105 protein-coding genes and 1 tRNA gene (2 of these 106 cut by a window edge) are annotated in these 113960 nt (G+C 67.3%); 53 read left to right on the top strand and 53 right to left on the bottom strand.

What is annotated here, in order from left to right; genetic code table 11:
• The 3 genes in view from pxpB to pxpA are tightly spaced (at most 54 nt apart) and all read left to right on the top strand, a layout consistent with a single transcriptional unit that may run on beyond the window.
• Window positions 1-190 carry the 3' portion of a 5-oxoprolinase subunit PxpB gene (gene pxpB / locus NQV17_RS23070; protein ID WP_044847862.1) on the top strand. Its footprint begins 467 nt before the window's first position, so 190 of the gene's 657 nt are visible here — the last part of the coding sequence; its start codon lies off the left edge, out of view; it ends in the stop codon at window positions 188-190.
• On the top strand, window positions 187-1254 hold the full coding sequence (locus tag NQV17_RS23065) for a biotin-dependent carboxyltransferase family protein (RefSeq protein ID WP_124520540.1): 1068 nt from the start codon (window positions 187-189) through the stop codon (window positions 1252-1254). Before pxpB ends, NQV17_RS23065 begins: the two co-directional genes overlap by 4 nt.
• Before the next feature lie 54 nt (window positions 1255-1308).
• Window positions 1309-2073, top strand: a complete 765-nt coding sequence (pxpA, locus tag NQV17_RS23060) for a 5-oxoprolinase subunit PxpA (RefSeq protein ID WP_257774011.1) — start codon at window positions 1309-1311, stop codon at window positions 2071-2073.
• 570 nt (window positions 2074-2643) lie between these two features.
• Here the strand turns inward: pxpA and NQV17_RS23055 are convergent.
• From NQV17_RS23055 to NQV17_RS23010, 10 genes are all read right to left on the bottom strand, one after another.
• On the bottom strand, window positions 2644-3789 hold the full coding sequence (locus tag NQV17_RS23055; protein ID WP_257774010.1) for a TraB/GumN family protein: 1146 nt from the start codon (window positions 3787-3789) through the stop codon (window positions 2644-2646).
• Window positions 3782-4798, bottom strand: coding sequence for a peptide ABC transporter ATP-binding protein (locus NQV17_RS23050; protein ID WP_257774009.1), 1017 nt, complete (start codon window positions 4796-4798; stop codon window positions 3782-3784). Before NQV17_RS23050 ends, NQV17_RS23055 begins: the two co-directional genes overlap by 8 nt.
• Window positions 4795-5793: an ABC transporter ATP-binding protein gene (locus NQV17_RS23045; RefSeq protein ID WP_044848857.1), complete on the bottom strand. Its 999-nt coding sequence runs from the start codon at window positions 5791-5793 to the stop codon at window positions 4795-4797. Before NQV17_RS23045 ends, NQV17_RS23050 begins: the two co-directional genes overlap by 4 nt.
• Before the next feature lie 2 nt (window positions 5794-5795).
• Complete coding sequence (locus tag NQV17_RS23040; RefSeq protein ID WP_226117612.1) at window positions 5796-6713, bottom strand: ABC transporter permease subunit; 918 nt, start codon at window positions 6711-6713, stop codon at window positions 5796-5798.
• Window positions 6714-6717: 4 nt separating this feature from the next.
• Window positions 6718-7728, bottom strand: coding sequence for an ABC transporter permease subunit (locus tag NQV17_RS23035; protein ID WP_257774008.1), 1011 nt, complete (start codon window positions 7726-7728; stop codon window positions 6718-6720).
• Between the two features lie 117 nt (window positions 7729-7845).
• A complete protein-coding gene (locus NQV17_RS23030; RefSeq protein ID WP_044848854.1) occupies window positions 7846-9474 on the bottom strand; it encodes an ABC transporter substrate-binding protein in 1629 nt (542 codons plus the stop codon).
• A 313-nt stretch (window positions 9475-9787) separates the two neighbouring features.
• On the bottom strand, window positions 9788-11095 hold the full coding sequence (locus tag NQV17_RS23025) for an MFS transporter (RefSeq protein ID WP_257774007.1): 1308 nt from the start codon (window positions 11093-11095) through the stop codon (window positions 9788-9790).
• A 188-nt stretch (window positions 11096-11283) separates the two neighbouring features.
• Window positions 11284-11595 (bottom strand): high-potential iron-sulfur protein, encoded by a 312-nt coding sequence (locus NQV17_RS23020; RefSeq protein ID WP_257774006.1) that lies wholly within the window; start codon window positions 11593-11595, stop codon window positions 11284-11286.
• Window positions 11596-11756: 161 nt separating this feature from the next.
• Window positions 11757-12866, bottom strand: coding sequence for an NAD(P)/FAD-dependent oxidoreductase (locus NQV17_RS23015; RefSeq protein ID WP_257774005.1), 1110 nt, complete (start codon window positions 12864-12866; stop codon window positions 11757-11759).
• Between the two features lie 154 nt (window positions 12867-13020).
• The gene (locus tag NQV17_RS23010) at window positions 13021-14001 is read right to left on the bottom strand and encodes an AAA family ATPase (protein WP_044848851.1); all 981 of its coding nucleotides are present in this window, start codon (window positions 13999-14001) and stop codon (window positions 13021-13023) included.
• 448 nt (window positions 14002-14449) lie between these two features.
• On the opposite strand from NQV17_RS23010, the gene NQV17_RS23005 reads away from it, so the two are divergent.
• From NQV17_RS23005 to NQV17_RS22975, 7 genes are all read left to right on the top strand, one after another.
• Window positions 14450-14938: a hypothetical protein gene (locus tag NQV17_RS23005; RefSeq protein ID WP_257774004.1), complete on the top strand. Its 489-nt coding sequence runs from the start codon at window positions 14450-14452 to the stop codon at window positions 14936-14938.
• Between the two features lie 5 nt (window positions 14939-14943).
• Window positions 14944-15759, top strand: coding sequence for an endonuclease/exonuclease/phosphatase family protein (locus NQV17_RS23000; RefSeq protein ID WP_044848848.1), 816 nt, complete (start codon window positions 14944-14946; stop codon window positions 15757-15759).
• Between the two features lie 358 nt (window positions 15760-16117).
• Complete coding sequence (locus tag NQV17_RS22995) at window positions 16118-16888, top strand: ferredoxin--NADP reductase (RefSeq protein ID WP_257774003.1); 771 nt, start codon at window positions 16118-16120, stop codon at window positions 16886-16888.
• Window positions 16889-17304: 416 nt separating this feature from the next.
• Complete coding sequence (gene rqpS / locus NQV17_RS22990; RefSeq protein ID WP_257774002.1) at window positions 17305-18120, top strand: quorum system sensor histidine kinase RqpS; 816 nt, start codon at window positions 17305-17307, stop codon at window positions 18118-18120.
• Between the two features lie 7 nt (window positions 18121-18127).
• Entirely contained in the window at window positions 18128-18784 is a 657-nt protein-coding gene (rqpR, locus tag NQV17_RS22985) for a response regulator transcription factor RqpR (RefSeq protein WP_257774001.1), read from the top strand.
• A 214-nt stretch (window positions 18785-18998) separates the two neighbouring features.
• Window positions 18999-20405: an amino acid permease gene (locus NQV17_RS22980; protein WP_257774000.1), complete on the top strand. Its 1407-nt coding sequence runs from the start codon at window positions 18999-19001 to the stop codon at window positions 20403-20405.
• A 365-nt stretch (window positions 20406-20770) separates the two neighbouring features.
• A complete protein-coding gene (locus NQV17_RS22975) occupies window positions 20771-21796 on the top strand; it encodes an XdhC family protein (RefSeq protein WP_044848843.1) in 1026 nt (341 codons plus the stop codon).
• A 163-nt stretch (window positions 21797-21959) separates the two neighbouring features.
• Here the strand turns inward: NQV17_RS22975 and NQV17_RS22970 are convergent, their stop codons facing one another.
• The 6 genes from NQV17_RS22970 to fliE all read right to left on the bottom strand — a co-directional run bounded on the left by NQV17_RS22970 (window position 21960) and on the right by fliE (window position 26175).
• On the bottom strand, window positions 21960-22694 hold the full coding sequence (locus NQV17_RS22970) for a PepSY-associated TM helix domain-containing protein (RefSeq protein ID WP_257773999.1): 735 nt from the start codon (window positions 22692-22694) through the stop codon (window positions 21960-21962).
• Window positions 22695-23074: 380 nt separating this feature from the next.
• Window positions 23075-23395, bottom strand: a complete 321-nt coding sequence (locus NQV17_RS22965; protein WP_044848841.1) for an EscU/YscU/HrcU family type III secretion system export apparatus switch protein — start codon at window positions 23393-23395, stop codon at window positions 23075-23077.
• Complete coding sequence (locus tag NQV17_RS22960; RefSeq protein WP_257773998.1) at window positions 23392-24810, bottom strand: flagellar hook-length control protein FliK; 1419 nt, start codon at window positions 24808-24810, stop codon at window positions 23392-23394. Before NQV17_RS22960 ends, NQV17_RS22965 begins: the two co-directional genes overlap by 4 nt.
• Window positions 24811-24885: 75 nt before the next feature.
• Entirely contained in the window at window positions 24886-25218 is a 333-nt protein-coding gene (locus NQV17_RS22955) for a flagellar protein FliT (RefSeq protein WP_257773997.1), read from the bottom strand.
• Window positions 25215-25649 (bottom strand): flagellar export chaperone FliS, encoded by a 435-nt coding sequence (fliS, locus tag NQV17_RS22950; RefSeq protein WP_257773996.1) that lies wholly within the window; start codon window positions 25647-25649, stop codon window positions 25215-25217. The genes NQV17_RS22955 and fliS overlap by 4 nt, the downstream gene beginning before the upstream one ends.
• A 181-nt stretch (window positions 25650-25830) precedes the next feature.
• Window positions 25831-26175 (bottom strand): flagellar hook-basal body complex protein FliE, encoded by a 345-nt coding sequence (gene fliE / locus NQV17_RS22945; protein ID WP_124570749.1) that lies wholly within the window; start codon window positions 26173-26175, stop codon window positions 25831-25833.
• Between the two features lie 251 nt (window positions 26176-26426).
• Here fliE and fliF point away from each other — a divergent pair, with 251 nt between their 5' ends.
• Genes fliF through NQV17_RS22915 form a run of 6 tightly spaced genes read left to right on the top strand, consistent with a single transcriptional unit; the run spans window position 26427 to window position 33243 of the window.
• Window positions 26427-28190, top strand: coding sequence for a flagellar basal-body MS-ring/collar protein FliF (gene fliF, locus NQV17_RS22940; RefSeq protein ID WP_257773995.1), 1764 nt, complete (start codon window positions 26427-26429; stop codon window positions 28188-28190).
• Window positions 28180-29175 (top strand): flagellar motor switch protein FliG, encoded by a 996-nt coding sequence (fliG, locus tag NQV17_RS22935; protein ID WP_257773994.1) that lies wholly within the window; start codon window positions 28180-28182, stop codon window positions 29173-29175. The genes fliF and fliG overlap by 11 nt, the downstream gene beginning before the upstream one ends.
• Window positions 29168-29851 (top strand): flagellar assembly protein FliH, encoded by a 684-nt coding sequence (fliH, locus tag NQV17_RS22930; protein WP_257773993.1) that lies wholly within the window; start codon window positions 29168-29170, stop codon window positions 29849-29851. Before fliG ends, fliH begins: the two co-directional genes overlap by 8 nt.
• Window positions 29845-31386, top strand: a complete 1542-nt coding sequence (fliI, locus tag NQV17_RS22925) for a flagellar protein export ATPase FliI (protein WP_044849245.1) — start codon at window positions 29845-29847, stop codon at window positions 31384-31386. The genes fliH and fliI overlap by 7 nt, the downstream gene beginning before the upstream one ends.
• Window positions 31387-31391: 5 nt before the next feature.
• A complete protein-coding gene (gene fliJ / locus NQV17_RS22920; RefSeq protein ID WP_044849246.1) occupies window positions 31392-31850 on the top strand; it encodes a flagellar export protein FliJ in 459 nt (152 codons plus the stop codon).
• A 31-nt stretch (window positions 31851-31881) separates the two neighbouring features.
• Complete coding sequence (locus tag NQV17_RS22915) at window positions 31882-33243, top strand: flagellar hook-length control protein FliK (protein WP_257773992.1); 1362 nt, start codon at window positions 31882-31884, stop codon at window positions 33241-33243.
• A 53-nt stretch (window positions 33244-33296) separates the two neighbouring features.
• On the opposite strand, the gene NQV17_RS22910 is transcribed toward NQV17_RS22915, so the two are convergent.
• Window positions 33297-34937: a GMC family oxidoreductase gene (locus NQV17_RS22910; RefSeq protein WP_257773991.1), complete on the bottom strand. Its 1641-nt coding sequence runs from the start codon at window positions 34935-34937 to the stop codon at window positions 33297-33299.
• A gap of 721 nt (window positions 34938-35658) precedes the next feature.
• Here NQV17_RS22910 and NQV17_RS22905 point away from each other — a divergent pair.
• Window positions 35659-37101, top strand: coding sequence for a coniferyl aldehyde dehydrogenase (locus NQV17_RS22905; protein WP_257773990.1), 1443 nt, complete (start codon window positions 35659-35661; stop codon window positions 37099-37101).
• Window positions 37102-37180: 79 nt separating this feature from the next.
• Here NQV17_RS22905 and NQV17_RS22900 read toward each other — a convergent pair whose 3' ends face one another.
• On the bottom strand, window positions 37181-38212 hold the full coding sequence (locus tag NQV17_RS22900) for a serine/threonine protein kinase (RefSeq protein ID WP_257773989.1): 1032 nt from the start codon (window positions 38210-38212) through the stop codon (window positions 37181-37183).
• A 49-nt stretch (window positions 38213-38261) separates the two neighbouring features.
• Complete coding sequence (locus NQV17_RS22895; RefSeq protein ID WP_011886311.1) at window positions 38262-38474, bottom strand: hypothetical protein; 213 nt, start codon at window positions 38472-38474, stop codon at window positions 38262-38264.
• A gap of 866 nt (window positions 38475-39340) precedes the next feature.
• On the opposite strand from NQV17_RS22895, the gene NQV17_RS22890 reads away from it, so the two are divergent.
• Both NQV17_RS22890 and NQV17_RS22885 read left to right on the top strand, forming a co-directional pair.
• Complete coding sequence (locus tag NQV17_RS22890) at window positions 39341-40222, top strand: DMT family transporter (RefSeq protein ID WP_257773988.1); 882 nt, start codon at window positions 39341-39343, stop codon at window positions 40220-40222.
• Window positions 40223-40530: 308 nt separating this feature from the next.
• A complete protein-coding gene (locus NQV17_RS22885) occupies window positions 40531-40716 on the top strand; it encodes a hypothetical protein (protein WP_014895742.1) in 186 nt (61 codons plus the stop codon).
• A 119-nt stretch (window positions 40717-40835) separates the two neighbouring features.
• On the opposite strand, the gene mgrA is transcribed toward NQV17_RS22885, so the two are convergent.
• Entirely contained in the window at window positions 40836-41879 is a 1044-nt protein-coding gene (mgrA, locus tag NQV17_RS22880) for an L-glyceraldehyde 3-phosphate reductase (protein WP_257773987.1), read from the bottom strand.
• A gap of 184 nt (window positions 41880-42063) precedes the next feature.
• Here mgrA and NQV17_RS22875 point away from each other — a divergent pair, with 184 nt between their 5' ends.
• Window positions 42064-42270, top strand: a complete 207-nt coding sequence (locus NQV17_RS22875; RefSeq protein ID WP_044847854.1) for a DUF3185 family protein — start codon at window positions 42064-42066, stop codon at window positions 42268-42270.
• Window positions 42271-42427: 157 nt separating this feature from the next.
• Here the strand turns inward: NQV17_RS22875 and NQV17_RS22870 are convergent, their stop codons facing one another.
• On the bottom strand, window positions 42428-43201 hold the full coding sequence (locus tag NQV17_RS22870; protein WP_257773986.1) for a phytanoyl-CoA dioxygenase family protein: 774 nt from the start codon (window positions 43199-43201) through the stop codon (window positions 42428-42430).
• Between the two features lie 353 nt (window positions 43202-43554).
• Here NQV17_RS22870 and NQV17_RS22865 point away from each other — a divergent pair, with 353 nt between their 5' ends.
• Window positions 43555-43896, top strand: a complete 342-nt coding sequence (locus NQV17_RS22865; protein WP_044847852.1) for a hypothetical protein — start codon at window positions 43555-43557, stop codon at window positions 43894-43896.
• A gap of 125 nt (window positions 43897-44021) precedes the next feature.
• On the opposite strand, the gene NQV17_RS22860 is transcribed toward NQV17_RS22865, so the two are convergent.
• From NQV17_RS22860 to metK, 6 genes are all read right to left on the bottom strand, one after another.
• Window positions 44022-44288, bottom strand: coding sequence for a hypothetical protein (locus tag NQV17_RS22860; RefSeq protein ID WP_257773985.1), 267 nt, complete (start codon window positions 44286-44288; stop codon window positions 44022-44024).
• Between the two features lie 13 nt (window positions 44289-44301).
• Window positions 44302-45546: a radical SAM protein gene (locus NQV17_RS22855; protein ID WP_257773984.1), complete on the bottom strand. Its 1245-nt coding sequence runs from the start codon at window positions 45544-45546 to the stop codon at window positions 44302-44304.
• Window positions 45506-46738, bottom strand: coding sequence for an MFS transporter (locus NQV17_RS22850; protein ID WP_257773983.1), 1233 nt, complete (start codon window positions 46736-46738; stop codon window positions 45506-45508). Before NQV17_RS22850 ends, NQV17_RS22855 begins: the two co-directional genes overlap by 41 nt.
• Window positions 46738-47739, bottom strand: coding sequence for a radical SAM protein (locus NQV17_RS22845; protein ID WP_257773982.1), 1002 nt, complete (start codon window positions 47737-47739; stop codon window positions 46738-46740). Before NQV17_RS22845 ends, NQV17_RS22850 begins: the two co-directional genes overlap by 1 nt.
• Window positions 47740-47809: 70 nt before the next feature.
• On the bottom strand, window positions 47810-47959 hold the full coding sequence (locus NQV17_RS22840) for a hypothetical protein (RefSeq protein WP_257773981.1): 150 nt from the start codon (window positions 47957-47959) through the stop codon (window positions 47810-47812).
• Window positions 47960-48507: 548 nt separating this feature from the next.
• A complete protein-coding gene (metK, locus tag NQV17_RS22835; protein WP_044847851.1) occupies window positions 48508-49695 on the bottom strand; it encodes a methionine adenosyltransferase in 1188 nt (395 codons plus the stop codon).
• 265 nt (window positions 49696-49960) lie between these two features.
• Here metK and lpxL point away from each other — a divergent pair, with 265 nt between their 5' ends.
• The gene (gene lpxL / locus NQV17_RS22830) at window positions 49961-50845 is read left to right on the top strand and encodes a lauroyl acyltransferase LpxL (protein ID WP_257773980.1); all 885 of its coding nucleotides are present in this window, start codon (window positions 49961-49963) and stop codon (window positions 50843-50845) included.
• A gap of 20 nt (window positions 50846-50865) precedes the next feature.
• Here lpxL and NQV17_RS22825 read toward each other — a convergent pair whose 3' ends face one another.
• The gene (locus NQV17_RS22825; RefSeq protein WP_257773979.1) at window positions 50866-51168 is read right to left on the bottom strand and encodes a HigA family addiction module antitoxin; all 303 of its coding nucleotides are present in this window, start codon (window positions 51166-51168) and stop codon (window positions 50866-50868) included.
• A gap of 14 nt (window positions 51169-51182) precedes the next feature.
• Complete coding sequence (locus NQV17_RS22820; RefSeq protein ID WP_257773978.1) at window positions 51183-51461, bottom strand: type II toxin-antitoxin system RelE/ParE family toxin; 279 nt, start codon at window positions 51459-51461, stop codon at window positions 51183-51185.
• A gap of 419 nt (window positions 51462-51880) precedes the next feature.
• Between NQV17_RS22820 and dapF the strand changes: the two genes are divergently transcribed.
• From dapF to hslU, 8 genes are all read left to right on the top strand, one after another.
• Complete coding sequence (gene dapF / locus NQV17_RS22815; RefSeq protein ID WP_124486686.1) at window positions 51881-52750, top strand: diaminopimelate epimerase; 870 nt, start codon at window positions 51881-51883, stop codon at window positions 52748-52750.
• A 39-nt stretch (window positions 52751-52789) separates the two neighbouring features.
• Window positions 52790-53515, top strand: coding sequence for a DUF484 family protein (locus tag NQV17_RS22810; protein ID WP_124486687.1), 726 nt, complete (start codon window positions 52790-52792; stop codon window positions 53513-53515).
• A gap of 13 nt (window positions 53516-53528) precedes the next feature.
• Window positions 53529-54449 carry a tyrosine recombinase XerC gene (gene xerC / locus NQV17_RS22805; RefSeq protein WP_257773977.1) on the top strand — a complete coding sequence of 307 codons (921 nt, stop codon included), beginning with the start codon at window positions 53529-53531 and terminating at the stop codon, window positions 54447-54449.
• Window positions 54450-54525: 76 nt separating this feature from the next.
• Window positions 54526-55740 (top strand): class I SAM-dependent rRNA methyltransferase, encoded by a 1215-nt coding sequence (locus NQV17_RS22800; RefSeq protein ID WP_124520553.1) that lies wholly within the window; start codon window positions 54526-54528, stop codon window positions 55738-55740.
• A 198-nt stretch (window positions 55741-55938) separates the two neighbouring features.
• Window positions 55939-57012: a GTP-binding protein gene (locus NQV17_RS22795; RefSeq protein WP_124486689.1), complete on the top strand. Its 1074-nt coding sequence runs from the start codon at window positions 55939-55941 to the stop codon at window positions 57010-57012.
• A gap of 492 nt (window positions 57013-57504) precedes the next feature.
• Window positions 57505-57921: an RNA polymerase-binding protein DksA gene (gene dksA, locus NQV17_RS22790; protein ID WP_006477498.1), complete on the top strand. Its 417-nt coding sequence runs from the start codon at window positions 57505-57507 to the stop codon at window positions 57919-57921.
• A gap of 238 nt (window positions 57922-58159) precedes the next feature.
• Window positions 58160-58696: an ATP-dependent protease subunit HslV gene (hslV, locus tag NQV17_RS22785; protein WP_006760749.1), complete on the top strand. Its 537-nt coding sequence runs from the start codon at window positions 58160-58162 to the stop codon at window positions 58694-58696.
• A 10-nt stretch (window positions 58697-58706) separates the two neighbouring features.
• A complete protein-coding gene (gene hslU / locus NQV17_RS22780) occupies window positions 58707-60050 on the top strand; it encodes an ATP-dependent protease ATPase subunit HslU (RefSeq protein ID WP_257773976.1) in 1344 nt (447 codons plus the stop codon).
• A gap of 85 nt (window positions 60051-60135) precedes the next feature.
• Here hslU and NQV17_RS22775 read toward each other — a convergent pair whose 3' ends face one another.
• From NQV17_RS22775 to NQV17_RS22765, 3 genes are all read right to left on the bottom strand, one after another.
• Window positions 60136-60678: a response regulator transcription factor gene (locus tag NQV17_RS22775; RefSeq protein ID WP_044847841.1), complete on the bottom strand. Its 543-nt coding sequence runs from the start codon at window positions 60676-60678 to the stop codon at window positions 60136-60138.
• Window positions 60679-60691: 13 nt separating this feature from the next.
• Window positions 60692-62098, bottom strand: coding sequence for an ATP-binding protein (locus tag NQV17_RS22770; protein ID WP_257773975.1), 1407 nt, complete (start codon window positions 62096-62098; stop codon window positions 60692-60694).
• Between the two features lie 112 nt (window positions 62099-62210).
• Complete coding sequence (locus NQV17_RS22765) at window positions 62211-62435, bottom strand: cysteine-rich CWC family protein (RefSeq protein WP_257773974.1); 225 nt, start codon at window positions 62433-62435, stop codon at window positions 62211-62213.
• Window positions 62436-62849: 414 nt separating this feature from the next.
• Here NQV17_RS22765 and argB point away from each other — a divergent pair, with 414 nt between their 5' ends.
• The 13 genes from argB (at window position 62850) to NQV17_RS22700 (ending at window position 79799) form a co-directional block, all read left to right on the top strand.
• The gene (argB, locus tag NQV17_RS22760) at window positions 62850-63749 is read left to right on the top strand and encodes an acetylglutamate kinase (RefSeq protein ID WP_006490510.1); all 900 of its coding nucleotides are present in this window, start codon (window positions 62850-62852) and stop codon (window positions 63747-63749) included.
• Window positions 63746-64537, top strand: a complete 792-nt coding sequence (locus NQV17_RS22755) for an HAD-IA family hydrolase (protein WP_257773973.1) — start codon at window positions 63746-63748, stop codon at window positions 64535-64537. Before argB ends, NQV17_RS22755 begins: the two co-directional genes overlap by 4 nt.
• Window positions 64504-65166 carry a nucleoid occlusion factor SlmA gene (slmA, locus tag NQV17_RS22750; protein ID WP_257773972.1) on the top strand — a complete coding sequence of 221 codons (663 nt, stop codon included), beginning with the start codon at window positions 64504-64506 and terminating at the stop codon, window positions 65164-65166. The genes NQV17_RS22755 and slmA overlap by 34 nt, the downstream gene beginning before the upstream one ends.
• A gap of 595 nt (window positions 65167-65761) precedes the next feature.
• Window positions 65762-66304, top strand: a complete 543-nt coding sequence (locus tag NQV17_RS22745) for a fimbrial protein (protein ID WP_257773971.1) — start codon at window positions 65762-65764, stop codon at window positions 66302-66304.
• 103 nt (window positions 66305-66407) lie between these two features.
• Window positions 66408-67172, top strand: a complete 765-nt coding sequence (locus NQV17_RS22740; RefSeq protein ID WP_257773970.1) for a molecular chaperone — start codon at window positions 66408-66410, stop codon at window positions 67170-67172.
• Between the two features lie 113 nt (window positions 67173-67285).
• Window positions 67286-69904 carry a fimbria/pilus outer membrane usher protein gene (locus NQV17_RS22735; RefSeq protein WP_257773969.1) on the top strand — a complete coding sequence of 873 codons (2619 nt, stop codon included), beginning with the start codon at window positions 67286-67288 and terminating at the stop codon, window positions 69902-69904.
• A gap of 63 nt (window positions 69905-69967) precedes the next feature.
• A complete protein-coding gene (locus tag NQV17_RS22730) occupies window positions 69968-70984 on the top strand; it encodes a fimbrial protein (RefSeq protein ID WP_257773968.1) in 1017 nt (338 codons plus the stop codon).
• A 246-nt stretch (window positions 70985-71230) separates the two neighbouring features.
• Entirely contained in the window at window positions 71231-71773 is a 543-nt protein-coding gene (locus tag NQV17_RS22725) for a fimbrial protein (protein WP_257773967.1), read from the top strand.
• A gap of 394 nt (window positions 71774-72167) precedes the next feature.
• Window positions 72168-75140, top strand: coding sequence for an autotransporter outer membrane beta-barrel domain-containing protein (locus tag NQV17_RS22720; RefSeq protein WP_257773966.1), 2973 nt, complete (start codon window positions 72168-72170; stop codon window positions 75138-75140).
• Between the two features lie 343 nt (window positions 75141-75483).
• A complete protein-coding gene (locus tag NQV17_RS22715; RefSeq protein WP_044847831.1) occupies window positions 75484-76629 on the top strand; it encodes a homoserine O-acetyltransferase in 1146 nt (381 codons plus the stop codon).
• Window positions 76626-77234: a methionine biosynthesis protein MetW gene (gene metW / locus NQV17_RS22710; RefSeq protein ID WP_044847830.1), complete on the top strand. Its 609-nt coding sequence runs from the start codon at window positions 76626-76628 to the stop codon at window positions 77232-77234. Before NQV17_RS22715 ends, metW begins: the two co-directional genes overlap by 4 nt.
• A 107-nt stretch (window positions 77235-77341) precedes the next feature.
• On the top strand, window positions 77342-78763 hold the full coding sequence (locus tag NQV17_RS22705; RefSeq protein WP_124486695.1) for an AmpG family muropeptide MFS transporter: 1422 nt from the start codon (window positions 77342-77344) through the stop codon (window positions 78761-78763).
• A complete protein-coding gene (locus tag NQV17_RS22700) occupies window positions 78753-79799 on the top strand; it encodes a M48 family metallopeptidase (protein ID WP_257773965.1) in 1047 nt (348 codons plus the stop codon). The genes NQV17_RS22705 and NQV17_RS22700 overlap by 11 nt, the downstream gene beginning before the upstream one ends.
• A gap of 67 nt (window positions 79800-79866) precedes the next feature.
• Here NQV17_RS22700 and NQV17_RS22695 read toward each other — a convergent pair whose 3' ends face one another.
• Window positions 79867-80811, bottom strand: a complete 945-nt coding sequence (locus tag NQV17_RS22695; protein WP_257773964.1) for an AraC family transcriptional regulator — start codon at window positions 80809-80811, stop codon at window positions 79867-79869.
• A gap of 228 nt (window positions 80812-81039) precedes the next feature.
• Here NQV17_RS22695 and NQV17_RS22690 point away from each other — a divergent pair, with 228 nt between their 5' ends.
• Complete coding sequence (locus NQV17_RS22690) at window positions 81040-82092, top strand: NAD(P)-dependent alcohol dehydrogenase (protein ID WP_257773963.1); 1053 nt, start codon at window positions 81040-81042, stop codon at window positions 82090-82092.
• A 104-nt stretch (window positions 82093-82196) separates the two neighbouring features.
• Here the strand turns inward: NQV17_RS22690 and NQV17_RS22685 are convergent, their stop codons facing one another.
• From NQV17_RS22685 to gatC, 5 genes are all read right to left on the bottom strand, one after another.
• Complete coding sequence (locus NQV17_RS22685) at window positions 82197-82970, bottom strand: exodeoxyribonuclease III (RefSeq protein ID WP_044847825.1); 774 nt, start codon at window positions 82968-82970, stop codon at window positions 82197-82199.
• Window positions 82971-83024: 54 nt separating this feature from the next.
• Window positions 83025-83864: a polyphosphate kinase 2 family protein gene (locus tag NQV17_RS22680; RefSeq protein WP_257773962.1), complete on the bottom strand. Its 840-nt coding sequence runs from the start codon at window positions 83862-83864 to the stop codon at window positions 83025-83027.
• Window positions 83865-83990: 126 nt separating this feature from the next.
• Complete coding sequence (gene gatB, locus NQV17_RS22675) at window positions 83991-85466, bottom strand: Asp-tRNA(Asn)/Glu-tRNA(Gln) amidotransferase subunit GatB (protein WP_124570763.1); 1476 nt, start codon at window positions 85464-85466, stop codon at window positions 83991-83993.
• A gap of 4 nt (window positions 85467-85470) precedes the next feature.
• On the bottom strand, window positions 85471-86961 hold the full coding sequence (gene gatA, locus NQV17_RS22670; protein WP_257773961.1) for an Asp-tRNA(Asn)/Glu-tRNA(Gln) amidotransferase subunit GatA: 1491 nt from the start codon (window positions 86959-86961) through the stop codon (window positions 85471-85473).
• A 69-nt stretch (window positions 86962-87030) separates the two neighbouring features.
• A complete protein-coding gene (gatC, locus tag NQV17_RS22665) occupies window positions 87031-87330 on the bottom strand; it encodes an Asp-tRNA(Asn)/Glu-tRNA(Gln) amidotransferase subunit GatC (RefSeq protein ID WP_006407213.1) in 300 nt (99 codons plus the stop codon).
• Between the two features lie 368 nt (window positions 87331-87698).
• Between gatC and NQV17_RS22660 the strand changes: the two genes are divergently transcribed.
• The 5 genes from NQV17_RS22660 to rodA all read left to right on the top strand — a co-directional run bounded on the left by NQV17_RS22660 (window position 87699) and on the right by rodA (window position 94017).
• Window positions 87699-88742 carry a rod shape-determining protein gene (locus tag NQV17_RS22660; protein WP_004189550.1) on the top strand — a complete coding sequence of 348 codons (1044 nt, stop codon included), beginning with the start codon at window positions 87699-87701 and terminating at the stop codon, window positions 88740-88742.
• A gap of 128 nt (window positions 88743-88870) precedes the next feature.
• Window positions 88871-89953: a rod shape-determining protein MreC gene (gene mreC / locus NQV17_RS22655; protein ID WP_257773960.1), complete on the top strand. Its 1083-nt coding sequence runs from the start codon at window positions 88871-88873 to the stop codon at window positions 89951-89953.
• Window positions 89950-90462 (top strand): rod shape-determining protein MreD, encoded by a 513-nt coding sequence (mreD, locus tag NQV17_RS22650; RefSeq protein ID WP_009687274.1) that lies wholly within the window; start codon window positions 89950-89952, stop codon window positions 90460-90462. Before mreC ends, mreD begins: the two co-directional genes overlap by 4 nt.
• 109 nt (window positions 90463-90571) lie before the next feature.
• Window positions 90572-92857: a penicillin-binding protein 2 gene (gene mrdA / locus NQV17_RS22645; RefSeq protein ID WP_124486701.1), complete on the top strand. Its 2286-nt coding sequence runs from the start codon at window positions 90572-90574 to the stop codon at window positions 92855-92857.
• Window positions 92858-92868: 11 nt separating this feature from the next.
• Window positions 92869-94017: a rod shape-determining protein RodA gene (gene rodA / locus NQV17_RS22640; protein ID WP_257773959.1), complete on the top strand. Its 1149-nt coding sequence runs from the start codon at window positions 92869-92871 to the stop codon at window positions 94015-94017.
• Window positions 94018-94128: 111 nt separating this feature from the next.
• On the opposite strand, the gene NQV17_RS22635 is transcribed toward rodA, so the two are convergent.
• The 14 genes from NQV17_RS22635 to def form a co-directional block, all read right to left on the bottom strand.
• Window positions 94129-94905, bottom strand: coding sequence for a tetratricopeptide repeat protein (locus NQV17_RS22635; protein WP_257773958.1), 777 nt, complete (start codon window positions 94903-94905; stop codon window positions 94129-94131).
• A complete protein-coding gene (locus NQV17_RS22630; protein WP_257773957.1) occupies window positions 94902-95687 on the bottom strand; it encodes an HpcH/HpaI aldolase/citrate lyase family protein in 786 nt (261 codons plus the stop codon). Before NQV17_RS22630 ends, NQV17_RS22635 begins: the two co-directional genes overlap by 4 nt.
• A gap of 306 nt (window positions 95688-95993) precedes the next feature.
• Complete coding sequence (gene queD, locus NQV17_RS22625) at window positions 95994-96446, bottom strand: 6-carboxytetrahydropterin synthase QueD (RefSeq protein ID WP_044847357.1); 453 nt, start codon at window positions 96444-96446, stop codon at window positions 95994-95996.
• 18 nt (window positions 96447-96464) lie between these two features.
• Complete coding sequence (gene queE / locus NQV17_RS22620) at window positions 96465-97097, bottom strand: 7-carboxy-7-deazaguanine synthase (protein ID WP_257773956.1); 633 nt, start codon at window positions 97095-97097, stop codon at window positions 96465-96467.
• Between the two features lie 75 nt (window positions 97098-97172).
• Window positions 97173-97907: a 7-cyano-7-deazaguanine synthase QueC gene (gene queC / locus NQV17_RS22615; protein ID WP_257773955.1), complete on the bottom strand. Its 735-nt coding sequence runs from the start codon at window positions 97905-97907 to the stop codon at window positions 97173-97175.
• Window positions 97908-98260: 353 nt separating this feature from the next.
• A tRNA-Phe gene (locus NQV17_RS22610) sits at window positions 98261-98336 on the bottom strand.
• A gap of 60 nt (window positions 98337-98396) precedes the next feature.
• Window positions 98397-99098, bottom strand: coding sequence for a response regulator transcription factor EsaR (esaR, locus tag NQV17_RS22605; RefSeq protein ID WP_257773954.1), 702 nt, complete (start codon window positions 99096-99098; stop codon window positions 98397-98399).
• Window positions 99099-101513, bottom strand: a complete 2415-nt coding sequence (gene esaS / locus NQV17_RS22600; protein WP_257773953.1) for a sensor histidine kinase EsaS — start codon at window positions 101511-101513, stop codon at window positions 99099-99101.
• Window positions 101503-102093: a DUF4390 domain-containing protein gene (locus NQV17_RS22595; protein WP_257773952.1), complete on the bottom strand. Its 591-nt coding sequence runs from the start codon at window positions 102091-102093 to the stop codon at window positions 101503-101505. The genes esaS and NQV17_RS22595 overlap by 11 nt, the downstream gene beginning before the upstream one ends.
• Window positions 102090-103478 carry a 16S rRNA (cytosine(967)-C(5))-methyltransferase RsmB gene (gene rsmB / locus NQV17_RS22590; RefSeq protein ID WP_257773951.1) on the bottom strand — a complete coding sequence of 463 codons (1389 nt, stop codon included), beginning with the start codon at window positions 103476-103478 and terminating at the stop codon, window positions 102090-102092. The genes NQV17_RS22595 and rsmB overlap by 4 nt, the downstream gene beginning before the upstream one ends.
• Window positions 103479-103653: 175 nt before the next feature.
• Window positions 103654-104511 carry a zinc metalloprotease HtpX gene (gene htpX, locus NQV17_RS22585; RefSeq protein ID WP_006485774.1) on the bottom strand — a complete coding sequence of 286 codons (858 nt, stop codon included), beginning with the start codon at window positions 104509-104511 and terminating at the stop codon, window positions 103654-103656.
• Between the two features lie 99 nt (window positions 104512-104610).
• A complete protein-coding gene (locus NQV17_RS22580; protein WP_257773950.1) occupies window positions 104611-105252 on the bottom strand; it encodes a LysE family translocator in 642 nt (213 codons plus the stop codon).
• 110 nt (window positions 105253-105362) lie between these two features.
• Window positions 105363-106355 (bottom strand): methionyl-tRNA formyltransferase, encoded by a 993-nt coding sequence (gene fmt / locus NQV17_RS22575; protein WP_257773949.1) that lies wholly within the window; start codon window positions 106353-106355, stop codon window positions 105363-105365.
• 34 nt (window positions 106356-106389) lie between these two features.
• On the bottom strand, window positions 106390-106893 hold the full coding sequence (gene def, locus NQV17_RS22570; protein ID WP_057924826.1) for a peptide deformylase: 504 nt from the start codon (window positions 106891-106893) through the stop codon (window positions 106390-106392).
• 185 nt (window positions 106894-107078) lie between these two features.
• Between def and dprA the strand changes: the two genes are divergently transcribed.
• The 3 genes from dprA to NQV17_RS22555 all read left to right on the top strand — a co-directional run bounded on the left by dprA (window position 107079) and on the right by NQV17_RS22555 (window position 111619).
• Complete coding sequence (gene dprA / locus NQV17_RS22565) at window positions 107079-108401, top strand: DNA-processing protein DprA (protein ID WP_257773948.1); 1323 nt, start codon at window positions 107079-107081, stop codon at window positions 108399-108401.
• A gap of 36 nt (window positions 108402-108437) precedes the next feature.
• Entirely contained in the window at window positions 108438-108818 is a 381-nt protein-coding gene (locus NQV17_RS22560) for a thioredoxin family protein (protein ID WP_257773947.1), read from the top strand.
• A gap of 203 nt (window positions 108819-109021) precedes the next feature.
• Window positions 109022-111619, top strand: a complete 2598-nt coding sequence (locus NQV17_RS22555) for a DNA topoisomerase III (protein ID WP_044847346.1) — start codon at window positions 109022-109024, stop codon at window positions 111617-111619.
• Between the two features lie 135 nt (window positions 111620-111754).
• Here the strand turns inward: NQV17_RS22555 and NQV17_RS22550 are convergent, their stop codons facing one another.
• Window positions 111755-112804, bottom strand: a complete 1050-nt coding sequence (locus NQV17_RS22550) for a LysR family transcriptional regulator (protein WP_257773945.1) — start codon at window positions 112802-112804, stop codon at window positions 111755-111757.
• Between the two features lie 425 nt (window positions 112805-113229).
• Here NQV17_RS22550 and NQV17_RS22545 point away from each other — a divergent pair, with 425 nt between their 5' ends.
• Window positions 113230-113960, top strand: the 5' portion of a protein-coding gene (locus NQV17_RS22545; protein ID WP_257773944.1) for a D-2-hydroxyacid dehydrogenase family protein. It continues 283 nt past the right edge of the window; only the first 731 of its 1014 coding nucleotides appear in the window; its start codon is at window positions 113230-113232; its stop codon lies off the right edge, out of view.

The following is a 113960-nucleotide window of genomic DNA, read 5'->3' as shown; positions in this document are numbered from 1 at the left end:
CGAGGTGCCGGCCGGCTCGGTCGGCATCGGCGGCGCGCAGACGGGCATCTATCCGGCCACGTCGCCCGGCGGCTGGCAGCTGATCGGCCGCACGTCGCACGTGCTGTTCGACCCGGCGCGGCCGCAGCCGACGCTGCTGCTGCCCGGCGACCGCGTGCGCTTCACCATTGCCGGAGTCGACGCGACATGAGCCAGAACACCGCACCGGGCACGATCGAGGTCGTCCGCGCCGGCCCGCTGTCGACCGTGCAGGATCTCGGCCGCCGCGGCACGCGCCATCTCGGCGTCGCGCAGGGCGGCGCGCTCGACGGCCTCGCGCTCGAGGTCGGCAACCGGCTGGTCGGCAACCGCCCCGACGCAGCGGCCGTCGAAATCACGATCGGCCCGGCCGCGTTCCGCTTCACGCGCGCGACGCGCATCGCGATCACCGGCACCGAATTCGGCGCGACGCTCGACGGCCGGCCCGTGTATTCCTGGTGGAGCCTGCCGGTCGACGCCGGGCAGACGCTCGTGCTGCCGGCCGCGAAACGCGGCATGCGCGGCTACCTGTGCATCGCGGGCGGCATCGACGTGCTGCCGATGCTCGGCTCGCGCAGCACCGATCTCGCGTCGCGCTTCGGCGGCCTCGGCGGCCGCGCGCTGCGCGACGGCGACCGGCTGCCGGTCGGTGTGCCGCCGGCCGGCGCCGGCTGCCTCGCGGCCGATGCGCCCGAATTCGGCGTGAAGGCGCCCGCGTGGTGCGCGTTCGTGCGCGTCGACGAACCGCCGCGCCGCCACCGGCCCGCGCATGCGCCGTGGGCGATGCCCGTGCGCGTGCTGCCGGGCCCCGACTACGCGTCGTTCGCGGCCGATTCGCAGCAGGCGTTCTGGGACGAGGAATGGCTCGTCACCGCGAACAGCAACCGGATGGGCTATCGTCTCGCCGGCGCCGAACTGGTGCGCGAGCGGCCGGTCGAGCTGCTGTCGCACGCGGTGCTGCCCGGCACGATCCAGGTGCCGCCGAACGGCCAGCCGATCGTGCTGATGCACGATGCGCAGACCACCGGCGGCTATCCGAAGATCGGCACGGTGATCCGCGCGGATCTCTGGAAACTCGCACAGGCGCGGCTCAACCTGCCGATCCGCTTCGTGCGCACGACACCCGACGCCGCGCGCGCCGCCCTGGTCGCGGAACGTGCCTATCTGCGCCAGATCGACGTCGCGATCGAGATGCGCGAGGAAACGCGCCGCCGCGCGCAATCGCGCGCAGCGTGACAATGACGGAAGCAGGACGAAGGACGCGCCACGCACCCGTGGACGAGGAACATCATGGAAATCGATCTGAATGCCGATCTCGGTGAAGGATGCGGATCGGACGAGGCGCTGCTCGACCTCGTCACGTCGGCGAACATCGCGTGCGGCTGGCATGCAGGCGGCGCCAACGCGATGCGCGACTGCGTGCGCTGGGCCGTGCAGAAAGGCGTGTCGATCGGCGCGCACCCGAGCTTTCACGACCCGGAGAATTTCGGCCGCAAGGAAATGCAGCTGCCGGCCGGCGACATCTATGCTGGCGTGCTGTACCAGCTCGGCGCGCTGTCGGCGATCGCGCAGGCCGAGGGCGGCCGCATCGCGCACGTGAAGCCGCACGGCGCGCTGTACAACCAGGCCGCGCGCGACCCGCTGATCGCCGACGCGGTGGTGTCCGCGATCCACGACTTCGATCCGTCGCTGGCCGTGTTCGGGCTCGCGAACAGCGTGTTCGTCGCGGCCGCGCGCCACGCGGGGCTCGCCGCGGTGGAGGAAGTGTTCGCCGACCGCGGCTACCGCGCGGACGGCTCGCTCGTGCCGCGCAACCAGCCCGGCGCGCTGATCGACGATGAAGAAGCGGTGCTCGCGCGCACGCTCGACATGGTGCGCGAGCGGAAGGTCCGGGCGGTGAGCGGCGAGTGGGTGCCGCTCAACGCGCAAACGGTCTGCCTGCACGGCGACGGCCCGCATGCGCTCGCGTTCGCGCAGCGGATCCGCGCGGCGCTCGAAGCGGCAGGTGTCGATGTCGTCGCGCCCGGCGCGCTGCAGGCCGGCGAAGACGCATGATGGCGTGACGCGTCGTCGAAGCGCTCAGCCGCCGCAGGCCAAAAACCGCCGCCACAAAAGAAAAAAGCGCCCTCGTGGCGCTTTTCTGTTGGCGCAATCGCCGCGGACTTCGCCGTCTGTCGATTCGCCCCCCGAAACCGTCTGTCGACGGTGACCGGAAACATGCTCCGGATCAAAAAACGTCCGCCGCCGCCCGCTTGCTGCTTCCCCCGGTCGGACGACGGAACGTTGCTTATGCCGCAAGTCTGTCGCATGCATTTGTTGTGCCGACGATGTTTGGCCCCGCCGTGCATGCAGACACTCCGCGGCCGGCACGTTACATACGTGCCGGCTACGCTAACCCCGCGCTTTGTTTTCTGCTACCCCGTAGAACTTATCTATTCTTTTCATTTTTTCAACTTGTGGGATGAAGAATAGAGATTGGCAGAACCGGATGTCAATCGTTTTAAACGCTATTTCCTGAAGATTCGAGGGTTTTCCTTATCGAGTCGCGCGGCCGCGCGGGCGCCTCGCAGCGCGTGCATCTCGTCGATCAAACAGGGGAGGATCGGCGCGCGGTGCGCGGCGCGATCAGTTCGCGTCGACCTGATACCCTTGCTGGCGCAACAATTCGAGCACGCCGCGCGGGCCGCCCAGATGCAGCGCGCCGATGGCGACGAATACCGGCCGGTTCGGCGCGGCGATTGCCGTCATCCGCGCAACGAAGCGCCGGTTGCGCTCGTACAGGATCTTGTTGTCGATCGACGCCGACAGCGCCTTCGAACGGGCCAGCCGCTCGCTCTTCGCGACCGCCCACGCCGAGATCGCGTCGGCGTCGCCAATTCGCCACAGCCGGTGCAGCGCCTTGATGTCGTCGGCGTTCTGCGCCGGGGTCTGCACCATGTCCTGCGCGAGCATCTCGCGCTGCTCGGCGAGCGTCAGCCCGGTGAACGCGCGCATCTGCTCGGCGAGCGTCTCGAGCCCGATCACGCGGCCGCCCTTCTTCTTCAGGAACACGTTCTGCAGCTGCGCCTCGGTGCCGTACTCGGTCTGCAGGCCGGCCGCCAGCGAGTCGTAGGTCTCGACGACCAGCGCCGCGAGCCACGGCCGCATCCGGCGGATCTCCGCGAGCGCTGCCGGGTTGCCGCGCAGGCGCGCCGCGAGGCGCTGCCACTGCGGCTCGGGCAGCAGGCGCTGCAGGCACGGGTAGCGGCATACGCCGTACTTCGACACGTCGTCCTGCGATTCGAGGAGATCGTCCGGCGACAGCTCGAGCGCGAGCGTCGGCGACGCGGCGAGCGCCGAGAGGATGCGCGGCCGGAACGGCTGCGCGGGCGGATAGTCGGACGGGTCGCCCGTGTGCAGCGTGCCGAGCACGTACAGCGTGACCCTGCCCCGGGTGGCGACATAGAACGGCATGCGCGCGGGCTGCACGCGCACCGTGCCGCGCGCGACCGTGCCGTTCGACACGGACGGCACGTGGAAGCCCGGCAGGTTCATGCCCGGCGGCGGAACCTGCGACGGATGGATCGGCGAACTCGCCGGCGCGCGCCCTTCGGCACGCGCGGCGTCGGCCGGGACCAGCACGCTGGCCGCCACGCACGCGCCGGCCAGCGCCGCGCCCGTGACCGTGCGCACGCTCCAGCGCCGTGCATTGCGGCACGCGCGCATCACGCGCGCGCGGCCGCCCCCCGAACGGCGCACGCCAGGCGCGCGCGCCGCCAAACCATCAGGCATTCACCTCCCCTACCTCCTCGGCGCGATGGCAGGCCACGCGGCGTCCGTCGACGTCGCGCAGCTGCGGTTCCTCGACGCGGCAGCGCTCGACCGCGTACGGGCAGCGCTGGTGAAACGCGCAGCCCGACGGCGGATTGAGCGGCGACGGCAGCTCGCCCTGCAGCTTGATCTGCACGCGGCGGTCTTCCTCGAAGATCGCCGGCGTCGCCGACATCAGCGCGCGCGTGTACGGATGGCGCGGATGCGCGTAGATCGTCGCCTTGTCGCCGAGCTCCGCGACGCTGCCGAAGTACATCACCATCACGTCGTCGGCGACGTGCTCGACCACCGACAGGTTGTGCGAGATGAACACGTAGCTCGTCTTGAACTGCTCCTGCAGGTCCATGAACAGGTTCAGGATCTGCGCCTGGATCGACACGTCGAGCGCGGACACCGGTTCGTCGGCGACCACGATCCGCGGATCGAGGATCATCGCGCGCGCGATCGCGACCCGCTGGCGCTGGCCGCCCGAGAACATGTGCGGATAACGCTTCGCGTGCTCGGGCCGCAGGCCGACCGTGCGCATGATCTGCGCGACGCGCGCCGCGCGTTCGGCGGCCGTCAGGTTCGCGTTGATCTCGAGCGGCTCGGACAGCGTCTGCTCGACCGTCTTGCGCGGGTTCAGCGATGCGAACGGGTTCTGGAACACCATCTGCACGCGGCGTCGCAGGTCGGCGACCGTCTCGCGGCTCGCGCCGGCCACGTCCTTGCCGTCGATCGTCAGGTGGCCCGAGGTGGGCGTCTCGATCATCGTGAGCTGGCGCGCGAGCGTCGATTTCCCGCAGCCCGACTCGCCGACGACGGCAAGCGTCTTGCCGCGCTTGAGCGAAAACGACACGCCGTTCAGCGCCTTCACCGTGCCCTGCCCGAACATCCCGCGCTTGACCGTGTAATGCTTCGCGAGCCGGTCGGCGACCAGCACCGCTTCCTCGTCGTGCGGCACGCGAGGCGTTTCGTGGACTGCATTCATCGTGCGCCTCCCGTCAGGTCGAGGTTGGAAACATTGAGCGGCTTGATGCAGCGCGCGCGCATCGCATCGTTGGCCGGCACCAGCGTATCGAGCGCCGGACGCGCCTTGCGGCAATCGTCGACGACGTACTTGCAGCGCGGCGCGAACAGGCACCCGGACGGGCGATCATCGCGGCCCGGCACCATGCCCGGCAATGCGGCAAGGCGACGCGCCCCCTGATTGTGCTCGGGAATCGCCGCGAGCAGCGCTTCGGTATACGGATGATGCGGCGCACGGAAGATGTCCGGCACGCGATTGGTCTCGATGACCTCGCCCGCATACATCACCGCGACGCGCTGCGCGACCTCCGACACCACGGCCAGGTCGTGCGAGATCAGCACGAGCGCCATCCCGCGCTCCTTCTGCAGCTTCACAAGCAGGTCCATGATCTGCGCCTGGATCGTCACGTCGAGCGCGGTGGTCGGCTCGTCGGCGATCAGCAGCTTCGGGTTGCACGCGACCGCCATCGCGATCATCACGCGCTGGTTCATGCCGCCCGACATCTGGTGCGGGAACGCCGTGATGCGGTTCTTCGCATCGGGAATGCCGACCTGGTCGAGCAGTTCGAGCGCGCGCCGGTGCAGCGCGTCGCCGCGCAGGCCTTCGTGCAGCTTCAGCACCTCCTTGATCTGGTAGCCGACCGTGTAGCTCGGGTTCAGGCTCGTCAGCGCGTCCTGGAACACCATCGCGATGTCCTTGCCGACGATCTTGCGGCGCGCCTTCGGCGACGCCTTCAGCAGGTCCACGCCGTTGAACGTGACCTCGTCGGCCGTCACCTTGCCCGGCGCGTCGATCAGGCCCATCAGCGCCATCATCGTCACGCTCTTGCCCGAGCCCGATTCGCCGACGACGCCCACCACCTCGCCCGGCGCGATCGACAGGTTGATCCGGTCGACAGCGGGCAGGCCGTTGAAGTTCACCGCGAGATTGCGGATAGTCAGTAGATCTTGGCTCATGGTCACGCCATCCGCTTCAGTTTGGGATCGAGCGCGTCGCGCAGCCCGTCGCCGAGCAGGTTGATCGCGAGCACCGAAATCAGGATCGACAGGCCGGGCATCGTCACGATCCACCATGCGTTGTCGATGTAGTCGCGCGCGGACGCGAGCATCGCGCCCCACTCGGCGGTCGGCGGCTGCACGCCGAGGCCGAGGAAGCCGAGCGCGGCCGCGTCGAGGATGGCCGACGAGAAGCCGAGCGTCGCCTGCACGATCAGCGGCGCCGTGCAGTTCGGCAGCACCTGCGAGAACATCAGGCGCAGCGTGCCGGCACCGGCCACGCGCGACGCCGTCACGTACTCCTTCTGCAGTTCGCCGAGCGCGGATGCGCGCGTGAGGCGCACGTAGGCCGGCAGCGCGACGATCGCGATCGCGAACATCGTGTTGGTGAGGCCCGGGCCGATGATCGCGACGACCGCGACCGCGAGCAGCAGCGACGGCAGCGCGAGCAGCACGTCCATGATGCGCATCACCGGCGTGTCGGCCCATTTCTGGAAGAACGCGGCGACCAGCCCGAGCACGATGCCGGGGATCAGCGCGAGCACGACCGACACGAAGCCGATCCAGAACGACATGCGCGCGCCGAACATCAGGCGCGAAAGGATGTCGCGGCCCGCTTCGTCGGTGCCGAGGATGAACTGCCAGTTGCCGCCCGCGAGCCATGCGGGCGGGATCTTCACGTAGTCGCGGTATTGCTCGACCGGGCTGTGCGGCGCGATCAGCGGCGCGAACAGCGCGACCAGGATCAGCACCAGCACGACGATGCCGGCGCCGACGGCGCCGCGGTTGCGCGAGAAATTGGCCCAGAACTCGCGCAGCGCGAGCGCACGTCCGCCGGCCGGCGCGGATTCGCTCGGCAGGGTGTTTTGCAGATTGCTCATGGAATTACCTCGTGTGGCGGATGCGCGGATTCAGCACGCCGTACAGCAGGTCGACGACCAGGTTCACGACGATCACGAGCGTCGCGATCAGCAGGATGCCGCCCTGGACGACCGGATAGTCGCGGCGGCCGATCGCATCGATCAGCCACTTGCCGACACCGGGCCACGAAAAGAGCGTCTCGGTCAGCACGGCGCCGGCCAGCAGCGTGCCGATCTGCAGGCCGATCACGGTGACGACCGGGATCAGCGCATTGCGCAGCGCATGCACGACGACCACGCGCGCGGGCGACAGCCCCTTCGCGCGCGCCGTGCGGATGTAGTCCTCGCGCAGCACTTCGAGCATCGACGAGCGCGTCATCCGCGCGATCACCGCGAGCGGGATCGTGCCGAGCACGATCGCCGGCAGGATCAGGTGGCTGACCGCCGACTTGAACGCGCCTTCGTCGGGTGCGAGCAGCGCGTCGATCAGCATGAAACCGGTCGGATGCGGGAAATCGTATTCGACCGCGATGCGGCCCGACACGGGCGTCCAGCCGAGGTACGACGAAAACACCATGATGAGGATCAGCCCCCACCAGAAGATCGGCATCGAGTAGCCGGTGAGCGCGGTGCCCATCACGCCATGATCGACGACCGAGCCGCGCCGCAGCGCGGCGATCACGCCGGCCGGCAGCCCGACCGCGAGCGCGAACACGAGCGCGCACAGCGACAGTTCGACGGTCGCCGGGAAGCGCGCGAAGAATTCGCCCGCGACGCTGGTGTTGGTGATGATCGACGTGCCGAGGTCGCCATGCAGCGCCCGGCCGATGTAGTGGATGTACTGCAGCGGCAGCGGCTGGTCGAGCCCGAGCCGTTTCATGGCCTCCGCATGCATCGCGGGATCGACGCCACGCTCGCCCATCATCACTTCGATGGGGTCGCCCGGTATCAGGTGAATCAGCGCAAACGCCAGGATGGTGATGCCGATGAAGGTCGGGATCACCATGCCCACGCGGCGCAACACGAATGTGAACATGATGCGTCTCGTATTTTCTTGTGGGAAATGTACGACCGGCGACGAGGGGCTTTTGGCCCCTCGTCGCCGGATGATTTCAAGCCGGTCTTCTCAAGACGACAGCTTACGCCAGGCCGGTTACTTCACGCTGACACCGTCGAAACGCGCATAGCCGAGCGGCTCGATGCGCATGTCGACCACGTTCTTGCGTACCGGCTGGTAGACCGTCGAGTTCGCGATCGGCGAGAACGGCAGCTGCTGCGCGAAGATCTGCTGGGCCTGCGTGTAGATCTTCGTGCGTGCGTCCTGGCCCGTCGTCGTGCGACCCTTCTGGATCAGGTCGTCGAACGGCTTGTAGCACCAGTGCGAGAAGTTGTTGCCCTTGATCGCCTCGCAGCCGAGCAGCGTGCCGAGCCAGTTGTCGGGGTCGCCGTTGTCGCCCGTCCAGCCGATCAGCATCGTGTCCTGCTCGCCCGTGTGCGCGCGCTTGATGTACTCGCCCCACTCGTACGTGACGATCTTCGCCTTCACGCCGATCTTCGCCCAGTCGGCCTGGATCATCTCGGCCATCAGGCGGGCGTTCGGGTTGTATGCGCGCTGCACCGGCATCGCCCACAGCGTGATGTCGAAACCGTTCGGATAGCCAGCCTTCGCGAGCAGCGCCTTCGCCTTCTCGGTGTCGTTCGGGGCCATCTTCAGGTTCTTGTCGTACGACCATTGGGTCGGCGGCATCGGCGCGCTGGCGGCCTGGCCGGCACCCTGATAGACGGATTCGAGAATCGCCTTCTTGTTGATCGCCATGTCGAGCGCCTGACGCACTTCGAGCTTGTCGACCGGCTTGTGCTCGACGTTGTACGCGAGGTAGCCGAGGTTGAAGCCCGGCTGCGACGGCATGTCGATGCCCGAGTCGGCCTTCAGCGCCGCGATGTCGGCCGGACGCGGATAGCTCATCACCTGGCATTCGTTGCGCTTGATCTTCTGCACGCGCACGCCCGGGTCGGGCGTGATCGAGAAGATCAGCTTCGACAGCTTCACCGCGCCCTTCTTCCAGTAATCAGGATTGCCATCGAAACGGATCGTCGCGTCCTTCGTATAGCTGCGGAAGATGAACGGGCCCGTGCCGACCGGCTTCTGGTTGATGTCGGCGGCCTTGCCGGCCTTCATCAGCTGGTCGCCGTATTCGGCCGACAGGATCGACGCGAATTCCATCGCCATGTTCTGGATGAACGGCGCGTTCGGCTCGGACAGCGTGAACTTCACGGTGTACGGATCGACCTTCTCGATCTTCGTGATCAGCTTGTCGAGGCCCATGTCGGTGAAGTACGGGAACGACACCGGGTAGGCCTTGCGGAACGCATTGTTCGGATCGAGCATGCGCTCGAACGAGAACACGACGTCGTCCGCGTTGAATTCACGCGTCGGCTTGAAGAAGTCGGTCGTGTGGAACTTCACGCCATGACGCAGGTGGAACGTGTACACCTTGCCGTCGGACGAGACGTCCCATTTCTCGGCGAGGCCGGGTTCGACCTTGGTGCCGCCGCGCTCGAATTCGACGAGGCGGTTGTAGACGGTGAACGTGGCGGCGGTGAAATCGACGCCGGTCGTGAATTGCGCGGAATCGAAACCCGCCGGGCTGCCTTCTGAGCAGTAGACGAGTGTTTTGTTCGGGATCTGTGCGAATGCAGAACCCGCGACGCCGAGCGATGCCGCTGCCACGCCTGCGATGGCGGTAACACGCAGGGTGTGCAACAGACGGTTGTATTCCATGTTTCCTCCAGGTCTCCAGATCGGAACCGGTCCCCCTGGGGGCCGGGTACGCGGATATTACTTGAGCTAACGATTTTGCAACAAGCTGGAGAAAAAACTCTTCTAGACGCGCATCAACGCGGGTTTTTGCCGATGTCTTGCGCACGTGAAAAGTGCCTCTGCGCGCGCGAGCGGCCATTTCGTTCATCCCGCGCATGTTTCGTTCGACAACTAAACAATTCGGGCGCGAACGCAGAGGGTTGTCGCACCGTGCTCGGGGCCAGGCCGCACATCGTTGCGGCTTCCGAAACGATGCATGCGATGCAATGCAACGTCAGGCCGGCGCATCGAGATCCGCGCTGCGCGCGGGCACGAACGCGACCGCGACGATCGACAGTGCGATTCCCGCCATCACGTAATAGGTCGGCGCGAGCGGCGTGCCCGTCACCTTGATCAGCCACGTGACGATGAACTGCCCGAAACCGCCGAACAGCATCACCGCGACGTTGTACGCGATCGACAGCCCGGTCGAGCGCACGTTGGCCGGGAACAGCTCGGCGATCATCGCGCCGAACGGTCCGTAGTAGCCGGCGAGCGTCACCGACAGCACGGCCTGCACCGCGATCAGCCGCGCGATGCTCGGCGCCGCGTCGAGCCACGCGAACAGCGGATACATCAGCACGAGCGTCAGCCCGAGCGACCACAGCGACAGCCCCTTGCGGCCGATGCGGTCCGACCATGCGCCCGCGACCGGCGACAGCACCATCAGCAGCAAGTTGCCGATGATCACCGCATAGAACGATTGCGCATACGGCAGCTTCAGCTGCTTCACCGCGAAGGTCGGCAGATAGCTGATCAGCACGTAGACCGTCACCGTCAGCGCGATCACCGAGCCGAGCCCGCACAGCACCTCGCGCGGATGGCGCGTGAACACTTCGCCGAGCGTTGCGCGGCGTGCGCTTTGCTGCGCATGCAGGAACGCTTCGGAATCGGCGAGATGACGGCGGATGTAGAAACCGATCGGGCCGATCACGAGCCCGAGGATGAACGGCACGCGCCAGCCCCAGCTGCGCAGCGCGTCGTGCGACAGCCCGCGCGTGACGGCCGCGCCGACGAGCGCGCCGATCAGCAGCGCGCCCGCCTGGCTCGCCATCTGCCAGCTGCCGTAGAAGCCGCGTTTCGAGAACGGCGCGGCTTCGATCAGCAGCGCCGTTGCGCTGCCGAATTCGCCGCCCGCCGAGAAGCCCTGCAACAGGCGCCCGAGCACGATCAGGAGCGGGCCGCCGATGCCGATCGCCGCATAGGGCGGCGCGATCGCGAGCAGGAAGATGCCGGCCGTCATCAGCAGGATCACGAGCGACAGCGCGGCCTTGCGGCCCGCGCGGTCGGCGTACAGCCCGAACACGATGCCGCCGATCGGGCGCATGAAGAACGCGACGCCGAAGGTCGCGGTGGTCAGGAGCAGCGACGAGTATTCGCTGGTCGTCGGGAAGAACAGCTCGGCGATCACGACGGTCATGAAGCCGAACACCGTGAAGTCGTACCACTCGAGCGCGTTGCCGATCACGGCGGCGACCACCGCGCGGCGGTTCAGCGCGCGCTCGGGCCGGATCGTTTTCGTTGAATTCGCAATCGTCGCCATGCGAGCCTCGTTCTCGTGAATTCGCCGTATCGGGCGCGGCGCTCGGAGGGGCCGCGGCGCGTTGGTTTGCAGCGAGTGTAGAAAGCGACGGAACCGTTTTCAAGCATAAAAAACGCCCGCCATCGTCCGACGGCGGGCGTTTTGGGGTTTTCGCCACATTGCGGCAGCGCACGATGCCGCCGCGGGCATCAACCCATCTTCGAGAATGCGCTGCACCAGCCCTTCGCCGATACCTGCTTGCCCGGGAATGCCGCGCACGGGCCCGACGCCGAGCCCTTCTTGCCCTGGTACAGCATGCAGGCCGCGCAATCCTGGCCCGCTGCGTATTTCGGATACTTCGTCTTGTCGACCTTGGTGGCATCGGCCTTGTAGCCGAGCGCCACGGCGGCCGGATCCGTTTCCGACAGCATCGGCGCATCGGCCAGCGCTTCGCGCGACAGCGCCAGCGCGGACACGGCGCCGATGCTCGTGATCAGGAAACTCCGACGGGATGTTTTCATGGGGGACTCGCTCCAACGTTATCGGTTTGAAAGCCGTTCTGGCGACGGCCGTTCAACAGAATAACGCTCAAGCGCATGAATGTGCGCGCCGAAATGCCGGAGATAAGGGATTTCACACGGGGTTTCGCACGGCCGGCCCGCACGGATGCGGGCCGTGTGCGTCAGCCACGCGACGTCATGTCGGCGACGCGCTGCGCGAGCGCGAGCGACGCGGTCAGCCCCGGCGACTCGATGCCGAACAGATTCACGAGGCCGCGCACGCCGTGCTGCGCCGCGCCTTGCACGATGAAGTCGGCCGGCGGCTCGCCGGGCCCCGCGAGCTTCGGCCGGATCCCCGCGTAGGCCGGCTGCAGCGCGTCGTCCGGCAGGTCGGGCCAGTACGTGCGGATCGACGCGTAGAACGCCTGCGCGCGCGCCGGATCGACTTCGTAGCGCAGCGCATCGACCCACTCGACGTCCGGGCCGAAGCGCGCCTGACCGGCGAGATCGAGCGTCAGGTGCACGCCGAGCCCCGCGCGGTCGGGCATCGGATAGACGAGATGCGAGAACGGCGCGCGCCCGGACAGGCTGAAGTAGTTGCCGCGCGCGAGATAGAGCGGCGGCACCCAGCGCGGATCGAGGCCGCGCGTGCGGCGCGCGAGCGCCTGCGCGCCGAGGCCCGCGCTGTTGATCACGCACGCGGCCTCGATTTCGGTCGGCGCGTCGCCGCCGGTGCGCACGACGAAGCGGCCGCCACGCAACACGTCGATCGATTCGACCGGGGATTTCAGCGCGCACACCGCGCCGTCGCGCTCCGCGTCGCCGAGCAGCGCGAGCATCAGCTGGTGGCTGTCGACGATGCCGGTGCTCGGCGAAAACAGCGCCTCCACGCAATCGAGCGCGGGCTCGAGCGTCTGTGCCTCGGTACGCGTGAGCGGCATCAGGTCGAGCACGCCGTTTTCCGCCGCGCGCGCGGCGATCGCCTTCAACTGCTTCACCTGCGCGGCGCTCGTCGCGACGAGCAGTTTGCCCACGCGCCGGTGCGGCACGTGACGCGTTTCGCAGAACTCGTACAGCAGGTCGCGCCCGTGCACGCACGACATCGCCTTCAGCGAGCCGCGCGCGTAGTAGAGCCCCGCGTGAATCACCTCGCTGTTGCGCGAGCTCGTGCCCGTGCCGATTGCGTCGGCCGCCTCGAGCACGATCGTTTCGCGTCCGCGCGCGGCCAGTTCCCGCGCAATCGCAAGACCGACGACACCCGCGCCGATCACCACACAATCCGTCTGCTCCATGGCGTTTCGCGTCGCTCACGCGTCGAGGGGAGAGAAGAGAATTGTACGTCCCGGTTCGCCCGCCTGCCGAACGCCTGTCTGTCGGCCCGCATGCTTGCGCCGCGGCCTGCGCGGCGCGACGCGCGCAGGCCGCGGCGAGGCGCGCGCCGCCGGCTCAGAACCCGATCGGCCGGCGCTTCGCCGCGCCCTCGTCGGCGCGGATGTCGGACGGTGCGATCACGTCCCGGCCGTCGAGCCGCGCGGCGCCGAACGCATGCAGCAGCGCACGGCGCATCGTGCGCGGCGGCGTCGCGGCCAGCACGTCGAGCGCGTCGTCGTCGAGCGTGTCGGGGAAGCGCCGCCCCCACGCGTGCGACGTGCGGATCTCGTCGTAGATCGTCTGCGCGATCCGGCGCGCGCCGGCCGCGTCCGGCGGCGCGATCTCGTACACGTTCATCCGGTTCAGCAGCGGCTCCGGGATCGCCTGCGCATCGTTCGCGGTCGCGACCCAGATCACGTTGCCCGCATCGATCGGCACCTCGGCGAATTCGTCGACGAACGCGCGCGCGGTGTCGTGCTCGAGCAACGCGTACAGCGCGCCGAGCGGATCGTATTGCGCGTCGCTGCCCGCCTTGTCGATCTCGTCGACCGCGATCACCGGGTTCGCGTAGCTGCCGTTGACGAGCGCTTCGAACACCTTGCCGGGCTTCGCGTTCTTCCATTGCGACGACGCGCCCGACAGGATCCAGCCGGCCGTCAGCGAACTCATCGGCACGTAGTGGTACGCGGTGCCGAGCAGCTGCGCGAGCGCCTTCGCGAAATGCGTCTTGCCGATGCCGGGTGGCCCGAGCAGCAGGATCGGCATCAGTTCGAGCCGGTCGTCGGTCTCGAGGCACAGCGCGACCTGCTTGCGCACGTCGTCGAGGGGCTCGGTGAAATTGGGCAGCGCGTCGCCGAGTTCGTCGAACGACGGCATCCGGTTCGGCTTCACGCAAAAGCGCAGATTGCCGGTCTTGAGCATCCGCTCGTAGGTGGCGCGCAGTGCGTCGCTCGCGCTCTCGTTCAGCTCGTTCAACGCGGTCTCGACCTGCTCGAGGTCGTACACCGTGCTGAAGGATGCCACCGCCAGTTCCTGTTTCACCATCGCCGTCGTCATACCAACCTCGCCACCGCTGCCGTCACACGATCATCAGACCCTTACGATTTCAGTGTAGCGATCCCGCATCGGCGTGCAAGCAAGCAGCCACCGCGGTCTGCTGCTAACACCGTGCGCGCGCTGCGGCGTCGCGCCGCGCGGCGTATGATCGATGGTTCACCGGCCGTCGCGCCGGCCTCGCCACGGCGCCCGCGCGGCGCCGCGCGCTTCGTCTCGAAGGGTTGCCGATGTCGCATACCATCGAGAACCGCCTCGTCACCGAGCGCGCGAGCGTCGCCGAGTTCGCGCGCTTTTTCGCTTGAAAACGCGTGACGCGCACCTACCTTTCGATCAGGACCAAATCGTGCTGCGAACCCGCGGCGACGCGTCCTGTCACACCACCGTCCGGATCGATCGGGCGTAAGATGTGCGTCCGTTCCCCGCTACCCCGCGTTTCCGGAGAAGTTTCATGCTGAAACACGGCCTGGCCGTCCTGCTCGCGAGCGCCGCGCTCGCGGCCCATGCGCAGAGCGCCGCACCGGCAGCCGTCGCATGGGAGATCCAGGTGGTGCGCGACGGTCAGACGATCGACACGTTCCAGCAACGCACCACCGTCGGTCAGACCCGCACCGACACCCATCGCTATCCGTCCGCCGTGCCCGTCGGCTGCGGCAACGCCGCGCGCGTCGTGCCGACCGAGCGCTCGCGCTCGGTGACGGTCGCGCCGCTCACCGTCGACGACGCCGCCCGCACCGTGTCGCTCGCGCTCGACGTGCAGGAAACCCTCGACGACGAAAACGCGACGCGCAACGATCCGTGCGTGCCCGCGTCGCCGCGGCAAATCGTCGCGAGCCATCCGGGGCTGTCGGTCGGCGGCGACGCATGGACCGACTGGACGCTCGTCGAGCAGCGCCCGCATCTCGTCTACCGCGTGCGCGCGCACGTCGCGAAGGACTGAGCGCCATGTCCGCCGACGCCCTGTCCCTGCCGTTCGCCGAACCGCACGCCGCGCCCGACGAAATCACCGCGGTCAGCTGGAACCTGCACAAGGGCCGCTCGCCGCTCGGCTTCACCGCATGGAACGCGATGCGCAACTGGATGCAGTCGACGCACGCCGACGTGTATTTCCTGCAGGAAGCGATGGCGCGCCGCATGCCGCGCCCGATGCTCGCCCCCGGCTTCGGCGCGCCGATGGACGACGCGGTCGACGACGTGTGGCACTGCCAGGCCACCGAGATCGCGCAGGCGCTCGACTGGCAGATCGCGCTCGGACCGAACGTGTTCAAGCCGTCGTGGCGGCACGGCAACGCGATCCTGTCGCCGCATCCGCTCGACCTCGGCGGCCGCTGGGACATCTCCGCGCACCGCTTCGAGCGGCGCGGGCTGCTGGTCGCGCGCGCGACGCTCGCCGGCGCGCGGCCCGTCACGCTGCTGTGCGCGCACCTCGCGCTCACGCGTGCGGCGCGGCTGCGCCAGATGCACTGGATCGCGCACTGGATCGTGCGCAACGCGGGCGACGACCCGCTCGTGCTCGCCGGCGACTTCAACGACTGGCGCAACGATTCGGTCGCGCTGTTCGGCGAGATCGGGCTGTCCGAGGTCGCGACGCTGCTCGGCGAGTCGGGCCGCACGTTCCCCGCGTTCTCCCCGGCGCTCGCGCTCGACAAGATGTTCGTGCGCGGGCTGACACCGCTCGAATGGCAGGCGCCGTCCGGCGAAACCGCGTGGCTGTCGGACCACCTGCCGTATATCGCGCGGCTGCGCCTCGATTCGCAGTGACGCGGCAGCACCGCATGCCCGCGACGACCTGCGCGCGTATCGCGGCGGCCGGCTCACCTGCCTGACCCGCTCGAAAGCGTGTGCGTTCCGGACCCGCGTGTTCGCGGCGCGAAGCTCGCTGCCGACCGCTGAAAGCAGTTTGCAAGATTCCGTTGCGCCAAATCCGCGCAGCCGCGCGGGTCAAGCCCGCATCTGCCCCAAGCAGGGTAAAATAACGAGTTCCTCAAACGTCTGTCATCGAGAAGGCGCGTGTCCGACGCGCCGGCCGGCCGATCCGCGATCGGGCCGACGCACTCGGTTTTTTGCCCGTTTTTGGGCCCGTTACACGCGTCCGCTACGCGCGTCCGTTTTCAAAGCCATGAGCAAATACGACACCGCCACCGTCCAATCCGTCCATCACTGGACCGACACGCTTTTCAGCTTCACCTGCACCCGTGAGCCGAGCCTGCGCTTCAACAACGGCGAATTCACGATGGTCGGCCTCGAGGTCGACGGCAAGCCGCTCGCGCGTGCCTACTCGATCGTCAGCCCGAACTACGAAGAGCACCTCGAATTCTTCAGCATCAAGGTCCAGAACGGCCCGCTGACGTCGCGCCTGCAGCACCTGAAGGTGGGCGACTCGGTGCTGATCGGCAAGAAGCCGACCGGCACGCTCGTCGCCGACAACCTGCTGCCCGGCAAGACGCTGTGGATGCTGTCGACCGGCACGGGCCTCGCGCCGTTCATGTCGATCATCCGCGACCCGGACATCTACGAACGCTTCGACAAGGTCATCCTGACGCATACCTGCCGCCTGAAGGGCGAGCTGGCGTACATGGACTACATCAAGCACGACCTGCCGGGCCACGAGTATCTCGGCGACATCATCAAGGAAAAGCTCGTCTACTACCCGACGGTCACGCGCGAAGCGTTCGACAACGAGGGCCGGATCACCGACCTGATCGCGACGGGCAAGCTGTTCGCGGACCTCGGCGTGCCGGCGTTCTCGCCGGAAAACGACCGTGTGATGCTGTGCGGCAGCACCGCGATGCTGAAGGACACGACCGACCTGCTGAAGCAGGCCGGCCTCGTCGAAGGCAAGAACAGCGCGCCGGGTCACTACGTGATCGAACGCGCATTCGTGGACTGATCGAGCCCCGAATTTGTGCCGTATCAAGAACCGGAGCGAAAGCTCCGGTTTTTTTTCGTCCCTACTTGGCGAATTCGTAACAAACTGGGACCATTCCATGTCAAATCGTTACATTTGGATACGGGCGGTCCCGGTGCTTTCGTGTCGGTGTTTTTCCTACAGCCCGCTTCATTCCGATTATTCACATTTACCCTTAAACGTCCGTCCGACATGACCTTTTCAAAATTTTTGAGATATTATTCGGCCCGCGTGGTGACCGTCGGGACGGTCATTGAAGGGTCGGACTCAGACGTTACAAGTTGTAACTTATGTTACTTCGGCAAGGGGCGATTCTCTGACGGCGACCGTGACCGAAACGGCCGCCGATCCACGCAGCCAGCCGGTGCCCGAACCGCTTTCTGACAGCAGGGAGAGTCATGGATACGTCGCTCAACGCGCCCCCGGGCGCCCACGCCCCGTTCCCGTCGCAGCCGCGCGTGCCTCGCGACGACGCGGCCGCCCCCGTGGCCGAAGCCCTGCCCAACCGCGACACGTCCGCCGCCCGGATCGCGGCGCTGTCCCTTCAGCTGACGGCCGCCGACGAAGCGGCCCGCCGCCATCTGGCCGGCGAGCTGCATGACGGGCTCGGTGCCGAACTCACCGCCGCGCGTTTCGCGCTCGCAAACGTTCAAACGTGGCTGCCGGCCGATGCGCCGGACGGCTGCCTGCGCGCGCTCGAGCTGGCGCAGCGGTCGCTCGACGCCGCGACCGACGCCAACCGCCGGCTGATCGACGAGCGCGACACGCCGGCACTCGACGGCGGCGTCGTCGGCGCACTGTCGACGTGGACCGACAGCCACGCGGCCCGCACCGGCCTGCGTACGAGCTTCGTCTGCGCGGCCGACGCGCGGCTCACGCAACTCGCCGGCGCCGGCGCGCTCGCGATCTTCCGGGTCGCGCAGGAAGCGCTGTCGAACGTCGCGAAGCATGCGCGCGCGGCGTCCGTCGACGTGCGGATCGACACGGACGACACGCATCTGTCCCTGATCGTCACCGACGACGGGGCCGGTTTTACCCGCAGCCGGCGCGCCGGCTACGGCCTCGCCGGGATGCGCGCACGCTGCGAAGCGTTCGGCGGCAGCTTCGACGCGCGTGCGCCGGAAGCGGGCCGCGGCACGCGCGTCACCGCGCGCTTCGCGTGGGACTCGCTGTTCGCGGTGCCGGCCGCCGCGCGCCGCGCGTCGCTTTCGTGAGGTCGTCATGAGCCTGAACATCCTGCTCGTGGACGATCATGCGATCGTCCGCCAAGGGATCCGCCACCTGCTGATCGACCGCGGTGTCGCGCGCGACGTGACCGAAGCCGAGACCGGCAGCGATGCGATGGCCGCCGTCGACCGCCAGGCCTTCGACGTGATCCTGCTCGACATCTCGCTGCCGGACGCGAACGGCATCGAGGTGCTCAAGCGCATCAAGCGCAAGCTGCCGGGCACGCCGGTGCTGATGTTCTCGATGTACCGCGAGGACCAGTACGCGGTGCGCGCGCTGAAGGCCGGCGCGTCCGGCTACCTGTCGAAGACGGTGAACGCCGCGCAGATGATCGGCGCGATCCAGCAGGTCGCGGCCGGCCGCAAGTACGTGAGCCCGGCGATGGCCGAGGCGCTCGCCGAATACGTGTCGTTCGAGAACGAACCGCTGCCGCACGAGAAGCTGTCCGACCGCGAATACCAGACGCTCTGCATGCTCGCGTCGGGCAAGCGCCTCACCGACATCGCGAACACGCTGTCGCTGTCGGTGAAGACGGTCAGCGTGTACCGGTCCCGGCTGCTCGAGAAGATGCGGCTGTCGAACAACGCGGAACTGACGTTCTACGTGATGAGCAACCGGCTCGTCGAGATGACGCCCGCGTCGGGCGCCTGATCCGCCGGATACACCGGAATCGCGCCATTCGCCGCGCCGGCCTGCGCCGTGCCGGCGCCGGCCGCCGAATGCTGCGCGCAAGCGCTTGTTTTGGCGGGCGATTCCGGAGCACACCGCTGCGCCGCAGCGGGTCTTTCACGCCAAATCGGCTAAAATTGCGGGTTTTCACTCACTCGGCGCCGCCGCGCTCGCGCACGCCGGAGACACATCCGCAATGTCCCTCTTCCGCAAGAAAAACGTCGATCGCATGATCGCCGGCGCGCACGGCGCCGGGCTCAAGAAAGCGCTCGGCGCAATCGACCTCACCTTCCTCGGCATCGGCGCGATCATCGGCACCGGCATCTTCGTGCTGACCGGCACGGGCGCCGTGCAGGCCGGCCCCGCGCTGATGCTGTCGTTCGTGATCGCCGCGATCGCATGCGGCCTCGCGGCGCTGTCGTACGCCGAATTCGCGTCGACGATTCCGGTCGCGGGCTCGATCTACACGTACTCGTACGCGACGCTCGGCGAGCTCGTCGCCTGGATCATCGGCTGGGACCTGATGCTCGAATACGGCCTCGCGGCGTCGGCCGTGTCGGTCGGCTGGTCGGGCTACCTGCAGTCGCTGCTGCAGGGCTTCGGGCTCTCGCTGCCGACCGTGCTGACGGCCGCACCCGGCGCGATTCCGGGCGTCGTCACCTGGTTCAACCTGCCGGCGTTCCTCGTGATGCTCGTGATCACGACGCTGCTGTCGATCGGCATCCGCGAGTCGACCCGCATCAACAACATCATGGTGTTCATCAAGGTGTCGGTGGTGCTGCTCGTGATCGCGGTCGGCATCTTCCACGTGACGCCCGCGAACTGGAAGCCGTTCATGCCGCACGGCTGGAACGGCGTGTTCGGCGCTGCGGCCGTGATGTTCTTCGCGTTCATCGGCTTCGACGCGGTGTCGTCCGCGGCCGAGGAAGTGAAGAACCCGAAGCGCGACCTGCCGATCGGCATCATCGCGTCGCTCGCGGTGTGCGCGGTGCTGTACGTGACGGTCGCGGCGGTCGCGACCGGCATCGTGCCATCGGCGCAGTACGCGAACGTGTCGCATCCGATCTCGTATGCGCTGCAGATCGCCGGCGAGACGTGGGTCGCGGGCTTCATCGACCTCGGCGCGGTGCTCGGCATGCTGACCGTGATCCTCGTGATGAGCTACGGCCAGACGCGAATCATCTTCGCGATGTCGCGCGACGGGCTGTTGCCGGCGACGCTGTCGCGCGTGCATCCGCGCTACGCGACACCGTTCCTGACGACCTGGCTCGTCGGCCTGTTCTTCGGGCTGATCGCCGCGCTCGTGCCGCTCAACGTGCTCGCCGAGCTGATCAACATCGGCACGCTCGCCGCGTTCTCGATGGTGTCGATCGCGGTGCTGGTGCTGCGCCGCACGCACCCGGAGCTGCCGCGCGCGTTCCGCTGCCCGGGCGTGCCGGTGGTGCCGATCCTCGCGGTCGGCGCGTGCCTGTTCCTGATGCTGAACCTGCAGCCCGTCACGTGGGCCGCGTTCGGCATCTGGCTCGTGATCGGCCTCGTGATCTACTTCCTGTATTCGCGGCGCCACTCGAAGCTCGCACACGGTCATCCCGACGCGCATTGACTGCCGCCGCTGCCGCGCGCAGCACGCAGCGTGCTGCGTGCTGCGTGCTGCGTATAGCGTGTAGCGTGTAGCGGTACGACGCCACGCCGGGCCGTCACCGGCCCCGTGCGACCCGCTCCCTCCCGCCTGAATCGTCCACGCCTGAATCGTCCCCGCCATAGGCGCACCCGCGCGGGCGGCGCGACATGCGCCGCCTCGCCCCGCCCGCGCGCGATCGCTGCCCGATCGTCGCGATTTCTTGCCCGATCGTCCGGATTTGCCGGCACGATCTGCACGCTGCCAGCACGTGCGCGCCGGCCGGTTCATAATCCGGCCATCGAACGACGGCCCGGCCCGGCGGGCCGTCCGGCAACAGGAACAGGATGATGGAAAGCGTCGATCTCGATGTACTGAAATCCAGCGCGCGCTGGCTCGACGAAGGGCGCCGCGTGCTGCTCGTGACGGTCGTGAAGACGTGGGGCTCGTCGCCGCGCCCCGAAGGCGCGATGCTCGCGGTGCGCGAGGACGGGCTCGTGGTCGGCTCCGTGTCCGGCGGATGCATCGAGGACGACCTGATCGCCCGCGTGCATGCGAGCGGAATCGCGGCCGACGCGCGCCCGGAAGCCGTCAAGTACGGCGTGACGGCCGAGGAGGCGCACCGCTTCGGGCTGCCCTGCGGCGGCACGATCCAGCTCGTGCTGGAGCCGCTCACGCGCGACAGCGGGATCGCCGCGTTGTGCGCGGAAGTCGAAGCCGGCCGCCTCGTCACGCGCACGATGACGCTCGCGACCGGGCGCGCGTCGCTGTCACCCGCGCAGGCGACCGACGGGCTCGCGTTCGACGGCGAGCGGCTCGTGACGATCCACGGGCCGCGCTACCGGATGCTCGTGATCGGCGCCGGGCAGTTGTCGCGCTATCTGTGCCAGATCGCGGTCGGGCTCGACTATCAGGTGACGGTTTGCGATCCGCGCGAGGAATACACGGATGCGTGGGACGTGCCGGGCACGCGCGTCGTGCACACGATGCCCGACGACACGGTGCTCGACATGAAGCTCGACGCGCGTTCGGCCGTGATCGCGCTCACGCACGACCCGAAGCTCGACGATCTCGCGCTGATGGAGGCGTTGAAGACGCCCGCGTTCTACGTGGGCGCGCTCGGCTCGCGACGCAACAACGCGGCGCGGCGCGAGCGGCTGCTCGAATTCGACCTGAGCGAGGCGGAACTGGCGCGGCTGCACGGGCCGGCCGGCATCTACATCGGCAGCCGCACGCCGCCCGAAATCGCGATCTCGATCCTCGCCGAAGTGACGGCCGCGAAGAACAACGTGTCGCTGCCGACGATCCTGCAGGTCGAGGGCGCGAAGGCCGCACGCGAGATCGCGGCAAACGGCGGCGCGGCCTGCGGCCTCTGAGGCGTCCCAAACCGGCCGCTTCGCGCCAGCCCCCAAGGGGACTTCCTTCCGGGCGGAAAACCTGGGGCGGCCCGGCGTTTTCTTGAGGCCGTCGCTGCGGTGCAAGGCCGCGCCGGATGGCCGTCATGCGTCGGCGGGAAACCGGCGCGCGTCGATGCCGACGTCAGGCAAGGCCCGCGGCAAGCGCTGCGGCGACCGAGCCGGCCACCAGCACGACGCCGAGCGTGCGGCGCTTGTTCAGCTCCGTCCACAACAGCACGCCCGTCAGCGACAACAGGATCAGCGAACCCGCGATCGTGTCCATCAGCAGCACCCAGCCGAGATTCATGCCGACGCCGCGATGCAGGTTGTTCAGCGTCGTCAGGAACGTGTTGCCGCTGCGCTTCACCGACACGTAGCCGTTGCCGACCCAGTATTCCGCCTGCAGGTTCTGGTGCGGACCGAACAGGCCCATCTGCCAGTGCTCGGGCTGCATCACGCGCTTGTCGCCCCAGGCGACCGGCTGCGCAGGCTCCTTGCGCACGCGGCCCGGCCGGCCGTCGAAGTGCAGCTCCTGCTGGAGCCACTTCGTCATCGCGGCGGGCGACTTCGGCACCGGGTCCGGCAACGCGATCTGCATCTGCTCGACCTGCGGTTCGCCGGTCGGGATCTTCAGCGGCGGCGCACGGTGGTTCAGCAGCACGCCCGTCACGCCGAACAGCAATCCGAGCACCGCGCCCCACAGTCCGACCCAGCCGTGTACCTTGCGCAGCCATTTGATGAAGGTCGCGCGGCGCGAGCGCTGGCGGCGCCCCTCCAGTTCGGCGTCGCTCAGGGGGCGTGCGGCCGGATGCAGCACGGTAACGCCCGCAGGGGGCCTGCCCGCCTGCGGCGGGGCGATCGTTTCGGGCGCGTTCACGCGAGAGTATCCATTCGTTCAAAGCAACGGGCGGCGCACGGAAAACGTACGCCGCCCGGACAGCATGAAAATGAGAATGGATATCATTACACAAATGAAGCGGCCGCTCAATCCGCCGGCACACGATGGAGCGGGCGAGAAAGTCCAGAGATAACCGAAAAAGCATACTGATCAAGCGCAGATTCCGGTCAATAGACGAAAAATACCGACGAAATGATCGCGAAAGACCCGGACAGCATTTCGCAAGAAAACCCGGGTGGGCGGGCGGCTGGGCGAGCGTCGGCGTCAGCTTCGGCTTCGGCTTCGGCTTCGGCTTCGGCTTCGGCTTCGGCTTCGGCTTCGGCGCGGGCGTAGACGCAGCGCCTCAGCAGCGCAACTGCTCAGCGGCGCAGCGGCGGCAACGGAAAGCGCGGCGCGGCGTCACCCGGTTCGGGCTCGGTGCGATCGAGCGCATACAGCCAAGCGAGCAGATCCGCGACGGCCTGGTAAAGCTGCGGCGGAATCCGGTCGTCGAGGTCGACCTGCATCAGCAGCGACACCATCTCCGGCGCGGTATGCACGTACAGCCCCGCATCACGGGCGCGCGCGACGATCATCTCGGCGAGCAGGCCATACCCCTTCGCGACCACGCGCGGCGCGGCATCGCCGCCTTTCGGATCGTAGACGAGCGCGGCCGCGCGCTTGCGCGACGTCATGCTCATCGCGGCGCCTCGTCGTCGGCGCCCGGCATGCCGCCAGCCGCACTGCGCGCATACGCGGCAGCGGCCGCCTGCGCGACGAGCGGATCGAAGCCGTCCGGCTCGTCGCCGACCGCGCGGATCGACAGTCCGCCGAGCTGCAGGCCCGATCCCTCGAACCGTTGCCGCAACGCCGCCTCGTTTCGCGTGAGCCGGTCGGCACCGGCCGAATTCGCGCGCAGCCGCACGACGAGCTGCTTGCCGTTCAATACCAGTTCCGCGTCGACCGTGCCGAGCGACGGCAACGTGAGCGTCAGCCGCGTGCGCCAGGCGATCCCGTCCCCCGTGTCGTCGCCGCTGCGCGACGCGCGGCCGCCCGGATCGTCGGGCTCGATCGTCCAGTCGAGCCGTGCGCCGGGCCATGCCTCGCCCGCCCAGCGAAACTGGTCCGTCGCGAGTGCGTCGAGCTGCTGCCGGACGATCGGCACGGCAGCCGGATGCACGGGAGCCGATGCCTGCGCCTGCGGATCGGCCGACGCGGCGGCCAGTTCGACGCGCGCAGGCGTCCAGCGCGGGTCGGGGTGGTCGCCGAGCGGGTCGGTCAGCGCGGCTGCGCCCGACGCGGTACCCGGCCGGGCGGCCAGCTGCGTGTTCTGCACGAGCTCGTGCGGCACCGCACCGCCCGGCACTGGCGCGCCCGGCTGCATGGCGGATCGCGGCGCCGCCGCCGGCAACGGCAGACGCTGCGCGAGCAGTTCGTCGAGCACATCGGGCGCATCGTGCTGCGCGGCATCCGGGGCGGGCTGCACCGGCACGGTCGTGAGGCGCGCCTGCGGTTCGCGCATCAGCGCGGCGAGCGGGCGTTGGCCGGCCAGCCACTGCGCGAGATGGGATTCGTAGAAAAGGCCGCTTTCGCTCACGGCCTGCGCGAGCGCCGCGCGCAACGCCGCGACGGGCGGTGCGGCCGCCGCAGCGCGCGCGGCCGCGACGTCGGACGCGGGCGCTGCGCTGGAAGAAGCGCTGGAAGAAGCGCTGGAAGAAGCGCTGGAAAAAGCGGTAGAAGAAGCGCTGGAAGAAGCGGCGGAAGAAGCGCCCGGATCGGAAGCGCTCTGCCCATCCGGCGACGCGGCCGCCGCGACGCTCAGCAGCACGGAAGGGTCGGCCAGCAGCGGCGTGCGCCCGGCGATCACGGGCGTCGCGACACCGCCCGAGCGCGAGATCGCATCGAGCGCGAGCGCGACATCGGACAGTGCCGTCTGCGCGGACGCCGGCGGCGCGGCCGGCGTGGCCCCCGTCGCGGACGGCGACGACACGCCGGCGCCCGGCGTGCCGACCTGCGCGGTCGCGCCGCCGCCGGCGGGCGCCGTCACGGTGCCGGCCAGCAGGCTGTCGAGGCGGCTCGCCAGCACGGCGGCCGCAACGGAGTCGATACCGGTCATGATCGAAGCCTGCTCACCTCAGCCACATCGTTGCGAAGCCGGGCACGCGGCTACCGCCGCCCCGGCAAACGGGCACTATCCGCGAGCGCGGTAGAGATCGGTCAATACCTCGGTCGAGCGCCGCGCCTCGAACAGCGCGGACAACCGTGCGACTTCCGGGCTCGCGAGATCGCGGATCGCGGCGTCGTCGGCGAGGATGCGGCGGATCAGCGCGAGCTTGCGGCCGAGGTCCGCTTCGTCGAGCGCGACGCTCGGAGCGGCCGCCTTCAACCCGTCGACGAGCCTCAGGAATTCGGCCTGCAACTCCGGCAGCGCGCGCCAGTCCGAGCCGCGCGCCGCGCACAGCATGCGGCCCGACACGGCCGCGAGCGCCTCGTAGCGAGCGAAGTATTCGGCCTTGAGATTCATCGCGCCGCGCCCGCCGCCTGTTGCGCGGCCATGCGCGCGACTTCCGGAGCGATGCCCGTCCACGCTTCCTCGAGCGTCGCGAGCAGCCCGTCGACCTCGACCAGCATCGCGTCGCTCGCATTCAGGTTGGCTTCCAGCAGGCGCCGGCCGATATAGGCGTACAGCGCGTCGAGGCGCCCGGCGATCTGGCCGCCCGCGTCGCGGTTCAGCGACGCCTGCAGGCCGCTCTCGACGATCCCGATCGCCTTGCCGATCGCTTCGCCGCGCGCGGGCACGTTGCCCTGCTGCAAATGCATGCGCGCGAGCGCGATGGCCTGCCGCGCGCCCTGATACAGCATCGCGATCAGCCGGTGCGGGGACGCGCCCATCACCCCCGTCTCGACGCCGACACGCGCGTACGCACTGGCTCCAGCGTGTCCTGGGGAAAACATGCGCTTCTCCTTGTGATGCGTTGGCTATGCAGTGGCCGCCGCCCTGCGATGCACGACGCGGCCTCGTTCCAGAGTTATCGGAAGGGAATTGGAAAGCTTTAGGTGAGTGGGCCGCCGGCGCGGCAGGCAGGCTGCTCCCCTGGGCGGCTGCCCCGGAAGCCCGTCGCCGGACGCCCGCCCGTCAAACCGACATCTGCATGATGTCGTTGTACGCGCTCACGAGCTTGTTGCGGACCTGGAGCCCGAACTGGAAGCCGATGTTGGCCTTCTGCATGTCGACCATCACGTCGTTCAGCGACACGTTCGCCGCGCCGACCTCGAACGCGTGCGCCTCGCCGAGCGCGTGCTGCTGGTCGCCGCTGATCTTGTCGAGCGACGCCTTCATCGCGCTCGCGAACGTGCCGGCCGTCGCGGCGCCCGAGCCGGCGAGCGCTGCCGCCGGGCTCGCGACGCCGCCGCTCGCCTGCGCGGCCATCGCCTGCATCTGTTGCAACACCGAACCGATTCCGCTGACGTTGGCAGCCATGCTGTCCCCAGACCTGTAAGAGATGAGACCCGGGCACACCGGGCGTTTCCGGCGGCGCCGCACGACGCGCACCATGCCGGATCGCGAAAAAGGATAGCAGCGCGGCGCGCGCCAAAGCCGCGAAAGTACGGGGGAAACCCCGCTCTTTTCGGTCGATCGGAGTCGCGCCCGGGTCCCGATAATCGCATCGTGTCATTGTCCGTCCGCTCGTCCGAGCGGCTCAGTCGTCCCGCTCCGGAGAAACTCCACGCATGGATTCGCAGGCCAACTCGCTGATCAACCCCGACGCCCGCACGGGCCTCGCCAGCCCGGTGCCAGGCGCCACCGTGGCCGCCGCGTTGCCGGGAGCAGGCGGCGCCGGCGCGGACTTCGGGTTCGGCGGCTTCGCGGAACGCATCCCCGGCATCTCGCGGATGAAGGGCAACCCGAAGCTGCCGTTCGTGATCGCCGTCGCGTTCGCCGTCGCCGCGATCACCGCGCTCGTGCTGTGGAGCCGCGCGCCCGACTATCGCGTGCTGTACAGCAACCTGTCGGACCGCGACGGCGGCGCGATCATCGCCGCGCTCCAGCAGGCAAACGTTCCCTACAAGTTCGCCGACGCGGGCGGCGCGATCCTCGTGCCGTCGAACCAGGTCCACGAAACGCGCCTGAAGCTCGCCGCGATGGGCCTGCCCAAGGGCGGCTCGGTCGGCTTCGAGCTGATGGACAACCAGAAATTCGGCATCAGCCAGTTCGCGGAGCAGGTGAACTACCAGCGCGCGCTCGAAGGCGAGCTGCAGCGCACGATCGAATCGATCAACGCGGTGAAAACGGCGCGCGTGCATCTCGCGATCCCGAAGCCGTCGGTGTTCGTGCGCGACAAGGAAGCGCCGAGCGCGTCGGTGTTCGTCGACCTCTACCCGGGCCGCGTGCTCGACGAGGGCCAGGTCCAGGCGATCACGCGGATGGTGTCGTCCGGCGTGCCCGACATGCCGGCCAAGAACGTGACGATCGTCGACCAGGACGGCAACCTGCTGACCCAGACGGCCTCGGCCTCCGGCCTCGACGCGAGCCAGCTCAAGTACGTGCAGCAGGTCGAGCGCAACACGCAGAAGCGCATCGACGCGATCCTCGCGCCGATCTTCGGCACCGGCAACGCGCGCTCGCAGGTCAGCGCCGACGTCGATTTCTCCAGGCTCGAGCAGACCTCGGAAAGCTACGGCCCGAACGCCTCGCCGCAGCAGACCGCGATCCGCAGCCAGCAGACCAGCACGGCCACCGAACTCGCGCAGGGCGGCGCCTCGGGCGTACCGGGCGCGCTGTCGAACACGCCGCCGCAGCCGGCCTCCGCGCCGATCGTCGCCGGCAACGGCCAGAACGGGCCGCAGTCGACGCCCGTCAGCGACCGCAAGGACCAGACGACCAACTACGAACTCGACAAGACGATCCGCCACGTCGAGCAGCCGATGGGCAACGTGAAGCGGCTGTCGGTCGCCGTCGTTGTCAATTACCAGCCGGTGGCCGACGCGAAGGGCCACGTGACGATGCAGCCGCTGCCACCCGCGAAGCTCGCGCAGATCGAGCAGCTCGTGAAGGACGCGATGGGCTACGACGAGAAGCGCGGCGACTCGGTGAACGTCGTGAACAGCGCGTTCTCGACCGCCAGCGATCCGTACGCCGACCTGCCGTGGTGGCGCCAGCCGGACATGATCGCGATGGCGAAGGAAGCCGCGAAGTGGCTCGGCATCGCGGCGGCCGCGGCGGCGCTCTATTTCATGTTCGTGCGCCCGGCGATGCGCCGCGCGTTCCCGCCGCCCGAGCCGGTCACGCCGGCGCTCGCGGCACCGGAGGATGCGGTCGTGCTCGACGGCCTGCCCGCCCCGGACAAGGCCGACGAGCCCGATGCGCTGCTGCTCGGCTTCGAGAACGAAAAGAACCGCTACGAACGCAACCTCGACTACGCGCGCACGATCGCCCGCCAGGATCCGAAGATCGTCGCCACCGTCGTGAAGAACTGGGTGTCCGATGAACGCTGAAGGCCTGACCAAGAGCGCGCTGCTGCTGATGTCGATCGGCGAGGAAGAGGCCGCTGAAGTATTCAAGTTCCTCGCGCCGCGCGAGGTGCAGAAGATCGGCGCCGCGATGGCCGCGCTGAAGAACGTCACGCGCGAGCAGGTCGAGGACGTGCTGCAGGAGTTCGCGAGGGAAGCCGAGCAGCACACCGCGCTGTCGCTCGATTCGAGCGAGTACATCCGCTCGGTGCTGACCAAGGCGCTCGGCGAGGACAAGGCCGGCGTGCTGATCGACCGGATCCTGCAGGGCAGCGACACGAGCGGCATCGAGGGCCTGAAGTGGATGGACTCGGGCGCGGTCGCCGAACTGATCAAGAACGAGCATCCGCAGATCATCGCGACGATCCTCGTGCACCTCGACCGCGACCAGGCGTCCGAGATCGCATCGTGCTTCACCGAGCGGCTGCGCAACGACGTGCTGCTGCGGATCGCGACGCTCGACGGCATCCAGCCGGCCGCGCTGCGCGAGCTCGACGACGTGCTGACCGGCCTGCTGTCGGGCAGCGACAACCTGAAGCGCAGCCCGATGGGTGGCATCCGCACCGCGGCCGAGATCCTGAACTTCATGACGAGCAATCATGAGGAAGGCGTGCTCGAAAGCGTGCGCCAGTACGACGCCGACCTCGCGCAGAAGATCATCGACCAGATGTTCGTGTTCGAGAACCTGCTCGACCTCGAGGATCGCGCGATCCAGATGGTGCTGAAGGAAGTCGAGTCGGAAACGCTGATCATCGCGCTGAAGGGCGCGCCGCCCGCGCTGCGCCAGAAGTTCCTCGCGAACATGTCGCAGCGCGCGGCCGAACTGCTCGCCGAGGACCTCGACGCGCGCGGCCCGGTGCGCGTGTCCGAAGTCGAGACGCAGCAGCGCCGCATCCTGCAGATCGTGCGCAACCTCGCCGAAAGCGGCCAGGTCGTGATCGGCGGCAAGGCGGAAGACGCGTATGTCTGATTCCGCGCGCGAGCCCGCCGGCACCCTCACCGCGTACCAGCGGTGGGAGATGGCGTCGTTCGATCCGCCACCGCCCCCGCCGCCGCCCGACGCTGCCGCAGCGGCCGCCGCCGCGCTCGCCGCGGACCTGCAGCGCGTGCGCGACGCCGCGCATGCCGAAGGCCATGCGGCCGGTCACGTCGAAGGGCAGGCACTGGGTTACCAGGCCGGTTTCGACCAGGGCCGCGAGCAGGGCTTCGAAGCCGGCCAGGCCGAAGCCCGCGAACAGGCAGCGCAGCTCGCGGCGCTCGCCGCGTCGTTCCGCGAAGCCGTGTCGAGCGTCGAGCACGATCTCGCGTCCGACCTCGCGCAGCTCGCGCTCGACATCGCGCAGCAGGTCGTGCGCCAGCACGTGAAGCACGATCCCGCCGCGCTCGTCGCGGCGGTGCGCGACGTGCTCGCCGCCGAACCGGCGCTGTCCGGCGCGCCGCATCTCGCGGTAAATCCGGCCGACCTGCCCGTCGTCGAAGCCTATCTGCAGGACGAACTCGATACGCTCGGCTGGAACGTGCGCACCGACGCGTCGATCGAACGCGGCGGCTGCCGCGCGCACGCCGCGACGGGCGAGGTCGACGCGACGCTGCCCACCCGCTGGCAGCGCGTCGCCGCCTCGATCGGCAAGGTGAGCGCATGGTGACGCCCACGCCCGCATCCATCCTGCACGACGGGATGACGCCGCTCGAGCGCGAACTCGCGCTCGCGTCGTTCGGCCCCGACGGTCCGCACGACACCGCGCACGACGCGCCGGCACACGCGACGGATGCCGCCTGCGACACGCCGCGTGCGCCGCACAATCCGCATCTCGCGCACTGGCGCACGCACCTGAACGGGCTCGCGACACGCAGCCATCGCGCGCTGCCGCTGCGGCCGTGCGGGCGCCTCACGCGTGCCGCGGGCCTCGTGCTCGAGGCGATCGGGCTGCGCCTGTCGGTCGGCGCCGAATGCACGATCGAATTGCCGCCCGGCAGCACGCTGCCGCACGCGGAAGCGGAAGTCGTCGGGTTCTCCGGCGATCGCCTGTTCCTGATGCCGACCACCGACGTCGCCGGCGTCCTGCCCGGCGCGCGCGTATGGCCGCTGGAGGCCGCGCCCGTCGCCGATCCGCTCGCGGGCGCCAAGCGGCTGCCGGTCGGCTGGGAAATGCTCGGGCGCGTCGTCGACGCGTCGGGCCGCCCGCTCGACGGCCTCGGCCCGCTCGGGTCGAAAGTCGATGCGCCGCTGTCCGCGCCGTCGATCAACCCGCTCGATCGCGAGCCGATCCACCACGTGCTCGACGTCGGCGTGCGCGCGATCAACGGCCTGCTCACCGTCGGCCGCGGGCAGCGGATGGGCCTGTTCGCGGGCTCCGGCGTCGGCAAGTCGGTGCTGCTCGGCACGATGGCGCGCTACACCAGCGCGGAAGTGATCGTGATCGGGCTGATCGGCGAACGCGGCCGTGAAGTGAAGGAGTTCATCGAACAGATCCTCGGCGAGGACGGGCTCGCGCGCTCGGTCGTCGTCGCGGCGCCGGCCGACGTGTCGCCGCTGCTGCGGATGCAGGGCGCCGCCTACGCGACGTCGCTCGCCGAGTATTTCCGCGACCAGGGCAAGCACGTGCTGCTGCTGATGGATTCGCTGACGCGCTACGCGATGGCGCAGCGCGAGATCGCGCTCGCGATCGGCGAGCCGCCCGCGACCAAGGGCTATCCGCCGTCGGTGTTCGCGAAGCTGCCCGCGCTCGTCGAGCGCACCGGCAACGGGCCCGAAGGCGGCGGCTCGATCACCGCGTTCTACACGGTGCTGACCGAAGGCGACGACCAGCAGGACCCGATCGCCGACTCGGCGCGCGCGATCCTCGACGGCCACGTCGTGCTGTCGCGCGCGCTCGCCGAGGCCGGCCACTATCCAGCGATCGACATCGAGGCGTCGATCAGCCGCGCGATGACCGCGCTGATCGACGAACCGCATCTCGACCGCGTTCGGCAGTTCAAGCAGATGCTGTCGCGCTACCAGCGCAATCGCGACCTGATCGCGGTCGGCGCCTATGCGCCCGGCCGCGACGCGCAGCTCGACCGCGCGATCGCGCTCTACCCGCGCATCGAATCGTTCCTGCAGCAGGGCTTTCGCGAATGCGCACCGTTCGAATCGAGCCTCGCCGCGCTCGATGCGCTGTTCGACGTACACGGAGGCTGAACCCGATGGCACACGGCTTTCCCCTGCAACTGCTGCTCGATCGCGCGCAGGAAGATCTCGACACGGCCGCGAAGCAGCTCGGCACCGCGCAGCGCGACCGCACCGCGGCCGCCGAGCAGCTCGATGCGCTGCTGCGCTATCGCGACGAATACCACGCACGCTTCGCGCAGTCCGCGCAAAGCGGGATGCCGGCCGGCAACTGGCGCAATTTCCAGGCGTTCATCGATACGCTCGACGCGGCGATCGCGCAGCAGCGCAACGTGCTGGCCGCAGCCGAACGCCGCATCGACGAGGCGCGCCCGAACTGGCAACAGAAGAAACGCACCGTCGGCTCATACGAAATCCTGCAGGCGCGCGGCGTCGCGCAGGAAGCGCAGCGTACCGCGAAGCGCGAACAGCGCGACGCCGACGAACACGCCGCGAAGATCCTGCGCATGCGGGCCGACGCGGCCCGCTCGGCGTAGCCGCTCACCGCTTTCGAACGAGAGAATCGTCATGCCTCCCCTGCCCCTGCTCGGCGCGCTGCTCGACACCGCCGGCACCGCACTCAAGGCCGTCCGCGACGCGGGTTCGTCGGCCGCCGCCGGCAAGACCGCCGGCAACGATGCCGCCACCAGCCCGGCCGCCGTGCCGTTCGCGCAGACGCTGAAGCAGAGCGTCGGCACGCGGCACGACGCGGCGAATGCCGGCAAGCCGGACGCCACGACGAAACAGGTGTCGGCAGCGCCGGCCGCCGGCACGAAGCCGTCCGGCACAGGCGACGACAAGCCGACCGACGACGCGAACGCGACGCCCAATCCCGACGCCGCCGCGCTCGCAGCGACCGCCGCCGTGCAGGCGCAGTTGCTGGCTCGCACGAACGACGCGGCGCCGGCCGATGCCGACAGCACCGCCGCCGCCGCGCAGACGACGGCCGTGTCCGGCCAGCCCGACGCCACGGCCGCGCTGACGAATCATGCCGGCAAGGATGCGGCCGCCGAGCCGGCTGCCCCCGCGTCGGGTCGCGACGCGCTGCAGGCCGCGCTGGCAAAGCTGACCGGCGGCGCGAGCGCGATCGCGATGCCCGCGACGGGTGCGGCAGCGGCCGCAGCGCCCGCACCGGCAGCGACGACGTCGGCCTCGACCGCCGCCGCGCTGACGCCGAAGGTCCCGACCTTCGACCGCGCGCTCGCCGACGCCAAAGGCGCGCCCACGACACAGCAGCCCCCCACGCAGGCCGCCGCACCGGCGCTGCAGGCCGGCGCAACGGCCCAACCCGCTGCGCAGCACGCATTCGCGGCCGCCGAGGAAACCGCCAGCCCGGCCGCCGACGCAACGGTCGCTGCCGCCGCCACGGCTGCGGCAGCCGCCCAGGCGAACCTCCAGGCATCGCCCGCAGCAAGCACGATCGCCGCGGCCAACCCGCATGTGCTCGCGCCGCACGTCGGCACCGCCGACTGGACGGATGCGCTGAGCCAGAAGGTCGTGTTCCTGTCGAATGCGCACCAGCAGAGCGCCGAGCTGACGCTGAACCCGCCGGACCTCGGCCCGCTGCAAGTCGTGCTGCGCGTCGCGGACAACCACGCGCATGCACTGTTCGTATCGCAGCACGCGCAGGTGCGTGACGCGGTGGAAGCCGCGCTGCCGAAGCTGCGCGAGGCGATGGAAGCGGGCGGGCTCGGCCTGGGCAGCGCGACGGTCAGCGACGGCGGCTTCGCGTCGCAGCAGCAGAACCCGCAGCAAAGCTTCGCCGGCGGCCGGTCGTCGCCGCGCGCGCGCGCCGGATCGTCAGCCGTCGACGCACCGGTCGACGCCGCGCAATCCGCATCGGCCGCCGCGACCGTGAGCCGCGCGGGCCTCGTCGATACGTTTGCCTGAGCATCGCGTCGCTCGCGTGCCGGTATGTGCCGGTATGTGCCAGTGCATGCCGCTCAGCGACCGTGCGCCGCCGCGGCTGCCTCGCCGCGCGGCACGCCGCCCCGGCGCGCCGCGACGATGAAGTCCGCCGCGCGTTCGCCGATCATCACCGACGGCGCATTCGTGTTCCCGCCGATCAGCGTCGGCATCACCGACGCATCCACCACCCGCAGCCTTTCGACACCCCGAACGCGCAGTTGCGGATCCACGACCGCGCGCGCATCCGAGCCCATCCGGCAGGTGCCGACCGGGTGATAGATCGTGTCGGCGTGCGCGACGATCGTCGCGCGCAGCTCGGCTTCGCTCTGGCCCGCGCGCGTGTACAGCTCGCGCCCGCCCTGCGACGCGAGCGGCGCCTGCGACAGGATCCGGCGCATCGCCTGCGCCCCGCGCACGAGCAGATCGAGATCGCGCGTATCGCTGAAGAAGCGCGGGTCGATCAGCGGCGCGTCGCGCGCATCGCCGCTCGCGAGCGCGACCGTACCGCGGCTGAACGGGCGCAGCGCGCACACGTGCAGCGAATAGCCGAAGCCCCAGTGCATCCTGCGGTTGTGATCGTCGACGAGCGCCGTGCAGAAATGCAGCTGCAGGTCCGGACGATCGAGCGACGGATCGCTCTTGATGAAGCCGCCGGCCTCCGCGACGTTGCTCGTCATCATCCCCGTGCGGCTCGAGAAATAGCGCGCGAGCGCCGGCGTCATCTTCGCGATCCCGCGCAGGCAGATGCCGACCAGCTCCGACGAATTCACGCGCGTGTTGATGATGAAGTCGATATGGTCGATCAGGTTGGTGCCGACGTCCGGCGCGTCCTGCACGACCGCGATCCCGTGCCGGCGCAGTTGTTCCGCCGGCCCGATCCCCGAGCACATCAGCAGTTGCGGCGAATTGAACGCGCCGGCCGACAGGATCACTTCCGCGCGCGCGCCGAGCGTCTCGACGCGTCCGTCGCGCGACACCACCACACCGACCGCGCGCCTGCCGTCGAAGCCCACGCGCAGCACCGTCGCATCGGTGATCACATGCAGGTTCGGCCGGTCGCGATCGTAGATGTACGCACGTGCAACGCTGCAGCGCGAGCCGTCGCGATGCGTGACCTGATAGAAGCCGACGCCTTCCTGCGTCGCGCCGTTGAAGTCGTCGTTGAGCGGATAACCGGCCGCGTGCGCGGCCTGGATGAATCGTTCGGAGAACGGATTGCGAAAGCGCAGATCGGACACCGTCAGCGGCCCGTCCGCGCCGTGCCAGGCGTCGGCGCCGCGCGCGTTGCCTTCCGCGCGGCGGAAATACGGCAGCACGTCCTGCCAGCCCCAGCCCGTCGCGCCGAGTTGTGCCCACTCGTCGTAGTCGCCCGGATGGCCGCGCGTGTAGATCATCGCGTTGATCGCGCTCGAGCCGCCCATCCCGCGTCCGCGCGGCTGGTAGCCTCGGCGGCCGCCGAGGCCCGGCTGCGGCACCGTTTCGTAACCGTAGTTCGTGCCGAGCTTGAACGGCACGAGCGCCGCGATCCCCACCGGCATGTTGACGAGCAGGTTGCGCGCCGTGTGCGAACCGGCCTCGATCAACGCGATCGTCGCGTCCGGGCATGCATCGGCGAGGCGGCTCGCGAGGCTCGCCCCGCCCGATCCTCCGCCGACGATGATGTAGTCGTATTGCATGTCACGTCTCCTTCGTGTCATGAACGGCACCCGGCGCGGCCCGGCTCCCGCTTGTAATGTTCGGGCATTGTAGGAATGGCCGTCGCGCGCGCGGCACGCCGATTCAAGAGCGATTCCTCTAAACGCCCGCGTGAACTAAATTTAAGATGTATCGATGAATTCGACGCGATGCAGCGGCCGCCAGAAGCCGCGCCGTCGCGAAACTGGGGAGACGACGATGCAGCGCGACGTTCTGCAGGCCGCGTGCCGACCGGGTTGTCCGGACGCACCGCGCGCGGCCCGCATTTCATTTCAAACGGATGCCCCGACGGTGACGTGCAACACCGTGCGCGCGGCCGGTCGAAATCGAACGACGCCGCGTATCGCCGACCGTTTGAACGGCTCGCCGCGTGCGCGGCTCGACCTGCCGATGCATGCGTCGTCGCGCGCATCGCGCGATGCCGCTTCGGTGCGCCGGCAAGCATCGGCAATTCGCGATCGCGCACCATTCGGAAGTCGCATCGGGCCGTACGCGCATCGCGGACGATCCCGTTTTCGAACACGAATACCGTCGCGCGGATACGACGCTTGCCGCACGCCGCACCCTGTTTTCGACCGTGCATCGCATCCGGCCCCGTGCCGCGCGACGCGCGCCATCCCGACCCGCCCCACCACGCTCGCCGAGCGGGTACGTGCGGCCTGACTGCTGGCCGACGTGCCACGCCCAACTGGAGTAGACGACATGAAGAACGACCTGCCCGAACTGGCCCCGCAAACGGCGCCGTCGGTCGATGCGCTGACGTCGCTGCTGCGCGACCAGCGCGCGGCCTACCTGCGCGCGCCGTATCCGGAGTGGGACACCCGCGCGCAGCACCTGCGCGCGCTGCGCACGATGCTGATCGATCACGCGGATGCGCTCGCCGATGCGATCAGCGCCGACTTCGGGCATCGCGCGAAGCAGGAAGTGCTGCTGTCGGAAATCTGGATGGCGAAGGAAGAGATCGACGATGCGCTCAAGCACGGCAAGCGCTGGATGAAGCCCATCCGCAAGCCGATGAACAAGTGGCTGCGGCCGGCGCGCGCGAAGGTGCTGCCGCAGCCGCTCGGCGTGGTCGGCATCGTCGTGCCGTGGAACTATCCGATCCTGCTCGCGGCCGGGCCGCTGATCTGCGCGCTCGCGGCCGGCAACCGCGCGATCATCAAGATGTCCGAACTGACGCCGCGCACGTCGGCGCTGTTCGAGCAACTGATCGCGAAGGCCTTCTCGCGCGACCACGTCGCGGTCGTGAACGGCGATGCGGAGATCGGCGCCGCATTCAGCGCGCTGCCGTTCGATCACCTGCTGTTCACCGGGTCGACGCACGTCGGCCGCCATGTGATGCGCGCCGCGGCCGACAACCTCACCCCCGTCACGCTCGAACTCGGCGGCAAGTCGCCGGCGATCGTCGGTCCGAATGCGCGCTTCGATGCGGCCGTCGACGCGATCATCGGCGGCAAGACGCTGAACGCGGGCCAGACCTGCATCGCGCCCGACTACGTGCTGCTGCCGCGCGGAATGGAAGCCGCGTTCATCGAGCGGGCACGGGCGCGCTTCGCGAAGCTGTATCCGGACCTGTCGACCAACGGCGACTACACGACGATCGTGTCGCCGCGCCATTACGCCCGGCTGCAGCAGCTGGCGACCGACGCGCAGGCGGCAGGCGCGCAATTGCATCCGCTGTCGGACGCGCAGTCCGATCCCGCGTCACGCCGCTTCGTGCCGTGCGCGGTCACGCACGTGCCGGCCGCGTCGCAACTGATGCAGGAGGAAATCTTCGGGCCGTTGCTGCCGCTCGTGCCGTACGAGCGGCTGGACGAGGCGATCGCGTACGTGAACGCGCGGCCGCGGCCGCTCGCGCTGTACCTGTTCGACGAGGATGGCGGCACGGTCGAGCGCGTGATGCGCGAAACGATCTCGGGCGGCGTGACGGTGAACGACGCGCTGCTGCACATCGCGTGCGGCAGCCTGCCGTTCGGCGGCGTCGGCGCGAGCGGGATGGGCGCGTATCACGGCTACGACGGCTTCGTGACGTTCTCGAAGATGAAGCCCGTGCTCACGCAGGCGCGCCTGAATACCCGTGGGCTGATCGCACCGCCTTACGGCAGGCGCTTCGCCGCGGTCATCAGGATGATGCTGAAGTTCTGAGCGATGCGGGCCGCGGGCCACGCGCGCCGGCCCGCCCGCGAACGCCGCGCGGCGACGCTGCCGCGCGCGCCGTCGCACGTCACACGGGCCAGAGCGGCCCTTCCTGCATCGCGCCGATCTGCTCGCGCAGCTCGAGCACGCGTGCTTCCCAGTAGCGATGCGTGTTGAACCACGGGAACGCGGCCGGAAACGCCGGATCGTCCCAGCGGCGCGCCAGCCAGGCCGCGTAGTGGATCAAGCGCAGCGTGCGCAGCGCTTCGACCAGATGCAGCTCGCGCGGCTCGAATTCGCAGAAGTCCTCATAACCGGCGAGCAGGTCCGCGAGCGCGCGCGACGCGCCTTCGCGATCGCCCGGCAGCAGCAGCCACAGATCCTGGACGGCGGGCGCCATCCGGCTATCGTCGAAGTCGACGAAATGCGGGCCTGCGTCGGTCCACAACACGTTGCTCGGATGGCAGTCGCCGTGCGTACGCAACAGGCGAATCTCGCCCGCCCGCTCGAACGCGGCCTCGACGCCTTCGAGCGCGAGGTTCACCGCCGTCTCGTAGGCGGGCCGGACATCGTCGGGAAGAAAATCGTGCGCGAGCAGGTAGTCGCGCGGCTCGTAGCCGAACGTGCGGATGTCGAGCACCGGACGCGCGACATACGGCTCGGTCGCGCCGACCGCGTGAATCCGGCCGATGAAGCGGCCGAGCCATTCGAGCGTGTCGCTGCGGTCGAGATCGGGCGCGCGGCCGCCGCGCCGCTCGAAGATCGAGAAGCGGAAGCCGTCGAACGCGTGCAGCGTGCGGCCGTCGAACGCGCGCGCGGGCACCGCCGGAATCTCGCGCGCGGCGAGCTCGGCGACGAACGCGTGTTCTTCCAGGATCGCGTCGTCCGACCAGCGCGCGGGCCGGTAGAACTTCGCGACGACCGGCGGGCCGTCTTCGATGCCGACCTGGTAGACGCGGTTTTCGTAGCTGTTGAGGGCGAGCAGGCGCCCGTCGGTGCGCAGCCCGGACGGCATCAGCACGCTGTCGAGCGCGTCGAGCACGCACTCGGGCGTGAGGCCGGCGAACGGCGGGCCGGCAGGAGCTGCGGGGGCGGAAGTGTCGTCTGTCATGCCCCGCATTGTGCCGTCAGCCGCGCCGAAACACGAGCGCCCGGTGCGGCACGCGCGCTCAGTGGATCGCGGCGCCGGCCGGCAGCACGGATTCGCCGGTGTCGATCAGGTCCTCGAGAAAGAACGGCTCGGTGTTGAGTTCCTTCGACTCGCCCGGCACGCCCGCGTACCAGGTCACCATGGCCATGTCGCCCAGAACGCGCTGAACGATGCCGCGCGCGCCCTTCGGCACTGCGATATGGGTAGTGCAGACAATCGACCCGACATGCATGATGGTTCCCCACTCTTGAAACTTGAAACCCGGCTCGCTGGCGAGCCGGCAAATGCACGATCCGCGCCGCCCTCGTCGGGGTGTTGCGCGTGATCCCATTGTTCACGGTTTATCGAAGCGCGAAAAGAAGAAGAAGCAGGCGAAGTGCCGCGAATTCGTCGAATGTCTCCAATCAACCACTGCGCCGCGCGTGCGCTTGCACGGGCGGATACCCCCATCATACCCTGTCGAATGTGACCGTCCGCCGAATCCGGCCATACGCGCGGCACGCACGCGAATCGCACGACAGGCGTATCGTCTGCGCTTTGCCCGGTCGTGAAGAGACTTCACGTGAGCGCACCGAACGGAACCACGTCCGCGGCCTCGCGCCGCAATGCCGCGTCTTCCTGCCTCGAACGCGGCTCGCGCAGCTACTGGCGTGCGGCGCGCGGCGTGATGTCGTGGCGTCGTGGCGTCGTGGCGTCGTGGCGTCGTGGCGTCGTAGTGTGTCGCAGCGCCATAGCGTATGGCGATGCAGACGCGCCGCCGGTTGCGCTGCACGGCCGCCTTGCGTTACCTTTGACGTTCATTCGCGTTCAAGCGCATTTCGACACGATGCATCCGCTCACCTCCGCTCTCGCAAAATCCCGGCCGCAGTTCGACTCGCGGCCGCAGGCGTGCGCGCATCCGTCGGTCCTCCCTCCTCCTGTCGCACCGCCGCTCGTCGGCGCCGCGCCGCCCCCGCCGGCGGCACGCGTCGGCTGACCAGCCGGCTTCCGGTTTCCGTTTTCCATTTGCCCGTTTGGGCCGTTCGTGCGTGATCGCGCACGACGCGTTCCCGCACGCGCGACATGGAACGTTTCGATCCGTTCGACAGGTGGATTCACATGGTTTCGTTCAAACGCGCGCTCGCCGCGCATGGCGTGACGTCGCTCTTCGTCCTGCTGTGGAGCAGCGGCGCGATCTTCGCTGAACTCGGTCTGCATCACGCATCCGCGTTCGTCTTTCTCACCGCGCGATTCGCACTCGCGTCACTCGTGCTGCTCGCGCTGGCCGTCATGCGCGGACGCTGGCTGCCGCCGCGCGGCGAGCGCCGCATGGCCGCGCTGACCGGCCTGCTGATGATGGGCGGCTATTCGATCTTCTACCTGCTCGCGCTCGACCGCGGGATCGCGCCGGGCGTGCTCGCGACGATCCTCGGCGTGCAGCCGATCCTCACGCTCGCGATCGTCGAGCGGCGCTGGCAACCGATGCGGATCGCCGGGCTCGGGCTGTCGCTGGCCGGTCTCGCGCTCGTCGTGTGCCGCGGCGTGGGCGGTGCCGGCCTGCCGGTCATCGGCGTCGCCTGCGCGCTCACGGCGCTCGTCGCGCTGACCGCCGGCTCGCTGCTGCAAAAGCGCGTGCGCGCGGCGCCTGCCGACGTGCTGCCGCTGCAGAACGCGATCGGCCTCGTGCTGTGCGTGGCGATCCTGCCGTTCCGGCCGATGTCGCTCGAGATCGGCTGGGCGTTCGTCGTGCCGCTGCTGTGGCTCGGGATCGTGATCTCGGTGATCGCGCAGTTGCTGTTCTACCGGTTGATGCAGCGCGGCGATCTCGTCAACGTGACGAGCCTGTTCTATCTCGTGCCCGTCGTCACCACGCTGATGGACGCGGTCTGGCTCGGCCACCGGCCCGAACCGCTCGCGCTCGCCGGCATGGGGGCGATCGTCGGGGGCCTCGCGCTCGTGTTCCGCACGCCCGCCATTCGCGCGCGACCCGATCGCGCGTGAGCGGACGGGCCGCCGCACCCGCGGGTACAGCGGCCCGTATCGAACACGTACGACGTTTCCGCGCCAATCGAAAGGAACGGGAAAGACTGGCGCAAGGCATTCGTCCAATTCGCGGGAAAAATGCGGAATCCCCCCGGGTTTTCCGCATACTTTTAATGGTTCGGATAGCGAAAAACGCGGCGAGCTTGCCTATACTCGAACTGTCCGACCCGCTCGCAATCGCGAATCGGTCGGCCCAACAAGAGAAATGCCCGGCATGGGGCTGGAAGACGCGCATGCGCCTGTTCCGGCCGACTACGGAGACACGCATGACGACCTATTTCACGATCGGCGACTTCATCCTGTTGATTCCGATGGCGCTGGCCGGAGCGCTATTTCTCGGCGCGGTGCCGTGCGCAACCGAATTCCGCCACAACCTGCTGCGCGTGCTCGGCGTCATCCTCGGCGTCGGCGTTGCGGTATTGCTCGTCGAAGGCTTGCCTGCACTCCTCTAGCGACGCGCTGGCGCGCGGCGGTCACGTCGCTGCATTGCAGCGACGTGACGGCGTGTATCCGTGCGCGGCGATACGGCATGCAATGCTTCGCATCCCGTATCGACCGTCGTTGCAGCCGGTCAGATCGCCTGATCGGTGGACGGCTTTTCCCACAGATTGATGCCGCCCTCGATCGCATGGCGATCGATCTCCGCGAGTTCGTCGGCCGAGAATTCGAGATTCTTCAGCGCGCCGACGTTTTCACGCACCTGCTCCGCACGGCTCGCGCCGATCAGTGCGGACGTCACGCGGCCATTGCGCAACACCCACGCGAGCGCCATTTGCGCGAGGCTCTGCCCGCGCCGCTCGGCGATACCGTTGAGCTTGCGCACGTGCTCGAGGTTCTCCGCGCTCAGGTGAGCCTGCTTCAGCGAGCCGCCGCCCGGTTTGTTCACGCGTGCGTCGTCCGGCACGCCGTTCAGGTATTTCGACGTCAGCAGCCCCTGCGCGAGCGGCGTGAACGCGATGCTGCCCGTGCCGATCTCGTCGAGCGTGCCGAGCAGGTCCGGCTCGATCCAGCGGTTCAGCATGTTGTACGACGGCTGGTGGATCAGCAGCGGCACCTTGTATTGCGCGAGCAGTTCGGCCATCTCGCGCGTCTTCGCGGCCGAGTACGACGAGATGCCGATATACAGCGCCTTGCCCTGCTGCACGGCCGATGCGAGCGCGCCGGCGGTTTCCTCGAGCGGCGTGTGCGCGTCGAAGCGGTGCGAATAGAAGATGTCGACGTAGTCGAGGCCCATGCGCTGCAGGCTCTGGTCGAGGCTCGCGAGCACGTACTTGCGCGACCCGCCGCCGCTGCCGTACGGCCCCGGCCACATGTCCCAGCCGGCCTTCGTCGAGATCAGCAGCTCGTCGCGGTACGGCCGGAAATCTTCCTTCAGCAGCCGGCCGAAGTTGGTTTCGGCGCTGCCGTACGGCGGCCCGTAGTTGTTCGCGAGGTCGAAGTGATTGATGCCGAGGTCGAACGCCGTGCGCAGGATCTCGCGCTGCGTCGCGATCGGCGTCGAGTCGCCGAAGTTGTGCCACAGGCCGAGCGACAGGGCGGGCAGTTTGAGCCCGGATTTGCCGCAGGTGCGGTATTGCATGTCGGCATAACGTTCGGAAGCTGCTTCGTAGGCCATGAGTCGGTTCCGTCAGGACGTCGGGGAAGGGACGCGCGCCGCGCGCGAACATCGCGCGCCGGCGGCGAAGGAAACATACGACGGCTATGGTAGCGAACGTGGCCGATGCGCGCACGGCAATGGACGCGGCCGCGCGCGTCGCCTACACTGCGGCGTCTCGAATCACCGTTACAGCGAGGTTGGTATGTCCCGGGTCATCTCGGTTGCGCTGCTCGTCGGCGGCGTCGTGCTGCTGTATTTCGGCGGCCAGTCGTTCCATTCGATCAACGACAACGTGTCGCGCTTCTTCACCGGCTCGCCCGCCACGAAGACGATCCTGCTGATTGCCGGCGGCGCCGTCGCGATGCTGATCGGCCTGATCGGCCTCGCGATGCCGGCCAACAAGCGCTGATCACGCAGCCGCGCGACGCACGACGACGTGCCCGCCTCGCGCGAGCGGGCCGCACAAAACGCAACGGGCGGCCAGGCCGCCCGTTTCTTCATCCGCTCATGCGGCCGCCGCGCCGCATCGAATCATCGACGCGGCTGCAGCGCCGCCCGAACCGCTGCTAGAACTGCACTTCCGGCTTCGCCGCCGAACGCGTGCCCGGCATCGGCCGGTTGCTCACGCCGTGATACGTGTAGACGAGCGAGAACTTCACCTGGTCGGAGCGGTTCTGCCCGGCCGAATGCAGCGTGTTGCAGTGGAAGAACACGACGTCGCCCGTCTGGAGCGGCGGGCAGGTTGCCGCGTCGATCATCTTGCGGTTTTCCGGCAGATCGCTGCGGAAGAACTTCGCGTCGTCGAACGCTTCCGGCCCGAATTCGGCCGTGTGCGAGCCCGGCACCAGCCAGAGCGCCCCGTTTTCATTCGTTTCCGGGCCGAGCGCGAGCCACACCGACACCATGTCCGCGCGTTCGAACGACCAGTAGCGGAAGTCGCGATGCCAGCCCGTCAGGCTGCCGTACGCCGGGTGCTTCGTCATCATGCAGTTGTGATGCGCGCGCGACAGCACCGGCTGCTCGCCGAAGTACTCGCGCATCCACGCGCCGATTTCGGGCGCGATCGCGCGCTCGGCGAACGCCGGATCGCGCGTGTAGGCGTCCAGCAGCCGCCGCACCGTGTGCCCGCCCGGCGCATGCTTCGACTCGGGCGCGCCCGGGTAGCGCAAATCCGCCTCGAACTCGATCGGCTCCGCCGCTTCCTGCAACTGGCGCGCCGCGATCTGCTTGAGCGTCGCGCACTGCGCTTCGCCGACGAGGCCGCGCGCGACGACGAAGCCGCGTTCGCGCAATTCCGCGACTTGCGCGCGGATCGATTCCGACTGCAATGAAGACGACATGGGATGCCAGACGTTTATTGTGTGAATGTGACGATTGTAAATCGGCGCCGGATGCCGCGAACAGCGCCATTGTCGTACGCAGGGGCATGCCAATCGCCGATTTGATCTGGCTCAAGGGAACTGTGCGGCGCGGCGCGAGCCTCAGCGACAGGCGGTATGCGACGACACGCTTGCGGCACAAGGGTTTATCGCGACTTTTGCACGTCATGAAACCCCGGTAGCCTGTCGCGGCCTGTCAATTCTGGCGGGCGCGGCGCGCAACGACTTTCGGTAAGATCCGTTGCGCCATCCGAGGCCGTTCATACCAGTGCGCTCTTCAAGGGCGCCATCCATACAAGCGAAGCATCGTTCACATGCCATTCCGTCTGACTTCCCGTCTCAGCCGCGCTGCGAAGCGCGTCGTGCCGTCCGCTCCCGCCCGCCCACTGCGCCATCACCGCGCGCGCACGCAGGCGCTCGCCGAGCACACGCACGCACATAGCCGGCTGGACGGCATCCGCGCGTGGTTCCACGCGTTCTTCTCGATGATGAGCGCACAGGCGTTCGCCCGCCGCGCCGGCCTGCGCTCGCTGCTGCAGAAGCCGTCGTCGCTGCGCGCGCTCGCGCTGCGCCGCACGCTGGGCCCGCAGCGCCGCGTCAATCGCCCGCGCCGCCTCGCGGCCAGCAACGGCTGGTTCGGGTTCGGCGCACGCTGATCCACCCACGGAAGCCATTGCGGACGATGCCATCCGCAATGCGCAATTCCCCAAAGTTCAAGTGCACCCGCTGTTTTGCCGCTTCGATAGGTCAGTCAAAGTCGGTGCGTCGCACCGCCGCCCCGTCAGCATCTGTCTGGCATCGCCACTCCCTGTGGTTCAACGACAATTCGATGCCGTGTGCACTTGTCCCAAAACGCATTGGTCGCTTCCGGGGTCATTTCCTGCGCCTCGCACAATGCCACGAAACGCTCTCGAGGAAACGGTCCGCTGGCTAGCCCGTCGATAATCGCGTAGCCATTCGCGTTGAACTTGAATACAAAAAAATGCGCGGCATCAAAGAAGCTGCGATCCGCTTTTCGCTCGATCAAGTTTCGATTGATTTCGTACATATCAGCCTCCGGTCTAGCACCAGTAGTTCGTCAAGTCCTCATCGAGTCGTTGACCCACAAGCCTGTATAGCGCGGCCTCCGAACACGAAGCCGCCGCCACGTATTCGGCCAGCGAATCGGCCGAGATGTGATCGCGCAGCATGTCCAGCACCCACAAGTTGACCCGGCGCTCTACGTCGACAGAAGCATGACGCCTCGGATCGCTTGCCAGCGTACGTGTCGCGACGTGGCCTATTTCGTGCATGGTTGTGAAAAATCTCAGGGCGCCCTCCACCCTTTCGCTTACGACGATATGGCACTGACCGCCATGTTCATAAATGAGCGCATTTGCACCGATATCAGCACCAGCAACCGTCACGCTTGCTATTCCGTGTTGCGCCGCCGCATCGCGGACGACGCGCTCGAAGAATGCCGACTGCTTGCCTGCAACGAAAGTGCAATACTGCTCGGCCAGTGAGCCCTCCGATAAGGAACCGATTCGCTCCCCCCATTCGCCGGCAGCGAGTTCTCCGTCTGCGCCGATAACGAGCGGAGGGAGGCGCCTGGTGGGGCGAATCTCGCGGCCGGTTCGGACATCATGGGTAGGGCAAGCAATCCAGTCGCCACCGCCTTTGCCGTCCATGAAGGCCGACGCGACTTGCAACACCTGACGCTTCATCTCGGGCGTGAGCGGCTTAAATGTGGCGCAAGACTCCGATGATTCATAAAAGGCCAGCTTGACGCGGGCGATGCCCAGCCGCCGTGCGTATTCGAACAACGCCATCGCTTCGCCCCTGTTTTGTTCGTGCAAGCACAAGGCGAGGTTGACCTTCAGTCCAGCCGCGCGCAATCGGACGATCGCGTCGCCAACCTCATTGAAACTCCCGGCACCGCGGATAGCGTCGTTCGACCGTGCGGTTGCACCGTCGAGACTGACCTGGACGCTCGGAATGCCATGTCTGCAAAGGGTTTCAACATGCTCGTCCGTGACCCCAGCGCCGGTCAGGCCGACCAGCGGCAACAGGCCGGCGGTTCGCGCATGTTCGACGATCAGATCAAAATCCCGGTGAAGAAGCGGTTCGCCGCCCGACAGTACAAGCATGTACGCCCGATGTTCACGCGCCTCGTCGATGATCGCCAGGCACTGCTCAAGCGGCAACTCGTAACGACCAATCTTGTCGTTTTCCACGAGAAAACAGTGCCTGCACCGCGATTGGCAGCGATATGTGATGTAGAGGCTAATCGTTTGAGGAAGAAACGGGGGCAATACGTGCGTCATCGACATCACCTCGAAAAAGTGAAATCAAACCAATCAGGACCGCGGCAGACGCGCTCAACATGACGAACGCGCTCGCGAATCCGATCCGTTGCGCGATCATCCCGCTGCCCCACAAGAACACCGCTGTGCACACTGCTCGGACCAGTGATGCCGCCGACAGAATCGTGGTTCGGTTGATTGTCCCTGCGGGCAAGCAGCGGTTGATCAAGTAGGCGGTATATGACGGATACATGCCTCGGACGGTCTGGTGACAAGCAATCGAGAACAACACCCATTCCAACGAAGCGAAGGCATTCGGCACGGCGACCACGCAAGCCGCCGCCGCGAACAGGAGAATCAAGACCGTCGACGGGACGCGGGACAACAACGCGGATTTCCGTATGTGGCTGAACGTGTAGGCTGCCGCTGAAGAAAACCCGTACATCGCGGCGAATATCCAACCGATCGCCTCGACATCTGCTCCGCCCGCTTGCAGCAACGGCTGATAGAAATTGAAGCCAGCCCGCAGACAGGCGAACGTGACAGCCGCTACGAGAATGGCTCCCAGCAAAGCGCGGGATGACACACTGATAACAATGCCGTCTCTCGCGATTTCGACAAGCCCGGGCCGACGCGATCGGTGCTCGTACACCGGTTCACGAATCCATAGCGCAAACGACAATGTCAATGCCGCGAGAACGCCCATGTCGAGATACATCGGGAATGCGAGGGAGCGCGACGCGAGCCAGCCACCGACTACCGAAGCCGCTCCGCCGCACAACAAAGACACGCTCGTGGCACGAGCATTGACGGTGTGAAAGTCTGCATCTCGGCCGCACGCGGCGAACGCGTCAAACATCATTCCCTGAAATGCCCCGTTCGCTAGTGCACCTCCGCATGCGAACAGAAATGCGATCAGCCACGGCGATACCCGATGCCCGTAGCGAACCAGGCAAAACATCGCGGCGAGATACACGACGTTGCCGGTCACCAGCGCGAACTTTCTGCCATACCGATCGGCAAACACGCCTGTCGGAATCTCGAGCAACCACAAAAATACGAAAATCAACGAAATGATCGAGCTGTATTGGGCGAACGTGAATCCGGCGTAGGACGTGTAAAAAAACACCAGAACGGGCGCCGAGAATGCTTCGAGAGCGAGGCATGCCTGCAGATAGCAAAGGCGCCGCCAGCGCTTCAATTCATCGACCATCACGATTCCGATGTAAAAAGATTGCGCGAGTAAGCGTTGAATGCGACATGGCAACCGTGTTGATGAACGTCATCGAACGATCTGATTGTCGGTGTGCGCTTCCCCTGAGCTTGCCCACGCCACCGCCGGAACAAGGAGTCACCTCGCCACATCGTGTCTATATCTGCAGGCGACCGGATGGCTTGCTCGGTCCTGTCCTCTTCGACGAGCATGTCGCACGCCGAAACGGTGAGATCGCTATTGATGATCATCGACGTCGTGCCCGCACCGCATCCGAAAGTCGCATCCGAGGAAGACCGATTCGGCGAGATGCGTACACGTTTTACGAATGCGCCCCCTTCGACATCAAGCCCCGGAAACCGGGATGAGTGATGCAAGATGGCGTCCGCAATTTCTCGACACACGTCGGGTGAAAGGAAGTGTTGCCGAGCCAGCAATCGACCGGTTCCAATAGGGATAAAGGCATTCAACTTGATACCGGTTACGCCCATGGCCGCCGCCAGTTCGAACATGCCTTCAAGCCGACGATAATTGACTCCGGTCAGCGTAAACGCGAGATGAATACGCGCACCTGCGTCGACCAGCGCCCGAATCCCCCGGACGGCGCGCGCAAATGTCTTGGGACCGCGAATGGCGTCGTTTTCCTCCGCCACGGGGCTTTCGAGGCTGACCTGATACTGCACGCCACCTGCATCGACCAATTCGTGCGCCTTCTCGGCATCGATCAATGTCGCATTGGTCGCGATTTTCGACCGCATTCCGTGTGAAGTGATTCGCCTGACAATTTCAGCCAGATCACTTCTCGCAACCGGCTCCCCTCCTATTAATACAATCCCAAAAACGCCTCGAGCGCCGAGATAATCAATAATAGGCACAATCTCGTTAAATTCGGGAGAACGTTGATAGTCCGTCAAATAGCAATGCGTGCAACGCAGATTGCATCGCTGCGTGATATACCATTTAACGAACAGCGGAAAATCCATTGCCTCGATCTTTTTCATGACAGGCCCTCATCCCCGGCGGGAGTGGGAGTGCAGCTCCACTCCCGCCTGTTGCCGATCTCTACTCGTGTCAGCCGAGCACGCTGGAACTGCTCAAGCAGCCCTCGACATTGATAGCGGTGAAGTCAGCTGGCTCGCCGGGCACGGCGATATCGATGTTGTACTCGGAGCGGGGCATTTCGACCGTCACATTTTCATTACTCGATTGAATCGACTCCATTGCTTTCTCCATTAAATAAAGATTGTCATTTACAGACAGATCGAATACGACTCGATTCGACCCGCCACTTGAAAAACTACTTCTCGACAACCGGATCGTCAACGTCAACAAACGTCAACATTTGTAACCATTTAGAGATAAAGAAATAGATCGCACAGTATGGAATCGGTCAATGTCGACTCGACCCACAAATGACACGATTGAAAATTGAAGCGGAATTGAATACTTGAATTCTCCGCGCGTCGGCACACCGCTCGCCGGCCATCGCCGCAGGCATGCTCTACCGGCACGGCGAAACGGTCCCGCGCAGTTCGTCTGTAGAGCCGAAAACAACACGGCCCGAAAAGCGGCGGCGGGAAGATGGCTGGACCGGCGGACGAATCAAGACACCCCGTAAAACGACCACGATGGCCGCTTTGAGCAGGGAAAAAGAAAATGCCCCGGAAGTCTGGGACTTACGGGGCATTATTGGCCGCGACCGCTATTGATACTTCACGGGCCCGACCGGAATGTTGCCGGGCCTACGCCCGACGATGGCAGGACGACGCTTATGCGACGCGTGCCGTCGGCTCCACGCCAGCCGCTTCGGCCAGCGCGAGTGCCTTGTCGGTTGCTTCCCACGAGAATTCCGGCTCGTCGCGGCCGAAGTGGCCGTAAGCGGCCGTCTTCTCGTAGATCGGGCGCAGCAGGTCGAGCATCTTGATGATGCCCTTCGGACGCAGGTCGAAATGCTCGCGCACGAGCTTCGTGATCACCGCATCCGACACGCGGCCCGTGCCGAACGTGTTGACCATCACCGAGGTCGGCTCGGCAACGCCGATCGCGTACGACACCTGGATCAGCGCGCGCGATGCGAGGCCTGCCGCGACGATGTTCTTCGCGACGTAACGGCCGGCATACGCCGCCGAACGGTCGACCTTCGACGGATCCTTGCCCGAGAACGCGCCGCCGCCGTGCGGTGCGGCACCGCCGTAGGTATCGACGATGATCTTGCGACCCGTCAGGCCGCAGTCGCCCTGCGGGCCACCGATCACGAACCGGCCGGTCGGGTTCACCAGGAACTTGATGTCGCCCTTGATCAGGTCGGCCGGCAGCGTCGGCTTGATGATTTCCTCGATCACGGCTTCGCGCAGCGCCGGCAGTTCGATGTCCGGTGCGTGCTGCGTCGACAGCACGACGGTGTCGATCGAATCGGGCTTGCCGTCGACGTAGCGGACCGTGACCTGCGACTTCGCGTCCGGGCGCAGCCACTGCAGGCGGCCGTCGCGGCGCAGGCTGGCCTGGCGCTCGACGAGACGGTGCGACAGGTAGATCGGCAGCGGCATCAGTTCCGGCGTTTCGTCGCATGCGTAACCGAACATCAGGCCCTGGTCGCCCGCGCCTTGATCGAGGTTGTCGTCATGCGCGCGGTCGACGCCTTGCGCGATGTCCGGCGACTGCTTGTCGTACGCGACGAGCACCGCGCAACCCTTGTAGTCGATGCCGTAGTCGGTGTTGTCGTAGCCGATGCGCTTGATGGTGTCGCGCGCGATCTGGATGTAGTCGATGTTGGCCGTCGTGGTGATTTCACCGGCCAGCACGACGAGACCCGTGTTGCACAGCGTTTCGGCCGCAACGCGGGAGTATTTGTCCTGCTCGAGGATGGCGTCGAGAATCGCGTCCGAGATTTGGTCCGCGACCTTGTCCGGATGGCCTTCGGAGACGGATTCGGACGTGAAGAGATAATCGTTTGCCACTTTTTCAGGCTCCTGTGTGGTTACGGTTGGTTTCACGTAGCCAGCTTCGTTGGGCCTGAAGCGGCGACGCTTTAGCGGATTACCAGGACCGGGCAGCGCGCTTCGCGCCAGCCGGCTTCGCCCCGCAAGTTGTCAGTTAACTCGGCGAAGCCCGTATTATAGCGGCTTTCGTGAATTGTCACAGAGCGCCACACGTGCTGCATCGTCCGCTGTCCTACCCCCCTGTTCGCAACGCGCCGGCCAGCCGGCCCCACGGAGATTCCGCATGCTAGGCCGCCTCGGCACGCACCTCGCCATCGGCTTGCTGAAGCTGCTCGCCCTGCTGCCGTACGGCCTGACCGCACGGTTCGGCGACGGCCTCGGCTGGCTGCTGTACCAGATTCCCAGCCGGCGAAAGCGCATCGTACATACCAATCTGAAACTCTGCTTCCCCGACTGGAGCGACGAGCGGCGCGAGGAAGTGGCGGGCCGGCATTTCCGCCACGCGATCCGCAGCTACGTCGAGCGCAGCGTCCAGTGGTTCGGCTCCGAGCGCAAGCTCGCGAAACTGATCCAGGTCGACAGCGCGGTCGATCTCACCGATCCCGATCTGCCCCCGACGCTGTTCCTGGGCCTGCATTTCGTCGGCATCGAAGCCGGCTCGATCTGGCTGAACCGTTCGCTGCAGCGCCGTTGCGGATCGCTGTACCAGCCGTTCTCGAATGCGATACTCGAGGAAGAAGCGAAGAAGGCGCGCGGGCGTTTCGACGCCGAGATGGTCGGCCGCGCGGACAGCGCGCGCGTCGTGCTGCGCTGGCTGCGCGACCGCAAGCCGGTGATGCTCGGCGCCGACATGGACTACGGGCTGCGCAATTCGACGTTCGTACCCTTCTTCGGCGTGCCCGCGTGCACGCTGACGGCCGTCGGCCGGCTCGCGAAGACGGGCCGCGCGCAGGTCGTGCCGTTCATCGGCGAAGTGCTGCCGAACTACCAGGGTTACCGGCTGAAGGTGTTCAAGCCGTGGGATCACTACCCGACCGGCGACGACGATCTCGACGCGCGGCGGATGAACGCATTCCTCGAAGAGCAGATTCCGCTGATGCCCGAGCAGTATTACTGGGTGCACAAGCGCTTCAAGACGCGTCCGCCCGGCGAGCCGAGCCTCTACTGAGTCGAACCGCGGGCGCGTCGTCAGAGACGCGCCTGCACCCTCGCCACCTTCGGCGCGCCTTTCGCGCGCGCCTGCCAGAGATCGTAGGCCGACTGCTGCGCCAGCCACAGATCCGCCTTCCCGCCGTTTTCCTCGCCCAGCCACGCTTCGAGACGCAGCGCCATTTCAGGCGAGATGCCGGCATGGCCGTGCAGGATGCGCGACAGCGCCGCGCGTGTGACGCCGAGCTGCGCGGCGGCTTCGGTGACGGTCAGGCCGAGCGCCGGCAAGACGTCGTCGCGCAGCGCCTCGCCCGGATGGGGCGGATTGAAGATGCGAGTCATGGCGTTGAATGACCTCAGTGATAGTCTTGATAGTTGACCAGGACGACATCCGGGCCCTCGAATCTGAACGTCAGGCGCCAGTTGACGCTCACGCTCACCGAGTAGTAACCCTCCAGCCCGCCGGCGAGGCCATGCAGGCGCCAGCCGGGTACGTTCATGTCGAACAGCTGGCTCGCCATGTCGAGACGGGCAAGCTGGCGCCGCAACCTCGGGGCATGATCCGGCCGGATGCCAGCCTTGCTCCCGTTCGTGAAAAACGCTTCCAGCCCCTTGTGCTGCCATGACTTGATCATGGGCCTCCCACACTCGAGTGCGATTCGACGGCATGGCCCACATGGCGTATAGCCAGACTATACGAATCGCCTGATTGATTTGTCAATTTGACCGGTACGAAAACGCGCACGCGGCGAAATCCCGTGCGCTGGCAACGGCGGGACGCATACCGCCGGATTCACCTGTCCCGACAACGCTCGCCACGTCGCACCACCTCAATCTGCCGACTCGGTGCCCACGCGACCAGTCAGCCGATCGGCCGGCATCGCCGCGCTGCGCCGCCCGAACGACGCCCGGCACCACGCCCGCGCAGGACGCCCCTGTCGGCTGCATGTATCATTTGCGGTTGAGATCAGCACGACGAACGACGCCGCCCGGCATGGCGGCACGCCGCGTCCGTCGTGCCGGCCGCCCTGTTCGCCATGGAATTCCGGACCCAGTGAAACTCTCGTTCACCAAGATGCACGGCGCGGGCAACGACTTCGTCGTGCTCGACAGCTATTCGCGCGCGTTGCCGCCGCTCACCGAGGCGCAGGTGCGCGCGCTCGCCAACCGACACTTCGGCATCGGCGCCGACCAGTTGCTGCTCGTCGAGAAACCGACCGTCGACGGCGCGGATTTCAAGTACCGGATCTTCAATTGCGACGGCGGCGAAGTCGAACACTGCGGCAACGGCGCGCGCTGCTTCGTGAAGTTCGTCAGCGACCGCGGGCTGACCGACAAGCGCAGCGTGCGCGTGCAGGTGATGAAGGGCCTGATCACGCTGACGATGCAGGACAACGGTGAAGTCGTCGTCGACATGGGCGCGCCCGTGTTTGCGCCGGCGGAGGTGCCGTTCGACGCTGCGGGCCTCGACGGCCGGACGGAAGGCAACGACACGCTGTGGCCGCTCGACGTCGGCGGCCACACGCGCTGGATCTCGACGGTGTCGATGGGCAACCCGCACGCGGTGCAGGTCGTCGACGACGTCGAAGCGTATCCCGTGCTCGACGAAGGCCCGCTGATCGAGCGCCACGCCCGCTTCCCGCAGCGCGTGAACGCCGGCTTCATGCAGATCGTGTCGCGCAGCGAGGTGAAGCTGCGCGTGTACGAACGCGGCGCGGGCGAGACGCTCGCATGCGGCACCGGCGCGTGCGCGGCGGTGGCGGCCGGCATCCGGCGCGGCCTGCTCGATTCGCCGGTGACCGTGCACACGCATGGCGGCACGCTGACGATCGGCTGGGGCGGCGCGCGCGACGAAGCCGCCGCGCTGATGATGTCCGGACCCGCCACGACCGTGTTCGAAGGCGAGATCGACCTGAACGTCTGACCCTTCAACGTCCCGATAACCGAAGAACGCTCCAGCCACATGAACGATCGCGAAGTCGCCGACTACCTGCTCGCCAATCCCGAATTCTTCGCGCAACACGCGGAATTGCTCGCGACGATCCGTCTCGCGAACCCGCACGGCAAGGCCGCGATCTCGCTGCAGGAGCGGCAGATGGAGATGCTGCGCGACAAGAACAAGCATCTCGAGCGCCGGCTCGCCGAACTCGTGCGCTACGGCCACGAGAACGACAGCCTGTCCGCGAAGTTCAGCCGCTGGACCGCGCGCGTGATCGCTGAACGCGACCCGTACGCGCTGCCGCGCACGATCGCCGAAGGCATCGCCGACGTGTTCGACGTGCCGCAGACCGCGCTGCGCGTGTGGGACGTCGCCGACACCTACGCGCAGGCCGATTTCGCGCGCCAGGTCGGCGAGGAGGTGCGCCTCTTCACGAACGGGCTGTCGACGCCGTACTGCGGCGCGAACACCGGATTCGAAGCGGCCCAGTGGCTCGCGCCCGCGCTCGCGGCGCCGGCCGCGAATGCGGCGGAAGGCGCCGAAGCCGCGCCGGCCGGCGACGGCGCGGCCACGTCGGTCGCGCTGCTCGCGCTGCGCGCGCCGCTCGGCGGCACCGATGCGCCCGCGTTCGGCCTGCTCGTGCTCGGCTCGCCCGATCCGCGCCGCTTCCACGACGGGATGGCGACCGACTTCCTCGCGCAGATCGCGACGCTCGCGAGCGCCGCGCTCACGCGCCTGCTGCCGCATTGAGATCGCTCCCGCGATGACCGACGATCCGATCGCCGCCTACCTGTCGAACCTGAAACACGTCAGGCAGCTGTCGGAACACACGCTGCGTGCGTACACGCACGAACTCGACGAACTGAAGAAACTCGCCGCCGGCCGCCCGCTCGACGCGCTGACGGCCGCCGACATGCGCGGCGCGGTCGTGCGCGCGCACGCGGGCGGCTTGTCCGCTCGCTCGATCTCGCACCGGCTTTCCGCATGGCGTGCGTTCTATCGCTGGCTCGCGCAGCGCGTCGAGCTGCCCGCGAATCCGGTTGCCGGGGTGCGCGCGCCCAAACGCGAGAAATCGCTGCCCAAGGCGCTGTCGGTCGACGATGCGGTCGCACTCATGGATACGCCGCTCGCCGGCACGACCGAAGGCATCCGCGATCACGCGATCCTCGAGCTGTTCTATTCGTCCGGGCTGCGCCTCGCGGAGCTGGTCGGGCTCGACGTCATGTACACGCAGGCCGACGGCTACCGCTCGGCCGGCTGGCTCGATCTCGCCGAAGCCGAAGTCACCGTGCGCGGCAAGGGCAACAAGGAACGCAAGGTGCCGGTCGGCCGCAAGGCGATCGAGGCGCTGAACGCGTGGCTCGCAGTGCGCGGCGAATTCGTGAAGCACGATCCGCATCCGCTGTTCGTGTCCGTGCGCGGCAACCGGATGGCGCCGGGCGTCGTGCGCGACCGCGTGAAGCGCGCGGCGCTGGCCGCGGGCATCCCCGCCAACGTCCACCCGCACGTGCTGCGCCATTCGTTCGCGACGCACGTGCTGCAGTCGAGCGGCGACCTGCGCGCGGTGCAGGAGCTGCTGGGCCACGCGAGCGTCGCCGCGACGCAGGTCTACACGTCGCTCGACTTCCAGCATCTCGCGAAAATTTACGACAGCGCGCATCCGCGCGCGAAGAAGCGCGACTGACGCGCGTCCCGCCCTACCCGCCGCGCGCGGCGGCCGGCAACGGCCGGCGCCGTCCGCGGCCCCAATCGATCCGATCATGCAAACCGTCACACTCAGACCGTCCAAGGAAAAATCGCTGCTGCGCCGGCACCCGTGGATCTACGCCAATGCGATCGACCGCGTCGACGGCACGCCCGCACCCGGCGCGACCGTGGTCGTGCGCGCGCACGACGGCCGCTTCCTCGCGCGCGGCGCGTACAGCCCGCAGTCGCAGATCCGCGTGCGCGTGTGGAGCTTCGACGAGAACGAGCCGATCGATCACGCCTTCTTCAAGCGCCGCGTGCAGCGCGCGGTCGCGCACCGCACGACGATGGTGTCGGGCACGGGCGCGGTGCGGCTCGTGTTCGGCGAAGCCGACGGGCTGCCGGGGCTGATCGTCGACTACTACATCGCGGACACGGCCGAGCCGGGCGCCGCGCCGCGCGGCCAGCTCGTGTGCCAGTTCATGGCCGCGGGCGTCGAGGCATGGAAGGATGCGATCGTCGCGGCGCTCAGCGGCGCGACCGGCTGCCCGAACGTGTACGAACGCTCGGACGTGTCGATCCGCGACAAGGAAGGGCTCGCGCAGACCACCGGCGTGCTCGCCGGCGACGCACCGCCCGCGACGCTGATCGCGAACGAAAACGGCGTGCGTTATCACGTCGACGTGCCGAACGGCCACAAGACCGGCTTCTACGTCGACCAGCGCGACAACCGCGCGCTCGTCGCGCAATACGCGGACGGCCGCGACGTACTGAACTGCTTCTGCTACACGGGCGGCTTCTCGCTCGCGGCGCTCAAGGGCGGCGCGAAACGCGTCGTGTCGATCGACTCGTCGGGCGACGCGCTCGCGCTCGCGCAGCAGAACGTCGTCGCGAACGGTTTCGATCCCGACCGCGCGACCTGGCTCGACGCGGACGCGTTCAAGACGCTGCGCCGCCTCGTCGACGAAGGCGAGCGCTTCGACCTGATCGTGCTCGATCCGCCGAAGTTCGCGCCGACCCGCGACAGCGTCGATCGCGCGTCGCGCGCCTACAAGGACATCAACCTGAGCGGCTTCAAGCTGCTGCGTCCGGGCGGCCTGCTGTTCACGTACTCGTGCTCGGGCGCGATCGACATGGACCTGTTCCAGAAGATCGTCGCGGGCGCGGCCGCCGACGCGAAGGTCGACGCGCGCATCCTGAAGCGGCTCGGCGCGGGCGTCGATCACCCGCTGCTCGCCGCGTTCCCGGAAGGCGAATATCTGAAGGGGCTGCTGTTGCAAATCGTCTGATCGCCCCGATCTAGACGCACACCCGTTCGCCGGCCGTTCGTGCGCTGGCGGAGCCGCGCTCTCGCCTGTCGTCCGGACGACGGGCGAGGGCTTGACAGGTATGTTTCAATGGATGGTTGTGCGCCCCGGCTCGCGAGTCGACGGCGCAACGCACACATCCTGGTTTTGACCCCGATTCACGAACCACAGGCGACCGACATGGCCACTCCCGTCACCATCCTCACCGGCTTCCTCGGCAGCGGCAAGACGACGCTGCTCAAGCGCATCCTGAACGAACAGCACGGCATGAAGATCGCCGTGATCGAGAACGAGTTCGGCGAAGAGAACATCGACAACGAGATCCTCGTCCAGGACACGAACGAGCAGATCATCCAGATGAGCAACGGCTGCATCTGCTGCACGATCCGCGGCGACCTCGCCCGCGCGCTCGGCGATCTGGCCGCGAAGAAGCGCGAAGGCAAGCTCGACTTCGACCGCATCGTGATCGAGACGACCGGTCTCGCGAACCCGGGCCCCGTCGCACAGACCTTCTTCATCGACAGCGAGATCGCCGACGATTTCCTGCTCGACGCGGTCATCACGCTGGTCGACGCGAAGCATGCGAACGCGCAGCTCGACGAACACGAAGTGGTGCAGCGCCAGGTCGGCTTCGCCGATCGCCTGTTCATCACGAAGTCGGACCTCGTCGACGACCAGGCCGTCGCGGCGCTCAAGCACCGCCTGATGCACATGAACCCGAAGGCGACGATCAAGGTCGTGAATTTCGGCGAAGCCGACATCAAGGAAATCTTCGACCTGCGCGGCTTCAATCTGAACGCGAAGCTCGAGATCGACCCCGACTTCCTCGCCGAGGACGACCACGCGCACCATCACCACGATCACGACCATGATCACGATCACGCGGATTGCGACCACGATCACGGTCAATGCGCGCACGATCACGACCACGGCCATCACCATCACGCGCACCACGACGACAAGATCAAGTCGTTCGTGTACCGCAACGATCGCCCGTTCGACCCGAACAAGCTGGAGGATTTCCTCGGCGGCATCCTGCAGATTTATGGGGAACGGATGTTGCGCTACAAGGGCGTGCTGTACATGAAGGGCGTCGACCGCAAGGTCGTGTTCCAGGGCGTGCACCAGATGATGGGCAGCGACCTCGCCGCGAAGTGGCTGCCGGTCGAGAAGAAGACCAACAAGATGGTGTTCATCGGCGTCGACCTGCCGCAGGACCTGATCACCGACGGCCTCGACGCCTGCCTCGCCTGAGCGGTCGGGCCGGCGTCGCAGGCCTTCCGTGCGGCCGCCTTCGCGGGCGGCCGCGGCGCTTGCGGGGTGCCGTTTCCGGGCAGGGTTTCGCCGTCATCGCTTTTTCGCGATTTGCGCGTTATATTTTCTAGATATTGGCGCAGCCGACGGGGATCGACCCGATACGGCGCCCGCTTGCGATTCAGTTACAATACGTGCCCGCTGGAGTACGGCAATAACAGGCCCGGTTCTTGCAGAACCAATACCCGGGCATCGCAACCGCGCCGGATCGCCCATCCGCCACCCGGCCGCGGCCGATGCGATCTGCCGCGCAGTACCGGTTCGCCGCGCGCGCAAATCCGCGCCAGGCCTGTCCTGGTATTTGAGAACCGGTTTTCCAGAGGCTTTCGGCCCCGCGGCGGCAAATCGCAAATGATTGCAAGCGGCAGTTGCGGGTAATCCCAAAGTGCAGGCACTATCTCCTGATTTGCCGCACATTGAAGAAGCAAGCAGATGACGAAGAAACTCTTGACCGAAGCCGAAATCCTGAAGATGAGCGACAAGGATTACATGAATGAGGATCAGCTCGCCTTCTTCAAAAATCGGCTCGAACAGTTGCAGGCGGACATCCTCAAGAACGCAGGCCAGACGACCGAGAACCTGCGCGAGACGGTGATCGTCCCCGATCCCGCCGACCGCGCGACGATCGAGGAAGAGCACGCGCTCGAGCTGCGCACGCGCGATCGCGAACGCAAGCTCCTCAAGAAGGTTCAGCAGTCGCTCGCCCGCATCGATTCCGGCGACTACGGCTGGTGCGAGGAAACCGGCGAACCGATCGGCATCCCGCGCCTGCTCGCGCGTCCGACGGCCACGCTGTCGCTCGAGGCGCAAGAGCGCCGCGAGCTGCGCCAGAAGCTGTTCGGCGACTGATCGAGCGGCGTTCCGCTCCGACACGCTGCTTCCCGAAAGCGCGCGGCCTGCCGCGCGCTTTTTGTTTTTCCGGCACCGGTTCCCGGCCCGCCGGCCGATTTGCGTCCCCCTCTTGATATCCCGGCGCCCGCCCTAAAATGAAACGGACGCGCGCCGGGCCGCTCTCCGGCGCACTGCGGATTCACGCGGCGGCGCGTCGCGCCGCCCGACTCTTCCCCGTTTTTCTCAAGGAACGCAGATGGAGCAATTTCACGGCACGACCATCGTTTCGGTCCGGCGCGGCGACAAGGTCGCGCTCGGCGGCGACGGCCAGGTAACCCTCGGCAACATCGTCATGAAGGGTGGCGCGCGGAAAGTGCGGCGGATCTACAACAACCAGGTACTGGTCGGATTCGCGGGCGGCACCGCCGATGCGTTCTCGCTGCTCGATCGCTTCGAGGCGAAGCTCGAGAAGCACCAGGGCAACCTGACCCGCGCGGCCGTCGAGCTCGCGAAGGACTGGCGCACCGACCGGATGCTGCGCCGCCTCGAGGCGATGCTGATCACGGCCGATGCGACCACCACGCTCGTGATCACCGGCAACGGCGACGTGCTCGACCCGGAGGGCGGCATCTGCGCGATCGGTTCGGGCGGCGCCTATGCGCAGGCCGCGGCCCGCGCGCTCGCGGAGAACACCGAGCTGTCGCCGCGCGAGATCGTCGAGAAGTCGCTCGAGATCGCCGGCGACATGTGCATCTACACGAACCACAACCGCATCATCGAAACGATCGAGTAAGGACCGCCCCATGAGCACCATGACCCCTGCCGAGATCGTCTCGGAACTCGACAAGCACATCATCGGCCAGGCCAACGCGAAGAAGGCCGTCGCGGTCGCGCTGCGCAACCGCTGGCGCCGCCAGCAGGTCGCCGACCCGCTGCGCCAGGAAATCACGCCGAAGAACATCCTGATGATCGGGCCGACGGGCGTCGGCAAGACCGAAATCGCACGACGCCTCGCGAAGCTCGCCGACGCGCCGTTCATCAAGATCGAAGCGACCAAGTTCACCGAAGTCGGCTACGTCGGCCGCGACGTCGACAGCATCGTGCGCGACCTGATCGAGATCTCGGTCAAGCAGACGCGCGAATCCGAGATGCGCAAGGTGCGCAGCAAGGCCACCGACCAGGCGGAAGACCGCATCCTCGACATCCTGCTGCCGCAGCCGCGCGCGGTGGGCTTCGGCGGCAATGCCGACCACGCGAACGACGACAACAACGCGACGCGCCAGACCTTCCGCAAGCGCCTGCGCGAAGGCCAGCTCGACGACAAGGAAGTCGAGCTCGACCTCGAGCAGCCGTCGACCGGCATGGACATCATGGCGCCGCCGGGGATGGAAGAGATGACCGAGCAGATCCGCTCGATGTTCTCGAACCTCGGCAGCGGCAAGAAGCAGCGCCGCAAGGTGAAGATCAAGGAAGCGCTGAAGCTGCTGACCGACGAGGAAGCGGCCAAGATGCTCAACGACGAGGAAGTGAAGACGAAGGCCGTGCAGAACGTCGAGCAGAACGGCATCGTGTTCCTCGACGAGATCGACAAGATCACGTCGCGCAACAACGAAGGCAGCGGCGGCGAAGTGTCGCGCCAGGGCGTGCAGCGCGACCTGCTGCCGCTCGTCGAGGGCACGACGGTCAACACGAAGTACGGGATGGTGAAGACCGATCACATCCTGTTCATCGCGAGCGGCGCATTCCACCTCGCGAAGCCGAGCGACCTGATTCCCGAACTGCAGGGCCGCTTCCCGATCCGCGTCGAGCTCGACTCGCTGTCGGTGAAGGATTTCGAGGCGATCCTCGTCGCGACCGATGCCAGCCTCGTCAAGCAATACCAGGCGCTGCTCGCCACCGAAGACGTGCAGCTCGAGTTCGCCGAAGACGGCATCCGCCGCCTGGCCGAGATCGCGTACTCGGTCAACGAGAAGACCGAGAACATCGGTGCGCGCCGGCTGTACACGGTGATCGAGAAGCTGCTCGAGGAAGTGTCGTTCTCGGCCGGCAACCACGCCGGCGAGCGCGTGACGATCGACGCGCAGTATGTCGACCGTGCGCTCGGCGAAGTGTCGCAGGACGAAGACCTGTCGCGCTACGTGCTGTAACGCGCGCGGCGGCGAATGCAAAACGGGCGGCTCCTTCGGGGCCGCCCGTTTTCGTTAGGGCGGCCGGCCGCTGCCGCCGCGTCGCTTACTGCCGCACCGGCTTTTTCGCGAGCTTGCGCTGCAGCGTGCGGCGATGCATGTTCAGCGCGCGCGCGGTTGCCGAAATGTTGTTGTTGTTCTCCGCGAGCACGCGCTGGATGTGCTCCCATTCGAGCCGGTCGACCGACAGCACGACCGGATTCTCGAGCGCCTCGTCGGCCTGCACCTCGCTCGCGTTGGTCTGCAGCGCGGCCAGGATCGACTCGATGTTGGCCGGCTTCGCGAGATAGTTGTCGGCGCCTTCCTTCACGGCCTGCACGGCGGTCGCGATGCTCGCGTAGCCGGTCAGCACGAGAATCCGCGCGTCGGGCTGCAGGTCGCACAGCGGCGCGATCAGGCTCAGCCCCGAATCGTCGCCGAGATGCAGGTCGACGGTGATGAACTGGAACTTGCCGCCGGCCGCGAGCCGCAGCGCCGCCTCCTTGTCGTGCGCCTGCTGGACCGCGTAGCCGCGGCGCTCGAGGCCGCGCGCGAGCGTGCCCGCGAACACCTCGTTGTCGTCGATCACCAGGAAATTGTTCTCGCTCATGTGGTTTCTCCGTCTACGTGTTGGTTGAGGCGGCCGGCGCCGTGACGCGCGCCACCGGCAGGCGCAGCACCGCGCGGGTGCCGCGGCCGGTGACGCCAGCCGGGCGGCTGTCCGGCGCGGCTGCCGCTCGTTCGCTCGCGCGCTGGCCCGACGCAGCAGCGGCGTGACCGTTCGCACCGCCACCCGCGCGCCCGTTGCCGCCCGCCGCGCGCGGCGTGACATCGGACAGCTCGACCTCGCCGCCGAGGCGCGCGGCCGCGCTGAACGCAAGATACAGGCCGACCCCGTGCCCGCCCTGCGTGCTGTCGACCGGCATCGCGCCGAGCGATTCGCGCAATGCGGCCGGAATGCCGGGGCCGTCGTCGCATACTTCGAATTCGATCTGGTCGCCCGTCCGGTCGTTGTGCGCGAGCTTCGCGGCCAGCGTCACGCGGTGCGGGCTCGCCCGCGCGGCATTGTCGAGCAGGATAGTCAGGATCTGGCCGGCCGCGACCGTGTCGTCGAGCGCGACGCCCGACGGGCGCGCACCCAGCAGCTCGAACTGCACGTGCGGATGCCGCAGGCGCCAGTGCTCGACGAACGTGTCGAGCCAGTCATCCACCGGCTGGCGGCTCGCCGGCGCGCTCGCGCGGCTGCGCAGTCGCGCGAGTGCCGACGTGCAGAGCGTCATCTGTTCTTCCAGCACCTTCAGGTCGCCCTCGTAGCGCGCGAGCCCCGGATCGGCGCGAGCCGCGTCGCGCAGTTCCTCCGCGAGCATCGCGATCGTCGACAGCGGCGTGCCCATCTCGTGCGCGACGGTGGCCGCCTGCACGCCGAGCGCAACCGCCCGCTCGTCGCGCAGCAGGTGCGCCTGCGCTTCGCCGAGCGCCGCATCGCGCTGGCGCAGCGCGTTCGACATGCGCGCGACGAACCATGCGATCAGCCCGACGCTGACCATGAAGTTCGCCCACATCCCGGTGCGGTAGTAGTCGAACAGGTTCGCCGGGTTATCCATGTTGAGCGGCACCGAATCGAAGCCGAGCGCCGCATAGCACGCGACCGCGAACGCCGCGAGCCAGATCATCAGGTGCCACGGCAGCACGGCCGCCGCGATTGCGAGCGACGGCAGGTACAGCGACACGAACGGGTTGGTCGTGCCGCCCGACAGGAACAGCAGCGCCGACAATGCGCCGAGGTCGACCCACAGCTGGCCGAGCAGCTCGAAATTGGTCTCGGGCCGCGCGCGCAGCACGCGCACCCAGGTCAGCGCATTGAAAACGATTTCGAGCGCGATGACCATCAGCATCGCCGGCAGCGGCAGATGCACGCCGAAATAAGTCTGCACGACGCCGATCGTCACGAGCTGGCCGATGATCGCGAGATTGCGCAGCCAGAACAGGTGACTGAGGTTGACGCGCCCGGTGGTGGTGATTCGTTGCATCCGAGCAGTTTACCCGTTTAGCGCCCGGCGCCTCTACCGGGGGCCGGATCGGTGGGGGCGAACGGCGCACCGGGCGAGCCGGCGTTGCATCGGGTTGCAGGGCCGGCAGCCGTCAGCCGGGCGCACCGGCCATACGTTGGGCGATCTCGTCGGCGAGGCACTCCGGACAGCGGCAACGCGTACCGGCTGCCGGCGGCGCGCCGCCGGGCACGACCGGCATCGACGCACACCAGCACTCGAACGGCTGCGTGCCGGCGCCGCAGTCGAAGCCGCGCCCGCAGTGCGGGCAACGCGCTCGGCGCGGGGTCGAACGGGCGTCGGCGGCGGAATCGGTCATGGCTCAAGCGTGAAAGCGGGCATGCACGTCGCCCTACGCGACAAGCATAGCGCGGCGCACGGATTTTGCACGTCTGCCGTCCGGCCGATGCGTGCCGCCGACACCGCCGCACGCGCCGGGCGTCGCCCCGTTCGCGCCGTTGGCGCGGAGCCCGCCGCGGGGGCCGGATCCGAGCCCGGCTCGGAGCCCGGCGCAGGGTTCGGCGCAGGGTTCGGCGCAGGGTTCGGCGCAGGGTTCGGCGCAGGGTTCGGCGCAGGGTCCGGCGTGGGGTCCGGCGCCATGGCCAGCGGGCCGCCGCGCGTGGCGCCGGGCCCGCGTGATCGGCCGTCCGGCCAGCCCAAAAACCCGATGCTGCGCTGCGCCACTCCTGTACAATTCGCCCTGTTTCAACCGTTCCCAGCCAGAGCCGCCGCCATGTCCGAGCCCATCGACCTCTCGCAGATCGCCCCCACGCTGAAAGCAGAAATCCTCGCCGAGGCGCTGCCGTACATCCGCCGTTACCACGGCAAGACCGTGGTGATCAAATACGGCGGCAACGCGATGACGGAAGAGCGGCTCAAGCAGGGTTTCGCGCGCGACGTGATCCTGCTGAAACTGGTCGGCATCAATCCGGTGATCGTCCACGGCGGCGGTCCGCAGATCGATCATGCGCTGAAGAAGATCGGCAAGGCCGGCACCTTCATCCAGGGCATGCGCGTCACCGACGAAGAAACGATGGAAGTCGTCGAATGGGTGCTGGGCGGCGAAGTCCAGCAGGACATCGTGATGCTGATCAACCACTTCGGCGGCCATGCGGTGGGCCTGACGGGCAAGGACGGCGGCCTGATCCATGCTCGCAAGCTGCTGATGCCGGACCGCGACAATCCGGGCCAGTACATCGACATCGGCCAGGTCGGCGAAGTCGAGGCGATCAACCCGGCGGTCGTGAAGGCGCTGCAGGACGACGCGTTCATCCCGGTGATCTCGCCGATCGGCTTCGGCGAGGACGGCCTCTCGTACAACATCAACGCCGATCTGGTCGCGGGCAAGCTCGCCACGGTGCTGAACGCCGAGAAGCTGCTGATGATGACCAACATCCCGGGCGTGATGGACAAGGACGGCAACCTGCTGACCGACCTGTCGGCGCGCGAGATCGACGCGCTGTTCGAGGACGGCACGATCTCGGGCGGCATGCTGCCGAAGATCTCGTCGGCGCTCGACGCGGCGAAGAGCGGCGTGAAGTCGGTGCACATCGTCGACGGCCGCATCGAGCACTCGGTGCTGCTGGAAATCCTGACCGAGCAGCCGTTCGGCACGATGATCCGCTCGCATTGAGCGCGCGCCGCAAAACCACCCGCCCCGACCTGCCGGCGTCGCTGCGACGCCGGCGCATCTCCCGCAGCCGGCCGCGCGCCGGCTCGCCTGTCTGGCTGTTCGATCTCGACAACACGCTTCATCACGCATCGCACGCGATCTTCCCGGAGATCAACCGCGCGATGACGCAATACATCATCGACACGCTCCACGTCGGGCGCGTCGAAGCCGATCGCCTGCGCACCGGCTACACGCAGCGCTACGGCGCCGCACTCCTCGGCCTTGCGCGCCATCATCCGATCGATCCGAACGACTTCCTGCGGGTCGTGCACACGTTTTCCGACCTGCCCGCGATGCTGCGTGCCGAGCGCGGCCTCGCGCGCATCATCGCCGCGCTGCCGGGCCGCAAGTTCGTGCTGACCAACGCGCCCGAGAACTATGCGCGCGCGGTGCTGCGCGAGCTGCGCATCGAACGGCTGTTCGAGCGCGTGATCGCGATCGAGCACATGCGCGACCGGCGCGCGTGGCGCGCAAAGCCCGATCACACGATGCTGCGCCGCACGCTGCGCGCCGCGCACGCGCGGCTCGCCGACGCGATCCTCGTCGAGGATACCCGCAGCCACCTGAAGCGCTACAAGCGCCTCGGCATCGGCACCGTATGGATCACGGGCCACCTGCCGGGTCATCTGCCGAACATCGGCCGGCCGCATTATGTCGACCAGCGCATTCGTTCGTTAAAATCGCTGCGACTGGGCACACGATCGGGGCGACAAAAATGCAGCCGACTTACCCGCAGGACCAAGCCGTAACGGAAGACCAGGCCACGCCGTCCCGCCCGCGCCCGAAGCCGGGCGAGCGGCGCGTGATGATCCTGCAGACGCTCGCCGCGATGCTGGAGGCGCCGAAGCCCGAAAAAATCACGACGGCCTCGCTCGCGGCCCGGCTCGACGTGTCGGAAGCCGCGCTGTACCGGCACTTCTCCAGCAAGGCGAAGATGTACGAAGGGCTGATCGAGTTCATCGAGCAGGCGCTGTTCGGCCTCGTCAACCAGATCGTCGCGAAGGAGCCGAACGGCGTGCTGCAGGCACGCACGATCGCGCTGACGATGCTCAATTTCGCCGCGAAGAACCCCGGCATGACGCGCGTGCTGACCGGCGAGGCGCTGGTCGGCGAGGACGAGCGGCTCACCGAGCGCGTGAACCAGCTGCTCGACCGGATCGAGGCGACCGTCAAGCAGTGCCTGCGGGTCGCGCGCACCGAATCCCAGGCGCCCGACGGCGCGGCGCCGTTCGTGCTGCCGGCCGATTACGATCCCGCCACGCGCGCAAGCCTGCTCGTCAGCTATGTGATCGGCCGGTGGCATCGCTTTGCCAAAGGCGGGTTCCAGAAGCCGCCCGGGGAACAGGCCGATGCGCATTTGCGGCTGATTCTGCAGTGACGCGCGGCGCGCACACGCAAATCGACGCACGATCCGGCACATCCGCGTAACGGCCGCCCACCGCTGAATCAAGCGCCGCTTCCGGTTCGAGCGGCCCGATGCAGGCCACGCCCATCCATGCGCACTTTGCGCCGGGCGTCGTCTGCCCTGGTTGCGATCGACACGGCAGACGAACGAACCGATGCAGCCACGCACTTGAACGGCGCCAACAATGATCAGGATTCCTCTTCATTAACATGCATCTGTGGCGCCCGCTCAAGTTCACGTTCTGCCAGCATCCGCCGCCAACTCACCCGGGCGTTCGCAACGTCCCCCTCACCCCCGCCGCCTGCCCCGCTCCGACTGCATCCGCACCCGGCGACGATGCGCACCGAGCCCGTATGCCTGACGATTCTTAAAAGAATTTAGTACTTGACCTAATAAATCCCCGGGCGGATTAGTAATCGTCCAATTCTTTCAACTCCCTTAAAAATCAACAATATCCCACGTTTCCTGTCGCCGCTTCAGTTCCGCCTCAACGACGTCGATAGCCAGCGTTCAGGAAACGTCGGTGCGTCGCCCCTCGACGCAGGACTCCTTACTAATAGGTACTTTCATGTCCAAAAAATCACTTTCCATTCTGATGGCGACAGCGGGCCTCCTGGCTGTTGCTTCGTCGGCCCAGGCAGCCGACGGCACGATCACGATCACCGGCGAGATCACCGCCCAGACCTGCAACATCTCCGGCGACGGCGGTGGCAAGGACTTCACGGTCACGCTGCCCAACGTGTCGACGTCGGCACTGTCCGTGCCGGGCTCGACGGCCGGCCGCAAGCCGTTCCGCATCAACCTGTCGAACTGCTCGCCGAACTCGGGCAACGCATCGGTGTACTTCGAGCCGGGCACGACGGTCAACGCGCAGACGGGCCAGCTGTTCAACGCGACGGGTGACGCGAAGAACGTCGAAGTCGGCCTGCTGAACAAGGACGGCTCGAACATCAAGCTCGGTGCAGCGCAAGCACAGCAGAACTCGCAGAAGGTCGCCATCACGGGCGGCTCTGCGGAGCTCAACTACTACGCGCAATACGTCGCAACCGGCGGTGCCGCCGAGGCCGGCAAGGTCGGCACGTCGGTCATGTACTCGGTCTCGTACGACTAATTCGGTCTCCCGACCGGCGGCCCGGGCATCGCGAAGCCAAAGCGGTGTGCGGGCCGCCCCACGACCAACAGTAAGTCTGATCATCTACAAGGAGAAATCGGCGATGGGGATGCCAATGAACTGGCGTTCGAGCGTGGGTGCCGCAGCGCTGGTCGCGTCGCTGTACGGCATGAGCACGGCGGACGCAAGCGTCGTGATCGGTGGAACGCGCGTGGTGTATCCGGAAAAGGAACGCGAGGTCACGGTCAAGCTGACCAACGAGGGCGACCGCCCGTCGCTGGTGCAGGCGTGGATCGACGACGGCCGGGCCAATGCACTGCCCGACGATTCGAAGGTGCCGTTCACGCTGACGCCGCCGCTGTTCCGCCTCGATCCGAAGAAGGGCCAGAGCCTGCGTCTGATCTACACGCAGGAGCCGCTCGCGCAGGACAAGGAAACGCTGTACTGGCTCAACGTGCTCGACGTCCCGCCTCAAGCGACCGACGATCCGAACACACCGAACCTGCTGCAGCTCGCGTTCCGCTCGCGCATCAAGCTGTTCTTCCGCCCGGCCGCGCTGCAAGGCGTCGCGGACGAGTCAGCGGAACAGGTCACCTGGAACTTCGCGCCGAAGGCCGGCGGCGGTTATGCGCTGCAAGCAAAGAACCCGACGCCCTACCACGTGACGTTCACCAAGCTGACCGTCAAGTCCGGCGGTTCCACATGGACCAACGACACGGGCGGCATGCTCAAGCCAGGCGCCACGGAACAGTTCGACGTCGGCAACGTGCAATCGGCGCCCAGCGGGCCGATCGAGGTCGATTACACGTTCCTCAACGACTACGGCGCGGGCGTCGAAGGCAGTTATACCCCCAAGAAAACGCACTGACGCTACCCGACCGTTCTCGACTCAACCGTCGCTGATCGCCGGTGCGGCCATCGCACCGGCGCAGGCAGACCGTCGCTCGAACTATGACGATGCGGCATCAACACATTGAATTCATGCGAGCGAATCATCACATTCAACCACTGGAGGCCCCGGCGCATTTCGCGCTGAAGCCGGGCTATCTGCTCGTCATGGCGACGCTCGGCGGATGGGCCGCCGGCGCGTGCGCCGTGGAAGCGTCGACCGCCTCGGCAGACAGCGTCCAGGTCGCGCAGGTCCAGTTCAACGATACGTTGATGATGAAGCCGCGCGGCCAGCAGCTCGACCTCGAGCGCTTCGCGAAAGGCAACCCGGTTCCGGCCGGCGAGTATCTGGTCGACCTCTACGTCAACCAGACGTGGACCGGCCGCTCGTCGGTGCGCTTCGACGCAGCGGCAGGCGCGGTCAGCGCGACGCCGTGCTTCGATCGCACGCTCGTGAGCCGCCTCGGTCTCGACGATCAGACACTGACCGACGCAGCACGCGCCGAGCTGTTGCGCGTGCAGTCCGGCGAGTGCACGGACATCGAAAAGCTGGTGGCCGGCGCAACGGTCGAATTCGACATGTCGGAACTGCGCCTGAACGTGAGCATTCCGCAGGCGTCGCTGCTGCGCAATCCGCGCGGTTACGTCAGTCCCGAACTGTGGGACGGCGGCGTGCCGAGCGCGACGCTCAAGTACAACGCGAACGTATTCCGCAACACCTCGTCCGGCTACGAAAGCACGCAGGGCTACCTCGGACTGAATGCCGGCGCCAACATCGGGAACTGGCATTTCCGGCACAACGGCACCTACAGCGCGCAAACGCAGGGCGACAACCGTTACCAAAGCCTCAACACGTACGTTCAGCGCGACCTGCCGGCATGGCGTAGCCAGTTGAAGATCGGCGAGACCTATACCGACGGCACGCTGTTCGACAGCGTGGGCATGCGCGGCGTCACGCTCGAGACGGACGACCGGATGCTGCCCGATTCGATGCGCGGCTATGCACCCGTGGTCCGCGGTGTCGCAACGAGCAACGCACACGTCGCGGTGTCGCAGAACGGTGCGGTGCTGTACGAAACCAACGTCGCGCCCGGCCCGTTCGAGATCAGCGACCTGTACGCGACCGGCTACGGCGGCAACCTGCTCGTCACGGTCACCGAGGCGGACGGCAGGAAACACAGCTTCACGGTGCCGTATGCGGCAGTCGTGCAGTCGCTGCGCCCGGGTATCTCCCGGTTCGGCGTCGCGCTCGGGCAGTTGCGCGAATCGCAGCTCGAACGTCATCCGAATTTCGCGCAGGCCACGTATCAGCGCGGCATCAGCAACCTGATGACGGGTTACGTCGGCGCGATCGTCGCCGAGAATTACCTGGCCGGCCTGGTCGGCGCTGCGTTCAACACGCCGCTCGGCGCGCTCGCGGTCGACGTCACGCACGCCAGCGCCCGCATCCCGGGCGTATCGGCGACGAGCGGGCAGAGTGTGCGCGTGAGCTACAGCAAGTCCGTCGAAGCGACCGGCACGAACATCGCGGTGGCCGCGTATCGCTACTCGTCGCGCGGTTACTGGAGCATGCGCGACGCGATGGCTGCGCGCGAGCTGTCGGCAGGCGGCAGCGATCCGAGCAGCATCTACCGGCAACGCAACCAGGTCCAGCTGACGCTGAACCAGTCGCTCGGTGAAAAGCGCGGCAGCCTGTTCGCGGTGGGCTCGACGGTCAACTACTGGAACCGCCAGGGCACGACGACGCAGTTCCAGGTCGGCTACAACAACAGCCTGCGGCTCCTCGGCGTCAACCTGAGCTACAACCTGTCGGTGTCGCGGCAGCGAGACGGCTACTCGGGCCGCCTGAACAACCAGGTGTACGCAAACCTGACGGTCCCGCTTGGCCGGCGCTCGCACGCGCCGACGCTGAGCACGGGCATCGCGCACGACAACCAGGGCGGCACGACCGGACAGATGTCGTTGACCGGCACCACTGGAAAGTCCAACCAGTTCTCGTACGGCGTGAACGTCAACACCGGCGATCAGACAACCGGCGGCGGCAACCTGCAATACCGCAGTCCGTTCGCGACGTTCTCCGGCAGCGCGAGCGGCGGCGGCGGCTTCTCGAGCGTGTCCGCCGGCGTGATGGGTGCACTCGTCGGCCATGCGGGCGGCGTCACGCTCGCCAACGATCTCGGCGAAACGGTCGCGATCGTCGAAGCGAAGGACGCCGTCGGCGCTTCCATCACGAACGGCACGGACGTGCGAATCGACCGACGCGGCTATGCGGTGCTGCCGTACCTGACGCCGTACAAGATGAACACCATCGAGCTCGACCCGAAGGGCATTCCGGTCGACGTCGAAATGCTGACGACGAGCCAGCAGGTCGCGCCGCGCGCGAATTCGGTCGTGAAGGTCAAGTTCGACACGGTCACCGGCCGCGCGGTGCTGATGACGATCCGTCAGCCCGACGGTACGCCGATACCGTTCGGCAGCAACGTCGTCGACGCCGATGGCAAGACCATCGGGCTGGCCGGACAGGGCGGCAAGCTGTTCGTCCGCGGCTTGAGCGATACCGGCACGCTGAAGGCGAAATGGGGCAATCGCAAGACCGAATTCTGTTCGTTCAGTTACCAGTTGCCGGTCAAACAGAACAAGAGCGAAGCGTATACGCACGTCGAATCGATATGCGAGGGTGGGGCGCCTCACTCCGATGATCAATCGCATTAAAGATGCGGCCTCCCATAGACCGAAATTCAAGCGGAATCCTACGAGATGCGAAATGAAAAAACGATGGCCAAGTATCTGCTGCTTGCCGCACTTTGCTTGACCAGTTCGCTGTATTCGGTCGCGGGTCATGCGCAGACCCCGACTTGCTACAACGATGAAAGCGCGGATTATCAACGCAGGTTCGGCTTCGGGAATGTCCTTGTTCCGCAGAATGCCCCGAATGGTGCGGTTTTGGCTACTACGGTGCTGACGATGCCGTATCGATGCGATGCCAACCCCTATCCTCCCGGCGGATATTCATTTTATTTCCACGATGCCCAGCGCCCCAGCAATATTCCCGGCGTGACGTACCTGCTCTCGTGGCCCTCCATGGGGTTGCGCTTCACCAACATGGAAACCGGGCAGGTCATGCACAGCAGCCTCAGTTCGAGGGCGGAATGGGCACCACCCAATACATCGACACAGCCGATCAGTGGCTTCTATCGAATCAAGGTCGAACTGGTCAAGCTCAGCGATCTCATCTATAACGGCGTGAAGCTCCCGCAGTCATCCGTTGGCCAATGGAACATCGGCGCCGAGAACCGGGCTTATCCGACCGCTGGCGGATATAGATATCAGTTTTATTGGAACGACCGTGGCGGAAGTCTGACCATCATGCCGAATACCTGCACGGTCACCACGCCGAATATCCCCGTGCCATTGCAACCCATCGCGGCAAGCAAGCTCAATGCCGTCGGCATGACCGCCGGAGACAAGGGGTTCGATATCGGATTGAGCTGCAAATCGGGATCCAATGTTTACGTCACGCTGACCGACTTGACCGATCCGGGCAATACCGGAGATCAATTGACGCTCACGCCTGACTCGACGGCGAAAGGCGTCAAGCTGCGCATCCTGAGAAACGGGCAACCCGTCGGTTACGGCCCGGATTCGGCTGCGATCGGCAACACCAATCAATGGTATGTCGGCCCGTCGGCGACGACGACGAGCATCCCGTTGTCCGCTCAATACATCGCGACCGGCCAGGTTTCCGGCGGGACGGTCAAGGGGGTCGCGACGTTCACGATGAGCTATCAGTGAACGCATCACTTGACGCGAAGCAGAGCAATTCGGTGACGCATCGGCCGCCCGACACCACGAGCGGCCGACGCCCACCCACGACCATCGGTGCATCGATGGCCGGAACGGCCTTCCGTTTCGTAGTCCTTCATGACTGCCTCGGCGGGTCTTTTTGGACGAAGTCAGATGTCGCTCGCACGGCCGGTAACGGCAGTCGGGCGGTGTGCCGACCGAGTCCTTTTTCCAACTAGTACTAGAGGAATCGATATGAAGTTCGCATACACCAGCATCGCAGCACTCGCCGTCGCCGCAGCGGCCACCCTGCCGGCCGTCTCGCACGCAGCCGACGGAACGATCACCATCAACGGCAACATCGGTACGCAAACCTGCACGATCGACGGCAACGGCACCGGCGGCAAGGACTTCACCGTGGCACTGCCGAAGGTGTCGACGTCGGCGCTCGTCAACGGCGGCTCGACGGCCGGCCGCACGCCGTTCAAGATCAGTCTGAAGAACTGCTCGCCGGCAAGCGGCAATGTCTACACGCACTTCGAGGCGGGCACCACGGTCAACTCGACGACGGGTCAGCTGTTCAACGCAACGGGCACCGCGAAGAACGTCGAAGTCGGCCTGCTCAACGGCGATTCGTCCAACATCGCCCTGGGCAAGGCCGATGAAAACTCGAAGGCGGTCACGCTGGTGGGCGGCGCCGCGGACCTGCCGTACTACGCGCAATATGTCGCAACGGGCGGCTCTGCGGGCCAGGGTACGGTGAATACGTCGGTGATGTACTCGATCATGTATCAGTAACACATCGCGAACCGGGGCGCACGGCAGGATGAGCGCCCCGGCTTTCGCGATAGCTGCCGTACGCGCGCAGTCGCACGCAGACCTCCATTCGTGTGCGGACAAACCCGGCGATCGCACGGTCAGCACAGCACGCCATCCGTTTTTGCCGCTTCCCCTCCAATTGGCTTGAAACATGCCCGCGCGATCGCGTGCCTCCGTCCATTACGCCATCCGCGCTCTTCGAACACGCCGCAGACAATCCCGACCGATCGAATAACGAGCGCCCACTGATCTCCGCGTTTCGCGCATGCGTCGTGCCGGCCGCGAAGCACCGCAAAAAATTCGAACTCGTCCAATTTCCAAATGGCCGACAAAAGCTCATCTTCGCTCACTCAGGACAAGCCAAGGTGATCAGGTGAACCGCAGTTACTTCCATTTTTCTCACGCATGCATCGGCCGGCGTGTTTTACATTCCGCGCTGCTCGCCGGCGCGGCAATGCCGTGGGCGTCGACGGCACAGGTCGTCGGCGGCGGCCCGCAACGCGCGGACGGCATCGCGCTCGAAGTCGCACCGGGCGACTATTCGACGACCGAATCCGCCAAGGCAGTGCTTTCCGCCGTCAACGGCGGGACGCTGACGACCCTCGGCAAGACCCGCGCGTTCACGACCGGCTACGTCTCGGCCGGCGCTGCCGCAGAGGGCGCCGGGTCGCGCGTCGTGCTGCGCGATACGGAAATCCGTACGCGCGGCGGGTCGAGCTCAGGCATCGAGCTTCGTTACGGCGGCAGCGCATCCGCCGAGCGCATCTCCATCGATACCGACGGCGACTACGCGCACGGCACATTCATCGACGGCACCAACGGCCGGCTGTCGCTCTCCGACAGCGTGATCGTGACACGCGGCAAGGAGGCATCGGGCATCGCGACGATCCTGGTTCCGGGTGGCACCATCGACGTGGCCGACACGCTGATCCGGACCAGCGGCCTGTTCGGCACCGGCCTGTCCGTCAGCTACGGCGGCATCCGCGCCGCGCTGAAGCATACCGATATCCGCACCGATGGCGACTATGCGTCGGTGCTGTACATGCCGGGCGGATCTACCGTCACCTTCAGCGACTCGCATCTCGAAACGAGCGGATACGCGGCGCTCGGCGTGGATACCCGCGAGGGTAGCGTCGAGCTCGAACGCACGGGCGTCGTCACGCACGGCATCAGTTCGCACGGCCTTTACGCGTCGAAGGAGTACACCGACACACCCGTCATCGACGCCACCGATACGCACGTGACGACCACCGGCAAGGGCTCGATCGGCGTGGTCGCCCGGCTCGGCGGCAAGGTCGCGATGACACGCGGCGACATCGTGACGAGCGGTGAACGCTCGCTTGGCGCGCTGTCGGCCGGCGCGGGCTCCGTCGCCTCGCTCGCCGATACGAGCGTCGAGACGCACGGCACCGCAGCCTCCGCGTTGTATGCGAGTGTCGGCGGCGCCGTCGATCTGCTGCGCAGCGACGCCCGCACGACCGGCGCCGGCGCCTATGGGGCGGCCGTCTACGGCGGCACGCTGACGATCGACGACGGCACGCTCGTCAGCGAGCGCCATGGTGCGATCGACGCAGCCGATGCAACGGTCACGCTGCAAAACGGCACGCGCGCGATCGGCGGCAACGGCACGCTGCTGTCCGTCCATGCCGAGTCGGGTGCGCCCGTGCGCCTGACGCTCGACACGAACGCCGTCGCGGACGGCGACATCGTCAACCATCCGGCCGACGACGGCAGCCCGACGCCCGCCGTCACCGACGTCGCGCTGTCGAACGCGTCCGCATGGACCGGCGCGACCGACGCCGTCCGCACACTGGCGCTCGACGCGGACAGCCTCTGGACCATCACCGGCGACTCGTCGGTCGGCTCCGTCGCGCTGAACGATTCGACGATCGCATTCGACGCGCCGGCGGCCGGTGTGCCGCCGACGCCGCGCACGCTCGTGGTGACGGGCGACTATGCGGCGCGCAACGGCAAGCTGGTGCTCCATACGACGCTGCTGGACGACGCGTCGCCCACCGACCGCCTCGTGATCGACGGCGGCCACGCATCGGGCGACACCGGTATCGTCGTGAAGCGCGCGGGCGGCGACGGCGCGGCGACGACCATCGGCATCCCGCTCGTCGAAACGCGCAATGGCGGCACGACAGATGCGACTGCGTTCACGCTCGATGCAGCGTCGGACGGCTACCGGACCGGCTTCGGCACGTTGTCGGCAGGCGGCTACGATTACATGCTCAAACGTGGCGGCGATGGCGGACAGGCGGAAGACTGGTATCTCGTCTCCGCGGCAAAACCACAGCCGCCGGAACCGCCCGATCCGCCGGTTCCGCCGGTTCAGCCCGATCCACCGATCGAGCCGGAAGTCATCCCCCCTCCTCCGCGCGCCGCCGCACCGGAACCCGACGCGTATCTGGCAAACGCGGATGCCGCAGCGACGATGGCGATTCATTCGCTGCACCAGCGCAACGATCGCTCGCTACGCACCGAAGCCACCGGCCCGCTCGACGGCGCCATCTGGCTGCGTGCCGAAGGCCAGACGACATCGATGTCCGGCGGCAACCGCAGCGTGTCGGGCAACGGTCGCCTGATCCACGCGGGCGCCGACCTGCTCCGCTTCGACGACGGCCGTGGCGGCAGCGTGCGCATCGGCGCAATGGGCATGTACGGCAGCCAGACCAACTGGTCGACACGCCCGCTGTGGAATGCGATCGAGGGGCGTGTCACGAACGCCACCGCGCGCGGCAGCGTGGCCGGCTACAACGTCGGTGTGTACGGCACGTGGTACGGCAGCCGCGACATCCTGACCGGCCCTTACGTCGATGCCTGGTTCATGTACGGCGCCTACGCGAACAGCGTCGGCGGCAGCCTTGCGGCCGATTCGTACCGGTCGCGCACCGTGACCGGCTCGATCGAGACCGGCTATTCACTCGGGTTCTACGAGCGCGGCGACACGCGGTTCTTCGTCGAGCCCGAAGCGCAACTCGTCGTGTCCGACTATCGCGCGGACGCGCACGGCACCGCCGGCGGCCGCCTCGACGGCCAGGGCGCCACCGACGTGCTCACCCGCCTCGGCGTACGCGTGCACGGCGTGACCGCGATGTCGCCCGGCCGCGAGCTGCGCCCGTTCATCGAGGCGAACTGGTGGCACGGCCCCGGCTCGCGCACGCTGACGCTCGACCGCAATGCGTTCTCGTTCAGCGTGCCGCGCGATCGCGCGGCGTTCCGGGTCGGCGCGACGGGCCAGGTGTCGAAGCGCTTCGCGATATCGGCGAGCCTTGGCGTGGAGGCAAACCTGTCCGACTATGCGGTGGTCAAGGGCGAGCTGGCCGCGAAGTACCGCTGGTGACGGCGCGCGCGACGCCGCCTGTTCCCCACGCAGGCGGTTCTGGGCGGCCCGGTGGGTCCACAGGGCCGGGCCGCCGGCCGCCCAGCACACCTCCCGAATCCGCGCCCCGCAATTTCCGCTATACTTTGCCGACTTGCCGCCTCCTTGGCGGCAGGCCGGAAGCGCGCCGATTTGCTGACTCGATTGCGGGCGCGCGAACCGGCCGGGGCTTTGACGCGTCGATGCGTCGTTCCCCGGCGGTTCACTACAAATGCGGCTAAAGAGGTCGTCAGCCGCGCACCTTCGACTCCGCGCCTCGCCGACACCATTTAGCCGCCCAGTCATATGGCATAAGGCGGAACGAATGGAATCGATCGGCATCGTCGCTCCACAGACCATGCACTTCGCCGAACCGCTGCGCTTGCAAAGCGGCAGCGTGATCGGCAACTATCAGCTCGTCGTCGAGACGTACGGCGAGCTCAACGCCGCGCGCTCGAACGCGGTGCTCGTCTGCCACGCGCTCAACGCGTCGCACCACGTCGCCGGCGTCTACGCGGACGATCCGCGCAGCACCGGCTGGTGGGACAACATGGTCGGACCCGGCAAGCCGCTCGACACCAACCGCTTCTTCGTGATCGGCGTGAACAACCTCGGGTCGTGTTTCGGCTCGACCGGCCCGATGAGCATCGATCCGTCGACCGGCAAGCCGTACGGCGCGCGCTTCCCCGTCGTCACCGTCGAGGACTGGGTGCACGCGCAGGCGCGCGTCGCCGACGCGTTCGGCATCGAGCGCTTCGCCGCCGTGATGGGTGGCAGCCTCGGCGGGATGCAGGCGCTCGCGTGGAGCCTGATGTATCCGGAGCGCGTCGCGCACTGCATCGACATCGCGTCGACGCCGAAGCTGTCCGCGCAGAACATCGCGTTCAACGAGGTCGCGCGCTCGGCGATCCTGTCCGATCCCGACTTCCACGGCGGCGACTACTACGCGCACGGCGTGAAGCCGAAGCGCGGCCTGCGCGTCGCGCGGATGATCGGCCACATCACGTACCTGTCCGACGACGACATGGCCGAGAAATTCGGCCGTGCGCTGCGCCGCGCGGACGGCGCGCTCGACGCGTACAACTTCAGCTTCGACGTGGAGTTCGAGGTCGAGTCGTACCTGCGCTACCAGGGTGACAAGTTCGCCGACTACTTCGACGCGAACACCTACCTGCTGATCACGCGCGCGCTCGACTACTTCGATCCGGCCAAGGCGTTCGACGGCAACCTGACGGCCGCGCTCGCGCACACGCAGGCGAAATACCTGATCGCGAGCTTCTCGACCGACTGGCGCTTCGCGCCGGCACGCTCGCGCGAGATCGTAAAGGCGCTGCTCGACAACAAGCGCACGGTCAGCTATGCGGAAATCGACGCGCCGCACGGCCACGACGCGTTCCTGCTCGACGACGCGCGCTATCACAACCTGCTCCGCGCGTATTACGAACGAATCGCCATCGAGGTGGGGGCATGAACCAGCAAGCACTGAATTCCCTGTCCGCCCGCGCGGACTTCCGCGCGATCGCCCGCTGGGTCGAACCGCGCGCGACCGTGCTCGACCTCGGCTGCGGCGACGGCTCGCTGCTGTCGCTGCTGTCGGAAGAACTCGACGTGTCCGGCTACGGGATCGAGCTGAACGACGCGGGCGTGCTCGCCAGCGCGAAGAACGGGATCAACGTGATCCAGCAGAACCTCGAGGACGGCCTGCGCCTGTTCGAGGATCACAGCTTCGATTTCGCGATCCTGTCGCAAACACTCCAGACGATCCACCAGACGGCCGCGATCCTGCGCGAAACCGCGCGCGTCGGGCGCGAATGCATCGTATCGTTCCCGAACTTCGGCTACTGGGCGCACCGGTTGTCGGTGCTGCGCGGCCGGATGCCGGTGTCGAAGTCGCTGCCTTACCAGTGGCACAACACGCCGAACGTCCGGGTGCTGACGATCAAGGATTTCGAGGCGCTCGCACCGGAAGTCGGCGTCACGATCCTCGACCGCATCGTGCTGCACGAAGGCCAGCCGATTCGATGGGGAGCGAACTGGCGTGGTAGTCTTGCTGTCTACCGCGTCAAGCGCAGCTGAGCCGGGGGGCCGTTGACGGGTGATCCGGCCCGCACACGCGTGCGGCCGTCCCTCCAGTGCCGCCCGCGCTGCCGCCGCCATCAGTCAACGCTACCCAGTTTCCGTCCATGTCCAAAACGCCACACGAGGCGCCCGCACTCACCGCTCACGAGGATCACCCCGGCTGGCGCGCCTATCTGAACACGCACATGCTGATCTGCGTGTTCCTGGGCTTCACGTCGGGGCTGCCCCTGTTCACGCTCGTCTACCTCGTGCAGGCATGGCTGCGCTCCGAGGGCGTGAACCTGAAGGAAATCGGCCTGTTCGCGCTGATCCAGTTCCCGTATACGTGGAAGTTCCTGTGGGCGCCGCTGATGGACCGCTACATCCCGCGCCTGCCCGGCTGGCGGCCGGGCCGCCGGCGCGGCTGGATGCTGCTCACGCAGGTGCTGGTCGCCGGCGCGATCGCCGCGCTCGGCTTCGTGTCGCCGCGCGACTCGATCTGGACGGTCGCCGCGCTCACGACGCTCGTCGCATTCTTCGGCGCAAGCTCCGACATCGTGATCGACGCCTATCGCCGCGAACTGCTGCGCGACACCGAGCAAGGCCTCGGCAACGCGGTGCACGTGAACGCATACAAGCTCGCCGCCCTGATCCCCGGCTCGCTTGCGCTGATCCTGTCCGACCACATGCCGTGGGACGCCGTGTTCGCGCTCACCGGCGCGTTCATGCTGCCGGGCATCCTGATGACGCTGCTCGTGCGCGAACCGGAAGTCGTCGGCGCGCCGCCGCGCAACCTGCGCGACGCGATCGTGCTGCCGTTCCGCGAATTCATCCAGCGCGACGGCTGGAGCGGCGCGCTGCTCGTCATCGCGTTCATCTTCCTGTTCAAGATCGGCGACACGATGGCCACCACGCTGTCGACGTCGTTCTTCCTCGACATCGGCTTCACGCGCACCGAGATCGGCATCGTCGCGAAGACCACCGCGCTCGTCGCGAGCGTCGCCGGCGGCATCATCGGCGGCGTCTGGCTCGTGAAGATCGGGATCGGCCGCGGGCTGTGGATCTTCGGCGCGCTGCAGATGGTGTCGACGCTCGGCTTCGCGTGGCTCGCGCAACTCGGCCCCGGCTCGCCGGTGCTCGCCATGCTGTACGACTTCACGGTATCGACGAGCCACGCGATCGCGGCGGCGCTGTCCGTGTTCGGCGTCGCGGTCACGCCGCAATTCAGCCCGATGACGGTCGCGCTCGCGATCGTCTACGGCGTCGAAACCTTCACGACCGGCCTGACGATGGCCGCGTTCGTCGCGTATATCGCGAGCACGACCGATCCGCGCTACACGGCCACGCAGTTCGCGCTGTTCACGAGCCTCGCGTCCGTGCCGCGCACCCTCGCATCGGCCGCGAGCGGCTTCATCGTCGCGAAGATCGGCTGGTTCGACTACTTCATCGTGTGCACCGCGCTCGCGATCCCCGGCATGCTGCTGCTGTTCAAGATCGCGCCGTGGAACGGCACCGCGCGCAACGGCGAGGCCAGCCGTGCGCAATGACCGACTGCATCGCGTGGCGCGCGTCGTCGCCGCGCTGGGCGTCGGCTTCGCGACGCTCGGCGCGGCGGGAAGCGCTCATGCGTCCGACACCGTGGCGGCCATGGCCGGCTCCGCGCCCGCTGCCGCGCCGGCATCGCCGTCCACGCCAGCGGCATCCGCTCCCCCGCCTGCAGCCGAAGCCGCGCAGCCGACCGGCGCCGCCGTGCCCGCGAAAGCCTATACGCCGACGCCGCAGCAGGTTCGCTACGGCAATGCGATCGCGTTCCGCACGCTGATCCCGTCGCCGCTGCTCGAACAACTCACCGCGAACGAATACGCGCAGATCGTCCAGGCCGCCGCCGACAGCGACCGCCTGCTGCCCGCGAACCAGCCGCGCGTGAAGCGGCTGCGCGCGATCGTCATGAAGCTCGCGCCGTATTCGGTGAAGTGGAACGATCGTGTGAAGAGCTGGGCGTGGGACGTCAACGTGATCCGCTCGCGCGACATCCGCATCACCTGCCTGCCGGGCGGCAAGGTGCTCGTGTACGGCGGGCTGCTCGATCGCGTCCGCCTGAACGACGACGAGTTCGGCGTGCTGATCGCACACGGCATCGCGCATGCGCTGCGCGAACACGCGCGCAGCAATTTCAGCGCGACGTCGCAAACGTCGCTGCGCGCGGCCACGCTGCCGCCGCTGTTCGGCGTCGGCGATCCGCTGCCGCAGGCGCTGAACCTCGGCGAACGCCTGCAGACGCTGCGCTACGACCCGACCGACGAAACCGAAGCCGACGTGATCGGCGGCGACATCGCCGCCCGCGCGGGTTTCGATCCGCGCGCGGCGATCACGCTGTGGGACAAGCTCGCGGCGGCGACGCGCGCGAACAAGACGTCGGGCTTCATCTACATGCATCCGTACAGCGCCGCGCGGCGGCAGGATCTGCTGAACCGCCTGCCGGACCTGATGCCGCTGTATGCGAAGGCGACGGCCAAACGCGTCGACACGCTGCCCGACTACGCGGGCATCAGCGCGCAGCGGCCCAAGGTCGTGCGGCGCTGAGCGCCGCACCCGGCGGCTTCCCCGCCGGGAATCGCCGGCACGCATCACCGGCGCACGAGGCCAGGCGCTACGCGCCGACTTCAGACTCGACCGGCCGGCTGCCGATTTCGCGCATCCAGCGTACTTCGTCTCCCGGGCTGCGGCCGAACAGCCGCTTGAACTCGCGGCTGAACTGCGACGCGCTCGCATAGCCGACCCGTGCCGCCGCCGCACCCGCGCCGATACCGTCCTGCACCATCATCAAGCGCGCCTGGTGCAGGCGCGCTGCCTTCACATACTGCATCGGCGACGTCGCCGTCACGTGCTTGAACTGCGCGTGGAACACCGCAACGCTCATCCCGGCCTCGCGTGCGAGCGTCTCGACGTCGAGATCGGCCTTCAGGTCCGCATGGATGCGCCGCAGCGCCTTCGCGATGCGGCCGAAATGATGCTGCTGGACGAGCGCCGCCCGAATCGCGTCGCCCTGCGCGCCCGTCAGCACGCGGTATGCGATCTCGCGCATGATCGCCGGCCCGAGCACGCACGTGTCGTGCGGCGACGCGAGCGCTTCGAGCAGCCGCACCACAGCGTCGGCGAGCGGCGCATCGAGCGGCGTCGAATAGACGCCGTGCGGCTCGCTGACTGAAGCGCCCAGCGTCTCGTCGAGCAGGATCGCGAGCTCGGCGATCACCGCGAGATCGACGCGGATCGAGATCGCGAGAAACGGCTCGTCCATGCTCGCGAAGGTCTCGCATTCGAACGGCAGCGGCACCGACAGCACGAGATACTGCTGCGCGTCGTAGACGAACGAGCGGTCGCCGAGATAGCCGAGCTTGCGGCCCTGGCACACGACGATGATGCTCGGTTCGTACAGCACCGGCATGCGCGGCACGGGGCGGTTCACGCGGAAGAAGCGCACGCCGTCGAGCGCCGCCGGCGTATCGCCCTCGTTCGGCGCGAGACGCGCATGCAGCTCGATCATGCGGCGCCGCACACGGTCGCCCGTGTCGTCGAAAAGGGGTTGGAAGCTCACGGGCGTCGTCCTGTCCGGCAAGAGAATCAGGCTCGCAATGTAGCACCTTGAAAGCGTTTTGACGGCCGTTCGCGTGCAATTCCAGAGGAATAGGCAAATCTTCGAGACCTTCGTGTATTTCGCCGACGCGGCCCGCTCCTTACGATGGGCACCTGTCTCGCCGCGTCGCCACATGATGCGGCGGCAGTCTGATTTGCCGGCCTTTTTGCCGGACAAGGAGCCCCCTGCATGAGCACAACCTACGCTTACGCGGCGACCGACGCGCGCTCGCCGCTCGCCCCGTTCGAATTCCAGCGCCGCGCGCTGCGCGACCTCGACGTCCAGATCGAGGTGCTCTACTGCGGCGTCTGCCACTCGGACCTGCACCAGGCCCGCAACGAATGGCGCAACACGATCTACCCGGTCGTGCCGGGCCATGAAATCGTCGGCCGCGTGACCGCGACCGGCCCGCAAGTGTCGCGCTTCAAGGTCGGCGAGCTGGTCGGCGTCGGCTGTCTCGTCGATTCGTGCCGCACCTGCCCGAGCTGCGCGGAAGGCCTCGAGCAGTATTGCGAGAACGGCTTCGTCGGCACCTACAACGGCCAGGACCGCCTGACCGGCGACGTCACGTACGGCGGCTATTCGACACAGCTCGTCGTCGACGAGGCGTTCGTGCTGCGCGTGCCCGAGACGCTCGACCCGGCCGGTGCCGCGCCGCTCTTGTGCGCGGGGATCACGACCTATTCGCCGCTGCGCCAGTGGAACGTCGGGCCCGGCAAGAAGGTCGGCATCGTCGGCCTGGGCGGGCTCGGCCACATGGGTGTGAAGCTCGCGCGCGCGATGGGCGCGCACGTCGTGCTGTTCACGACGTCGCCGTCGAAGATCGAGGACGGCAAGCGTCTCGGCGCGCATGACGTGGTGATCTCGAAGGACGAAGCGCAGATGAACGCGCACCTGAACAGCTTCGACTTCATCCTGAACACGGTCGCCGCGCAGCACGACCTGAACCCGTTCCTGCACCTGCTGAAGCGCGACGGCACGATGACGCTCGTCGGCGCGCCGGAGCACGATCACCCGTCGCCGCAGGTATTCAACCTGATCTTCAAGCGCCGCCGCCTCGCGGGCTCGCTGATCGGCGGGATCGCGGAAACGCAGGAAATGCTCGACTTCTGCGCGGAGCACGGCATTACGTCGGATATCGAAACGATTCCGATGCAGCAGATCAACGCCGCTTACGAGCGGATGCTGAAGAGCGACGTGAAGTACCGGTTCGTGATCGACATGGCGTCGATCAAGCAGTAAGCGACGCACCAAACGAAACGGGGCCGCATGTTCGACATGCGGCCCCGTTTTGCGTCCGGCGACCGGACGACTCGACAGCGACGCGCACCGCGTCGCGCCGACGCTCACTTCTTGTAGTCGTAATCGACCGTCAGCGGCGCGTGATCGCTGAACTTGATGTCCTTGAAGATCGACGTGCGTTTCGCGGTGCCGGCCACGCCCGGCGTCGCGATCTGGTAATCGATGCGCCACCCGACGTTCTTCGCGTACGCCTGGCCGCGGTTGCTCCACCACGTGTACTGCTCGGGGCGCGGATCGAGCGTGCGGAACACGTCGACGTAGCCGACATCGTCGAACAGCTGCGTGAGCCACGCGCGCTCTTCCGGCAGGCAGCCCGAATTCTTCTGGTTGCTCTTCCAGTTCTTGATGTCGATTTCCTTGTGCACGATGTTCACGTCGCCGCACAGGATCACCTCGCGCTTCTTCTTCAGCTCGGCGAGGTGCGGCATGAACTCGTCCATGAAGCGGTACTTCGCCTGCTGGCGCTCTTCGCCGCTCGAGCCGGACGGCACGTACACCGACACGACCGACAGCTTGCCGTAGCGCGCCTCGACGTAGCGCCCCTCGGAGTCGAATTCGCTGCTGCCGAAGCCGATGATCACGTCATCGGGCTCGTGGCGGCTGTACACGCCCGCGCCGCTGTAGCCCTTCTTCTCGGCGTGATGGAAGTAGCTCCTGAAGCCGTGCGGCTCGACGAATTCGGCCGGCAGGTCGTCGGCCGATACCTTGATTTCCTGCACGCACACGCAGTCGGCATTCTGTTCGCCGAGCCATTCGAAGAAGCCCTTCTTCGCGGCGGAGCGGATGCCGTTCAGGTTGGCGGTAATCACTCGCATCATGTCGGGTTCCGTTGTTCAGTTCAGTTCAGTTCGATGTGGTTGCAGGAGCGCAGCCTAGCGGATCTTCACACCTTCGAGTTCCGGCTTCGGCGGCGGGAATTCGAGCTTCATGTCGGTCATCGTGCGCAGCAGCAGCTCGGCGATCATCACGTTGCGATGCGTCTTCGAATCCGCCGGGATCACGTACCACGGCGCATGCTCGGCCGACGTCGCGGCGAGCGCATCGCGGTACGCCGACTGGTACGCCTCCCAGTGCTTGCGCGCGTCGAGATCGGCGATGTCGAACTTCCAGTGCTTGGTCGGATCGTCGATGCGCGCCTGCAGCCGCTCGCGCTGCTCGTCCTTCGAGATGTGCAGGAAGCACTTGACGATCGTCGTGCCGTTCTCGAACAGCATCGTCTCGAAATCGCGGATCTGCCGGTAGCGGCGCTCGCATTCCTTGTCGTCGATCGCGCCTATCACGCGCGGCACGAGCACGTCTTCGTAGTGGCTGCGGTTGAAGATCGCGAGCTCGCCCGCGGCCGGCACCTGCAGATGCACGCGCCAGAGGAAATCGTGCACGGCCTCGATCGGCGTCGGCGCCTTGAACGACACGACGCGCAGGCCGAGCGGATCGACCTCGCGGAACACGGCGCGCACGGTGCCGTCCTTGCCGCTGGTATCCATCCCCTGCAGCACGAGCAGCACGCGCTTCTTCTGCTGCGTGTGCAGGCGCTCCTGCTGGACGTCGAGCTCGGTCGACACGGCGGCCAGCCGTTCGCGGTCGGCGTCCTTCGACCCCGACGAAAACGGCTTCGCGGCCGGATCGAACGCATCGAGCCTGAATGCGGCAGCTTCCTTCTCGCGCGTGCTGTACGGCACGCGGAAATCGTCGAGCGACGGTTGTTTCGCCATTCGTTCCTCCGTTGGACGGTGCGATGCACACGCGCACACGATAACGCATGCACCAAAGCGACGGGCCGCCCCGAACAGGTTCGGCGGCGGCCCGTCGTCAGGCGCGGTTCAGGCGCGCGGCCATGCTCAACCGAGTTTCTTCTTCAGCAGCTCGTTGACCTGCTGCGGATTGGCCTTGCCCTTGGTCGCCTTCATCGCCTGGCCGATCAGCGCGTTGAACGCCTTTTCCTTGCCGGCGCGGAACTCCTCGACCGACTTCGCGTTCGCCGCCAGCACCTCGTCGATGATCGCTTCCAGTGCGCCGGTGTCGGAAATCTGCTTCAAGCCCTTCGCGTCGATGATGCGGTCGGCCGCGCCTTCGTCGGTCGCCTTCTCGTCCCAGATCGTCGCGAAGATTTCCTTCGCGATCTTGTTCGAGATCGTGCCGTCGGCGATGCGCTGCAGCACCAGTGCAAGCTGCGCGGCCGATACGGGGATCGCGTCGATCTCGATGCCGTCGCGGTTCAGCTGCGACGACACGTCGCCCATCAGCCAGTTCGCGGCGATCTTCGCGTTCGCGGCGCCGGCCTTCGCGACCACCGCCTCGAAGTAGGCAGCCATCGCCTTGCTCGACGTCAGCACGCCCGCGTCGTACGCGGACACGCCGTACTGCTCGACGAAGCGCTGCTGCATCGCGGCCGGCAGCTCGGGCATGCCGGCCTGCACGCGCTCGACCCAGTCACGGCCGATCACGAGCGGCATCAGGTCGGGGTCGGGGAAGTAGCGGTAGTCGTGCGCGTCTTCCTTGCTGCGCATCGAACGCGTCTCGCGCTTGTCCGGATCGTAGAGGCGCGTTTCCTGCACGACTTCGCCGCCGTCCTCGATCAGCTCGATCTGGCGGCGCACTTCGTAGTTGATCGCCTCTTCAAGGAACCGGAACGAGTTCAGGTTCTTGATCTCGGCACGCGTGCCGAACTTTTCCTGGCCGACCGGGCGCACCGACACGTTCGCGTCGCAGCGGAACGAGCCTTCCTGCATGTTGCCGTCGCAGATGCCGAGCCACACGACGAGCGCGTGCAGCGCCTTCGCATACGCGACGGCCTCGGCCGCGCTGCGCATTTCCGGCTCGGTGACGATCTCGAGCAGCGGCGTGCCCGCGCGGTTCAGGTCGATCCCGGTCATCCCGGCGAAGTCTTCATGCAGCGACTTGCCCGCATCTTCCTCGAGGTGCGCGCGGGTCAGGTTGACGGTCTTCTCGTACGCTTCCTTGCCGGCCTTTTCGTTGGCGGGCACCTGGATCGTGATCTGGCCGCCCTGCACGACCGGAATCTCGTACTGGCTGATCTGATAGCCCTTCGGCAGATCGGGGTAGAAGTAATTCTTGCGCGCGAAGATGCTGCGCGGCGCGATGGTCGAGCCGATCGCAAGGCCGAAGCGGATCGCGCGCTCGACCGCGCCGCGGTTCAGTACCGGCAGCACGCCCGGCAGCGCCAGGTCGACCGGGCAAGCCTGCGTGTTCGGCTCGGCGCCGAACTGCGTCGACGCGCCCGAGAAAATCTTCGAGACGGTCGACAGTTGCGCGTGCGTCTCGAGACCGATGACGACTTCCCATTGAGTAGCCATATGCTTACACCCCTGCCGGAACTTGCTTGTGCCAGTCGGTCGCGCGCTGGAACGCGTCGGCGACCTGCAGCATCCGGGCTTCGTTGAAATAGTTGCCGATGATCTGCAGACCGACCGGGCGCTTCGCGTTCGCGCCGGCGCCGAAGCCGCACGGCACGCTCATGCCGGGAAGACCGGCGAGGCTCACCGACAGCGTGTAGATATCCGCGAGATACATCTGCACCGGATCGTCGCCCTTCGCGCCGAGATCCCATGCGACCGTCGGCGACGCCGGGCCCATGATCACGTCGCAGGACTTGAACGCTTCCTGGAAATCGTTCGCGATGATGCGGCGGATCTTCTGCGCCTGCAGGTAGTACGCGTCGTAGTAGCCGTGCGACAGCACGTAGGTGCCGACCAGGATCCGGCGCTTCACCTCGGGGCCGAAGCCTTCGGCGCGCGACTTCTTGTACATGTCGAGCAGGTCGCCGTACTGCGCGGCGCGGTGGCCGAAGCGCACGCCGTCGAAACGCGACAGGTTCGACGACGCCTCGGCCGGTGCGATCACGTAGTACACGGGAATCGACAGTTCCGTCTTCGGCAGCGACACCGGCACGAGCGTCGCGCCGAGCGCCTCATATTGCTTGAGCGCCGCGTCGATCGACGCACGCACGTCGTCGGCCAGACCATCACCGAAATACTCGTTCGGCAGGCCGATGCGCAGCCCCGCGAGCGGCTTGCCCGCATCGTTGCCGGCCGCCCACGGCTGGCCGAGGTGACGCGTGAAATCCTCGTCGTCGCGCTCGAGGCTCGTCGAGTCGCGCTCGTCGAAGCCGGCCATCGCGTTCAGCAGCAGCGCGCAGTCGGACGCGCTCTGCGCCATCGGGCCGCCCTGGTCGAGCGACGACGCGAACGCGATCATCCCGTAGCGCGACACGCGGCCGTAGGTCGGCTTGATGCCCGTCACGCCCGCGAACGACGCGGGCTGCCGGATCGAGCCGCCGGTGTCGGTGCCGGTCGCGGCCGGCGCGAGGCGCGCGGCGACGGCGGCCGAGCTGCCGCCCGAGCTGCCGCCCGGCACGGCGTTCGTGTCCCACGGGTTCTTCACCGCGCCGAACGCCGAGTTCTCGTTGGACGAGCCCATCGCGAACTCGTCCATGTTGGTCTTGCCGAGCGTGACCATGCCGGCCGCCTGCAGGCGGGCGACGACGGTCGCGTCGAACGGGCTTTCGTAGTTCGCGAGCATCTTCGAGCCGGCGGTCGAGTGCCAGCCGCGCGTGACGAACACGTCCTTGTGCGCGATCGGCAGGCCGGTCAGCGCGCCGCCCGCGCCGCGCGCGAGCTCGGCGTCGGCGGCCTTCGCCTGCGCAAGGGTGAGGTCGGCATCGACATGGACGAACGCGTTCAGGTCGCGTGCCGCGTCGATCCGTTTCAGGTAGAGCTGCGCGAGCTCGACGGCCGAGCATTCCTTGGCGGCGAGCGCGGCGCGCAGTTCGGTCAGGCTTTTTGCGTGCATTGAGTGGTTTTCCTGGGAATTCTGGGTGGCGCGCGGCGCAAGCCGGCCGGCGCGCTTCTCATCGAATGCTTACTCGATCACCTTCGGCACGAGATAGAGGCCGTCCTGGACGGCCGGCGCCGGACGCTGGTTGTCGTCGCGATTGACGACTTCCGTCACGGCGTCGTCGCGCAGGCGCTGCGCGACTTCCTGGATCTGTTCGATCGGGTGGGCGAGCGGCGCGATGCCGGCGGTGTCGACCGCCTGCATCTGCTCGACGAGGCCGAAGAATTCGTTGAGCTGGCCGAGCGTATGCTCGGCGTCGGCGTCGGCCATTTCGAGTCGCGCCAGGTGCGCGATGCGTTTCACATCGGTCAGGGTCAGGGCCATGCGATCACCGGAAAAACAAGGCTGCGCAGCGCATTGAAAACCGCGCTGCGGCGGGGGGTTGGAGGGTACGATCCCACCCTCAAAAATCGGGGCCGAAGCGGCAAAAATACCGTCCGTTTCGATTCAAATACCGCGAAATTATAAGGTATCATTACGCGTTCGACCCAAACCCGGCAGCCTTTTCCCGCACCGTTTCGCCCCGCTTCGGCAAGCCGTGCGTGCTTCGTGCGATTCCCGGTAGACATCACTCGCAGCTTCGTGCGCCGCGGCGGCCGCTTCCGCCACGCTTCCCGAGGCTGTTATTTTTTCCGCTGCCCGCCCTCAGCGTTCGCTATGCAGGGCCGGCCCAGAGCGAAACAGGATTCTGAATGTTCGGTTTTTTGCGCAGCTACTTCTCCAACGATCTGGCGATCGACCTCGGCACCGCAAACACCCTGATCTACATGCGCGGCAAGGGCATCGTGCTCGATGAGCCGTCGGTCGTGTCGATCCGCCAGGAAGGCGGCCCCAACGGCAAGAAGACGATCCAGGCAGTCGGCAAGGAAGCCAAGCAGATGCTCGGCAAGGTGCCGGGCAACATCGAGGCGATCCGCCCGATGAAGGACGGCGTGATCGCCGACTTCACCGTCACCGAGCAGATGATCAAGCAGTTCATCAAGACGGCGCACGAGTCGCGCATGTTCTCGCCGTCGCCGCGCATCATCATCTGCGTGCCGTGCGGCTCGACCCAGGTCGAGCGCCGCGCGATCAAGGAAGCCGCGCACGGCGCCGGCGCATCGCAGGTCTACCTGATCGAGGAGCCGATGGCGGCCGCGATCGGCGCGGGCCTGCCGGTGTCGGAAGCGACCGGCTCGATGGTCGTCGACATCGGCGGCGGCACCACGGAAGTCGGCGTGATCTCGCTCGGCGGCATCGTCTACAAAGGCTCGGTGCGCGTCGGCGGCGACAAGTTCGACGAGGCGATCGTCAACTACATCCGCCGCAACTACGGAATGCTGATCGGCGAGCAAACCGCCGAAGCGATCAAGAAGGAAATCGGCTCCGCGTTCCCGGGCTCCGAAGTCAAGGAAATGGAAGTGAAGGGCCGCAACCTGTCGGAAGGCATTCCGCGCAGCTTCACGATCTCCAGCAACGAAATCCTCGAAGCGCTGACCGATCCGCTGAACCAGATCGTGTCGTCGGTGAAGATCGCCCTCGAGCAGACGCCGCCGGAACTCGGCGCCGACATCGCCGAGCGCGGGATGATGCTGACGGGCGGCGGCGCACTGCTGCGCGACCTCGACCGCCTGCTCGCGGAAGAAACCGGCCTGCCGGTGCTCGTCGCCGAAGATCCGCTCACCTGCGTCGTACGCGGTTCGGGCATGGCGCTCGAACGCATGGACAAGCTGGGCAGCATCTTCTCGTACGAGTGATCGCCTAAGCAGTCCCGTTTGATATGACGCACCCGCGGCGTGGCCGGATCGCTCGTTCAGAACGAACCGCCACGCCGTTCGCGCGTCTGAGCATTATTTAACCGATCGCCACGCGCCCGGCGCCGACCATGGAATACAGTCCGCCGCCCCTCTTCAAGCAAGGTCCGCCCGCGCTCGCGCGGCTCATCTTCTTCGTCGCCCTCGCCATCGCGCTTCTCGTATCGGACGCGCGCTTCAGCACGCTCGAAATCGTCCGCGGCGTGCTCGGCACCGTGCTGTACCCGCTGCAGCGCGCGGCGCTCGTGCCGCGCGACCTGTTCATGGGCGCGGCCGACATCGCCGTCACCGGCACATCGCTGCGCCACGAGAACGACGCGCTGCGCAAGCGCAACCTGCAGCTGTCCACGCAGGCCAACCAGGCCGCGGTGCTCGCGCAGGAGAACACGCATCTGCGCGCGGTGCTCGAACTGCGCCAGCACATCGCGACGCATTCGACGCCGGTCGAGATCCAGTACGACACCAGCGACCCGTTCACGCAGAAGATCGTGATCGGCCAGGGTTCGCAGCAGGGCATCCAGAACGGCGCGCCGGTCGTCAGCGAGGACGGCGTGATCGGCCAGGTCACGCGCGTGTTCCCGCTGCAGGCCGAAGTCACGCTGATCACCGACCGCGATCTCGCGATTCCCGTGCAGGTGCTGCGCACCGGCCTGCGCAGCGTGATCTACGGCACGCCGAAGGGCGATTCGCTCGACCTGCGCTTCGTGCCGACGAGCTCGGACCTCGTCGCGGGCGACGAACTCGTCACGAGCGGCCTCGATGGCGTCTATCCGCCGGGCCTGCCGGTCGCGAAGGTCGCGAAGGTCGACAAGCTCGCCGATACCGCGTTCGCGCGCGTGACCTGCGCGCCGGTCGCCGCCGTGCGCGGCGCGCGCCAGATGCTCGTGCTGCATTACCAGAACGATGTCCCGCCGCGCCCGGCCGAGCCCGAGCCGGCCGACAAGAACGCGAAGGGCAAGAAGGGCGCCAAGGCCGCCGCGAAGAGCGACAAAGCCGAGAAGGCCGACGCGAACGCGAAGCCGGCCGCCGCGGCCGCACCCGGCGCGAAACCGGCGGCGGCTGCACCTGCCGCCCCCGCCGCCCCCGCCGCTCCGGCCAAGCCCGCCGCCGCGCCCGCGAAGCCCGTGGCCGGGCAACCAGGAGCCCAGCGATGAACCGCCCGCAATACATCCTGCAGCCGGTCAACCCGTACTTCATCGTCTTCAGCCTCGCCGCCGCGTTCCTGCTGAACCTGATGCCGTGGGGCCGCCTGCCCGGCGTGCCCGACTTCGTCGCGCTCGTGCTGCTGTTCTGGAACATCCACCAGCCGCGCAAGGTCGGAATGGGCGTCGCGTTCGCGCTCGGCATCCTGATGGACGTGCATGACGCGGGGCTGCTCGGCGAGCATGCGCTCGCCTATACGCTGCTGTCGTACGGCGCGATCACGATCCACCGCCGCGTGCTGTGGATGCCGATCGGCGTGCAGGTGCTGTACGTCACGCCGCTGCTCGTCGTCGCGCAGCTGGTGCCGTTCGTGATCCGCCTCGTGATGGGCGCCGCGTTTCCCGGCTGGCGCTATCTGGTGGACGGCTTCGTCGAGGCCGCGCTGTGGCCGATCGCGAGCCACCTGCTGCTGATGCCGCAACGCCGCCCGGTCGACCCGGACGATACGCGCCCCATCTGAGCCGGACCGACCTTGAATACCCGCCGCCCCCACGCCCGCGCGCCGCGCTCCGGGGCGGCTCCTCGCCCGCGCGCGCTCGCCGCGCACGGGCCAGATCGATCGTAACCGCATGACCGAATTCAACGACACCCAACAGCAGCTCTCGAAGTTCCGCCTGCGCGTCGCGGCGGCGGGCGTGTTCGTGTTCGTCTGCTTCGGGCTGCTCGCGAGCCGCTTCTTCTACCTGCAGCTGATGCAGCACGGCAAATACGCGCTGCAGGCCGAGGAAAACCGCATCTCGGTCGCACCGATCGTGCCGAACCGCGGAATCATCACCGACCGCAACGGCGTGGTCCTCGCGAAGAACTATTCGGCCTACACGCTCGAGATCACGCCGTCGAAGCTCGACGACACGCTCGACAACACGATCGACAAGCTGTCCGAGATCATCCCGATCGACGCGCGCGATCGCCGCCGCTTCAAGAAGCTGCAGGAAGACTCGAAGAATTTCGAGAGCCTGCCGATCCGCACGCGCCTCACCGACGCGGAAGTCGCGCGCTTCACCGCGCAGCGCTTCCGCTTTCCCGGCGTCGACGTGCGCGCGCGGCTGTTCCGCCAATACCCGCTCGGCATGACGGCCGCGCACGTGATCGGCTACATCGGCCGGATCTCGAAGCGCGACCAGGATCGCATCGACGCGATGAGCGACGACAACGACAGCGACCAGGAACACTACGATCCGCGTCGCGACGCGAACAACTACAAGGGCACCGACTACATCGGCAAGATCGGCGTCGAGCAGAGCTACGAAACCGAGCTGCACGGCCTCACGGGCTTCGAGGAAGTCGAGGTGACGGCCGGCGGCCGGCCCGTGCGCACGCTGTCGCGCACGCAGGCGACGCCCGGCAACAACCTCGTGCTGTCGCTCGACATCGCGCTGCAGCAGGTCGCCGAGCAGGCGTTCGCCGGCAAGCGCGGCGCGCTCGTCGCGATCGAGCCGAAGACGGGCGACGTGCTCGCGTTCGTGTCGTCGCCGAGCTTCGACCCGAACTCGTTCGTCGACGGCATCGACCAGCAGACCTGGGACGAACTGAACAACTCGCCCGACAAGCCGCTCCTGAACCGCCCGCTGCACGGCACCTACCCGCCCGGCTCGACGTACAAGCCGTTCATGGCGCTGGCCGGCCTGACGCTCGGCAAGCGCACGCCGGGCTGGGGCTTCCAGGATCCCGGCTACTTCACGTTCGGCGGGCACACGTTCCGCAACGACGTGCGCTCGGGCCAGGGCTGGGTCGACATGAACAAGGCGATCATGGTGTCGAACGACACCTACTTCTACATGCTCGCGCGCGATCTCGGCGTGAACGCGATCGCGAACTTCATGAAGCCGTTCGGCTTCGGCCAGATCACCGGCATCGACATCCAGGGCGAGGCGCGCGGGATCCTGCCGTCGACCGACTGGAAGAAGAAGGCGTTCAAGAAGGCCGCGCAGCAGAAGTGGTTCGACGGCGAGACGATCAGCCTCGGGATCGGCCAGGGCTACAACTCGTACACGATCCTGCAGCTCGCGCATGCCACCGCGACGCTCGCGAACAACGGCGTCGTGATGAAGCCCCACCTCGTGAAGGAAGTCGAGGATCCGATCACGCGCGGGCGCCACCTGACCGTGCCGAAGGAAAGCGAAACGATCCCGCTCAAGCAGGCCGACATCGACGTCGTGAAGCGCGGGATGGAGAACGTGATCGAGAATCCGTCCGGGACCGCGTACAAGGTGTTCCGCGGCGCGTCGTACCTCGCGGCAGGCAAGACCGGTACCGCGCAGGTGTTCTCGCTGCAGGGCTCGAACTACAAGGGCCACCTGCTCGCCGAACACCTGCGCGACCACGCGCTGTTCATCGCGTACGCGCCGGTCGACCATCCGCAGATCGCGCTCGCGCTGGTCGTCGAGAACGGCGGCTGGGGCGCGCAGGCCGCGGGCCCGATCGCGCGCCGCGTGCTCGACTTCTATCTCGTCGAGCGCCAGAAACCGGAGAACGAGGCGGCTGCCGTCGCCGCCGCCGCGTCGGCGACCGAGCCGATCAGCGCACCGGTGATCGGCGATGCCTCGAAGGCCGTGTCCGTCGCGGCCGGCTTCAAGGCGCTGCCGCAGCCCGTCGTGCCGGCCGCGGCCAGCGCGGCGGATGCGGCATCGGCCGCGTCGGCGCCCGATGCGTCGGGTGCGGCCGCGGCAAGCGCCGCGCAGCCCGCCGACGCGAGCGCCGCGGCGCCGAGGGCCGCGAGCCTGCCGCCGATCCGGCGCCCGCACCGGCCGCGCCGGCCCGCCAGCGACGCGCAGCCGCTCGCCGCCGCGCCGCGCGACGACAACTTCCGTGTCACGGCCTCCGCGAAAGCGGTGAACGCCGGCACCGCTCATTAACGGAGAAAGGCATGCAATTCGACAAGCGCGCCTGGCTCGACAAGATCAAGCAGATGTTCGCGGGCTTCGACCGCCCGCTCGCCCTCATCGTGTTCCTGCTGCTGTGCGTCGGCATCGTCACGCTGTACAGCGCGTCGATCGACATGCCGGGCCGCGTCGAGGATCAGCTGCGCAACATCCTGCTGACGTTCGTGCTGATGTGGGTGATCGCCAACATCCCGCCGACGACGCTGATGCGCTTCGCGGTCCCGCTCTATACGTTCGGGGTCACGCTGCTGGTCGCCGTCGCGCTGTTCGGGATGACCAAGAAGGGCGCGAAGCGCTGGCTGAACGTCGGCGTCGTGATCCAGCCGTCGGAAATCCTCAAGATCGCGACACCGCTGATGCTCGCGTGGTACTACCAGCGCCGCGAAGGCGGGCTGCGCTGGTACGACTTCATCGCCGCGTTCGGGATCCTGCTGGTGCCGGTCGGCCTGATCGCGAAGCAGCCCGACCTCGGCACGGGCCTGCTCGTGTTCGCGGCCGGCTTCTTCGTGATCTACCTCGCGGGCCTGTCGTTCAAGCTGATCGTGCCGGTGCTCGTCGCGGGCGTGATCGCGGTCGGCTCGATCGCCGTGTTCGAGGAGCGCATCTGCCAGCCCGAAGTGCAGTGGCCGCTGATGCACGACTACCAGAAGCACCGCGTGTGCACGCTGCTCGACCCGACCTCCGATCCGCTCGGCAAGGGCTTCCACACGATCCAGGCCGTGATCGCGATCGGCTCGGGCGGCGCGCTCGGCAAGGGCTACCTGAAGGGCACCCAGGCCCACCTCGAATTCATTCCGGAGAAGCACACCGACTTCATCTTTGCGGTGTTCTCGGAAGAATGGGGGCTCGCCGGCGGCCTCGTGCTGCTGACGCTGTACATGGCGCTGATCGCACGCGGGCTCTATATCGCCGCGCAGGGCGCGACGCTGTTCGGCCGGCTGCTCGCGGGCTCGCTCACACTCGCATTCTTCGTCTACGCGTTCGTCAACATCGGGATGGTGAGCGGCGTGCTGCCCGTCGTCGGCGTGCCGTTGCCGTTCATGAGTTACGGCGGCACCGCACTCGCGACGCTCGGTGTCGCGATCGGCATGATCATGAGCGTCGGGCGACAGCGGCGGCTGATGAAGAGTTGACGGCGCGGCACGACACTCGGCCGCAGCGGCCGCACACAGTCGCAGCAACGAAAAACGGCGCCACGGGCGCCGTTTTTCGTCAGGCAGGTCGAATGCAGCGGGGCGGCCCGCTCATTGCGGCATCGCGCGCGGGCTCCCATGATCCGCACCGGCGCCCGAAGCAGGCTCCTGCGCTCTCAGCCGCGCGCTCAGTTCCTTGAATTTCAGCCCGGCCGTCTCGTCGCCCTGCGCGGCCGCGGCCGCGTAATACGCGCGCGCGATGTTCAGGTTCTGCGTGACGCCGTCGCCACCGCGCTCGTAGAACGATGCGGTCACGTACTGCGCGGTCGGCTCGCCCGCGTCGGCCGCCTGCTTGTACCACTCGAACGCCCGCCGGTTGTCGCGCGGCGTGCCGCGCCCGTCGAGGAACTGGTTCGCGAGCGACAGCTCGGCCTGCACGTGCCCCTGCTTCGCCGCGCGCAGGAACCAGCGGTGCGCTTCAGCCGGGTTGCGCGCAACGAACTCGCCGTCGTCGAACATGCGCCCGTACACGTACTGCGCATGCGACATGTTCGCGTCGGCCGCCCGCTTCAGCCAGCGCAGCCCTTCGTCGACGTTCGCGGTCACGCCGACACCCGTGAGCAGCATCATCGCGTAGTTGAACTGCGCGAGCCGGTCGCCGCGTTCCGCCGCGTCGTGGAACTGCACCAGCGCCGCGCGATAGTCGCCCGCGTTGTAGTCGGCCACCGCGGATTGCGTCTCGCGCGCCGGGTCCGGCTTCGCGTGCGGCGCATTCTGCGCAACCGCCGCGACGCATACGGCCCACAGCCCGAGCAGCGCGCCGATCCGCCCGCGTACGCCGGCCGTACGCCGCACACCTTCGCGCCCCGCGCCGTCGCCATCGTTCATGACCGCACCTCCTGCAATGCCTGGCGCGTCGCGCGCAGCAGCCAGCTCACGTCGGCCGACAGCGTGATCATCCGGAAGCCGGCCTCGCGATACTGGCGCGCGGTTGCGGTATCGCTCGCGAAGATGCCGACCGCGACGCCGGCCTGCTTGCCGGCCGCGAGCACGCGCGCGATCGCGGTTTCGACGTCCGGATGGCGGCTGTCGCCGAGGTGCCCGAGGCTCGCCGCCAGATCGGCCGGGCCGACGAACAGGCAGTCGACGCCCGGCGTCGCGGCGATCCGCTCGACTTCGTCGATGCCGCGCGCCGATTCGATCTGCACGATCACCGCGACCTGCGCGTTCGCCGTCTGCAGGTAATCGCGACGCATGCCGAACGCCGCCGCACGCACCATGCCAGCCACGCCGCGCAGCCCGTCGGGGGAATCCGGCGACGGGAAGCGCGTGAGCCGCACCGCGTGCGCGGCCTCGCCGGGCGTCTCGATGCACGGGAACATCAGCGTGCGCGCGCCGGCGTCGAGCGCGCGCTTCACGAGCCAAGGCTCGCGCCCCGGCACGCGCACGACGGGCTCGCTCGGCAGGTGCGCGGCGGCCAGCGCGCGCAGTTGCGACGCGACGTCGCGGCTGTCGTTCGGCGCATGCTCCATGTCGATGCAGAGCCAGTCGTAGCCGGCGTGGGCGAGCGCTTCCGCGGCCGAATCGCAGCCGAGCGACAGCCACAGGCCGTACAGCGGCTCGTCGCCGTCGTGCAGGCGTTGTTTGAGGGAATTGGTGAGCGTGCTCATCGATACGGGCTCCTGGACGGAACGGCAATCGAACGGGACAAGCAACGGGCGAAGCGGGCGCAATGCGCCGGGCCGCCATGCCCGGCGGCGCCGGACCGGGCCCTGGAACGTCAGTCGGTCGTGAGCAGCGGATCTGACAGCGCGGGCCGCGCGATGCCGCACGGATGTGTTTTCCGGTGCCACGCAACGATCATAGCGCGGCGTCACGCGGAATGTGGGAACAGGCGGGGAACGGCGCCGGGCGAGGCCGCGCGGCGCGGCGGCAGGCAGCCCGCGCCGGCTGGCGGGGCTGCCGGGAAGGCAGGATCAGCGGCCGGGCTGGCGCTCGACGTCGGCCCAGCAGTTCGGCGTTTCGTACAGGCGCACGCGCTCCAGGCGCAGGTTCACGCCGTAGTGCGCGTCGTACACGTTCGCGAGGATGTCGAACGCGATCGCCGCGAGGTTCTCGACGGTCGGGATCCGGTCGAGCACGACGGTCTTGTGGTCGGCCATCTGCTCGAGGAACGAGCGCACGACTTCGTCGCGCGCGTAGACCAGGAACGCGTGATCCCACTTGTTGACGAGGTGCTCGACCGCGAGCGCCTTCACGTCGGCGAAGTCCATCACCATGCCGCGGTCGGGCGCCCCCTCGGTATCGACGAGATCGCCGCGCAGCGTGACTTCGAGCACGTAGCGATGGCCGTGCAGGTTGCGGCACTGGCTGCGGTGATCGGGAATGCGGTGGCCCGCGTCGAATTCGAGTTTTCGGGTAATCAGCACGATGTCAAAAGCCGTGGCTCAGGGAATGTTCAGATATTTGTGGGTCTGCATCGACAGCCGCCACTGCGGATGCCGCTTGCACCAGTCGATCGCGAGCTTCGTATTGAGGTCGCGCGACGGGCCGTCCATCGGCTGCACGAGAAAATACTCGAAATCGAGCTTCGCGTAGTCGGCCAGCCGCTGATTGTCCTGCGGGATCACGACCTTCAGTTCGTTGCCCTTCGTGACGACGAGCGGCGCGCCGGCCTTCGGGCTCACGCAGATCCAGTCGATCGTCTCGAGCACCGGCAGCGAGCCGTTGGTCTCGATCGCGATCTCGAAGCCCGCCGCGTGCAGCGCGTCGACGAGCGGCTGGTCGAGCTGCAGCATCGGCTCGCCGCCCGTGCAGACGACGAAGCGGTGCGCCTCGCCGTCCGGCCACAGGCCGGCGATCGTCGCGACGAGCGCGTCGGCGTCCTTGAACTTGCCGCCGTTCTCGCCGTCGGTGCCGACGAAGTCCGTATCGCAGAAGCGGCACACGGCGTCCGCCCGATCCTCTTCGCGACCCGACCACAGATTGCAGCCGGCGAACCGGCAGAACACGGCCGGACGGCCCGCGTTCGCGCCCTCGCCCTGCAACGTGTAGAAAATTTCCTTGACCGCGTAAGTCATCGTGCTTCGTCCGGCTCGCGCCGCTTGTTGTCGATCAGAATCCGTTATCCATCCGGCGCTGCCGGCGCACCCGCGTCACAGCGGTGCTTCGGTCACGCGCTCGCCCTTCAGGTAGGCCTCATAGCCGCGCTTGCGCAGCTTGCAGGCCGGGCATTCGCCGCAGCCGAAGCCCCAGTCGTGCAGTTCCGCGCGCTCGCCCACGTAGCACGTGTGCGTCTCGACGCGGATCAGCTCGACGAGCGCCTCGCCGCCGAGTTGTTCGGCGAGTTGCCAGGTCTGTGCCTTGTCCAGCCACATCAGCGGCGTCTCGAGCACGACGCGCGTATCCATCCCGAGGTTCAGCGCGACCTGCAGCGCCTTCATCGTGTCGTCGCGGCAGTCCGGGTAGCCCGAGAAATCGGTCTCGCACATCCCGCCGACCAGCACGCGCAAGCCGCGGCGATAGGCGATCGCGGCCGCGATCGTCATGAACAGCAGGTTGCGGCCCGGCACGAACGTGTTCGGCAAGCCGTTCGCCGCGGTCTCGATCTCGATCGTGCGCGTCATCGCGGTATCGCTGATCGCGCCGAGCACCGACAGGTCGACCATGTGATCGTCGCCGAGGCGGTCGGCCCACGCGGGAAACTGACGCTTCAGCGCGTCGCGCACGCCTTCGCGACATTCGAGTTCGACGCGGTGGCGCTGGCCGTAATCGAAGCCGAGCGTCTCGACCGTCTGGTAGCGTTCGAGGGCCCAGGCCACGCACGTGGTCGAGTCCTGCCCGCCGGAAAACAACACGAGCGCGCCGTCTTTAGCGTCTGTCCGAATCACCGTGATACTCCGTGAATGTGTAGGCTCGCGTCGCGCTGCGCCCCGGGGCCGGCTGCCGCCGGGCGGCCCGACGCGTGCCGGCCTGCGCCGGCTCGACCAGTATAGGCAGCGCGGTCGGCCGCGAACGCGGCGGAGCGCTTATACCGCCCATCGCGCGGCTTCGTTGCCGCACATCACGGCGGCAGCGCCTGCGGGCAGCCTTGCCGTACGCATGAAGCGATGCGCTAAGTCATTGAGCGGGCACGGATTTTATCACGCCCCGGCGAATGCTGCCGGGCGCGCCGCCAATGCCGCGCAAACCCACCACAAACGAAAAACCCCAAGAACCTTCCGATTCTTGGGGTTGGAACTGCTGGTGGCCTGGGACGGAATCGAACCATCGACACGCGGATTTTCAATCCGCTGCTCTACCAACTGAGCTACCGGGCCAACGAAGAAACAAAGTATATCGAGCTTTATTGTGTCGCACAAGGGGTTTCGTGAAATTTCTTATACGGCCCCTTCCGACGGCTTCTTGCCGAGCTCGACGCCGAGCTGCTTGAGCTTGCGATACAGGTGCGTGCGCTCGAGGCCCGTCTTCTCCGCGACGCGCGTCATGCTGCCGTTCTCGCGCGCGAGGTGATATTCGAAGTACGCGCGCTCGAACGCGTCGCGCGCTTCGCGCAACGGGATGTCGAACGGAATCGCGGCCGTCTGGCCCGCGAAGCCGAGCGCCGCGGCCATGTCGTCGCCGAGCGTCGGCAGCGCGGCCGCGGACGCGACCGCCGCCGGGCCCGATGCCTGGCCGCCGCCCGCCTTCGCCGCCGCGTTGGCAGGCACCGGTGCCGCGCCGCGCGCGAGGCCGTGCTCGACCGACTTCAGCAGCTTCTGCAGCGCGATCGGCTTCTCGAGGAAATCGAGCGCGCCGATCTTCGTCGCCTCGACGGCCGTGTCGATCGTCGCGTGCCCGGACATCATGATCACGGGCATCGTCAACAGGCCCTGCGCCGCCCATTCCTTGAGCAGCGTGACGCCGTCGGTATCGGGCATCCAGATATCGAGCAGCACGAGATCGGGCGCCTGATTCAGACGGTATTCCCGCGCGGCCTGCGCGTTCTCCGCCGCCTCGACGACATGTCCTTCATCGCTGAGGATCTCCGAGAGCAATTCCCGGATGCCCATTTCATCATCTACCACCAGGATGGTTGCCATTTACGCTGCCTTTGTCTGCACACTTGCTTTTGTCTTGGCGGGAGCCGTCCCGCCCTGCGCGCCGGATTCGACGCCTGGCGTATCGCTCGCCATCTGCAGGAACAGGATCGACACCTGCGCACCCTCGACGGTCTCGCCGTGCATGCGATTGCGCAGATCGATCCGCGCGCCGTGCTCATCGACGATTTTCTTGACCGTGGCCAATCCGAGCCCCGTGCCCTTCGCCTTCGTCGTCACGTAAGGCTCGAACGCACGGGTCAGGATGCGTGCCGGAAAACCGGGCCCGTTGTCGGACACGGTAAGACGTACCGCGACGCGCGTTTTGCCCTCGGCGTCGGGGTCGCCATATTCTACTGTCTTGGTTTCGATCAACACACGCGGATGCGCGACTTCCGCGACCGAATCCTGCGCGTTCTGCAGCAGGTTGTGAATCACCTGGCGCAGTTGCGTCGCGTCGCCGCGGATCACCGGCAGCGACGGCGCGAGTTCGGCGACGATCGCGCTCTTGCCTTCGCCGACACCATACAGCCCGAGCACCTCGCTCGCCAGTTCGTTCAGCTGCAGGTTGGCGAGCACCGCCGGCGGCGTGCGCGCATATTCGCGGAAGTCGTCGACCATCCGCTTCATCGCGGCCACCTGGTTGACGATCATCGTCGCGCCGCGCTTGAGCACGTCGGCATCGGGCGGCGCGAGCTTGTCGGACAGCTTCATCTGCAGGCGCTCGGCCGACAGCTGGATCGGCGTCAGCGGATTCTTGATCTCGTGCGCGAGCCGCCGCGCGACCTCGCCCCATGCGACCGAACGCTGCGCGGAAATCACGTCGGAGATGTCGTCGAACACGACGACGTAGCCGGACGTCTGCGGATCGTCGGCCTCGCCCTCGACGGTCGATACGAGGCGCGTGCCGCGTACGAGCAAGGTCAGCGGATCGGCTTCGCCCGGCACTTCGATCGCGAACTGCTGCTGCCAGTGGCCGCGATCGCCGCCGCCGTCGTCGGACGCCGCTTCGCGATCGGCGAACGCCTTGCGCACCATCGCGCCGAATTCCGCGACGACGCCGATCCGGTCGAGCGCCGTGCCGATCATCGCGCCGAACGGTTGCCGGAAAATGCGCTCGGCGCCGCGGTTGGCCGTCGTCAGCCGGAACTGGCGATCGAGCACGAACACGCCGGCGGTCAGGTTCGCGAGGATGCTCTCGAGATACGTCTTCGAATGCTCGAGCGCGACGCGGTTCTTCTCGACTGCGAGCCGCGCCTCGGACAGCTGGCGCGTCATCGCGTTGAACGACTGCGTGAGGAAGCCGAGCTCGTCGCGCGACTTGATCTCGCGCTTCGGCGTGTAGTCGCCTTCCGTGATCTCCTTCGTGCCCTGCGCGAGCAGGAACAGCGGCCGCGCGAGCTGCTGGCCGAGCGCGAGCGCGAGCATCATCGCGATGAACGTCGCGAGGAACAGCGCGAGCGTCAGCGTGCCGATGTACATCTTGCGCAAGCCCGTGCGGCCGAGCGATTTTTCCTGGTACTCGCGATACGCGCGCTGCACCGCGTCGGCATTGTGCGCGAGCGTGGGCGGCACCGGCTGCGTGAGCTGCAGGAACCGCTCCGCCGGCTGCAGCAGCGACGTCGTCGCGTCGGGAATCGGCCGCACGACGCGCAGCCGCAGCGCGCCCTTCGCGCCGTGCGCGCGCGGGTCGCCGTCGACCTCGCCCTCGATCGCCGCGTACGCGCCATGTTCGCGCGCCTGGCTCAGCATCAGCGGCGTCGGCAGGTCGTCCGGAATCAGCGCGGCGAAATTGCCCGATGCCTGCGCGACGATGTGCAGCTCGGGCGCCGCGCCAGAGCCGCCGCGGCTCGGCTCGACGATCGTCGCATCCTGCACGCCGAACTGGTCGCGCAGGCGCAACAGCGTGAGCGTCGTGCCGTTCGTGTTCGCATCGACGCTCGCGAGCTGGTCGGACATCAGCCGCGCCTTCGTCTGCAGGTCGGACAGCGACGCGTCGAGCATCCCGCGGCCGAGGTTCAGGCCGGCCGTCAGCGCGGTCTCGACGTTCACGTCGAACCACGACTCGATACTGCGCGACACGAACTGGTACGACACGATGTAGATGATCCCGCCCGGCACCACGCCGACGAGCGCGAAGAACACCGCGAGCTTCGCGAGCAGCCGCGTGCCGAACTTGCCCTTCCTCAGGCGCACGACGATCATCCCGATCAGCCCGAGCACCACGAGCAGGAACACGAGCGCGACGACGATGTTCGTCGCGTACAGCCACGAGTAGTAGCGGTCGAAGAATTCGGTGTTCGCGCTCGCGGCCGCGAGCAGCACGAGCAGCAGCAATGCGGTGATCGCGACGGTCGAGACGATCACGCGAACGAGGAGGCTCTTCCCGCTGGCCGCGCGGCGCACTTTATTTAGCACGTTCGGTCACCGTGAAAGTAAAGCGCTTCCAGTCCGACCCGAGCGTCCAATCGCGGTTGTTCACCGCGTCGACCTGGAACGGCTTCGGCATCAGCGCCGTATCGAGCTGCATCCGCACCGAGGCCGTGTAGGTTTCGCCGGCACGCACCTGGTTGCGGTCGATCACGTGCCACGACGTGATGTGCCGGACGACCGCGAGCGCGTCCTTCAGCGACGGGAAGCCGAGTTGCAGGCCGCCCGTCGACACGCGGTACTCGCGCGTGAGCGGCTGGAACGACAGCCGGATCGTCTGCGACACCGACACCGGCTGCTCGTCGAACCAGTACCAGCGCGCGCGGCCCAGTTCGAAGTCGGTCGTGAAGTAAAGCGGGATGCCCTTGTTGACGGCATCCTCGAGGTTCGGATTCAGCTCGAAATCGAAGCGGGCATCGAGGCTCCAGCCGCTTCCGTCAGCCTGCAGCGATGCGCGCTGCACGGCGATCGACTCGGCGCGCGCCGGCCGAACGACCGTCACGCACAGCGTCAACGCGACCAGCAGGACGGCCGCAAGCCGAAGTGGAAAAAGGTGTTTGATCGTCACCGTTTCTGAAACCGCGCGTAGAAAAATCCGTCGTGATCGGTGTTCTGGTCGCGTGCGCCGGCCGCCCCGCCGTGCACGCCGCCCGGCAGCAGTTGGCCGGGCGCGTCCAATCGTACCGCATCTTCACAGGCCGCTTCAAACCAGCGCGCCTGCAATTCACCTTCCTCGGGGAAGATCGAACAGGTCACGTAGAGCAGTTCGCCGCCCGGCTTCACCAGCGGCCACAACGCGCTCAGGATGCGGCGCTGTTCCGCGACGAGCGCGGCGATGTCGGCTTCGCGGCGCAGCCAGCGGATGTCGGGATGACGGCGCACGATGCCGGACGCCGAGCACGGCACGTCGGCCAGGATGCGGTCGAACGGACGGCCGTCGTACCACGCGTGCGGCGCGCCCGCGTCGCCGACGCGCACGTCCGCCGCGAGCGACAGGCGCGCGAGGTTCTCGCCGATACGCGCCGCGCGTGTCGCGTCGCTTTCGAGCGCAACGACTTCCGCGTCGGCCAGTTCGAGGATATGCCCGGTCTTGCCGCCCGGTGCCGCGCACGCGTCGAGCACGCGCATGCCGTCGCGCGCACCGAGCCATTCGGCCGCGAGCTGCGCGCCGGCGTCCTGCACCGACACGACGCCGTCGGCGAAGCCCGGAATGCGATCGACCGGCAGCGCCGACGCGAGCCGCACCGCGTGACGGCCGATCGCGGTCGCGTCGATCCCGCTCGCGCGCAGCGTGTCGAGATACGCGTCGACGCTCGCGCGGCGCGCGTTCACGCGCAGCGTCAGCGGCCCCTGGCGCTCGCCGGCCGCGAGGATCGCCTGCCATGCGTCGGGCCAGGCCCGCTTCACCGCATCGACCCACCACGCGCGGTAATTCCAGCGCGCGACGGGATCGTCCTGCAGCGCCGCGACGAGCGCATCGCGCTCGCGCTGGAAACGCCGCAGCACTGCGTTGACCAGCCCCTTCGCGAACGCATACTCGCGACGTGCGCCGATCACGGTCACGGCCTGGTCGACGATCGTGAATGCCGGATACGCGGCCGCCTCCTCCGGATCGAGCAGCAGCGCAAGCGCGCCGGCGAGCACCGCATGCACATGCGCGGGCGGCGCCTTGCTGACGAGCCGGCCGATCAGCCAGTCCGCGCTGCCGAGACGACGCATCGTCCGGTACGCAACGTCCTGCGTCGCGCCGCGCGCGAGCGCCTGCGTGCCGGCCGGCATCTGCGCGAACACCGCGGCCAGCGCCGCCGGCAGCGCGGTGCCGCGCCGCACCGCATCGACTGCCTGCGCGGCCGCGTCGAGCGCGAAGCCCAGCGAATCGGGCGCGAGATGCAGCGCGGACAGGCGCGCCGGGCGGCCGGAGGAAGACGGGGCGGAGGAACGGGTTCGTGTCATCGGAGCAAGATCGGCAAACGGGTGCCGCGAGCGGCGGGAACCCTGCGGCCGCGTGGCCGCCGCGATTCCAAACCGCGCATTGTAGCGTGAGGTCATGCGGCCCCTTTACGGGGCGCACAAATGAAACACCCCGCAGCGCGGGGCATGCGGGGCGATGTGTCGAGCGCCGTGCGACTTAGTCGAAGCGGCCGGTACGGGCCATCTCCATCAGGCGCGCGATGCGCTCCTCGGTCGCCGGGTGCGTGGAGAACAGGTTCTGCAGGCCGCCGCCGTGCAGCGGGTTCATGATCATCATTTGCGCGGTGGCCGGATGCGCCTCGGCCGCCTGGAACGGGATGCCGGCCGCATAGCGATGGATCTTGTCGAGCGCGGTGGCGAGCGACTGCGGATCGCCGGAGATCTGCGCGCCGCCGCGGTCGGCCTCGAACTCGCGCGCCCGCGAGATCGCCATCTGGATCAGCGCACCGGCGATCGGCGCGAGCAGCGCGACCGCAATCCCCGCGATCGGGTTGGCCGGACGGCCGTTTTCGTCGCGACCGCCGAAGAACATCGCGAAGTTGGCCAGCGCCGAAATCGCGCCCGCCATCGTCGCGGTGATCGTCGAGATCAGGATGTCGCGGTGCTTCACGTGCGCGAGCTCGTGCGCCATCACGCCGCGCATCTCGCGCTCGGACAGCACGCGCAGGATGCCCGTCGTCGCGGCGACTGCCGCGTGCTCAGGGTTGCGGCCCGTGGCGAACGCGTTCGGCGCGTCCTCGTTGATCAGGTAGACGCGCGGCATCGGCAGGTTCGCGCGCGTGGCGAGCTCGCGCACCATCCGGTAGAACTGCGGCGCCGTGTTCTCGTCGACTTCCTGCGCGTTGTACATGCGCAGCACCATCTTGTCGGAGAACCAGTATGAGAAGAAATTCATGCCGAGCGCGAACAGCAGCGCGATCGTCATGCCGCGCGAGCCACCGATCATGCCGCCGATCACGATGAACAGGGCCGTGATCGCGGCCATCAGCATCGCCGTTTTGACCCAATTGAACATACCCACTCCTTATCCGTCAGGGGACCCGCCGACATCACAGTGCGCGGCGGAAAATTGTAAGCTATTTGTTAGATAAGGTCTTGCCGGAAAAATTCAATTTCAGCGTTGCGTCGCCGCGAGCCGCAGCCCGAGGCCGACGAAGGCGCTGCCCACCGTGCGATCCAGCCATTTCCTGACGCCCGGCTTGCCGGAAAAGCGCTGCGTGATGCTACCCGCGACCCACGCGACGATGCAGCTCCAGACGGTGCTCATCACGAGGAACACCGACCCGAGGGCCAGGAACGCCAGCGCCTTGTGCGGGCTGTCGGCCGACACGAACTGCGGGAAGAACGACACGAAGAACAGCACGACCTTCGGATTCAGCACGTTGGTCCAGAAACCCTGCATGAACAGCTGGCGCAGCGGCTTCGCGGCCGTGGCCTGCACCGCCTCGGCGCCTGCCGGCGCGGCGGCCTGCTTCGCGAGGATCATGCGCACGCCGAGGTAGATCAGGTAAGCGGCACCGACCAGCTTGATCGCCGTGAACGCGGCGGCCGACGCCGCGAGCAGCGCGGTCAGGCCGAATGCGCACGCAAGCGTGTGCACGCAGCAGCCGGCCGAGATGCCGAGCGCCGACATCAGCCCCGCGCCGCGGCCCTGCGCGACGCTGCGGCCGACGATGTACGCCGTATCGGGGCCGGGCGTGACGTTCAGCAGGAAGACCGCGAGCACGAAGAAACCGAAATGGGTGATGCCAAGCATGAGAACCTCGAAACCGGAATGCGCAGGGAAATTCTACGCGCGCCTGCCGCGCCGCGCGACTCGGCCATCCGGCCGATTGCGCGCGGCCGCGATGCCGTGTCGAATGACGCTCAGGCCGCGTCAGGCAACGCGAAGCGCTGGCCCGCGGCGAGCGGCGAGCCGGCCAGGAATTCGCGCGCGGGCAGCCGCTTGCCGCCCGGTTTCTGCAGTTGCGTGACGCGCAGCGCGCCGCTGCCGCAGGCGACGACCACGCCCTCCGGCGCAGCCTCGACGATCGTGCCGGGCGCCATGTCGACCGTCGTGCCGCGCGCCGCCACCGGCTCGGCCGCCCACAGCTTGATGGCCGCGCCGTCGAGCGTGGCGACGCCGCCCGGGAACGGGTCGAACGCGCGCACCTGGCGCGCGAGCACGTCGGCCGGCTTGCGCCAGTCGAGCGCCGCTTCGTGCTTGCCGATCTTTTCCGCATAGGTCACACCGTCGGCCGGCTGCGGCGTGGCGGCCAGCGCGCCGTCGCGCTCGAGCCGCACCAGCGCATCGACGATCAGCCGCGCGCCGTCGGCGGCGAGCCGGTCGTGCAGCGTGGCGGTCGTGTCGTCGGACGCGATCGCGACGCGCGCTTCCTCGATCATCGCGCCGGTGTCGAGGCCGACGTCCATCTGCATCAGCGTGACGCCCGTCTCGGCGTCACCGGCCTCGATCGCGCGGTGGATCGGCGCGGCGCCGCGCCAGCGCGGCAGCAGCGACGCATGGATGTTGATGCAGCCGGCGCGCGGAATGTCGAGCACCTCCTGCGGCAGCAGCAGGCCGTATGCGGCGACCACCATCACGTCGTGCGGGGTCGCGCGCAGCAGCTCGATCGCGTCGGCCGCCTCCGCCGGGTACTTGCCCGCGCGGCGCAGCGACGGCGGCTGCGCGACGGGCATCCCGTGCTCGACGGCATAGCGCTTCACGGCGCTCGCCTGCAGTTTCATCCCGCGCCCGGCCGGGCGATCGGGCTGGGTGAGCACGAGCGGCACCGGAAAACCGGCCTCGTGGATCGCGGCGAGTGCGGCCGCGGCGAATTCCGGCGTGCCGGCAAAAATCACGCGCAACGTATGGGTCATGACAGCGTTCGGGATCGGGCTGGGCACACGCGCGTCACATCGCGCGTTCGAGTTTCTTCATCTTCGTCTTGATGCGGGTCTGCTTCAGCGGCGACAGATACTCGACGAACACGCGCCCCATCAGGTGATCCATCTCGTGCTGCACGCACACGGCCAGGAGGCCCTCGCAGTCGAGCTCGAAAGTCTCGCCGTGCTCGTTGAGCGCACGCACGCGCACGTGGTCGGGACGCTCGACTTCGTCGTAGATCCCGGGCACCGACAGGCAGCCCTCCTCGTAGACCTGTTTCACGTCGCTCGACCAGATGATCTCGGGGTTGATGAACGCGCGCAGCTCGTTCTTCTCCTCGGAGACGTCGATCACGATCACGCGCTCGTGCACGTCGACCTGCGTCGCCGCGAGGCCGATACCCGGCGCGGCGTACATGGTTTCGGCCATGTCGGCGACGAGCTTGCGGATCCGGTCGTCGACCTTGTCGACGGGCTTCGCGACCTTGTGCAGCCGCTTGTCGGGGTAATGAAGAATGTTCAGCAAAGCCATGGTGTTCGGTATTCGGTGGAGCGGCGCGCCGCATCGGCCATCCGGCCGGCTGGCGCCGCCGCCGGGATGCAATGAAGATGAGGCAGACGCGCGGCATATCAACGCCGCGGGTCATGCCTCCTGCAATTGGCCGGGCGCTCGTGCGCGCGGCCCTGTCGAGTATTTCGGATGATGAAAATTTTATCATGGCGCCACGCGCTCCGCTGGCCGCCGCGTTCGAGGGGAACCTCATGTCGCCGCAAGCGCTGACGACCTCCGCATTGCGCGCGTGGCTGCAGCTCGCGCATGCGCCGGGCATCCCACCCGCCGTGCTGCACGCGCTGCTCGACGCATTCGGCTCGCCGGCGGCGCTGCTCGCCGCGTCCGACCAAGCCATCGGCGCGGCGAGCAGCGCTGCCGCCGCGCGGGCGGTGCGCGCCAGCGAGCGGGACGACCTCGACGCATGCACCGACGCCGCGCTGGCATGGCTCGATACACCGGGCAACGCGATCGTCACGCTCAACGATCCCGTCTATCCGCCACGGCTGCGCGACCTGCACGATCCGCCGCCGCTGCTATATGTAAAGGGCAGGCTCGACCTGCTGCACGCACGCGGGCTCGCCGTGGTCGGCAGCCGCCATGCGACGCCGCAAGGGCTCGCCGACGCCACCCGCTTCGCCCATGCGCTGTCCGACGCGGGGCTCGCGATCGTCTCCGGCCTTGCGCTCGGCATCGACGGCGCCGCGCATCGCGGCGGGCTCGACGGCCGCACCGGCACGGTCGCGGTGATCGCGACGGGCGCCGATCTCGTGTATCCGGCGCGGCACCGCAAGCTTGCGCACGACATTGCCGCGCGCGGCGCGATCCTGTCCGAATGGCCGCTCGGCACGCCCGCGCGGGCGTCGCATTTCCCGCAGCGCAACCGGCTGATCGCCGCGCTCGCGCTCGGCGTGCTCGTCGTCGAAGCCGCGCCGCGCTCCGGCTCGCTGATCACCGCACGGCTCGCGAACGAGCTGGGCCGCGACGTGTTCGCGATGCCGGGCTCGATCCACGCGCCGCTCGCGCAGGGCTGCCACGCGCTGATCCGCGACGGCGCGAAGCTCGCCGCGACGCCGCTCGACGTGCTCGAGGAGTATGGGCTGGACCAACCGGCAGCGCACACCGCCCACGCCACGGCGAATTCGCGTACGCACCCCGATAACGGCGAAACAGCCGACACCGTGGGGCGACGCGCGGGCGAGCATGTCGGGAAACCGGCTTCCGCCGTTCCATCCACCGCATCGACCGGAAACGAAGGCGTGCCGCCCGACGACCCGGCCGAACGATCCGTGCTCGCCGCACTGGGATACGGCCCCGTTACTTACGAGTGGCTCGCCGAGCAGAGCGGCCTGTCGGATGACGTGCTGCATCGCGCGCTGCTCGCGCTCGAACTGGCCGGCCGCGTCGCGAGCGTGCCCGGCGGACGCTTCGCGCGGCTTGACGTGGCGCCCACTCCGCCCGCGTCCGGCGTGCTACAGTCCCCCGCATAGGGCGGCCCGTGCCGCCGACGCTACCCAAGGAATTCCATGCCCGCGCTGAATCTCGACACCGATGCCGATCGGATCGCCGAGCGCCTCGCCGATCCCGACACGCTGCTGGTCGCCTGCCTGTGCGCCGAGTGGTGCGGCACCTGCCGCGACTACCGGACGGCCTTCGACCAGCTCGCCGACACCCATCCCGACGCCTGCTTCGTGTGGATCGACATCGAAACCCATGCCGACCGGCTCGACGATCTCGACGTCGAGAATTTCCCGACGATCCTGATCGAGGACGCGAACACCGCGCGCTTCTTCGGCACGGTGCTGCCGCACGCGACGATCGTCGAACGGATGCTGTCCGACCTGAGCGCCGTGCCCGGCGCGCCGCACGCACCGAAATTGCGCAATATCCTGAACGTCGAGGCGTGAACCGCGCACCGGCCGGGCGGCTTTTCCGGGCTTTTCGCGCCGTTGCGCGTGCCGCCGCGCCGGGCGCGCTTGCCGCCGTTGCGCCCCCCCTCTATGATGAGCCGCTTTTTGCACGCCGAGCCGCCGTCGCTGCGGCGTGTGCTATAAAGCCGTCGTAAAAGGGACCCACGCCGGCGAACCCGGTCTACCAACACACATCTGTCATGTCCAAAGCTCTGATCATTGCGGAAAAGCCTTCTGTCGCGAACGACATCGCGCGCGCTTTGGGCGGCTTTACCAAGCATGACGAATACTTCGAGAGCGACGAATTCGTCCTGTCGTCCGCGGTCGGCCACCTGCTGGAAATCGCCGCCCCGGAAGAGTACGAGGTCAAGCGCGGGAAATGGAGCTTCGCTCATCTGCCCGTCATCCCCCCGCATTTCGACCTGAACCCGATCGCAAAAAGCGAGTCGCGCCTGAAAGTCCTGACCAAGCTGATGAAGCGCAAGGACGTCGACCGCCTGATCAACGCATGTGACGCGGGGCGCGAGGGCGAGCTGATTTTCCGCCTGATCGTGCAGCACGCGAAGGCGAAGCAGCCGGTCCAGCGCCTGTGGCTGCAGTCGATGACACCGCAGGCGATCCGCGACGGTTTCGCACACCTGCGCACCGACTCGGACATGCAGCCGCTCGCCGACGCCGCACGCTGCCGCTCGGAAGCCGACTGGCTCGTCGGGATCAACGGCACGCGCGCGATGACCGCGTTCAACAGCAAGGGCGGCGGCTTCTTCCTGACGACCGTCGGCCGCGTTCAGACGCCAACCTTGTCGATCGTCGTCGAACGTGAAGAGAAAATCCGCCGCTTCATCCCGCGCGACTACTGGGAAGTGAAGGCCGAGTTCGCATGCGCGGGCGGCTTCTACGAAGGCAAGTGGTTCGACCCGAAATTCAAGCGCGACGAATTCGATCCGGAAAAGCGCGACTCGCGCCTCTGGAGCCTGCCGGCCGCCGAAACGATCGTCGCCGCGTGCCGCGACCAGGTCGGCACCGTGTCCGAGGAATCGAAGCCGTCGACCCAGCTGTCGCCGCTGCTGTTCGACCTGACGAGCCTGCAGCGCGAAGCGAACAGCCGCTTCGGCTTCTCCGCGAAGAACACGCTCGGTCTCGCGCAGGCGCTGTATGAAAAGCATAAGGTACTGACGTACCCGCGTACCGACGCGCGCGCGCTGCCGGAAGACTACATTTCGACGGTGCAGTCCACGCTCGAGATGCTCAAGGAGAGCCACAACTACCTGCCGCACGCGAAGCAGGTGCTCGACAAGGGCTGGGTGAAGCCGAACAAGCGGATCTTCGACAACTCGAAGATCAGCGACCACTTCGCCATCATCCCGACGCTGCAGGCGCCGAAGTCGCTGTCCGAGCCGGAGCAGAAGCTGTACGACATGGTCGTGAAGCGCTTCCTCGCGGTGTTCTTCCCGGCGGCCGAGTTCCGCGTCACGACGCGGATCACCGAAGTCGCCGGCCATCACTTCAAGACCGAAGGCAAGGTGCTCGTCGAGCCGGGCTGGCTGCAGGTGTACGGCCGCGACGCCGAAGGCGCGGACGCGAACCTCGTGCCGGTGCAGAAGGACGAGAAGGTGAAGACGGACGAGATCGCCGCCGTCGCGCTCGTGACGAAACCACCCGCACGCTACTCGGAAGCGACGCTGCTGTCGGCGATGGAAGGCGCGGGCAAGCTCGTCGAGGACGACGAGCTGCGCGAGGCGATGGCCGCGAAGGGCCTCGGCACGCCGGCGACGCGCGCGGCGATCATCGAAGGCCTGCTCGGCGAGAAGTATCTCGTGCGCGAAGGCCGCGAGCTGATCCCGACCGCGAAGGCATTCCAGCTGATGACGCTGCTGCGCGGGCTCGGCGTGAAGGAACTGACCGCGCCCGAACTCACCGGCGAATGGGAATACAAGCTGTCGCAGATGGAGCGCGGCAACCTCGGGCGCGACGCGTTCATGCAGGAAATCGCCCGCATGACGCAGCAGATCGTCAAGCGCGCGAAGGAATACGATTCCGACACGATCCCCGGCGATTATGCGACGCTCGAGACGCCGTGCCCGAACTGCGGCGGCCAGGTGAAGGAAAACTACCGCCGCTTCGCATGCACGAAGTGCGAGTTCTCGATCTCGAAGATTCCGGGCAGCCGGCAGTTCGAGATCGCGGAAGTCGAGGAGCTGCTGCGGGAAAAAACCATCGGTCCGCTGTCCGGCTTCCGCAGCAAGATGGGCCGTCCGTTCTCGGCGATCCTGAAGCTCTCGTTCGACGACGAAACGAAGAACTACAAGCTCGAGTTCGACTTCGGCCAGGACCAGGGCGGCGAGGAAGGCGAAGCGCCCGACTTCTCCGCGCAGGAACCGGTCGGCGCATGCCCGAAATGCAAGGGCCGCGTGTTCGAGCACGGGATGAGCTATGTGTGCGAGCACTCGGTCGCGAATCCGAAGACCTGCGACTTCCGTTCGGGCAAGGTGATCCTGCAGCAGGAAATCACGCGCGAGCAGATGGCGAAACTGCTGGCCGACGGCCGCACGGATCTGCTGCCGAACTTCAAGTCGTCGCGCACGGGCCGCAACTTCAAGGCATTCCTCGTGAAGCAGCCGGACGGCAAGATCGGTTTCGAGTTCGAGAAGAAGGAACCGAAGGCCGCGGCCGCGAAGAAGACGGCAAAATCGGCGACGAAGGATGCCGAAACCGTGACGGAAGGCGCCGACGAGAAACCGGCACCGGCGCGCAAGACCGCCGCCCGCAAGACGACGGCGCGCAAGACGGGCTCCTGACGCACCGGGCGCCGGGGTTTCCCCGGCCCGTAGTAAGCCGGTGAAGCGGCGACAAAAAAACGCGGATCGATCGCTCGATCCGCGTTTTTTCTTGGTGCCTGCTGCCGGCCGTGCCGGTGCGCGGCCGCCGCGCCTTTACAGCGGCGACGGCACCGCGACGCGCGCGCGCGGCGAGCGCGCGAGCCGCGGCTGCAGGTTCGGGTCGGTCGATTCGGGCGGCTCGGCACGCATCTCGACGCCGATCGGCGCAGGCGCCGCGCTCTGTGCGGCCCACTGTTCGCCCATCATTGCGTCGGTCGAGTGGCTGAAATATTCGACGAGATGGTCGATGAACGTGCGCACCTTCGCGGGCAGGTGGCGCCGGCTCGGATACGCGATGTTGATCTCGACCTGCGGCAGCCGGAATTCCGGCAGCAGCCGGACCAGCGCGCCGCGCGCGATGTCGCTGCCGATCAGGTAGCTGGGCAGGATCGCGACGCCCATCCCGAGCAGCGCGAACTGGCGCAGCATCGCGGTATTGTTCGCGACGATCACGTTGGTCGGGCGCACGCGCACTTCGCCGTCCGGCCCGGTGAACACGCGCTCGTCGCCCCAGTATTCGGTCGGCAGGCTCAGCGCCGGGTGTTCGGCGAGATGCTCCGGATGGGTCGGCACGCCGTGCTTTTCCAGGTAGCTCGGCGTCGCGCACACGGTCATGCAGCCCGTGGTCAGCCGACGCGTGACGATGCTCGCGCTGCGCATCTGGCGCGTGACGACGATGCCGACGTCGAAACCTTCCTCGACGAGATCGACCTGGCGGTCGACCAGCGTCAGATCCGGCACCACTTTCGGGAAATTCTCGGTGTACGACTGCAGGACGGGCGCAAGGTTGTGCAGGCCGAACACGACCGGCGCGACGATGCGCAACGTGCCGACCGGCTCGTGATTGCGCGCGACGACCATCTGTTCGACATCCTCGAGCTCATCGAGAATCTGGCGCGCCCGCTCCAGATAGACCTGGCCCGACTCCGTCAGCGAAAGGCTGCGCGTGGTGCGGTTCAGCAGGCGCGTGCCGAGCCGGCCTTCCAGATCGGCGACGTGACGCGTCGCGACCGCGTTGGAAATATCCATTGCACTCGCGGCCCGCGCGAAACTGCCGAGATCCGCAACCTTGACGAACACGCGCATCGACTGCAAATGATCCATAACGACTCCTGCCGCTGTTACAACTTCAAAAAGTTGAAGCAAATGCGTAATTCTCCTACGACAGCGGAAATGATGCAGAGTTGCTCAACAAGGGCCGCCTTGACGATAAAAATAGTCAAAAATCCTCACTGATCGCGAATGGATGATCCAATTATTCTGATTGAAGCAACAATTGGGTGAACCTCGTCGAGGAAACGTCCGAATCAGGAAGGACGTATTTGACGCGACACGGCAGCGCACCCCCGACTCACCCGACGGGAGCGGCGCCGGTCAGGCCGCCGCCGATTGCGGCGGAGCGTAACAACCTGTTAAAAAGACACCACGACGTGCGCCGACGTAGCATCATGTCGGCCCCGGCCGGGCGGGACGGGTGCGCGACCTGCGCCGCCGCCGCTGCCGCTTCCAACGCGCGACTCCCGCTGACCATGAAAATTGCCATCCTCGACGACTACCAGGACGCCGTCCGCAAGCTGAACTGCTTCGAGATGCTCGCCGAGCACGACGTGAAGGTCTTCAACAACACGGTACGCGGCCTGGGGCAACTCGCGAGCCGCCTGGCGGAAGTCGAGGCGCTCGTGCTGATTCGCGAGCGCACGCCGATTTCGTCGCAACTGCTCGCCAAGCTGCCGAACCTGCGCATGATCAGCCAGACCGGCCGCATCTCGAGCCACATCGACCTCGAAGCGTGTACCGATCGCGGCATCGCGGTGCTCGAAGGCACGGGTTCGCCGGTCGCGCCCGCCGAGCTGACCTGGGCGCTCGTGATGGCCGCCCAGCGCCGCATTCCGCAATACGTCGCGAACCTGAAGCAGGGTGCGTGGCAACAGTCGGGCCTGAAGACGTCGGCGCTGCCGCCGAACTTCGGCCTCGGCCAGGTGCTGCGCGGCCAGACGCTCGGCATCTGGGGCTATGGCAAGATCGGCCGGCTGGTCGCCGGCTACGGCAAGGCGTTCGGGATGAACGTGCTGATCTGGGGCCGCGAGCATTCGCTCGAGGCCGCGCGCGCCGACGGCTACACGGCCGCCGAGAGCCGCGAAGCGCTGTTCGAGCAGAGCGACGTGCTGTCGCTGCACCTGCGCATGCACGACGACACGCGCGGAATCGTCAAGCAGGAAGACCTGATGCGGATGAAACCGACGTCGCTGCTCGTCAACAC

Origin of the sequence: Burkholderia sp. SCN-KJ (genome assembly GCF_024656005.1) — a bacterium.
Taxonomy (GTDB): Bacteria; Pseudomonadota; Gammaproteobacteria; order Burkholderiales; family Burkholderiaceae; genus Burkholderia.
This window is presented reverse-complemented; position numbering and strand designations above follow the sequence as displayed.

Coding starts and splice junctions, on each gene's coding strand:
- NQV17_RS23065 (WP_124520540.1), top strand. CDS start 187: ATGAGCCAGAACACCGCACCGGGCACGATCGAGGTCGTCCGCGCCGGC.
- pxpA (WP_257774011.1), top strand. CDS start 1,309: ATGGAAATCGATCTGAATGCCGATCTCGGTGAAGGATGCGGATCGGAC.
- NQV17_RS23055 (WP_257774010.1), bottom strand. CDS start 3,789: ATGCCTGATGGTTTGGCGGCGCGCGCGCCTGGCGTGCGCCGTTCGGGG.
- NQV17_RS23050 (WP_257774009.1), bottom strand. CDS start 4,798: ATGAATGCAGTCCACGAAACGCCTCGCGTGCCGCACGACGAGGAAGCG.
- NQV17_RS23045 (WP_044848857.1), bottom strand. CDS start 5,793: ATGAGCCAAGATCTACTGACTATCCGCAATCTCGCGGTGAACTTCAAC.
- NQV17_RS23040 (WP_226117612.1), bottom strand. CDS start 6,713: ATGAGCAATCTGCAAAACACCCTGCCGAGCGAATCCGCGCCGGCCGGC.
- NQV17_RS23035 (WP_257774008.1), bottom strand. CDS start 7,728: ATGTTCACATTCGTGTTGCGCCGCGTGGGCATGGTGATCCCGACCTTC.
- NQV17_RS23030 (WP_044848854.1), bottom strand. CDS start 9,474: ATGGAATACAACCGTCTGTTGCACACCCTGCGTGTTACCGCCATCGCA.
- NQV17_RS23025 (WP_257774007.1), bottom strand. CDS start 11,095: ATGGCGACGATTGCGAATTCAACGAAAACGATCCGGCCCGAGCGCGCG.
- NQV17_RS23020 (WP_257774006.1), bottom strand. CDS start 11,595: ATGAAAACATCCCGTCGGAGTTTCCTGATCACGAGCATCGGCGCCGTG.
- NQV17_RS23015 (WP_257774005.1), bottom strand. CDS start 12,866: ATGGAGCAGACGGATTGTGTGGTGATCGGCGCGGGTGTCGTCGGTCTT.
- NQV17_RS23010 (WP_044848851.1), bottom strand. CDS start 14,001: ATGACGACGGCGATGGTGAAACAGGAACTGGCGGTGGCATCCTTCAGC.
- NQV17_RS23005 (WP_257774004.1), top strand. CDS start 14,450: ATGCTGAAACACGGCCTGGCCGTCCTGCTCGCGAGCGCCGCGCTCGCG.
- NQV17_RS23000 (WP_044848848.1), top strand. CDS start 14,944: ATGTCCGCCGACGCCCTGTCCCTGCCGTTCGCCGAACCGCACGCCGCG.
- NQV17_RS22995 (WP_257774003.1), top strand. CDS start 16,118: ATGAGCAAATACGACACCGCCACCGTCCAATCCGTCCATCACTGGACC.
- rqpS (WP_257774002.1), top strand. CDS start 17,305: ATGGATACGTCGCTCAACGCGCCCCCGGGCGCCCACGCCCCGTTCCCG.
- rqpR (WP_257774001.1), top strand. CDS start 18,128: ATGAGCCTGAACATCCTGCTCGTGGACGATCATGCGATCGTCCGCCAA.
- NQV17_RS22980 (WP_257774000.1), top strand. CDS start 18,999: ATGTCCCTCTTCCGCAAGAAAAACGTCGATCGCATGATCGCCGGCGCG.
- NQV17_RS22975 (WP_044848843.1), top strand. CDS start 20,771: ATGGAAAGCGTCGATCTCGATGTACTGAAATCCAGCGCGCGCTGGCTC.
- NQV17_RS22965 (WP_044848841.1), bottom strand. CDS start 23,395: ATGAGCATGACGTCGCGCAAGCGCGCGGCCGCGCTCGTCTACGATCCG.
- NQV17_RS22960 (WP_257773998.1), bottom strand. CDS start 24,810: ATGACCGGTATCGACTCCGTTGCGGCCGCCGTGCTGGCGAGCCGCCTC.
- NQV17_RS22955 (WP_257773997.1), bottom strand. CDS start 25,218: ATGAATCTCAAGGCCGAATACTTCGCTCGCTACGAGGCGCTCGCGGCC.
- fliS (WP_257773996.1), bottom strand. CDS start 25,649: ATGTTTTCCCCAGGACACGCTGGAGCCAGTGCGTACGCGCGTGTCGGC.
- fliE (WP_124570749.1), bottom strand. CDS start 26,175: ATGGCTGCCAACGTCAGCGGAATCGGTTCGGTGTTGCAACAGATGCAG.
- fliF (WP_257773995.1), top strand. CDS start 26,427: ATGGATTCGCAGGCCAACTCGCTGATCAACCCCGACGCCCGCACGGGC.
- fliG (WP_257773994.1), top strand. CDS start 28,180: ATGAACGCTGAAGGCCTGACCAAGAGCGCGCTGCTGCTGATGTCGATC.
- fliH (WP_257773993.1), top strand. CDS start 29,168: ATGTCTGATTCCGCGCGCGAGCCCGCCGGCACCCTCACCGCGTACCAG.
- fliI (WP_044849245.1), top strand. CDS start 29,845: ATGGTGACGCCCACGCCCGCATCCATCCTGCACGACGGGATGACGCCG.
- fliJ (WP_044849246.1), top strand. CDS start 31,392: ATGGCACACGGCTTTCCCCTGCAACTGCTGCTCGATCGCGCGCAGGAA.
- NQV17_RS22915 (WP_257773992.1), top strand. CDS start 31,882: ATGCCTCCCCTGCCCCTGCTCGGCGCGCTGCTCGACACCGCCGGCACC.
- NQV17_RS22910 (WP_257773991.1), bottom strand. CDS start 34,937: ATGCAATACGACTACATCATCGTCGGCGGAGGATCGGGCGGGGCGAGC.
- NQV17_RS22905 (WP_257773990.1), top strand. CDS start 35,659: ATGAAGAACGACCTGCCCGAACTGGCCCCGCAAACGGCGCCGTCGGTC.
- NQV17_RS22900 (WP_257773989.1), bottom strand. CDS start 38,212: ATGCGGGGCATGACAGACGACACTTCCGCCCCCGCAGCTCCTGCCGGC.
- NQV17_RS22895 (WP_011886311.1), bottom strand. CDS start 38,474: ATGCATGTCGGGTCGATTGTCTGCACTACCCATATCGCAGTGCCGAAG.
- NQV17_RS22890 (WP_257773988.1), top strand. CDS start 39,341: ATGGTTTCGTTCAAACGCGCGCTCGCCGCGCATGGCGTGACGTCGCTC.
- NQV17_RS22885 (WP_014895742.1), top strand. CDS start 40,531: ATGACGACCTATTTCACGATCGGCGACTTCATCCTGTTGATTCCGATG.
- mgrA (WP_257773987.1), bottom strand. CDS start 41,879: ATGGCCTACGAAGCAGCTTCCGAACGTTATGCCGACATGCAATACCGC.
- NQV17_RS22875 (WP_044847854.1), top strand. CDS start 42,064: ATGTCCCGGGTCATCTCGGTTGCGCTGCTCGTCGGCGGCGTCGTGCTG.
- NQV17_RS22870 (WP_257773986.1), bottom strand. CDS start 43,201: ATGTCGTCTTCATTGCAGTCGGAATCGATCCGCGCGCAAGTCGCGGAA.
- NQV17_RS22865 (WP_044847852.1), top strand. CDS start 43,555: ATGCCATTCCGTCTGACTTCCCGTCTCAGCCGCGCTGCGAAGCGCGTC.
- NQV17_RS22860 (WP_257773985.1), bottom strand. CDS start 44,288: ATGTACGAAATCAATCGAAACTTGATCGAGCGAAAAGCGGATCGCAGC.
- NQV17_RS22855 (WP_257773984.1), bottom strand. CDS start 45,546: ATGACGCACGTATTGCCCCCGTTTCTTCCTCAAACGATTAGCCTCTAC.
- NQV17_RS22850 (WP_257773983.1), bottom strand. CDS start 46,738: ATGGTCGATGAATTGAAGCGCTGGCGGCGCCTTTGCTATCTGCAGGCA.
- NQV17_RS22845 (WP_257773982.1), bottom strand. CDS start 47,739: ATGAAAAAGATCGAGGCAATGGATTTTCCGCTGTTCGTTAAATGGTAT.
- NQV17_RS22840 (WP_257773981.1), bottom strand. CDS start 47,959: ATGGAGTCGATTCAATCGAGTAATGAAAATGTGACGGTCGAAATGCCC.
- lpxL (WP_257773980.1), top strand. CDS start 49,961: ATGCTAGGCCGCCTCGGCACGCACCTCGCCATCGGCTTGCTGAAGCTG.
- NQV17_RS22825 (WP_257773979.1), bottom strand. CDS start 51,168: ATGACTCGCATCTTCAATCCGCCCCATCCGGGCGAGGCGCTGCGCGAC.
- NQV17_RS22820 (WP_257773978.1), bottom strand. CDS start 51,461: ATGATCAAGTCATGGCAGCACAAGGGGCTGGAAGCGTTTTTCACGAAC.
- NQV17_RS22810 (WP_124486687.1), top strand. CDS start 52,790: ATGAACGATCGCGAAGTCGCCGACTACCTGCTCGCCAATCCCGAATTC.
- xerC (WP_257773977.1), top strand. CDS start 53,529: ATGACCGACGATCCGATCGCCGCCTACCTGTCGAACCTGAAACACGTC.
- NQV17_RS22800 (WP_124520553.1), top strand. CDS start 54,526: ATGCAAACCGTCACACTCAGACCGTCCAAGGAAAAATCGCTGCTGCGC.
- NQV17_RS22795 (WP_124486689.1), top strand. CDS start 55,939: ATGGCCACTCCCGTCACCATCCTCACCGGCTTCCTCGGCAGCGGCAAG.
- dksA (WP_006477498.1), top strand. CDS start 57,505: ATGACGAAGAAACTCTTGACCGAAGCCGAAATCCTGAAGATGAGCGAC.
- hslV (WP_006760749.1), top strand. CDS start 58,160: ATGGAGCAATTTCACGGCACGACCATCGTTTCGGTCCGGCGCGGCGAC.
- hslU (WP_257773976.1), top strand. CDS start 58,707: ATGAGCACCATGACCCCTGCCGAGATCGTCTCGGAACTCGACAAGCAC.
- NQV17_RS22775 (WP_044847841.1), bottom strand. CDS start 60,678: ATGAGCGAGAACAATTTCCTGGTGATCGACGACAACGAGGTGTTCGCG.
- NQV17_RS22770 (WP_257773975.1), bottom strand. CDS start 62,098: ATGCAACGAATCACCACCACCGGGCGCGTCAACCTCAGTCACCTGTTC.
- NQV17_RS22765 (WP_257773974.1), bottom strand. CDS start 62,435: ATGACCGATTCCGCCGCCGACGCCCGTTCGACCCCGCGCCGAGCGCGT.
- argB (WP_006490510.1), top strand. CDS start 62,850: ATGTCCGAGCCCATCGACCTCTCGCAGATCGCCCCCACGCTGAAAGCA.
- slmA (WP_257773972.1), top strand. CDS start 64,504: ATGCAGCCGACTTACCCGCAGGACCAAGCCGTAACGGAAGACCAGGCC.
- NQV17_RS22745 (WP_257773971.1), top strand. CDS start 65,762: ATGTCCAAAAAATCACTTTCCATTCTGATGGCGACAGCGGGCCTCCTG.
- NQV17_RS22740 (WP_257773970.1), top strand. CDS start 66,408: ATGGGGATGCCAATGAACTGGCGTTCGAGCGTGGGTGCCGCAGCGCTG.
- NQV17_RS22735 (WP_257773969.1), top strand. CDS start 67,286: ATGCGAGCGAATCATCACATTCAACCACTGGAGGCCCCGGCGCATTTC.
- NQV17_RS22730 (WP_257773968.1), top strand. CDS start 69,968: ATGGCCAAGTATCTGCTGCTTGCCGCACTTTGCTTGACCAGTTCGCTG.
- NQV17_RS22725 (WP_257773967.1), top strand. CDS start 71,231: ATGAAGTTCGCATACACCAGCATCGCAGCACTCGCCGTCGCCGCAGCG.
- NQV17_RS22715 (WP_044847831.1), top strand. CDS start 75,484: ATGGAATCGATCGGCATCGTCGCTCCACAGACCATGCACTTCGCCGAA.
- metW (WP_044847830.1), top strand. CDS start 76,626: ATGAACCAGCAAGCACTGAATTCCCTGTCCGCCCGCGCGGACTTCCGC.
- NQV17_RS22705 (WP_124486695.1), top strand. CDS start 77,342: ATGTCCAAAACGCCACACGAGGCGCCCGCACTCACCGCTCACGAGGAT.
- NQV17_RS22690 (WP_257773963.1), top strand. CDS start 81,040: ATGAGCACAACCTACGCTTACGCGGCGACCGACGCGCGCTCGCCGCTC.
- NQV17_RS22685 (WP_044847825.1), bottom strand. CDS start 82,970: ATGATGCGAGTGATTACCGCCAACCTGAACGGCATCCGCTCCGCCGCG.
- NQV17_RS22680 (WP_257773962.1), bottom strand. CDS start 83,864: ATGGCGAAACAACCGTCGCTCGACGATTTCCGCGTGCCGTACAGCACG.
- gatB (WP_124570763.1), bottom strand. CDS start 85,466: ATGGCTACTCAATGGGAAGTCGTCATCGGTCTCGAGACGCACGCGCAA.
- gatA (WP_257773961.1), bottom strand. CDS start 86,961: ATGCACGCAAAAAGCCTGACCGAACTGCGCGCCGCGCTCGCCGCCAAG.
- gatC (WP_006407213.1), bottom strand. CDS start 87,330: ATGGCCCTGACCCTGACCGATGTGAAACGCATCGCGCACCTGGCGCGA.
- NQV17_RS22660 (WP_004189550.1), top strand. CDS start 87,699: ATGTTCGGTTTTTTGCGCAGCTACTTCTCCAACGATCTGGCGATCGAC.
- mreC (WP_257773960.1), top strand. CDS start 88,871: ATGGAATACAGTCCGCCGCCCCTCTTCAAGCAAGGTCCGCCCGCGCTC.
- mreD (WP_009687274.1), top strand. CDS start 89,950: ATGAACCGCCCGCAATACATCCTGCAGCCGGTCAACCCGTACTTCATC.
- mrdA (WP_124486701.1), top strand. CDS start 90,572: ATGACCGAATTCAACGACACCCAACAGCAGCTCTCGAAGTTCCGCCTG.
- rodA (WP_257773959.1), top strand. CDS start 92,869: ATGCAATTCGACAAGCGCGCCTGGCTCGACAAGATCAAGCAGATGTTC.
- NQV17_RS22635 (WP_257773958.1), bottom strand. CDS start 94,905: ATGAACGATGGCGACGGCGCGGGGCGCGAAGGTGTGCGGCGTACGGCC.
- NQV17_RS22630 (WP_257773957.1), bottom strand. CDS start 95,687: ATGAGCACGCTCACCAATTCCCTCAAACAACGCCTGCACGACGGCGAC.
- queE (WP_257773956.1), bottom strand. CDS start 97,097: ATGACTTACGCGGTCAAGGAAATTTTCTACACGTTGCAGGGCGAGGGC.
- esaR (WP_257773954.1), bottom strand. CDS start 99,098: ATGGCAACCATCCTGGTGGTAGATGATGAAATGGGCATCCGGGAATTG.
- rsmB (WP_257773951.1), bottom strand. CDS start 103,478: ATGACACGAACCCGTTCCTCCGCCCCGTCTTCCTCCGGCCGCCCGGCG.
- htpX (WP_006485774.1), bottom strand. CDS start 104,511: ATGTTCAATTGGGTCAAAACGGCGATGCTGATGGCCGCGATCACGGCC.
- NQV17_RS22580 (WP_257773950.1), bottom strand. CDS start 105,252: ATGCTTGGCATCACCCATTTCGGTTTCTTCGTGCTCGCGGTCTTCCTG.
- fmt (WP_257773949.1), bottom strand. CDS start 106,355: ATGACCCATACGTTGCGCGTGATTTTTGCCGGCACGCCGGAATTCGCC.
- def (WP_057924826.1), bottom strand. CDS start 106,893: ATGGCTTTGCTGAACATTCTTCATTACCCCGACAAGCGGCTGCACAAG.
- dprA (WP_257773948.1), top strand. CDS start 107,079: ATGGCGCCACGCGCTCCGCTGGCCGCCGCGTTCGAGGGGAACCTCATG.
- NQV17_RS22560 (WP_257773947.1), top strand. CDS start 108,438: ATGCCCGCGCTGAATCTCGACACCGATGCCGATCGGATCGCCGAGCGC.
- NQV17_RS22555 (WP_044847346.1), top strand. CDS start 109,022: ATGTCCAAAGCTCTGATCATTGCGGAAAAGCCTTCTGTCGCGAACGAC.
- NQV17_RS22550 (WP_257773945.1), bottom strand. CDS start 112,804: ATGGATCATTTGCAGTCGATGCGCGTGTTCGTCAAGGTTGCGGATCTC.